This window comes from Micromonospora sp. NPDC048040 (assembly GCF_055587185.1).
Genome location: NZ_JBVJGT010000022.1, coordinates 1 through 98,327, shown reverse-complemented (window position 1 = coordinate 98,327; position 98,327 = coordinate 1). Strand labels below are relative to the sequence as shown.

General features: G+C 73.9%; 98 protein-coding genes and 3 tRNA genes. 46 read left to right on the top strand and 55 right to left on the bottom strand.

Annotated elements, in window-relative coordinates; translation table 11 throughout:
• The first annotated feature begins 179 nt into the window (after positions 1–179).
• Positions 180–578 carry a tyrosine-type recombinase/integrase gene (locus tag ACZ6O2_RS21370; RefSeq protein WP_466024029.1) on the top strand — a complete coding sequence of 133 codons (399 nt, stop codon included), beginning with the start codon at positions 180–182 and terminating at the stop codon, positions 576–578.
• 72 nt (positions 579–650) lie between these two features.
• Here the strand turns inward: ACZ6O2_RS21370 and ACZ6O2_RS21365 are convergent.
• Positions 651–726, bottom strand: a tRNA-Lys gene (locus tag ACZ6O2_RS21365).
• 187 nt (positions 727–913) lie between these two features.
• Between ACZ6O2_RS21365 and ACZ6O2_RS21360 the strand changes: the two genes are divergently transcribed.
• Complete coding sequence (locus ACZ6O2_RS21360; protein WP_466024028.1) at positions 914–2,170, top strand: L,D-transpeptidase; 1,257 nt, start codon at positions 914–916, stop codon at positions 2,168–2,170.
• 336 nt (positions 2,171–2,506) lie between these two features.
• Entirely contained in the window at positions 2,507–3,799 is a 1,293-nt protein-coding gene (locus tag ACZ6O2_RS21355; protein WP_466024027.1) for a L,D-transpeptidase, read from the top strand.
• A gap of 52 nt (positions 3,800–3,851) precedes the next feature.
• Here the strand turns inward: ACZ6O2_RS21355 and ACZ6O2_RS21350 are convergent.
• Positions 3,852–3,924: transfer RNA gene (locus ACZ6O2_RS21350), tRNA-His, on the bottom strand.
• Between the two features lie 96 nt (positions 3,925–4,020).
• Positions 4,021–4,611 carry an oligoribonuclease gene (gene orn, locus ACZ6O2_RS21345; RefSeq protein WP_466024026.1) on the bottom strand — a complete coding sequence of 197 codons (591 nt, stop codon included), beginning with the start codon at positions 4,609–4,611 and terminating at the stop codon, positions 4,021–4,023.
• A gap of 75 nt (positions 4,612–4,686) precedes the next feature.
• Here orn and ACZ6O2_RS21340 point away from each other — a divergent pair, with 75 nt between their 5' ends.
• Complete coding sequence (locus ACZ6O2_RS21340) at positions 4,687–5,955, top strand: glycosyltransferase 87 family protein (RefSeq protein ID WP_350702803.1); 1,269 nt, start codon at positions 4,687–4,689, stop codon at positions 5,953–5,955.
• Between the two features lie 129 nt (positions 5,956–6,084).
• Here ACZ6O2_RS21340 and ACZ6O2_RS21335 read toward each other — a convergent pair whose 3' ends face one another.
• The 4 genes from ACZ6O2_RS21335 to ACZ6O2_RS21320 form a co-directional block, all read right to left on the bottom strand.
• Positions 6,085–7,257: a hypothetical protein gene (locus ACZ6O2_RS21335; RefSeq protein ID WP_466024025.1), complete on the bottom strand. Its 1,173-nt coding sequence runs from the start codon at positions 7,255–7,257 to the stop codon at positions 6,085–6,087.
• 143 nt (positions 7,258–7,400) lie between these two features.
• Entirely contained in the window at positions 7,401–8,132 is a 732-nt protein-coding gene (locus ACZ6O2_RS21330; protein WP_466024024.1) for a YcnI family copper-binding membrane protein, read from the bottom strand.
• A gap of 15 nt (positions 8,133–8,147) precedes the next feature.
• The gene (locus ACZ6O2_RS21325; RefSeq protein ID WP_350702807.1) at positions 8,148–9,806 is read right to left on the bottom strand and encodes a copper resistance CopC/CopD family protein; all 1,659 of its coding nucleotides are present in this window, start codon (positions 9,804–9,806) and stop codon (positions 8,148–8,150) included.
• A 109-nt stretch (positions 9,807–9,915) separates the two neighbouring features.
• A complete protein-coding gene (locus ACZ6O2_RS21320) occupies positions 9,916–10,560 on the bottom strand; it encodes a zf-HC2 domain-containing protein (RefSeq protein ID WP_466024023.1) in 645 nt (214 codons plus the stop codon).
• A gap of 107 nt (positions 10,561–10,667) precedes the next feature.
• Between ACZ6O2_RS21320 and ACZ6O2_RS21315 the strand changes: the two genes are divergently transcribed.
• Genes ACZ6O2_RS21315 through ACZ6O2_RS21300 form a run of 4 tightly spaced genes read left to right on the top strand, consistent with a single transcriptional unit; the run spans position 10,668 to position 13,626 of the window.
• Positions 10,668–11,252: a sigma-70 family RNA polymerase sigma factor gene (locus tag ACZ6O2_RS21315; RefSeq protein WP_350702811.1), complete on the top strand. Its 585-nt coding sequence runs from the start codon at positions 10,668–10,670 to the stop codon at positions 11,250–11,252.
• Between the two features lie 43 nt (positions 11,253–11,295).
• Entirely contained in the window at positions 11,296–11,820 is a 525-nt protein-coding gene (locus ACZ6O2_RS21310; protein WP_466024022.1) for a MauE/DoxX family redox-associated membrane protein, read from the top strand.
• Positions 11,813–12,529, top strand: coding sequence for a DsbA family protein (locus ACZ6O2_RS21305; protein WP_466024021.1), 717 nt, complete (start codon positions 11,813–11,815; stop codon positions 12,527–12,529). Before ACZ6O2_RS21310 ends, ACZ6O2_RS21305 begins: the two co-directional genes overlap by 8 nt.
• Complete coding sequence (locus ACZ6O2_RS21300) at positions 12,526–13,626, top strand: hypothetical protein (protein ID WP_466024020.1); 1,101 nt, start codon at positions 12,526–12,528, stop codon at positions 13,624–13,626. The genes ACZ6O2_RS21305 and ACZ6O2_RS21300 overlap by 4 nt, the downstream gene beginning before the upstream one ends.
• Before the next feature lie 21 nt (positions 13,627–13,647).
• Here the strand turns inward: ACZ6O2_RS21300 and ACZ6O2_RS21295 are convergent, their stop codons facing one another.
• From ACZ6O2_RS21295 to ACZ6O2_RS21280, 4 genes are read right to left on the bottom strand one after another with little or no spacing between them, the layout of a single operon-like run.
• Complete coding sequence (locus tag ACZ6O2_RS21295) at positions 13,648–14,418, bottom strand: energy-coupling factor ABC transporter ATP-binding protein (RefSeq protein ID WP_350702818.1); 771 nt, start codon at positions 14,416–14,418, stop codon at positions 13,648–13,650.
• Complete coding sequence (gene cbiQ / locus ACZ6O2_RS21290; protein WP_350702820.1) at positions 14,415–15,185, bottom strand: cobalt ECF transporter T component CbiQ; 771 nt, start codon at positions 15,183–15,185, stop codon at positions 14,415–14,417. The genes ACZ6O2_RS21295 and cbiQ overlap by 4 nt, the downstream gene beginning before the upstream one ends.
• Before the next feature lie 6 nt (positions 15,186–15,191).
• Positions 15,192–15,584 carry a PDGLE domain-containing protein gene (locus ACZ6O2_RS21285; protein ID WP_350702822.1) on the bottom strand — a complete coding sequence of 131 codons (393 nt, stop codon included), beginning with the start codon at positions 15,582–15,584 and terminating at the stop codon, positions 15,192–15,194.
• A complete protein-coding gene (locus ACZ6O2_RS21280; protein ID WP_350702824.1) occupies positions 15,581–16,297 on the bottom strand; it encodes an energy-coupling factor ABC transporter permease in 717 nt (238 codons plus the stop codon). The genes ACZ6O2_RS21285 and ACZ6O2_RS21280 overlap by 4 nt, the downstream gene beginning before the upstream one ends.
• 205 nt (positions 16,298–16,502) lie before the next feature.
• Between ACZ6O2_RS21280 and bcp the strand changes: the two genes are divergently transcribed.
• From bcp to ACZ6O2_RS21265, 3 genes are all read left to right on the top strand, one after another.
• Positions 16,503–16,979: a thioredoxin-dependent thiol peroxidase gene (bcp, locus tag ACZ6O2_RS21275; RefSeq protein ID WP_350702826.1), complete on the top strand. Its 477-nt coding sequence runs from the start codon at positions 16,503–16,505 to the stop codon at positions 16,977–16,979.
• A 100-nt stretch (positions 16,980–17,079) separates the two neighbouring features.
• Positions 17,080–17,162: transfer RNA gene (locus ACZ6O2_RS21270), tRNA-Leu, on the top strand.
• A 93-nt stretch (positions 17,163–17,255) separates the two neighbouring features.
• A complete protein-coding gene (locus ACZ6O2_RS21265; RefSeq protein ID WP_466024019.1) occupies positions 17,256–17,795 on the top strand; it encodes a GNAT family N-acetyltransferase in 540 nt (179 codons plus the stop codon).
• A 53-nt stretch (positions 17,796–17,848) separates the two neighbouring features.
• On the opposite strand, the gene ACZ6O2_RS21260 is transcribed toward ACZ6O2_RS21265, so the two are convergent.
• Complete coding sequence (locus tag ACZ6O2_RS21260; RefSeq protein ID WP_466024018.1) at positions 17,849–18,682, bottom strand: class I SAM-dependent methyltransferase; 834 nt, start codon at positions 18,680–18,682, stop codon at positions 17,849–17,851.
• A 159-nt stretch (positions 18,683–18,841) separates the two neighbouring features.
• On the opposite strand from ACZ6O2_RS21260, the gene ACZ6O2_RS21255 reads away from it, so the two are divergent.
• Positions 18,842–19,897 carry an LCP family protein gene (locus ACZ6O2_RS21255; RefSeq protein ID WP_466024017.1) on the top strand — a complete coding sequence of 352 codons (1,056 nt, stop codon included), beginning with the start codon at positions 18,842–18,844 and terminating at the stop codon, positions 19,895–19,897.
• Between the two features lie 61 nt (positions 19,898–19,958).
• On the opposite strand, the gene ACZ6O2_RS21250 is transcribed toward ACZ6O2_RS21255, so the two are convergent.
• From ACZ6O2_RS21250 to ACZ6O2_RS21225, 6 genes are all read right to left on the bottom strand, one after another.
• Positions 19,959–21,422, bottom strand: a complete 1,464-nt coding sequence (locus ACZ6O2_RS21250; protein ID WP_466024033.1) for a sugar transferase — start codon at positions 21,420–21,422, stop codon at positions 19,959–19,961.
• A 182-nt stretch (positions 21,423–21,604) separates the two neighbouring features.
• Positions 21,605–22,846: an endo-1,4-beta-xylanase gene (locus ACZ6O2_RS21245; RefSeq protein WP_466024016.1), complete on the bottom strand. Its 1,242-nt coding sequence runs from the start codon at positions 22,844–22,846 to the stop codon at positions 21,605–21,607.
• A complete protein-coding gene (locus ACZ6O2_RS21240) occupies positions 22,843–24,018 on the bottom strand; it encodes a polysaccharide pyruvyl transferase family protein (protein WP_466024015.1) in 1,176 nt (391 codons plus the stop codon). The genes ACZ6O2_RS21245 and ACZ6O2_RS21240 overlap by 4 nt, the downstream gene beginning before the upstream one ends.
• Positions 24,008–25,423, bottom strand: coding sequence for a lipopolysaccharide biosynthesis protein (locus tag ACZ6O2_RS21235; RefSeq protein WP_466024014.1), 1,416 nt, complete (start codon positions 25,421–25,423; stop codon positions 24,008–24,010). The genes ACZ6O2_RS21240 and ACZ6O2_RS21235 overlap by 11 nt, the downstream gene beginning before the upstream one ends.
• Positions 25,404–26,291 carry a glycosyltransferase family 2 protein gene (locus tag ACZ6O2_RS21230; protein WP_466024013.1) on the bottom strand — a complete coding sequence of 296 codons (888 nt, stop codon included), beginning with the start codon at positions 26,289–26,291 and terminating at the stop codon, positions 25,404–25,406. Before ACZ6O2_RS21230 ends, ACZ6O2_RS21235 begins: the two co-directional genes overlap by 20 nt.
• Positions 26,288–27,628 (bottom strand): hypothetical protein, encoded by a 1,341-nt coding sequence (locus ACZ6O2_RS21225; RefSeq protein WP_466024012.1) that lies wholly within the window; start codon positions 27,626–27,628, stop codon positions 26,288–26,290. Before ACZ6O2_RS21225 ends, ACZ6O2_RS21230 begins: the two co-directional genes overlap by 4 nt.
• 489 nt (positions 27,629–28,117) lie before the next feature.
• Here ACZ6O2_RS21225 and ACZ6O2_RS21220 point away from each other — a divergent pair, with 489 nt between their 5' ends.
• Positions 28,118–28,936 carry a glycosyltransferase gene (locus ACZ6O2_RS21220; RefSeq protein ID WP_393259101.1) on the top strand — a complete coding sequence of 273 codons (819 nt, stop codon included), beginning with the start codon at positions 28,118–28,120 and terminating at the stop codon, positions 28,934–28,936.
• A gap of 70 nt (positions 28,937–29,006) precedes the next feature.
• Here the strand turns inward: ACZ6O2_RS21220 and ACZ6O2_RS21215 are convergent, their stop codons facing one another.
• Complete coding sequence (locus tag ACZ6O2_RS21215) at positions 29,007–30,998, bottom strand: trypsin-like peptidase domain-containing protein (protein ID WP_466024011.1); 1,992 nt, start codon at positions 30,996–30,998, stop codon at positions 29,007–29,009.
• 197 nt (positions 30,999–31,195) lie between these two features.
• On the opposite strand from ACZ6O2_RS21215, the gene ACZ6O2_RS21210 reads away from it, so the two are divergent.
• The 6 genes from ACZ6O2_RS21210 to hutH all read left to right on the top strand — a co-directional run bounded on the left by ACZ6O2_RS21210 (position 31,196) and on the right by hutH (position 39,218).
• On the top strand, positions 31,196–32,047 hold the full coding sequence (locus tag ACZ6O2_RS21210; protein ID WP_350702850.1) for a MurR/RpiR family transcriptional regulator: 852 nt from the start codon (positions 31,196–31,198) through the stop codon (positions 32,045–32,047).
• A gap of 13 nt (positions 32,048–32,060) precedes the next feature.
• On the top strand, positions 32,061–33,716 hold the full coding sequence (gene hutU / locus ACZ6O2_RS21205; protein ID WP_357459165.1) for a urocanate hydratase: 1,656 nt from the start codon (positions 32,061–32,063) through the stop codon (positions 33,714–33,716).
• A gap of 61 nt (positions 33,717–33,777) precedes the next feature.
• Positions 33,778–35,019 carry an allantoate amidohydrolase gene (locus ACZ6O2_RS21200; protein WP_466024032.1) on the top strand — a complete coding sequence of 414 codons (1,242 nt, stop codon included), beginning with the start codon at positions 33,778–33,780 and terminating at the stop codon, positions 35,017–35,019.
• 106 nt (positions 35,020–35,125) lie between these two features.
• Positions 35,126–36,484, top strand: coding sequence for a formimidoylglutamate deiminase (locus ACZ6O2_RS21195; protein WP_466024010.1), 1,359 nt, complete (start codon positions 35,126–35,128; stop codon positions 36,482–36,484).
• Positions 36,481–37,683, top strand: coding sequence for an imidazolonepropionase (gene hutI / locus ACZ6O2_RS21190; protein ID WP_466024009.1), 1,203 nt, complete (start codon positions 36,481–36,483; stop codon positions 37,681–37,683). Before ACZ6O2_RS21195 ends, hutI begins: the two co-directional genes overlap by 4 nt.
• Positions 37,680–39,218 (top strand): histidine ammonia-lyase, encoded by a 1,539-nt coding sequence (hutH, locus tag ACZ6O2_RS21185; protein ID WP_350702857.1) that lies wholly within the window; start codon positions 37,680–37,682, stop codon positions 39,216–39,218. The genes hutI and hutH overlap by 4 nt, the downstream gene beginning before the upstream one ends.
• A gap of 48 nt (positions 39,219–39,266) precedes the next feature.
• Here hutH and rdgB read toward each other — a convergent pair whose 3' ends face one another.
• From rdgB to ACZ6O2_RS21135, 10 genes are all read right to left on the bottom strand, one after another.
• On the bottom strand, positions 39,267–39,887 hold the full coding sequence (gene rdgB / locus ACZ6O2_RS21180) for an RdgB/HAM1 family non-canonical purine NTP pyrophosphatase (protein ID WP_350702859.1): 621 nt from the start codon (positions 39,885–39,887) through the stop codon (positions 39,267–39,269).
• A 52-nt stretch (positions 39,888–39,939) separates the two neighbouring features.
• Positions 39,940–40,668, bottom strand: a complete 729-nt coding sequence (gene rph, locus ACZ6O2_RS21175; protein WP_350702860.1) for a ribonuclease PH — start codon at positions 40,666–40,668, stop codon at positions 39,940–39,942.
• A gap of 73 nt (positions 40,669–40,741) precedes the next feature.
• A complete protein-coding gene (locus ACZ6O2_RS21170; RefSeq protein ID WP_466024008.1) occupies positions 40,742–41,602 on the bottom strand; it encodes a hypothetical protein in 861 nt (286 codons plus the stop codon).
• Between the two features lie 84 nt (positions 41,603–41,686).
• Positions 41,687–42,433, bottom strand: a complete 747-nt coding sequence (locus tag ACZ6O2_RS21165) for an MBL fold metallo-hydrolase (protein ID WP_466024007.1) — start codon at positions 42,431–42,433, stop codon at positions 41,687–41,689.
• A gap of 292 nt (positions 42,434–42,725) precedes the next feature.
• Complete coding sequence (locus ACZ6O2_RS21160; RefSeq protein WP_350702866.1) at positions 42,726–43,691, bottom strand: PLP-dependent cysteine synthase family protein; 966 nt, start codon at positions 43,689–43,691, stop codon at positions 42,726–42,728.
• Positions 43,692–43,701: 10 nt separating this feature from the next.
• The gene (locus ACZ6O2_RS21155; RefSeq protein ID WP_350702868.1) at positions 43,702–44,037 is read right to left on the bottom strand and encodes a MoaD family protein; all 336 of its coding nucleotides are present in this window, start codon (positions 44,035–44,037) and stop codon (positions 43,702–43,704) included.
• A 73-nt stretch (positions 44,038–44,110) separates the two neighbouring features.
• Positions 44,111–44,599, bottom strand: coding sequence for a M67 family metallopeptidase (locus tag ACZ6O2_RS21150; RefSeq protein WP_350676806.1), 489 nt, complete (start codon positions 44,597–44,599; stop codon positions 44,111–44,113).
• 53 nt (positions 44,600–44,652) lie between these two features.
• The gene (locus ACZ6O2_RS21145; protein ID WP_466024031.1) at positions 44,653–45,147 is read right to left on the bottom strand and encodes a DUF2017 domain-containing protein; all 495 of its coding nucleotides are present in this window, start codon (positions 45,145–45,147) and stop codon (positions 44,653–44,655) included.
• Between the two features lie 2 nt (positions 45,148–45,149).
• Positions 45,150–45,440 (bottom strand): ATP-dependent Clp protease adapter ClpS, encoded by a 291-nt coding sequence (gene clpS, locus ACZ6O2_RS21140; RefSeq protein ID WP_350702872.1) that lies wholly within the window; start codon positions 45,438–45,440, stop codon positions 45,150–45,152.
• 148 nt (positions 45,441–45,588) lie between these two features.
• Positions 45,589–47,178, bottom strand: a complete 1,590-nt coding sequence (locus ACZ6O2_RS21135) for a P-loop NTPase family protein (RefSeq protein WP_466024006.1) — start codon at positions 47,176–47,178, stop codon at positions 45,589–45,591.
• A 98-nt stretch (positions 47,179–47,276) separates the two neighbouring features.
• Between ACZ6O2_RS21135 and ACZ6O2_RS21130 the strand changes: the two genes are divergently transcribed.
• The 5 genes from ACZ6O2_RS21130 to ACZ6O2_RS21110 all read left to right on the top strand — a co-directional run bounded on the left by ACZ6O2_RS21130 (position 47,277) and on the right by ACZ6O2_RS21110 (position 54,605).
• The gene (locus ACZ6O2_RS21130) at positions 47,277–48,413 is read left to right on the top strand and encodes an RNA-guided endonuclease InsQ/TnpB family protein (RefSeq protein ID WP_466024005.1); all 1,137 of its coding nucleotides are present in this window, start codon (positions 47,277–47,279) and stop codon (positions 48,411–48,413) included.
• A gap of 329 nt (positions 48,414–48,742) precedes the next feature.
• Positions 48,743–51,418, top strand: coding sequence for a LuxR C-terminal-related transcriptional regulator (locus ACZ6O2_RS21125; protein ID WP_466024004.1), 2,676 nt, complete (start codon positions 48,743–48,745; stop codon positions 51,416–51,418).
• A 16-nt stretch (positions 51,419–51,434) separates the two neighbouring features.
• A complete protein-coding gene (locus ACZ6O2_RS21120) occupies positions 51,435–52,721 on the top strand; it encodes a nicotinate phosphoribosyltransferase (protein ID WP_466024003.1) in 1,287 nt (428 codons plus the stop codon).
• A 13-nt stretch (positions 52,722–52,734) separates the two neighbouring features.
• The gene (locus ACZ6O2_RS21115) at positions 52,735–53,316 is read left to right on the top strand and encodes an isochorismatase family protein (protein WP_350702882.1); all 582 of its coding nucleotides are present in this window, start codon (positions 52,735–52,737) and stop codon (positions 53,314–53,316) included.
• A gap of 65 nt (positions 53,317–53,381) precedes the next feature.
• Positions 53,382–54,605 (top strand): MFS transporter, encoded by a 1,224-nt coding sequence (locus tag ACZ6O2_RS21110; protein ID WP_466024002.1) that lies wholly within the window; start codon positions 53,382–53,384, stop codon positions 54,603–54,605.
• Positions 54,606–55,074: 469 nt separating this feature from the next.
• Here the strand turns inward: ACZ6O2_RS21110 and ctaD are convergent, their stop codons facing one another.
• From ctaD to ACZ6O2_RS21080, 6 genes are all read right to left on the bottom strand, one after another.
• Entirely contained in the window at positions 55,075–56,832 is a 1,758-nt protein-coding gene (gene ctaD, locus ACZ6O2_RS21105; protein WP_466024001.1) for an aa3-type cytochrome oxidase subunit I, read from the bottom strand.
• Positions 56,833–56,985: 153 nt separating this feature from the next.
• Positions 56,986–58,092 (bottom strand): FAD-dependent monooxygenase, encoded by a 1,107-nt coding sequence (locus ACZ6O2_RS21100; RefSeq protein WP_466024000.1) that lies wholly within the window; start codon positions 58,090–58,092, stop codon positions 56,986–56,988.
• A 217-nt stretch (positions 58,093–58,309) separates the two neighbouring features.
• Positions 58,310–59,002, bottom strand: a complete 693-nt coding sequence (locus tag ACZ6O2_RS21095) for a hypothetical protein (protein WP_466023999.1) — start codon at positions 59,000–59,002, stop codon at positions 58,310–58,312.
• Positions 59,003–59,166: 164 nt separating this feature from the next.
• Positions 59,167–60,129: a golvesin C-terminal-like domain-containing protein gene (locus ACZ6O2_RS21090; protein ID WP_350702892.1), complete on the bottom strand. Its 963-nt coding sequence runs from the start codon at positions 60,127–60,129 to the stop codon at positions 59,167–59,169.
• Positions 60,129–60,293: a hypothetical protein gene (locus tag ACZ6O2_RS21085; protein ID WP_350702894.1), complete on the bottom strand. Its 165-nt coding sequence runs from the start codon at positions 60,291–60,293 to the stop codon at positions 60,129–60,131. The genes ACZ6O2_RS21090 and ACZ6O2_RS21085 overlap by 1 nt, the downstream gene beginning before the upstream one ends.
• Positions 60,294–60,479: 186 nt before the next feature.
• Positions 60,480–61,268, bottom strand: coding sequence for an aldo/keto reductase (locus ACZ6O2_RS21080; protein WP_466023998.1), 789 nt, complete (start codon positions 61,266–61,268; stop codon positions 60,480–60,482).
• Between the two features lie 96 nt (positions 61,269–61,364).
• Here ACZ6O2_RS21080 and ACZ6O2_RS21075 point away from each other — a divergent pair, with 96 nt between their 5' ends.
• Positions 61,365–62,414 (top strand): DNA polymerase ligase N-terminal domain-containing protein, encoded by a 1,050-nt coding sequence (locus tag ACZ6O2_RS21075; RefSeq protein ID WP_466023997.1) that lies wholly within the window; start codon positions 61,365–61,367, stop codon positions 62,412–62,414.
• Positions 62,415–62,488: 74 nt separating this feature from the next.
• Complete coding sequence (locus ACZ6O2_RS21070) at positions 62,489–63,682, top strand: threonine synthase (RefSeq protein WP_466023996.1); 1,194 nt, start codon at positions 62,489–62,491, stop codon at positions 63,680–63,682.
• Between the two features lie 59 nt (positions 63,683–63,741).
• On the opposite strand, the gene ACZ6O2_RS21065 is transcribed toward ACZ6O2_RS21070, so the two are convergent.
• The 3 genes from ACZ6O2_RS21065 to ACZ6O2_RS21055 all read right to left on the bottom strand — a co-directional run bounded on the left by ACZ6O2_RS21065 (position 63,742) and on the right by ACZ6O2_RS21055 (position 66,732).
• Positions 63,742–65,538, bottom strand: a complete 1,797-nt coding sequence (locus ACZ6O2_RS21065) for a glycoside hydrolase family 15 protein (protein WP_350702902.1) — start codon at positions 65,536–65,538, stop codon at positions 63,742–63,744.
• A 55-nt stretch (positions 65,539–65,593) separates the two neighbouring features.
• Positions 65,594–65,998, bottom strand: coding sequence for a cupin domain-containing protein (locus ACZ6O2_RS21060; protein WP_350702904.1), 405 nt, complete (start codon positions 65,996–65,998; stop codon positions 65,594–65,596).
• 281 nt (positions 65,999–66,279) lie between these two features.
• The gene (locus tag ACZ6O2_RS21055; RefSeq protein ID WP_350702906.1) at positions 66,280–66,732 is read right to left on the bottom strand and encodes a septum formation initiator; all 453 of its coding nucleotides are present in this window, start codon (positions 66,730–66,732) and stop codon (positions 66,280–66,282) included.
• Between the two features lie 103 nt (positions 66,733–66,835).
• Here ACZ6O2_RS21055 and ACZ6O2_RS21050 point away from each other — a divergent pair, with 103 nt between their 5' ends.
• The 4 genes from ACZ6O2_RS21050 (at position 66,836) to ACZ6O2_RS21035 (ending at position 70,844) form a co-directional block, all read left to right on the top strand.
• A complete protein-coding gene (locus ACZ6O2_RS21050) occupies positions 66,836–67,528 on the top strand; it encodes a response regulator transcription factor (protein WP_466023995.1) in 693 nt (230 codons plus the stop codon).
• Positions 67,525–68,799 (top strand): sensor histidine kinase, encoded by a 1,275-nt coding sequence (locus ACZ6O2_RS21045; RefSeq protein ID WP_350702910.1) that lies wholly within the window; start codon positions 67,525–67,527, stop codon positions 68,797–68,799. Before ACZ6O2_RS21050 ends, ACZ6O2_RS21045 begins: the two co-directional genes overlap by 4 nt.
• 173 nt (positions 68,800–68,972) lie before the next feature.
• A complete protein-coding gene (locus tag ACZ6O2_RS21040; protein WP_466023994.1) occupies positions 68,973–69,500 on the top strand; it encodes a PepSY domain-containing protein in 528 nt (175 codons plus the stop codon).
• A gap of 240 nt (positions 69,501–69,740) precedes the next feature.
• Positions 69,741–70,844, top strand: a complete 1,104-nt coding sequence (locus ACZ6O2_RS21035) for a beta family protein (RefSeq protein WP_350703549.1) — start codon at positions 69,741–69,743, stop codon at positions 70,842–70,844.
• Between the two features lie 40 nt (positions 70,845–70,884).
• On the opposite strand, the gene ACZ6O2_RS21030 is transcribed toward ACZ6O2_RS21035, so the two are convergent.
• Both ACZ6O2_RS21030 and ACZ6O2_RS21025 read right to left on the bottom strand, forming a co-directional pair.
• Positions 70,885–71,163: an adhesin gene (locus ACZ6O2_RS21030; protein WP_350702914.1), complete on the bottom strand. Its 279-nt coding sequence runs from the start codon at positions 71,161–71,163 to the stop codon at positions 70,885–70,887.
• Positions 71,164–71,344: 181 nt separating this feature from the next.
• On the bottom strand, positions 71,345–72,418 hold the full coding sequence (locus ACZ6O2_RS21025) for an NAD(P)-binding domain-containing protein (RefSeq protein WP_466023993.1): 1,074 nt from the start codon (positions 72,416–72,418) through the stop codon (positions 71,345–71,347).
• A gap of 169 nt (positions 72,419–72,587) precedes the next feature.
• Here ACZ6O2_RS21025 and ACZ6O2_RS21020 point away from each other — a divergent pair, with 169 nt between their 5' ends.
• Positions 72,588–73,019: a hypothetical protein gene (locus ACZ6O2_RS21020; RefSeq protein WP_466023992.1), complete on the top strand. Its 432-nt coding sequence runs from the start codon at positions 72,588–72,590 to the stop codon at positions 73,017–73,019.
• A 62-nt stretch (positions 73,020–73,081) separates the two neighbouring features.
• A complete protein-coding gene (gene dacB, locus ACZ6O2_RS21015) occupies positions 73,082–74,665 on the top strand; it encodes a D-alanyl-D-alanine carboxypeptidase/D-alanyl-D-alanine endopeptidase (RefSeq protein WP_466023991.1) in 1,584 nt (527 codons plus the stop codon).
• A 70-nt stretch (positions 74,666–74,735) separates the two neighbouring features.
• On the opposite strand, the gene ACZ6O2_RS21010 is transcribed toward dacB, so the two are convergent.
• From ACZ6O2_RS21010 to ACZ6O2_RS20990, 5 genes are all read right to left on the bottom strand, one after another.
• Positions 74,736–75,062, bottom strand: coding sequence for a hypothetical protein (locus ACZ6O2_RS21010; protein WP_466023990.1), 327 nt, complete (start codon positions 75,060–75,062; stop codon positions 74,736–74,738).
• A 127-nt stretch (positions 75,063–75,189) separates the two neighbouring features.
• Positions 75,190–75,534: a DUF1330 domain-containing protein gene (locus ACZ6O2_RS21005; RefSeq protein ID WP_350702924.1), complete on the bottom strand. Its 345-nt coding sequence runs from the start codon at positions 75,532–75,534 to the stop codon at positions 75,190–75,192.
• A 119-nt stretch (positions 75,535–75,653) separates the two neighbouring features.
• A complete protein-coding gene (locus tag ACZ6O2_RS21000) occupies positions 75,654–76,091 on the bottom strand; it encodes a nitroreductase family deazaflavin-dependent oxidoreductase (RefSeq protein ID WP_350702926.1) in 438 nt (145 codons plus the stop codon).
• Positions 76,092–76,187: 96 nt separating this feature from the next.
• Complete coding sequence (locus ACZ6O2_RS20995) at positions 76,188–76,637, bottom strand: pyridoxamine 5'-phosphate oxidase family protein (protein WP_466023989.1); 450 nt, start codon at positions 76,635–76,637, stop codon at positions 76,188–76,190.
• Between the two features lie 45 nt (positions 76,638–76,682).
• Positions 76,683–77,276, bottom strand: a complete 594-nt coding sequence (locus tag ACZ6O2_RS20990) for a pentapeptide repeat-containing protein (protein WP_466023988.1) — start codon at positions 77,274–77,276, stop codon at positions 76,683–76,685.
• Between the two features lie 81 nt (positions 77,277–77,357).
• On the opposite strand from ACZ6O2_RS20990, the gene ACZ6O2_RS20985 reads away from it, so the two are divergent.
• Both ACZ6O2_RS20985 and ACZ6O2_RS20980 read left to right on the top strand, forming a co-directional pair.
• Positions 77,358–78,590 carry a serine hydrolase domain-containing protein gene (locus ACZ6O2_RS20985; RefSeq protein WP_350702932.1) on the top strand — a complete coding sequence of 411 codons (1,233 nt, stop codon included), beginning with the start codon at positions 77,358–77,360 and terminating at the stop codon, positions 78,588–78,590.
• 137 nt (positions 78,591–78,727) lie between these two features.
• On the top strand, positions 78,728–79,369 hold the full coding sequence (locus tag ACZ6O2_RS20980) for an NAD(P)-dependent oxidoreductase (protein WP_466023987.1): 642 nt from the start codon (positions 78,728–78,730) through the stop codon (positions 79,367–79,369).
• Positions 79,370–79,405: 36 nt separating this feature from the next.
• Here the strand turns inward: ACZ6O2_RS20980 and ACZ6O2_RS20975 are convergent, their stop codons facing one another.
• Positions 79,406–80,047: a DUF6642 family protein gene (locus ACZ6O2_RS20975; protein ID WP_357698404.1), complete on the bottom strand. Its 642-nt coding sequence runs from the start codon at positions 80,045–80,047 to the stop codon at positions 79,406–79,408.
• A gap of 303 nt (positions 80,048–80,350) precedes the next feature.
• On the opposite strand from ACZ6O2_RS20975, the gene ACZ6O2_RS20970 reads away from it, so the two are divergent.
• Positions 80,351–81,166 (top strand): D-Ala-D-Ala carboxypeptidase family metallohydrolase, encoded by an 816-nt coding sequence (locus ACZ6O2_RS20970; RefSeq protein ID WP_466023986.1) that lies wholly within the window; start codon positions 80,351–80,353, stop codon positions 81,164–81,166.
• A 170-nt stretch (positions 81,167–81,336) separates the two neighbouring features.
• Here ACZ6O2_RS20970 and ACZ6O2_RS20965 read toward each other — a convergent pair whose 3' ends face one another.
• Together ACZ6O2_RS20965 and ACZ6O2_RS20960 are read right to left on the bottom strand one after the other, a co-directional pair.
• Positions 81,337–82,050, bottom strand: coding sequence for a response regulator (locus ACZ6O2_RS20965; RefSeq protein WP_466024030.1), 714 nt, complete (start codon positions 82,048–82,050; stop codon positions 81,337–81,339).
• Positions 82,029–83,267 (bottom strand): sensor histidine kinase, encoded by a 1,239-nt coding sequence (locus tag ACZ6O2_RS20960; RefSeq protein ID WP_466023985.1) that lies wholly within the window; start codon positions 83,265–83,267, stop codon positions 82,029–82,031. The genes ACZ6O2_RS20965 and ACZ6O2_RS20960 overlap by 22 nt, the downstream gene beginning before the upstream one ends.
• A 133-nt stretch (positions 83,268–83,400) precedes the next feature.
• On the opposite strand from ACZ6O2_RS20960, the gene ACZ6O2_RS20955 reads away from it, so the two are divergent.
• From ACZ6O2_RS20955 to ACZ6O2_RS20935, 5 genes are all read left to right on the top strand, one after another.
• Complete coding sequence (locus ACZ6O2_RS20955; RefSeq protein ID WP_466023984.1) at positions 83,401–84,297, top strand: ABC transporter ATP-binding protein; 897 nt, start codon at positions 83,401–83,403, stop codon at positions 84,295–84,297.
• On the top strand, positions 84,294–85,088 hold the full coding sequence (locus ACZ6O2_RS20950) for an ABC transporter permease (RefSeq protein ID WP_350702947.1): 795 nt from the start codon (positions 84,294–84,296) through the stop codon (positions 85,086–85,088). Before ACZ6O2_RS20955 ends, ACZ6O2_RS20950 begins: the two co-directional genes overlap by 4 nt.
• Positions 85,085–85,834, top strand: coding sequence for a YqeB family protein (locus ACZ6O2_RS20945; protein ID WP_466023983.1), 750 nt, complete (start codon positions 85,085–85,087; stop codon positions 85,832–85,834). Before ACZ6O2_RS20950 ends, ACZ6O2_RS20945 begins: the two co-directional genes overlap by 4 nt.
• Before the next feature lie 39 nt (positions 85,835–85,873).
• The gene (locus ACZ6O2_RS20940; protein WP_466023982.1) at positions 85,874–86,425 is read left to right on the top strand and encodes an SOUL family heme-binding protein; all 552 of its coding nucleotides are present in this window, start codon (positions 85,874–85,876) and stop codon (positions 86,423–86,425) included.
• A gap of 114 nt (positions 86,426–86,539) precedes the next feature.
• On the top strand, positions 86,540–87,961 hold the full coding sequence (locus ACZ6O2_RS20935) for an amino acid permease (RefSeq protein ID WP_466023981.1): 1,422 nt from the start codon (positions 86,540–86,542) through the stop codon (positions 87,959–87,961).
• Here the strand turns inward: ACZ6O2_RS20935 and ACZ6O2_RS20930 are convergent.
• Genes ACZ6O2_RS20930 through ACZ6O2_RS20910 form a run of 5 tightly spaced genes read right to left on the bottom strand, consistent with a single transcriptional unit; the run spans position 87,928 to position 91,994 of the window.
• Positions 87,928–88,692 carry a 4Fe-4S single cluster domain-containing protein gene (locus ACZ6O2_RS20930; protein WP_466023980.1) on the bottom strand — a complete coding sequence of 255 codons (765 nt, stop codon included), beginning with the start codon at positions 88,690–88,692 and terminating at the stop codon, positions 87,928–87,930. The two genes, ACZ6O2_RS20935 and ACZ6O2_RS20930, sit on opposite strands and share 34 nt — an antisense overlap.
• On the bottom strand, positions 88,685–89,680 hold the full coding sequence (locus tag ACZ6O2_RS20925) for a ComEA family DNA-binding protein (RefSeq protein ID WP_466023979.1): 996 nt from the start codon (positions 89,678–89,680) through the stop codon (positions 88,685–88,687). Before ACZ6O2_RS20925 ends, ACZ6O2_RS20930 begins: the two co-directional genes overlap by 8 nt.
• Positions 89,664–89,876, bottom strand: a complete 213-nt coding sequence (locus ACZ6O2_RS20920; protein ID WP_350702959.1) for a DUF2997 domain-containing protein — start codon at positions 89,874–89,876, stop codon at positions 89,664–89,666. The genes ACZ6O2_RS20925 and ACZ6O2_RS20920 overlap by 17 nt, the downstream gene beginning before the upstream one ends.
• The gene (locus ACZ6O2_RS20915; RefSeq protein ID WP_350702960.1) at positions 89,876–90,328 is read right to left on the bottom strand and encodes a hypothetical protein; all 453 of its coding nucleotides are present in this window, start codon (positions 90,326–90,328) and stop codon (positions 89,876–89,878) included. The genes ACZ6O2_RS20920 and ACZ6O2_RS20915 overlap by 1 nt, the downstream gene beginning before the upstream one ends.
• Before the next feature lie 31 nt (positions 90,329–90,359).
• Entirely contained in the window at positions 90,360–91,994 is a 1,635-nt protein-coding gene (locus ACZ6O2_RS20910; protein ID WP_466023978.1) for an AAA family ATPase, read from the bottom strand.
• A 202-nt stretch (positions 91,995–92,196) separates the two neighbouring features.
• On the opposite strand from ACZ6O2_RS20910, the gene ACZ6O2_RS20905 reads away from it, so the two are divergent.
• Positions 92,197–92,430 carry a ParA family protein gene (locus tag ACZ6O2_RS20905; protein ID WP_466023977.1) on the top strand — a complete coding sequence of 78 codons (234 nt, stop codon included), beginning with the start codon at positions 92,197–92,199 and terminating at the stop codon, positions 92,428–92,430.
• Positions 92,427–92,687, top strand: a complete 261-nt coding sequence (locus ACZ6O2_RS20900; protein ID WP_466023976.1) for a ParA family protein — start codon at positions 92,427–92,429, stop codon at positions 92,685–92,687. Before ACZ6O2_RS20905 ends, ACZ6O2_RS20900 begins: the two co-directional genes overlap by 4 nt.
• 39 nt (positions 92,688–92,726) lie before the next feature.
• On the opposite strand, the gene tnpA is transcribed toward ACZ6O2_RS20900, so the two are convergent.
• On the bottom strand, positions 92,727–93,158 hold the full coding sequence (tnpA, locus tag ACZ6O2_RS20895) for an IS200/IS605 family transposase (protein WP_466023975.1): 432 nt from the start codon (positions 93,156–93,158) through the stop codon (positions 92,727–92,729).
• Between the two features lie 24 nt (positions 93,159–93,182).
• Here tnpA and ACZ6O2_RS20890 point away from each other — a divergent pair, with 24 nt between their 5' ends.
• The 4 genes from ACZ6O2_RS20890 to ACZ6O2_RS20875 all read left to right on the top strand — a co-directional run bounded on the left by ACZ6O2_RS20890 (position 93,183) and on the right by ACZ6O2_RS20875 (position 96,089).
• Positions 93,183–94,331 carry an RNA-guided endonuclease InsQ/TnpB family protein gene (locus ACZ6O2_RS20890; protein ID WP_466023974.1) on the top strand — a complete coding sequence of 383 codons (1,149 nt, stop codon included), beginning with the start codon at positions 93,183–93,185 and terminating at the stop codon, positions 94,329–94,331.
• A complete protein-coding gene (locus ACZ6O2_RS20885) occupies positions 94,328–94,843 on the top strand; it encodes a ParA family protein (RefSeq protein ID WP_466023973.1) in 516 nt (171 codons plus the stop codon). Before ACZ6O2_RS20890 ends, ACZ6O2_RS20885 begins: the two co-directional genes overlap by 4 nt.
• Complete coding sequence (locus tag ACZ6O2_RS20880) at positions 94,840–95,379, top strand: hypothetical protein (RefSeq protein WP_466023972.1); 540 nt, start codon at positions 94,840–94,842, stop codon at positions 95,377–95,379. The genes ACZ6O2_RS20885 and ACZ6O2_RS20880 overlap by 4 nt, the downstream gene beginning before the upstream one ends.
• 170 nt (positions 95,380–95,549) lie before the next feature.
• Positions 95,550–96,089: a DUF1697 domain-containing protein gene (locus ACZ6O2_RS20875; protein ID WP_350702968.1), complete on the top strand. Its 540-nt coding sequence runs from the start codon at positions 95,550–95,552 to the stop codon at positions 96,087–96,089.
• Between the two features lie 70 nt (positions 96,090–96,159).
• Here the strand turns inward: ACZ6O2_RS20875 and ACZ6O2_RS20870 are convergent, their stop codons facing one another.
• Positions 96,160–98,115 (bottom strand): hypothetical protein, encoded by a 1,956-nt coding sequence (locus ACZ6O2_RS20870; RefSeq protein WP_466023971.1) that lies wholly within the window; start codon positions 98,113–98,115, stop codon positions 96,160–96,162.
• Positions 98,116–98,327 lie beyond the last annotated feature (212 nt).

The window sequence follows — 98,327 nt, the reverse complement described above, 5'->3', positions numbered from 1 at the left end:
CCACCACCCGGACAGCCTGACGACACCACGCCGCCCGGACCAGCACCCCGCGCGGCGCGTCGTCACGGGGCAAACGTTGCCTGATGCGGCACTAGGTAGGCGGAACCGGCCTGACTCCGGGCCTGCATGCTGGCTTGGAGCCGTCGAGCGAGTCGCGCCGCTCCCGGCGGGTTCTGACGATGCCGGCCGTTGTGGTCCAGGCGCTCAAGCGTCACCGGAACGTCCAGGAGCATGAGCGCGGTCTCGCCGATGAGGATTGGCACGAGACAGGGCTGGTCTTCACGACCGCCACCGGTCGCCATGTCGAACCGCGCAATCTGAACACTGCCTTCGGCCGGTTGATCGTCCGAGCCGGTGTCCGGCCAATTCGCTTTCATGACCTGCGACACACCTGCGCGACTCTACTGCTGGCCGCAGGCGTGTCGCCACGAGTTGTCATGGACATTCTCGGCCACTCGCAGATCGCGGTGACGATGAACATCTACGGGCATGTGATGCCGGCCATGCAACAGGAGGCGGCGGGTCACATGGACGCGGCGCTCAGCGAGCCGCAGGCGGGTGATGACGGTGACGAGTGACACCGTTGCTGTCACTCGCCCCGAAACGACATCTGGGCACCCACCCGTGAGGGTGGATGCCCAGATGATTGCTGGTGCGCCGCCAGGGACTCGAACCCCGAACCCGCGGATTAAGAGTCCGCTGCTCTGCCAGTTGAGCTAGCGGCGCTCGCTGGCAACGGGGAGAACATTAGCACGGCCTCCGAGCCGGGTTCCAATCCGATCCCCGGCTCCCCCCTTCGGTCGAGCTTAAGGGGCATCCAAGGGCAAAACCACCAGTCGTACGACGACAGGGGCCTGAGGAGGGGGGTCCATGCGGCACGATGTGCGCCAGGTACGCGAGAACAGAGGTGGGGATGGGCAGGTTCGCGCGGGCCGGGGCGATGGTGGGCGCCCTCGGTCTGGTGGCGTCGCTGGCACTGACGGCCTGCGGCGACGAGCAGAAGAAGGCGGAGTTCGTGGGCGGCACCACGCCGGCCACGGCGAGCGCGGCGGCCGATCCCGCCACTCCGGCGGCGCCGAGCGGTCCGCCGCTGGCGCTGAGCCCGGCCGACGGGGCGAAGAACAAGCCGGTCAGCTCCGAGATCAGCACGGAGCTGCCCGACGGCGGCAAGGTGTCCGGCGTCACGCTGACCGCGGCCGACGGCAAGCAGGTCGAGGGGCGGCTGCGCGCCGACGGCTCGTCCTGGGTGCCGTCGAAGCCGCTGAAGTACGGCACCCGCTACACGGCCACGGTCACCGCCACCGGCGCCGACGGCGGGACCAGCCAGGGCACCAGCACCTTCACGACGATGGCGAAGCCCAAGTCCATGATCAGCTCGGGCCTGTACCTCTTCGACGACAAGACGTACGGCGTGGCGATGCCGGTGGTCGCCGAGTTCCACCCGGGCATCCCGAAGAAGGACCGGGCCGCCGTGCAGAAGCGCATGTTCGTGCAGACGGATCCGCCGCAGCCGGGCGCCTGGCACTGGGTCGACAACGGCACCCAGGCCTACTACCGCGCGCCGGAGTACTGGAAGCCCGGCACCACCCTCACCGTCCGGATCGCGCTGGCCGGCATCCCGCTGAGCAACGGCCGCTACGGCAACGTCGACCGCGCGGCCACCGCGAAGATCGGCCGGGCTTTCGAGATGAAGGTCGACAACGCGACCAAGAAGATGACGGTGTACGAGGACGGCCAGGTGGTCCGCACCCTGCCGGTGAGCCTCGGCAAGAAGAAGACGCCCTCCTCCAGCGGCACGATGGTGGTGATGGAGAAGAAGGAGTCCACCGTCTTCGACACCCGGGACGACCCCGATCCGGAGAACCGCTACGTCACGGAGATCGACTTCGCGCAGCGGCTCACCTGGGGCGGCGAGTACATCCACGCCGCGCCCTGGTCGGAGCACGTGCAGGGCCGGCAGAACGTCTCGCACGGCTGCGTCAACATCTCGACGGCGAACGCGAAGTGGCTGTTCGAGAAGACGAAGGTCGGCGACCCGATCACCATCAAGGGCACCGAGCGCAAGCTGGCCGCCGGCAACGGCTGGACGGCGTGGAGCGTGAGCTGGTCCGAGTTCGTCAAGGGCAGTGCCCTGCCGGTGCCCGAGGGCGGTGCGGGGCCGGCGTTCTGACGCACCTCCACCCGACGATCCGGCGACCGGTCCGCACCCGCGGGCCGGTCGCCGCGTTCCGGGCCGGGTCGCACCCGACTCCGGCCGTTCGCCACGACCCCCGACCGCGACGTCGTCGACCGAGTCGCCGCCCCGGCCGGCCCGCCGCCTTGTCGCCCCGTCATCCCGGGGAACACGAAACCCCGGGAACGCGAACCCACCTCGCAAATCCCTTGATTTTATCAATATTCGGACAGCTTGCCCGACGTGTTTCGGTTCACCCTGAGGAACGGGTATCTGTCCGGATGCGTCAGTGAGGGACGATGGGCAACCGGGGACCACGACTGTGAGGGAATCATGCGAGCTGTCCAGGACCAGCTGATCCGGCGTGGGGACGACCGGCGGGGTGGGCGACGCCGTGGGATCGCGGCGGCGGTGCTCGCCGCGGCACTCGCCCTGACCTCCGCCTGCACCGACGGCGGCGGGGGCAAGCCGTCCGGCTGGCAGGACGGCGGCGGCCAGCCCGCCGCGCCGAAGGCCGCGGCCACGATCGTCGAGCCCAAGGCCGACGCGAAGGACGTGCCCGCCTCGACCGGCATCACCTTCACCACGAAGGACGCCCAGGAGACCAGCGTCGAGCTCAAGGACTCGGCCGGCGAGGCCGTCGAGGGCAAGCTCGCCGCGGACGGCACGAGCTGGCTGCCCGCCGGCGCGCTCGAGTACGGCGAGACGTACACCGCCACCGTGACCGCGACCGGCGACGACGGCCGGCCCGCCACGGCGACCAGCACCTTCACCACCATGGCGAAGCCCGGCAAGCAGGTCCGGATCACCAGCTTCCTCGGCGACGACCAGGTGGTCGGCGTCGGCATGCCCCTGATCGTCAAGTTCGGCCGGGCCATCCCGGAGGACTACCGCGACGACGTCCAGCGCCGGATGACGGTCACCTCCACGCCGGCCCAGGAGGGCATCTGGCACTGGGTCAGCCCGACGGAGATCCGCTACCGCCCGAAAAAGTTCTGGCAGGCCGGCAGCACCGTCTCCTACCGCGTCCAGGCCGGCGGCCTGCCGCTGGGCGGCGGCTGGTACGGCCGGGCGGACCTCACCGTCGACATCAAGATCGGCGCAGCGGTGATCATGACCGTGGACAACAAGACCAAGCGGATGACCGTCACGAAGAACGGGTCTGTGATCAAGACCATCCCGGTCAGCCTCGGCAAGAAGAGCACCCCCTCGTCGAGCGGCACCATGGTGGTGATCGAGAAGCTGCGCAAGACGGTCTTCGACACCTTCGACGAGCTGGGCCCCGAGGAGGGCTACCGCACGAAGATCGACTACGCCCAGCGGCTGACCTGGGGTGGCGAGTTCATCCACGCCGCGCCCTGGTCGGAGGGGCAGCAGGGCAGCGTGAACGTCTCGCACGGCTGCGTGAACGTCTCGATGGCCAACGGCGCCTGGCTGTTCGCCAACACCCGGATCGGCGACCCGATCACGGTCAAGGGCACCGAGCGCAAGCTGCAGAACGGCAACGGCTGGACCGACTGGAACATGAGCTGGGAGGAGTACGTCAAGGGCAGCGCCCTGCCGTACGAGCCGGCCGGGGCCGACCCGGACGCCAGCGGCGAGCCCGCGCCCAGCCCGACCGCCTGAGCACCGGAAACGCCGAAGGCCCCCTCCGCGAGGAGGGGGCCTTCGTCAACCGGGTGACTGATGGGAATTGAACCCACGACAACCGGGACCACAACCCGGTGCTCTGCCAACTGAGCTACAGCCACCATGCCTTCCGCACCCGGTCGATCGCCCCGGGCGGGGTGCGGACCAATAATAGCCCCACCCCCGCCCGCCGCGTCCAGCGGGTTCTCCGCCCCGGATCAGAGTTGGGCGGCGATCGCCTTGGCGGTCTCCACGTCGGGGCCGGGCAGCGGCACGAAGACGGTCCGCCGGTAGTACTCCAGCTCCCGGATGCTCTCCCGGATGTCGGCCAGCGCCCGGTGCGCGAGCCCCTTCTGCGGCTGGCCGAAGTACACCCGCGGGTACCAGCGGCGGCACAGCTCCTTGATCGAGGAGACGTCGATCATCCGGTAGTGCAGGTGCGCGTCGAGGCGCGGCATGTCCCGGGCGATGAAGCCCCGGTCGGTGGCGATCGAGTTGCCGCACAGCGGCGCGCTGCGCGGGTCCTTGACGTGGCTGGCGACGTAGTCGAGGACCATGTCCTCCGCCTCGGCCAGGGTCACCGTCGAGCGCCGGACCTCCTCGGTCAGCCCCGACTTCCCGTGCATCGTGCGGACGATCTCCGGCATCGCCTCCAGCGCCGCCTCGTCGGCGTGGATCACCACGTCGACACCCTCCCCGAGCACGTTGAGGTCGGGATCGGTGACGAGCGCGGCGACCTCGATCAGCTTGTCCCTGTCGAGGTCCAACCCGGTCATCTCACAGTCGATCCAGACGAGAAGATCAGCCACCGGCCCAGACTACGCGCAGCCTCGCCGGCCGCGCGCCCGCGCACCGTGGCGCGACCCGACCGCTAGGGTTTCCCCGTGCCAGCCGAACCCGCCGCACCGCCCGCCGTCACCGACGACGACCCGGGCGGCCGTACGGTCCGTCGGCTCGCCGCCGTGCTGGCGCTGGCCGCCGTGCTGCCGGCGCTCTACCTGCCCGGGCTGGTACACGACTTCTTCGACCTGAAGATCTACATGCGGGCGATGGACTGGTGGGCGGCCGGCAACCCGCTCTACGACTACGTCCAGCCCGACCGGGTGCAGGGCGAGCTCTACTTCACCTACCCGCCGTTCAGCGCGCTGCTGCTGCGCCCGTTCGCGTTGCTGCCGCTGGGCGCCACCGTGACGATCTTCACTATCCTGACCGCGCTCGCGGTGGTGGTCACCACCCGCTGGCTGGCGGCGCCGGTGATCGCCCGGCACGGCCTGCCCCGTGTGTTCACCCTCACGGTGGCGGTCCTGCTCGTGCTGGCCGTGGAGAGCACCCGGGAGACGATCACCTTCGGTCAGATCAACATGCTGCTGGTCGTGCTGATCCTGGCCGACCTGCTCTTCGCCGTACCCCGGGCGGCTCGTTGGGCCGGCGTGGGTGTCGGGCTGGCGACGGCGCTCAAGCTCTTCCCGGGCATCTTCATCGTCTATCTGCTGGCCACCCGGCGGTGGCGGGCGGCGGCGGTGGCGAGCGCGACGGCCGCCGCCGCGACCCTGCTCGCCGCGGCGGTCGCGCCGCGTGACTCGTGGCGGTTCTGGACCCACGAGCTGTGGGCGACCGACCGGGTCGGCCGCACCGACTACACCGGCAACCAGTCGCTGTTCGGGCTGCTCAGCCGCATCACCGCCCCGGAGAAGCCGGACCGGATGCTCTGGCTGCTGCTGGTCGCGGTCATCGCCGGGTACGGGCTGTGGCGGGCGGCGCGGGCCGCCCGGGCCGGGGACCCGCTCACCGGGCTCGCCCTCACCGGGCTGGTCGGCGCGCTGGTCAGCCCCATCACCTGGACCCACCACATCTACTGGTTCATCCCCGCGGTGGTGGTGCTGGCGGACGCGGCGCTGAGCGCCGACCCCGGCACCGGCGAGGGCCTCCGCCGCCGGAACGGGCTGGCCGCGCTCGCCGTCGGCACGACCGCCCTGATCGTGTACGGCGTGGTGACCTTCTACGACTGGGGCGTCGCCCCGGTGCGCACCGACTCGCCGGCCGAGTTCCTGGTGCGCAACACGTACGTGCTGCTGAGCCTGCTGCTGCTGGTGGCGCTGCCGGTCGGGCGCCGGGCCGGGAAGTCGCACCAAATGGACAGTCTTCCCGAGTAGCCCGCTTCACCGCTAATCTGGTCACAACTACCTCAGGTGTCTCTCGGGTAGCACCGATCCCCCGGTGAAGGTGGCCCTCCGCGTCGGCAGCGCGGAGGGCCACTCGCCGTTCGGGCCGCCCGGGCGCGGTCAGCGCGCGGCGTCCGGGGAACCCGGGGCCGCCGGGGTTGGCGGGGAGTCTGGGGCCGCCGGAAAATCCGGGGCGGCCGGGAAATCCGCGGTCGTCGGGGAATCCGCGGTGGTCGGGGAATCCGCGGTGGTCGGGGAATCCGCGGTCGTCGGGGAGTCCGGGCGGGGCCGGCCCTCCGGCGGGGCCGGCGGGGCCGGCGCGGCCGGCGCCTCGGCAACGGCCGGCGGCCAGGCCAGGCTGAGGGTCACCTCGGGCGGGCAGACCGCCGGGTCGTCGCCGGCGAGGTCGGCGAGCGTCGCGGGGCGGCGCGCGGGCACCGGCCCGATGGCGGCCCGGGACGGCGCGGGGCCGGCGCCGACCGAGGCGAGCTGACGCCCGACGACCCGGGACCGGTCGCTGTCCCGGGTCGGCTGCGCGCCCAGCCCGCTGAGCGAGGTCACGCCGAGCCGCCCGGCCAGCACCGGCACCTGGTCCGGTTCGACCACGAAGACCACCTCGCGCGGGCGTACCGGGCGCAACAGGAGCAGCACGGCGAGCACCACCGCCAGCACCCCGCCGGCCAGCAGGCCCGCGGTCGCCGGGGCGGTCCAGCCGACCCGCAGCCCGGCGCGCAGCTCCAGGGTCAGGTCGGCACGCCCGTCGGGACGCAGCACCACCAGGCTCAGCCGCCGGTCGGCCAGCTCCTGCGGGGACCACTCCAGCGCGCCGATCCCCTCGCGTACCCAGAAGGGCTGACCGATCGGCGTGACGGCCGGCGCGGAGCCGGCGGCTGGTGTGGAGCCGGCGGACGGGGTGGCGGGCTCCAGCCGGACCGGCAGCGGGCCCCGCGCCAGGGCCACCCGACGGACCTCGGCGTGCGGCACCGGGTCGAGCCAGCGCCGCACCTCGTCGGCGGGGGCCAGCCCGACGAAGGCCGGGCCGTCGGCCGTGCGGGCGTCCAGCCGGAGCCGGGCCTGCCCGACCCGGGCGAACGGCGCCTCCGCGCGCAGCAGCTCGTCGACGTCCCGGACGACCACCGCGTGCCCGGGGGTGTGCACGGTCTCGAACCGGGCGCTGAAGGCGCCTGCCGGGTCGGCGTGCCGGGTGAGCATCCCGAGCACCCCGCCGGCGAGCAGCGCCGGAATCCCGATGGTCAGCAGCAGCACTCCGCCGAGCGCCCGCACGAACCGCATTCGCCTCGTCCCCCTCCGTAGCCGGATACCCGGCCGACCTTACCGACGAGGACCGACTGATCAGCGGATATCCACGGCACCGGCCCGGAAAGCCGCCGGCCCGCCGGGTACGCCGACGGGCCGGTGGAGGGTGCGGGAGGGGCTCACGCCTTCGGCGCGGGCTCCCGCCGGCTCCGCGCGAAGGCGAGACCGCCGAGCAACAGGCCTCCCGCCCCGGCGACCAGGCCGGCGATGCCGAGCCCGGTGGCCAGGCCGACGCCCTCGGCGTCGTCATCGTCGTCGGCCTGTGCCGGGGCGGCACCGCCGGTGGGGGCGGCCGACGGCGAGCCCGCGGTGAGGGTGAGCACCGGGGCCGGGGTCTCCGGCTCCTCCCCGCCGGGGGTCGGCGCCTCGATCCAGCGCTGAACGTTGCCGTCGGAGTAGGTCTGCAGCGTCTTGAAGACCATCGTGTCGACCTGCGGCAGCGGACCCATCGAGACCGGGAACTCCTGGAACTCGCCGGGCTTGACCCCCGCGTTTCCGGTCGCCGTCCAGGTGAGCTTGGCGACGACCTCGGTGAGCTGGCTGCCGTGCACCTCGACCGGCGGGTCGACCTTGCGCTTCTCCACCGCCACCGTCCAGCCCGGCACCGGCATGGTCGACACGGAGCCCACCGGCGCGTTCTCGGGCAGCACCACCTCCACCTTCGTCGTGGAGGCGGTGTCGCTCTCGTTGGGCACCCGGAAGGCGAACCGGCCGTAGCCGCCCTGGGTCGCCTCCTGCGGGTTGACCGAAACGTGGGCGGAGGCGGGCGCCGCGAAGCCGAGGACGGCGGTGGCGACGGCGCCGAGCGCCAGGGCGGCTGCGGCGGCTGCGGTACGCCGGAGACGGATCATCTGGGAGCCTTCCTGTTACCTGATCGGCACGGTGGCGGTCACCGTGGCCTGGTCGATGTCGGACGTGCGGACGGTCACGCGCAACTGCCACTCCCCCGCCGCCGGCAGGTTGATCTCGCCGGTGGCGTGGTTGTCGGTCAACGGCAGCAGCGGGACCTCGATCGGTTCGATCCCGGCCGACGGCAGGGCCGCCGTGGCGCGCCACTCCACCACCGGCTGTGGCCGGTTGTCCTTCGTGTACGCGTAGAAGTGCACGGTGTTGTTGCCCCGCTCGGCCGGGTCCAGCTCCACCTGGAGGGAGTAGATCGGGCTGGACAGCGTCGTGGAGAAGTAACCGGGGGAACCGCCGGTCACGTCGGAGCCGGCGGTGCGGGCCGGGGTGGTCTGCACCAGGACGGCGGTCAGGCCGAGCACCACGGCGGTGATCGCCAACTCCGCCCAGACCGCCCGCCGCATCGGCGCCGGCCGGCCGGCCGCCGTGCGCACCAACTGCCGGGAGTACGCGGCCACCGCGATGACCAGCGCGAACAGCCCGATCTTGCCGAGCAGCAGCCGCCCGTAGGTGGTGTCGACCAGCGCGGCCGGCGTGGCGACCTCGATCAGCGCCTGGACGGTGCCGGCGAGCAGCAGCGCCGAGACGGCCAGCGTCGCCCAGCGCGACCAGATCGGCAGGATCGCGCCCAGTTCCCGCTCGTCTGCCCGGCGCAGCAGGAAGGCGGCGAGCATCACCAGCCCGCCCAGCCAGACGGCCATGCTGCCCAGGTGGACCGCGTCGACGACGACGGAGACCGCCGGGGCGGGCGAGGCCGCCGGGTGCCCGGCCAGCGGCCAGGTCAGCAGGGCCGCCACCCCGAGGATGCCGAGGATCACCAGGTCGGCGCGGCCGACCGGCCCGGCCAGCAGCGGCCGGAGCAGGAACGCCGCCGCGGCCAGCAGGCCCAGCCGCACCAGGTGCGCCGCGCCGAAGGTGCTCCCCAGCACCGCGCTGAGCCCCTCGCCGGTCACGTCGAACACGCCCCCGCCGGCGGTGTAGGGCACCTGGAGCAGGAGGTTCGTCACGGTGCCGAGCACCACCAGGCCGAGCCCGGCCCAGGCCAGCCGCGCCGGGCCCTGCCGGGGCAGCCGCCGGGGCCACAGCGCGGCGAGGACCATCGCCGGGCCGACGAGCAGCAGCAGGCCGGCGTAGCCGACGTACTTGGCGACCTTGACCGCGTGGCCGACCACCGGGTCGGCCCGGCTGTCGTCCCCGGTGTCGACCGGGGGCGTGGAGGGCGCGCCGACGGAGTAGGTGAACGCGCCGGAGACCGGATGGCTGTCGGCGGAGATCACCCGGTAGCTGACCAGGTAGGTGCCGCGCCCCCCGGCCGAGTCGACCGGAATCGTGACCACGCTGCCGGAGAAGCTCGGCTCGCCCCGGTCGGCGCGGGAGCCGTCCGGCGCGATCACCCGGATCTTGCCCGGCACCTTGCGGACGGACTCGCTGAAGGTCAGCACCACCTCGGCCGGCCCGCTCGACACCACCGCCGAGGCGACCGGGCTGCTGCTCACCAGCACCGCGTGGGCGCTGGCGGGGCCGGCGGGGGCGATCAACAGGGCGACGACGGCGATCAGCAGGCCGACGGCGGCGGTCAGCCGGGCGAACCGGCGACGGTTGGCGACACTCATGCCGGTCATGCTCGCGGACCCGACCCGCCGGGCGCGAGTCCGACCGTGCGGAACAGCCCGAAGCCCACCGGCCCGCGCGACCCCCTGCTCGGGCGTGCGCGCCCGGGGCGGAGCGTGGTCAGCCATGCCGGGCCCGGAGTGACGTCGACACCGGGCTGCCGGACTCGCCGCCGACCCGGCCCAGCGCCCACAGCAGCCCCGCCTGCACCACGGCGGCCAGGTGGCCGACCTCGTGCACGAGGGCGGTGGTGGAGTTGGCGATGTCGACGGCGCTGGTGCCGGCCAGGCACACCGCCAGCACCAGCGCCACCGGCACGAACGCGCGGGCCCGCTCCGGCCGCCACGCGGCCAGCGCGAAGCCGACGGCCAGCGCCACGTCGAAGGAGGCCATCTCGCGGCTGGTGTGCGGGTCGACGGTCACGTCCAGCCCGGCCAGCAGCACCGGCAGCGCGATCGACAACTGGGCGACGGCGGCGACCGCGACGGCGACCCGCAGCACCTGACGGCGGGCCCGCCGGGTCGCCTCCGGCACTCGCCGGGCCGCGACCGGGTCGGCGGCGACCGCCGCGAGCACCGAGGCCGTCAGGTCGGGCACCGCCACCGCCCGCACCCGGGCCAGCCGGGTCACCTGCTCGGCCCGGGCCAGCCAGGCGCGGCAGCCGGGGCAACGCGCCGTGTGCGCGTCCAGCACCGCCGACGCCGCCTGCGGGTCCTCGCCGTCCAGCCGCGCCGACAGCGCCGTGCGTACGTCGTCGCATGTCATGAGCGGGTAGTCGTGCGGCGAGCCGGAAAAGTTCCCGGCGTGGCGCAGGCCATGGAAGGGCCGAAGGACCCTGCCCCCTCCAGCCGTGCCGCGTAACCTGGGTTGTCGTGATCCCCGCCCCGCGCGACACCTCCGCCGTCGGTCCCACCGACGCCGCCGCCGCGCGCGAGTCGGCGACGGTGTGGGCGCTGGCCGCCCGCGACGGGGATCCCGTCGCCCAGGCCGCCTTCGTCCGGCTCACCCAGGCCGAGGTGTGGCGCTTCGCCGCCGCGCTGGTCGACCCGGACAGCGCCGACGACCTGACGCAGGAGACCTACCTGCGGGCGTTCCGGGGGCTGCCGGCGTTCGAGGGGCGGTCCAGCGCGCGGACCTGGCTGCTCGGCATCGCCCGGCGGGCCTGCGCCGACCACCTGCGCACGGTCGTGCGCCGCCGGCGGCTCGACGAGCGGCTCACGGCCGACGCGGGGGCCGACCGGTCGCACCCCGACCCCGCCGGCCAGCTCGGCGCCGCCGACCTGGTCCGCCGGCTCTCCGCCGAGCGGCGCGGGGCGTTCGTGCTCACCCAGCTGCTCGGCCTGTCGTACGCCGAGGCCGCCGCCGTCGAGGGGGTGCCGGTGGGCACCATCCGCTCCCGGGTGGCCCGGGCCCGCAACGACCTCGTCGAGGCGGTCGGCGACGCCCTCGCCGGATGAGCGGGAACGTGGCCGGGAACTTCCGTGGCGGACGCGACGTCCAATGATCGTGACCGCCCCCCGTACTCCGGCCGCCCGCTGGCCGGCCGTCCGCCCCTGGCTCGGCGTGGCCGCCCGGCTGGGCCTGGCCGCCGTCTGGCTGATCGCCGGCGGCAGCAAGGTCGGTGACCTGGCCGCCTCCGGTCGCGCCGTCAACGCGTACCAGGTCATGCCGTACGACGTCGCCACGGTGATCGGCGCGGCGCTGCCCTTCGTGGAGCTGGCGCTGGGCGTGCTACTGCTCCTCGGGCTGGCCACCCGGCTGAGCGCCGCGGTCTCCGCGGCGCTGCTGGTGGTCTTCGTCGCCGGCATCGCCTCGGCCTGGAGCCGGGGCCTGGCGATCGACTGCGGCTGCTTCGGCAGCGGCGGCCAGCTCGCCGAGGGGCAGGCGCCGAGCTACCTCCCGGAGATCCTCCGGGACCTGGGATTCCTGGCACTGGCCGGATTCCTGCTGATCTGGCCCCGCACGCCCGTCTCCGTGGACGGCTGGCTGACGGGGGACGTACCCGTGGAGGACGAGAATGAGTAGTCGCAAGGGGCAGAAGGGCGCCGCGCGGGTGGTCCGCGAACAGCTCGCCCGGGAGCAACGGCGCAAGCGGACGCTCTGGGTCTCCGTGGCCGCCGTCGCCGTCCTGGTGATCGCCGGCCTCATCGGCTGGAGCATCTACTCCAGCCAGCGCTCCACCGACTTCACCCCGCCGACCGGCTCGAACGAGGCCGGCACCGGCGTCGTCGCCGGCTCGGGCCCGGTCACCGTGGACATCTACGAGGACTTCCTCTGCCCGGCCTGCAAGCAGTTCGAGCAGGTCAGCGGCCCGACGCTCGACCAGCTCATCAGCGAGGGCAAGGTACGGGTCATCTACCACCCGGTGGCCTACCTCAACCGCTTCTCCACCACCCAGTACTCGACCCGGTCCTCGGCGGCCTCCGGCTGTGCGGCCGAGAGCGGCCGGTACCGGGAGTACGCCAAGGCGCTGTTCGACCGGCAGCCGCCGGAGGGCGGCGCCGGGCTCAGCGACGACGAGCTGGTGGACATCGCGGCGGGCGCCGGCCTCGACCGGGACGGCTTCGCCTCCTGCCTGCGGGAGGGCACCTTCAAGCCGTGGACGGAGCACGTGACCGACGAGGCCAGCAAGGCCGGCATCACCGGCACCCCGACCATCGTGGTCGACGGCCAGGAGGTCGCCGACCGCAGCCCGGAGGGGATCAAGGCGGCGGTGGAGGCGGCCGGCAAGTGATCCGTGACCTGCTGGCCCGCGCCGGCCTGGTGCTCGCCGCCGCGCTGGCCGCGACGCTCGCGCTCGCCGGGCCGGCGGCCGCGCACGGGGCGGACGCCCCCGACGGCACCGACTACCGCACCGAGGTGACGGCGGTCACCCCGGCCCGGGCGGGGCTGAGCGTACGGGTGGTGGAGGCGGGCGCCCGGCTGGAGCTGACCAACACCGGCGACCACGCCGTCGAGGTGGTCGGCTACTCCGGCGAGCCGTACCTGCGGGTGGGTCCCGACGGGGTGTACGAGAACGTCCGTTCCCCCGCGACGTACCTGAACCGGACCATCGCCGGGGACACCCGGCTGCCGGCCGAGGCGGACCCGGCCGCGCCGCCGGACTGGCGGCGGGTCGACGACTCGTCCACGGTGCGCTGGCACGACCAGCGGGCGCTCTGGCGCGAGTCGGCGCCGCCGCCGCAGGTGCGGGCCGCCCCCGACCGGGAGCACCGGGTGCGGGACTGGGTGGTGCCGCTGCGCGCCGGCGCCGAGCCGATGGAGATCCGCGGCACCCTGGACTGGGTGCCGCCGCCGGACGCGTACGCCTGGTGGGTGGTCGCCACGGTCGGGCTGCTCGCGGTGGGCGCGCTGGGGCTGCTGCCGGCCGGCTCGGCGCCGGGCGCGCGGGCGCTGGCCGGGCTCGGCGGGCTGCTGGTACTCGGCGGGGTGGCCGCGGTGGCGTTCACCGTGGGCCGGGAGCTCGACGCCGGGGCGCGGGGCGTCGGCGGCCTGCTGGCCGGCCTGCTCGGCGGGCAGGTGTGGGCGCTGCTGACCGGGCTCGGCGCGATCGCCGCCGGGGTGTACGCGCTGGCCCGACGGCCGGCCGCCGACTTCGCGCTGGCGCTGGCCGGCGCCTGCCTGGCGCTCTTCGCCGGGGTGGCGAACGCCGCGGTCTTCGCCCGCGCCGTCGCCCCCGTCCCGTGGCCGGCGACGGCGGCCCGGATCCTGGTCACCGTCGTCCTGGTCACCGGCGTCGGCGCCGCGGCGGCCGGTGCCCTCCGCCTCCACGCCGCCTCCCGCCGCCACTCCCCCTCTCCCACCCCCGCCCCCACGGCGCCCCGCCCCTGACGACGCCGGGGCGGGGTGGGGTCAGTGGGGGGTGCGGGTTGTCGGGGTGAAGCCGGCCGGAAGCTCCAGGCGGTGACGGGACAGGAGGTCCTGGTCGGCCAGGAGGTCCGGCGTCGCACCGTCGGCGACGATCCGACCGGCGTCCAGGATCACCGAGCGGTCGCATAGTTCCAGGGCGTACGGCAGGTCGTGGGTCACCATGAGCAGCGTCACCGGCAGCCCGCGCAGGATCTCGGCCAGCTCGCGGCGGGCCGCCGGGTCGAGGTTCGACGACGGCTCGTCGAGGACCAGGATCTCCGGGTGCATGGCGAGCACGGTGGCCACCGCCACCCGGCGCCGCTGCCCGAAGGAGAGGTGGTGCGGCGCGCGGTCCCGGTGCTCGCCCATCCCGACCGCGGCGAGCGCCTCGTCCACCCGGGCGGCCAGTTCCGCCCCGCGCAACCCCAGGTTGGCCGGCCCGAACGCCACGTCCTCGGCGACCGTGGGCAGGAAGAGCTGGTCGTCCGGGTCCTGGAAGACGATGCCCACCCGGCGGCGCACCTCGGCCAGCGTGGCCCGGTCCTGGCTGACGGTCAGGCCACCGACGCTCACGCTCCCCTCGGTCGGGGTGAGGATGCCGTTGAGGTGCAGCACCAGGGTGGTCTTCCCGGCGCCGTTCGGGCCGAGCAGCGCCACCCGGTCGCCGCGCGGCACGGTCAGGTCCACCCCGTGCAGGGCGACGTGCCCGTCCGGGTACGCGTACCGGACGCCACGGACGTCCAGGGAGGCAGCGGTCTGCACGTCCCCGATCATGTCAGCACGACGGCGGTGGCGGCGATGGTGGCCGCCAGGACCGGCACGGTGGCCGCGACCAGCCACTGCCCGGTTGTCGCCGCGCCCGCGCCCTGCCACACCGCCGGCATCCGGCCGGCGTAGCCGCGCGACAGCATCGCCAGGTAGACCCGCTCGCCGCGTTCGAACGCGCGCAGGAAGAGCGCGCCGATGCCGGCGGCGAAGCCGCGCAGCTGCCACAGGAAGCGCGGGTCGTCGCCGCGGGAGATCCGGGCCACCCGCATCCGGCGGGCCTCGCCGACCAGCACGTCGAGGTAGCGCAGCATGAACGTGGCGATCTGGGTGAGGATCTGCGGGCAGCGCAGCCGGTCCAGGCCGACGATCAGGTCACGGGTCGTCGTGGTCGCGGCCAGCAGGAGCGACGCGAGCACCCCGAGGGTGCCCTTCGCCACGATGTTCCAGGCCCCGAGCAGCCCGTCGGACGACAGGCTGAGGCCGAGCACGTCGACGCGCTCGCCGGCGCCGAGGAACGGCAGGGCGACGGCGAAGAGCACGAACGGCAGCTCGATCAGCGACCGGCCGAGCAGCCAGCCCGGGCCGACCCGGGCCAGCGCGGCGACCGCCGCGACCAGCAGGGCGTACCCGCCGAAGGCCCAGAACGCCTCGCGCGGGGTGGCCACCACGGCGAGGGTGAAGACCACCATCGCCGCGATCTTGGCCTCGGGCGGGAGCCGGTGCACCGGCGAGGTGCCCTCCCGGTACAGCACGTGCGCGTGCCCGGCGCCCATCCCCGGCTAGCCCCGGCCCGTCGCGCCGGTGGTGGCGCGCTCACGGTCGGCCGCCTCGCCGTCTCGCGGGCCGCGACGGCGGACCAGCCAGAAGGCCCCGCCGGCCACGGCGAAGGTGAGCAGCACGCCGAGGACGCCGGACAGGCCGGTGGAGAGGAAGTCGTTGTCGATCCCCGCGATGCCGTAGTCGGCGAGCGGGCCGCCGATCTCGTGCTCCTTCTCCTGCTGCGCCGGGCAACTGCCGCCGGTGATGTTGTCGTCGGCGTCGAACGTGCAGCCCTCGCGCAGCGACGAGTCCAGCCCGTCGGGGTGCGCCGAGGCGAAGTTGCTCACCACCCCGGCGAGCAGCAGGGCCACCAGCAGCCCGCCGACGACGAACCCCCAGGAACGCTTCCTCACCGGACACCTCCGACGGCCGGGACGGTGGGCGCGGACGCGGGCCGCAGCCCGCGCAGCGCGTAGACGAGATCGGGCCGGACCTTGGCGACGGTGACCACCGTGGTCGCGGTGATCAGGCCCTCGCCGATGCCGATGAGGAGGTGGGCGCCGGCCATCGTGCCGGCCAGGCCGCCCAGGTTGCCGCCCAGGTCGGTGGTGCCGCCGAGCCAGTACTGGAACACGAAGCCCATCGACGCGACCACCACGCTGACCAGGGCGGAGACGAAGGCGGTCACACCGAGGCCGGTCGGGGTGCGGGGCAGCACCCGCAGCAGCAGCGCGATCAGCAGGTACGCGGCGGCGGTGCCGAACACCGCCATGTTGGTGATGTTGAGCCCGAGCATCGCGACGCCCCCGTCACCGAAGACGAGCGCCTGCACGACGAGCACCACGGCCACGCAGAGCGCGCCGACCCACGGGCCGACCAGCATCGCGGCGAGCGCGCCGCCGAGCAGGTGGCCGCTGACGCCGGCGGTGAAGATCGGGAAGTTGAGCATCTGCACGGCGAAGATGAAGGCCGCGACGAGACCCGCCATCGGCGCCAGCCGGTCGTCCAGGTCGCGCCGGCCGCGCAGGACGCCGAGGGTCATCGCGGCCACCGCGACGGCCGCGAAGACCGCGGCGACGGGACCGTCGATGATCCCGTTCGAGATGTGCATCGCCAGCGTTTCCACACGACCTCCCACGCATCGGCGGTCCGTCCGCGCCCCGCGGGGTCAGCGTATTTCCCGCACATCGCTGTTGCCAATATCTGGCAACAGCGCATGGCATCGATCACCGTCCGCCGCACGGACGCGGGCCGGAAGTACCGGACGCCGGGCCCGGTGCCGGCGCGTCGCCCGGGGCCGGCGGGCCGGCGCCGGCGGTAGGGTCGTGACCATGACCGCGCCCGACCGCCTTTCCCCCGGTGACCCCGCGCCCGACTTCCGCCTGCCCACCGACACCGGCGAGACGCTCTCGCTGGCCGACCTGCGCGGCCGTAAGGTCGTGCTGTACGCCTACCCGGCGGCCATGACGCCCGGCTGCACCAAGCAGGCCTGCGACTTCCGCGACTCGCTCGCCTCGCTCCAGGCGGCCGGCTACGAGGTCGTCGGCATCTCGCCCGACAAACCGGAGAAGCTGGCGAAGTTCCGCGAGCGTGACGCCATCACCTTCCCGCTGGTCGCGGACACCGACAAGTCGGTGCTGATCGCGTACGGCGCGTACGGCGAGAAGCAGTCGTACGGCCGGACGGTGACCGGCGTGATCCGCTCGACCTTCGTGATCGACGCCGACGGGAAGATCGAGCGCGCGCTCTACAACGTCAAGGCGACGGGCCACGTCGCCAAGCTGCGCCGCGACCTCGGGCTCGACTGAGTCCGGCCGCCCTCGACCGGCCGCGGAGGCGTCTCGCCGCCCGGCCGGCGAGGGCGGGCTCGGCACCGTCGTGACCCGACGCTCTAGACTCAGCGGGTCGGCGGGAGTGGCGTAACGGCAGCCGCGGTAGGTTTAGGTCCTATTGTCCGAAAGGACGTGGGGGTTCGAATCCCCCCTCCCGCACTTCGGGGTCCACCCCGCCCGGGCCACCGGCTGCGCTGTCGGACGCGTCACGATCGCAGGTCGGCGCGGGCCTCGCGCGGTCAGGATTGCCCGGTGACCCTGCGCTTCGCCCTCGACCCCGAACTGACCCCCGACCTGCGCGAGGCGATCGTCGCGCTCTGGGTCGACGTCACCAACGCCGGCGGGGCGGTCGGCTTCGTGCCGCCGGTCACCGCCGCCGACGTCCGGCGCACCGCGGACCCGACGTTCGCCGGCATCGCCGAGGGCCCGGACCGACTCCTGCTCGGGTACGCGGGCGACCGCCTCGTCGCGGCGCTGATCTTCTGCGACAACCGATTCAACCTGAAGGCGCACTGGTGCGTGCTGAAGCGGGTGATGGTCCACCCGGACACCCAGGGCCACGGGTACGGCCTGACGCTGATGCGCGAGGCCGAACGCCTCGGCCGCGAGCTGGGCCGGGAGGCACTGCACGTGACGGTCCGGGACGGCCTGGGGCTGGACCGCTTCTACCGGCGGCTCGGTTACCGGGAGATCGGGCGCCTGCCCGGCGCCCTGCGGGTCGCGCCCGGCGACGACCGCGACGAGATCCTCATGTGGCTCGACCTGACCGCCCCGCACGCGCCCGCGCGCTGACCGGCCGCTCCGCCCACGCCCGCGCGCCGGGCCGACGGCTCAGCCGCGCCCGGTCACCAGGCCGCGCCGATGCCGTCCCCTGGGTACCAGTGGTTGGCCGGGGTCTCCCGGTAGGCGAGGAACTTCCGGCCGGTGCGCTCGGCGTGCTCGGCGAGGACGTTGGTGGCGGTCACGTTGTCGGTGAGCAGGATCGCGCCCGGCGCGAGCTTGCCCTCGACCGCCTCGAACTCGCGCTTCTCGTGGGCCCGGCTGTGGTCGCTGTCGTGCAGGAAGAGGTCGACCGGCCGGTCCAGCGCGGCGATGGAGGCGATGGAGTCGCCGATCACCAGGTCGACCACCTCGGACCAGGGCGCGGTCCGGGCGAGGTAGCCGGCCTCGGGGTTGATGTCCAGCGACGTGACCCGGCCGGGGTGCCCGTCGGCGGCGTTGCGCAGCAGCGCGGCGGCCAGGACGCAACTGCCGAGCCCCTTGTCGACGCCGGTCTCCACGACGTGCTGGGGTCGCGTGGCGCGGACGATCGCGTACCAGCCGATCCGGCGGGCGTAGCGGACGTGCCGGTCGGCGAGGCCCCGGCGGGCCGCGCCGGCGGTGGCGGACTCGATGTGCCGGCGCAGCACGTCGTCCGACTCGATCTCGCCGAAGTACGCGCGGACCTGCTTGACGGGCACGTCGCAGATCACGCTGACGAACCAGGCGAGGTGGTGCCGGCTCAGCTTGGTCAGGTCGTACGTGTAGTTGTGGTGCTCCCGGGAGGTGAACAGCCACCGGGCCGACGTGCGCAGCACCTTGGCGTCGTGGCGGGCGACCCGGGCCAGGCGCTTGGGGAAGGCGGCGACGGGGGCGAAGGGGGTGCGGGCGATGGCTCGCCGGAGCTTCGTTGCGTCCACGAGAGGGTTCTACCAGGCGAAGGGAAACAGATGTGAGAAAAGTTTCCCCGCAACCGGGCCGCTCGGGCCGGAACCTCATGCGAAACGGGACGAGCGGCGCGTCACCGTCGACCGGACGAGGGTACGCGGGCGCATCGACGGGTCAGTAGCATCGCCGCCATGCCAACTCCGCAGCAGTCCGTCGAGCCGGAGCCGACAACCGACACCCCCGCGCCCGGGGAACAGGGGCCGAACGCCAGGCCCCGTCGCCGCTGGCGGCGGATCGTCCTGGTCAGCATCCTGGTGGTGGCGTTGCTCGGGGTGGGCGGCGTGGTGGCCGGTGGGCTCTACCTGCGCTCGGTGGAGTCTGACATCGAGCGGGTCGACGCCTTCACCGGCGTGCCGGAGGAGAGCCGCCCGCAGCCGGCGACCACGGGCGCGATGAACATCCTGATCCTGGGCAGCGACACCCGTGACCCGGAGAGCACGTCGGGCTCGCGCACCGACACCATCATCCTGGCCCACCTGCCGAAGGACCGGTCGAGCGCCCAGCTCATCTCGATCCCCCGGGACACCTGGGTGGCGGTGCCACGGTCCAGGGACGGCAACCACGGCGGCCGGGACGCCAAGGTCAATGCCGCCTACGCGTGGGGCGGCGTGCCGCTGATGGTGCAGACCGTGGAGAAGTTCACCGGGGTTCGCATCGACCACGTGGCGATGGTCGACTTCGCCGGGTTCAAGGAGATCATCGACGCCCTGGGCGGCATCGAGGTCGACTCGGAGAAGACCTTCACCTCCATCCATCCGCCGTTCCGGACCTTCCCCCAGGGCCCCCAGAAGATGGACGGGGAGGCGGCGCTCGACTACGCCCGCCAGCGCAAGCAGTTCGCGGACGGGGACTTCGCCCGGATCCGCCACCAGCAGCAGGTGATCAAGGCGATCCTGGACAAGGTCTCGTCGGGCGGCATCCTGACCAATCCCGGGAAGCTGAACTCGTTCCTCCAGGCGACGTCGGACTCGGTCGCGGTGGACAAGAACCTGTCCCTGCTGGACATGGCGACGGAGGTGCGCGGCCTGCGCAGCGGCAACCTCTTCTTCCTCACCAGCCCGACGAAGGGCACCGGGCGGGTCGGCAGCGAGAGCGTCGTCTTCGCCGACACCGACCGGGCGCGGTCGTTCTACGACTCCGTACGCCGGGATGCGGTCCAGGAGATCATCAGCCGCGGCAGGGGATAGGCGCCGTATCCGGCCGGGCGGTGCGCCGGTCGGCGCCGCCCGGCCGGGTACGGGGCCGGGATCAGTACGCGCCCCGCCGGGCGAGCACCACGCTGACCGTGCGCCACAGGATGCCCAGGTCGTAGACGAGCGACCAGTTGTCCACGTAGTGCAGGTCGAGCCGGACCGCGTCGTCCCAGGTCAGGTCGGAGCGGCCGGAGATCTGCCAGAGCCCGGTGATGCCGGGACGCACGAGCAGGCGGCGCCGCACGTCGCCGCGGTAGTCGTCGTCCTCGGTGGGCAGCGGGCGCGGGCCGACCAGCGACATCTGCCCCATCAGCACGTTGACCAACTGGGGCAGCTCGTCCAGCGAGAGCGCGCGCAGATGCCGGCCGATCGGCGTGACCCGCGGGTCGTCCTTGATCTTGAACAGCAGGCCGTCGCTCTCGTTCCGGTCCCGCAACGCCTCCAGCCGCTGCTCGGCGTCGGTGTACATGGTGCGGAACTTCCAGACCTTGAACGCCCGCCCCTGGTGGCCGATCCGGGTCTGTCGGAACATGACCGGCCCACGGTCCGTCAGCTTGATGGCCAGCGCGATGCCGGCCAGCAGCGGGCTCAGCAGCACCAGCCCGACCAGTGCGGTGACCCGGTCGAGCACGCTCTTGACCAGCAGCGAGAGGCCGGAGATGGTCGGCTCCTCCACGTTGAGCAGGGGCAGGCCCTCGATCGGACGGACGTGGATGCGCGGACCGGTGACATCGGTGACCTGCGGCACCACCACGAGGTCCAGGCCCGTCCCCTCCAGTTGCCAGGCCAGCTTGCGCAGCTCGTACGACTCCAGGCTGGCCGGACCGCAGACGGCGATGGTGTCGGCGCCGAGCTGCTGGACCAGGGGCACCAGGTCCCAGCCGACGTAGACCGGCACCGGCGCGGTGACCCGCTCCCCCGGCCTCGGGTGGTGCGGCAGGTGGATGGCGATCGGGCGTAGGCCGGCGCCCGGGTTCCGGGTCACCACCTCGTGCACGGCCAGCGCGTCGGAGAGCCGCCCGACGAGCAGCACCTTCTGCGACGCCCGCTGGCTGACCCGGCGGATCCGACGGAGCACGACCCGGGCGACGAACCGCGTCACCAGGGTGTAGAACAGCAGCGCCAGGATGATGGCCGCAACCGTCGCACGGGACAGGTCCTTCTTGAAGCCGAGCGCCAGGAACGACACGGTGGCGGCCATCGCGACGTTGGCCCGCACCACCCGCTTGAGCTCCTCCGTGCCGCGCCCGAGGGCGCGCCGGTCGTACGCGCCGGCACCGACGAGGATCGTCATCCACATCAGGGGCACCACGACGTTGGCCACCATGGCGAAGGCGCTGACCGTCCCGCCGAGCACCCGCTGGTCCCAGAAGCCGGCGTCGGCCTCGTCGAGCAGGGCCACCACGGTCCGGCTGGCCGCCAGGGCGGCGACGAAGTCGATGACCACGAGGCAGGCCAGGTAGCGCCGACGCCACCGCGCCCGCGGGGCGACCGGCCGGCCGAAGACCGACCGTGGCATGCCGTTGGACGGGGGTGTGATCACCCCGAGATCGGGATCGAACCTCGGCAACTGTTGCTGCGACGCGACAGCCGAGAGGAACTGAGTCTGCCCGGACACGGCCTTCCTTTCACCTGTGCTAATCGTCGTCACGGGAGGGTGGGTAGCGGGTCCCCGAGAGATGCCCGCGCCGTCGCCGGCGTTCAGCCGGGGCTCGGAGTGACCCCGCGGGGCGATCGTCGGCGCAACTCGTCCAGCAGCGCGGCGTGCGCCGGCTTGGGAGCCAGGCTGCTGTCGAAGAGGCAGGCCGCCCCGTAACCGCGGTGGTAGCCCGGGATCCAGCTGCGTGCGTCCGTGAAGCCCCAGACGGTGAACGACACGCAGGCGGGCAGGCCGAGGCAGGCCTGGAGCACCTGCCGGTAGAGCGTGGCCTGCCGCGCCAACTTCTCCGGCGTGGCCGGCAGCGGGACCCGCACGTCCAGTTCGGTGATGGCCACCGAGACGCCCAGTTGCGCGAACCGGCCCAGGTTCCCGGTGAGGTCCCGGGGCGGCTGGTCCCACCGCAGGTGGCTCTGGAAGCCGACGCCGTCCACCGGGACACCGGCCCGGCGCAGGTCCCGGACGAGCCTCCACAGCGCGTCGGCTTTCCGGGTCCGGCCCTCCACGCCGTAGTCGTTGATGAACAGCCGCGCGCCCGGGTCGGCCGCGTGGGCCCAGCGGAAGGCGTCGGCGACGTAGCCCGGGCCGAGCTTGCGCAGCCAGAGGGTGTCGCGCAGCGTCCCGTCCTCGTCCAGCACCTCGTTGACCACGTCCCAGGCCCAGACACGTCCCCGGTACCGGGAGACCACCGTGGTCACGTGCTCCTGGAGCACGGCACGGACGCGTTCCGCCGGCCAGTCCGGGGAGACCCACTTCGGCACGTCGCTGTGCCACACCAGGGTGTGGCCGTACACCTCCTGGCCGTGCTGCTGGGCGAAGTCGACGATCTGGTCGGCGCCGGTCCAGGCGTACACCCCGGGCAACGGTTCGAGGTTCCGCCACTTCATGGCGTTCTCGGCCGTCATCGCGTTGAACTCGGTGCCGAGGAGTGCGCGGTAGGCAGGATCCAGGCTCAGCCCCCGGCCGTCCACGGCCGATCCGATCCGCACTCCGGGCGGCATCAGGTCGCGCAGGGTCTCTCGCCCCGGCGTGGCGGAAGCCGACAACCCGGGAGCCGGCCCGGCGTGGCCGCCCGCGGGCGGAGGCTCGGGAGTGGACCGGACCAGCGCCATGCCGGCGGCGAGCAACGCCGCGACGACCAGCGCGACCGACACCAGCAGCGCCGGCGGGCTGAGCCGACCGAAACGGGCGCGCGGGGTGGCGTGCCACGCGCCGCTCCCGGCCGGCCCGGAGGCTTGCGGCAGCGACAGCGCGTCACTGTCCCGGCTGGGCAAGTCGACGATCACCGCGCCGGCTGGCCCGGTCCGTCCCGCAGCGCCCACGGCGCCCGGGTGAAGTTCCACCGGGCACGCTCGGCGAACTCCTCGCGCGGCAGCCGTGGCACCGCCTCGTCGGTGAGCAGGCCGGCGAGCGCCCGGGTCACCTCCGCCGGGTCCTCCGGGACCCGGCCGAGCCGCGAAGACTCCGGCTGGCCGATCTCGGCGAGGAAGTCGTCGCATTTCTTCTGGTACGGCACCAGCGCGAACGGGACACCCGCCAGATACGCGAAGATCGCGCCGTGCAGCCGCATGTGCAGGCCGATGTCGCAGCGCTTCATCTCGTCCCAGCACGCCCGCACCCCGTCGCGCGCGGTCACCACTCGAATGTCACAGAGCCCGTCCAGGGAGGCCCGGAGACGGTCGCTGACCCGTTCGTCGCCGTGCACGGGGTGGGTGTTGAACACGAAGACGGTGACGTCCACCGGTTCCTTCAGGACCAGACGGCGGACGCCCTCGATCAGGGCCTCCTCCCGTTGCCGCGCCTGTGGGGCCGCCGCCTCGTAGTCGACGCCGAGCAGGGTCACGCCGAGGCGGGCCCGCCCTCCGGTGGGCCGGGGCCGACGCTCCGGGACCGGCTCGCCCAGCGCCTCGGGGAGCAGTCCGGCGAGGTCGCCAGCGCGGACGAGCACCCCGGGATAGCCGGCACGTTCCAGGATCTCGGCGGAGGCGAGGTCGCGTACGCCGATGAAGTCGATCCGGCGGAGCACCTCGACGAGCCGCCGCTCGGCCGCCGGGGAGAGGAACGGGCCGACGGAGACGCCGACGGCGGCCATGGGGTGCCCGGATGCCCGGGAGAAGAGCGAGAAGAGCTTCTTCTCGCTCACCGGGCCCATGTCCCGGAAGACCGAGCCGCCGCCGAAGACGAGCATCGAGGAGCGGCCCAGCAACGCCGCCTTGTTCAGCACCCAGCCGACCCGGTCGGGCACGCTGCGCGAACGGTACCAGCGGGGATTCATGCCGGTGCTCTCCACCGGAAGGTCGACGATGGGCGGCGCGGCGAAGACGGGTTCCTGGGCGCCCCAGTAGGTACGGGCGGCCCAGTCCATGACGACGCAGAAGGCGTTGTCCCCGACGTTCTCCATGCCGTAGTAGCCCACCACCAGTGGGCGGCGGGCGGCGGGACTCGGTTCAGGATGCACGCGGGGTCTCCCTCGTCAGGCGCCGACGCAGATCGTGCCACGTCGGCAGGGGCGCGTCCCCGACCACCCGCCTGCGCACCGCGGTCCAGAACAGCGTGCACAGGATGACCTCGGCGACGACGGTGGCCACGGCGGTGCCCCTGACGCCCCACAGCGGGGTGGCCACCGCCAGGGCCACGAGGAACACCAGGGCTCCCACGCCCTGGTACGCCACCTTCCGGCGCAGCAGGCCGCCGCTCGTGAGCAGCGAGGCGACGGCCGCGCCCGCGAAGCGGAACGGGATGGCCAGCGCCAGCAGGGCCATGACGGTGGCGGATTCGCGGTATTCGGGGCCGAGCAGGAAGGGGAGCACCGGGAGGCCGCCCAGCGCGACCAGCGCCGCGAGGACGGTGCCGAGCGCCAGCATCCCTAGACCGCCCCAGCGGTACGCGATCAGGACGGCGTCGCGGTCGGTACCGGACCACCGGTGCAACCTTGCCAGGAAGTACTGCTGGTAGACGACCCGGGGGACGAGGTAGACGGCGGTCAGCACGGACATCGGGACGGCCAGGACGGCCGCCGCCGACGGGCTGAGGAACTCGGCGGCAACCACCGTGCCCAGGTACATGCCGAGCAGATAGAAGAGGTTGCCCAGCACGAACGGCGTGGCGGCACCCGTCACCCGCGCCGCCCCGACCCGGGACGGGGATCCCGGCGGCAGGTCACGGGGATGGCCTTCGAGGGACGCCTCACCCCGGAGGAAGGGCAGCATCACCGGCACGCAGGCAACCACGGTCAGGACCGCCACGACGGCGTAGCCGGCCGCCGCCGCCAGCACGGACGCTCCGAACGCCCACACGGCGAGCACCACGAGCACCCGGGCCAGGTGCGGTGCGACCTGGAGGGCGGAGAGGCCCTGGTAGTCGCCGCGCAGCTGCTGCACCGTGCCGACCAGTGCCAGTGCGGCCTGCGCGACGACGACGGTCGCCAACAGCGCCCGTACTCCGGCTGCCACCGGGTCGGACCACTCGACGAGGCTCCAGGCCAGAATGCCGGCGACGGTCAGGCCGCTGCCGGCCGCCACCACCCGCAGCGACGGGCCCACCCACCGGCGCGCCCGCCCGCCCTCCTGACCGAACCGTTGCAGCCACAGCTCGGGTACGCCGAAGACCGCCAGCGGCGCGGTCAGCGACACCACCGCCAGCGCGGCGGTGAAGGTGCCGAACGCCTCCTGAGGAAGGCTACGGGCGAGGAGGATCTGCGTCCCGAACGCGGCCAGGGTGACTCCGACCTGGCTCAGACCCAACATGCCGAGGTGCACCAGGACCGTGGCGGCCCGCCCTCTGGCCGCCCTCGGCCGGGCCGCGCCGCCGGCATCCCGGGCGGCACCGTTGCCGGTGTCGAGATCAGCGGCCGAGGGTGACAAGCCACTTACCTGTCTCGCTCAGGGTCCGCAGTGCCTTGATGGCCGTGGCCACCCCCGGCCATCTCGAGGGCCGGTACATGTCGATCAGCCGGAACCAGAAGACCAGCCCGCCGAGCCGGCCCCGGGTGACGTTCCCGTCGTGTCGTTGGAACCGCACGATCGGGTGGGCCAGATGGCAGGGGTGGACGTCGGCGCGCAGGGCACGCAGCATCAGCTCCACGTCCTCGAAGAGGCGGAAACTTTCGTCGTACCCCCCGATCCGGTCGAGCAGCGCGCGGTCGATCGTGGTGCCGGAGTGCTTGAAGGGCAGGCGCGGGCGGGTCAGCACCCCGAGCAGCATGCGCCGCGCCGAGGCGTACTCGGGCAGCCGGATGATGGTGGAGGCCCCCCGACGGATCTCCGTGTAGTCGGCGTACACCCACGATCCGCCGCTGGTGGTCAGCAGGTGGTGCAGCCGGGCGAGTGCGTCGACGGTGAGTTCGTCGTCGGAGTCCAGCACGGTGACGTAGCTGCCCATGGCGGACCGCAGGCCCCGGTTGCGCGCCTCGGCGATGCCGGTCGGCGGCTGGGCGAGCACCCGCACCCGACGGTCCGCCGAGAGATGCGCGTCCGCCATCACCTGAGCGACCGGCACCTGCGACCCGTCGTCGACGATGACCACCTCGAAGTCCTCGAAGGTGTTCGCCAGGACGCTGCGCACCGCGTTGACGAGCAGGACGGGACGGTCGCGCACCACGATGCAGACCGAGAAGGTCGGCCGGACGACCGGCATCGTGGGCGCGTCGCTGGCGATGCTCCCGGCCGGGCCGGGGAACCTGTCGTCCTGCCGGGGCAGGCCGTGCAGCGACGCGGAAGTCGGCTGGTTCACTTCCTCGACCCACCTTCCACGGACGGCCCCGCACCCGGGTTCTTCCCGTCGACGGCGAGGACCACCATCTGACCGAAGAAGAAAAGCCAGAGGAAGTACGGGTAGGCCAGCGGCTTCTGCGTGAGGCCGAAGACGATGAGCGTCACGAAGAGCAGCGCCAGGGCGACCCGACCCGACCGGTTGATCCGTGCCCGGACGGAGCGGTAGAGCCCCGCGACGACGGCGCAGGTCACGAGGACGCCGACGACCCCCCAGATGACCAGCACCCGGATCAGGTCGTTGTGCATGTCCCAGGGCTCGTAGCCGAACCCGAGGAGCCAGACGTCCACCGGGGAACGACCGAAGATCTCCGCCACGTCGTTCCAGATGGCGCCCCGGCCGTGCATGAAGGTGTCGGACCGGACGTCCAGTGACCCCACCTCGGTGAGGGTTACCTCGACCCGCCTCCAGATGGCACCGCCCCAGAGCGCGCCGACGACCGTGCCGACGGCCGCCACCGCGCCGCCGACCGCCAGCGCCGCCCGGCGGTTGATCCCGCCGGAGCGACGAGCCGCCACCATCCCGAAGAGGCGCCGCGCCTCGAACGTGGCCACGATCAGGCCCAGGCACAGGATCGTGAAGCGGTGCAGAGAGACCACACCGGTGGCGACGAAGAGGCCGATCAGCGCGTACCGGACGAGAGTGGGCACCCTCAGCCGGTCACTCAGGGCATAGACCAGGAACACCGAGAACATCAGCAGCCGACCGAGCGACATCGGGTGGTAGTAGCCGCCGGAGGCCCGCCCGATCTTCTCCCAGTTGGCCAGCTCGAAGTAGAACGAGTACGGGAACAACCCGGCGACCTGGAGCCACGCCAGCAGGCAGTGCACGACCGCGCCGGCCACCACCGCCCCGGCGACGAGGCCGAGCACGCGCACCGGGAACCAGTCGCGGCGCATCAGCATCAGCCCGAGCAGGGCGATCGGTGCGAAACCCACGACGAGGCGCATCGCCTCCGCCGGGATGGCGCTGGTCGCCTCCTGCGGCGGACCGTAGATCGAGTAGCGACGGACGTCGAACAGGCCCAGCAGGTCCTCGCGGGCCGGGACGGCGAGGTAGCTGACCGCGGAGAGCACGAGCAGCAGCGTCAGCCCACCCGCCACGAGAAGGATGAATCGGGGCGGCAGCCGTCGGGCGCCGATCGCCACGATGCTGATCGCGACGACCATGCACGCCGCACCGAGCGCGGTGAGCAGCACCCCCAGGTCGAACCCGCCGCCGGCGTCCTTCTCACCGATGTCGAGCAGCGGCTTCACCGCGACCAGCACCAGCGCGGCGGTGGCCAGGAGGCGCGCCACCTGCTCGTGACGGGCCGGTGGCGCGGCCCGGTGCCCTCGCCGGAGGGGCGGTCGCCGCTCCGGTGTGGTCAAGGTCTCCATCGCGGGTGCGTCTCTCCCATCAGTGTCCGCCGCGGCAGCAGCCGACAACGCGGGCAGGTCGGCCGGCGGCCCCCACTGCCAATCCCTCGCCGATCCATGTGTCGGCTGTCGTGCCTGCGGCGACCAGCGGTTGCGGAATGTCCACAGGCGCTGCCCGGCCCCGCCTCAGAAACATGAGGACGATACCAGCGGCGCAGGTCGCGTCGGTGTCCGGTTTCCGCACGACAGGAACGACCGGAGCGGGTGTTGCGGCAGGACGTGCGGTCCGGCAAGCTGTACCGCCGTACCCGGGCCCGGTCCGAGGCGGGTGCTGCGTGAGGTGAACCGTCCGGTCGGCCGCGGTGGGAGACACGATCCCGACCACCGCGCGGAAGTGTGGAACTGGTGTGACTGCCCCGTGAACTACCGATGATCAGCGTGGTGATGGCCGCGCACAACGAGGCCCGCGTCATCGGTGACTGCCTCGACGCGCTGCTCGCCGACGCCGCCCCCGGCGAACTCGACATCGTGGTGGTCGCCAACGGCTGCACCGACGACACCGCCCGGATCGCCGCCGCCCGGCCCGGCGTCCGGGTCATCGAGGTGGCGCAGGCCGGCAAGTCCAACGCCCTGAACGTGGGCGACGCGGCAGCCCGCGGCTTCCCCAGGGTCTATTTGGACGCGGACGTGGTGTTGAGCCGCGGCGCGTTGCGCGCGATGGCCGCGGCGCTCGGAGCCGAGGGTGGGCCGCTGGCCGTGATGCCTCGCCGGCACATGGTGACGACGGGCCGGTCCCTGGCGGTTCGGGCCTACTACACGATCAACACCCGCCTGCCGATCTTCGCGGACGCGCTCTTCGGCCGTGGCGCGATGGGCATCTCCGCGGCAGGGCGGGAACGCTTCGACCGCTTTCCGGAGCAGATCGCCGACGACCTCTTCCTGGACTCGATGTTCTCGTCGGACGAGAAGCAGGAGGTGGCCGACGCCACGTCCTACGTGCAGGCCCCTCGACGCACCCGGGACCTGGTCCGGACCTTGGCGCGGGTGCGCGCGGGCAACACCATGCTGCGGGCCAGCCACGCCGGTATCCGCGCCTCGGCGCCGTCCTCCTGGTTGCGGGACGTGGTCCTGCCCCGACCGTGGCTCGCGCCGACGGCGGCGGTGTACGTGGCCATCACCGTGGCGGCCGCGCTCAAGGCCCGCCGCCACCCGCGCGACGCCTGGGGACGGGACCACTCCACCCGTTGACCGCCCGGGCGGCGGCGCGGCGCGCCGAGCCGGCGGCGCCGAGCCCGTCACCGGCCGGCGCCGACGCTCACTAGCTGCTGCGGCGCCGCCGCAGCAGCATCACCACGGCGATGACGAGCCCGACCACCAGGGCGGCGGCCGCGCCGGCGAACAGTGCGACCGGCAGCCGCGAGGACTCCGTGGAATCCCCCTCCAGCCGGGCCCGGTCCATGGCGTTCTGGCGGTAGGCCTGGGCGAGCACGTTGGTGGGCGACGCCGTCGCCACGGTGTCGAGCAGGCTGATGGCCTCCGCGTTCCGGCCGGCGAAGAAGGCGTCGAGGCCGTCGCGGTACGTCCGGTCCGGCTCGGCCAGACCGGCCTGGACGCCACCCTCGCCGAGCAGCCCGGCGACCACCGACACCGGCACCAGGGCCCGGTTGGCTCCGCCGTTGGCGGCCCGGTCGTTGTCCAGCACGCCGACGACCCGGCCGCTGGTGTCGATGGCGATCCCGCCGTGCGAGTAGATGCCGACGTCACCGTTGACCCGGGCGACGGTCACCGCACCCTGGTTGGCCGTGCCGGACACCTGCACCGGCTTCGCGTTCAGGGTGTAGGTGGCGGCCCGGAAGTCGGCGTCGGTCGTGCCGTAGCCGATCACGAGCAGCGACGTGCCGGAGGCGAGCGCGGCCTCCGCGTTCAGCTCGACCGTGGCGAGGTTCGTCTGGGCGAGCTTCACCAGCGCCAGGTTGCCGTTGTCGGCGGGGAGGACACGCACCACCTCGACCGGCACGGCCGGGCTGGCGGTCAGGTCGCCGTGCGCGACGTTGAACTGCCCGAACACCTGGTTGGTGGGTTCCGAGCCGGGCTCGCTGCCGGTGAAGCTCGTGGTGGCCATCTTCGTCCGGACGTACCGGTCGAGAGCCGACGGGCTGAGCTTCTTCTGCTCGATGAGGATCCGGCCCAGGGTGTAGAGGGCCCGCTCGCGGGCGGCCGCGGCCTCCGGCCGTACGCACTGGCCGTTGGTGAGCACGTGGCCGTCCGCGTTGACCACGAACCCGCTGCACCGCCGCTTGAAGGTGATCGGGGTGGCGCTGAGCGGGACGTTGGACTTCGTCTCCCGCAGCACGCCGGTGAAGACCGCCTCGATGAAGACCATCGAGGGCGCGGCGATGGCCAGCGCACGCTCCTCGGGGCTGTACGGAGCCGCCTGCGCCCACGGCTTGAGGCCCGGGTTCACCGGGGCCGCGCTGGGGAACGCGGAGGATGCCACGGTCGGCGTCGCCGTGGGCTCGGCGGGCTCACCCGGGGCAAGCACCCAGACGGCGGAGCCGACACCCAGGGCGACCACCAGGACGAGGGCGGCGAGACCCACCCAGAGACCCGCCCGGCCCTTGGACGGCTCCGATGGCTTGATCCGGGGCGCCGACGCCGAGAACGGATCGTACGCCGGAGCGGCGCTTGTCTGGGCGGCCGGCGGCAGGGGCGCGGGCGCGGCCGGCTGTGTGGGCGTCACGGTGGTCGGCGCGTCCCAGGACGGCGCGGGCGTGGCGGAGACCGGGTGCGGCGCGGGCGTGGCGGAAACCGGGTGCGGTGCCGAGGCCTCGGGCTGGGCGGGCATCGGTCCGGCCTGCACCGCCCACGGCGCGTGCGGCGGCGCCGACGTCGGCACCGGCCCACCGGAGACCGGGTACGGAGGCGCGGAGGCGGGCTGGGGCGGCGCGGACACCTGCTGGGGCGGCGCGGACACGGGTGGCGCCGCCGCCGGCCCGGCCACCACCGGCTGGTATTCCACGCCGAGCGCGCGCAGGAGCTTCTCCGCGCCCGGACCGGCCTCCGCCGGGTACGCGACCCAGGGAGACGGCGCGGAGAAGTCCGCGTACGTGTAGGCCTGGCCGTCCGGCGCCTGGGCGAGCGCGTCCGCCATCGCCGAGTATGCCTCCCGCCAGCGCGGATCGTTCGCCACGATCGCGTCCAGCACGGCCACCGTCACGAACCGGCCCTGCGCGTCGATGGCCGCCCATGCCTTGCCGACCGGGCAGGTGCCCAGGATGTGGGTGAACCTGTAGGGGCCCTCCGGCTGCATGCCAACTCCTCCGCTCAACCGCCGTGCGGATCCTACAGAGGGCACGCTCATGAGGCCGTCGGCCGGTCGGCGGACGGGCCGCAGCCCACACCGGTCGGCCCCGACTCCGGCCGTCCGGGCCGGCGGCCGGTTTGTCCATGTTGGAGGCGACGACGCGGGTGTTGCTTTATGAAAGTTTTCATGCATAGAGTCAGCACGTGAATGAAGGAGCTGTCGTGGCGCCCACCGAGCAGGTGTTGGACCTGTTCCAGGGGGTCCGGCTCACGCCGACCCAGCGCCGGATCGCGCACTGCCTGGTGCAGCACGCGCCGACGGCGGCGTACCTGTCGGCGGCCGAGGTGGCCGAGCTGGCGGGGGTCAGCCAGCCGTCGGTGACCCGGTTCGCGGTGGCGCTCGGCCACGACGGCTACCCCGCGCTGCGCCGCCGGCTGCGCGAGCTGACCGCCGGCACGCCGGGCGGCCCCGCCGGCGCGGGCAACGAACTCCAGCAGGCGGTACGCGCCGAGATCGGCAACCTCGACCGGCTCGCCGGGCAGCTCGCCGACCGGGACCGGATCGCCGAGACCGGGCGGCTGCTGGCCGCCAGTCGCCCCCTGCCGGTGCTCGGCCTGCGGGCCGCCGCGCCGCTGGCCGCGTACTTCGCCTACTTCGCGGCCAAGGTGCACCCCGACGTGCGGGTGCTCGACGACGGCGGCAGCCTGCTCACCGACCGCCTCGAACAGGCCGCCGCGGCCGGGGCGGGCGCCCTGCTCGCCTTCGTGCTCCCCCGCTACCCCCGGGAGACCCTGGACGCGCTGCGCGAGGCGCGCGCCGCCGGCCTGCGTGTGGTGGCCATCACCGACTCGCCGGTCAGCCCGGCCACCGAGCACGCCGACGTGGTGCTGCCCGCCGCGGTCGGCGCGCAGCTCGTCTTCGACCTGCACACCGCCCCGATGACCCTGGCCATGGTGCTGCTCCAGGCCATCTGTGACGCCGACCCCGCCGACACCCAACGCCGGCTGGAGGCCTTCGAGGCGTCCGCCGCCCGCCGCCAGTTGTTCCTCGGCTGAGAGGAGACCCGAGATGTCCCAGCCCGTCCGCGCCGCGCGCGGCACCGAACGCACCGCCCGTGGTTGGCCGCAGGAGGCCGCGCTGCGGATGCTGATGAACAACCTCGATCCGGAGGTGGCCGAGCGCCCCGAGGACCTGGTGGTCTACGGCGGCACCGGGAAGGCCGCGCGGGACTGGCCGTCGTACCACGCGCTGGTGCGCACCCTGACCGACCTGCGCGACGACGAGACCATGCTGGTGCAGTCCGGCCGGCCGGTGGGCGTCATGCGCACCCACGAGTGGGCGCCCCGGGTGCTGCTGGCCAACTCCAACCTGGTGGGCGACTGGGCCACCTGGCCGGAGTTCCGCCGCCTGGAGCAGCTCGGCCTGACCATGTACGGGCAGATGACGGCCGGCTCGTGGATCTACATCGGCACCCAGGGCATCCTCCAGGGCACCTACGAGACGTTCGCCGCCGTCGCCGCGAAGCGGTTCGGCGGGACGCTGGCCGGCACGCTGACGCTGACCGCCGGGTGCGGCGGGATGGGCGGGGCGCAGCCCCTCGCGGTCACTATGAACGGGGGCGCCTGCCTGATCGTGGACGTGGACCGGAGCCGGCTGGACCGCCGGGTGCACGACCGCTACCTCGACGAGGTCGCCGACTCCCTCGACGACGCCGTCGAGCGGGCGCTCGCCGCGAAGCGGGACCGCCGCGCGCTGAGCGTCGGCGTGGTCGGCAACGCGGCCACGGTCTTCCCCGAGCTGCTGCGCCGGGGCGTCGCCGTCGACATCGTCACCGACCAGACCAGCGCGCACGACCCCCTGTCGTACCTGCCGGAGGGGGTGGAGCTGGCCGACGCCCGGGACTACGCGGCGGCGAAGCCGGCCGAGTTCACCGACCGGGCGCGGGCGTCGATGGCGAAGCACGTCGAGGCGATGGTCGGGTTCCTCGACGCCGGGGCGGAGGTCTTCGACTACGGCAACTCGATCCGGGGCGAGGCGAAGCTCGGCGGGTTCGAGCGGGCCTTCGACTTCCCCGGCTTCGTGCCCGCGTACATCCGGCCGCTGTTCTGCGAGGGCAAGGGCCCGTTCCGGTGGGCGGCGCTCTCCGGCGACCCGGCCGACATCGCCGCGACCGACCGGGCCATCCTGGAGCTGTTCCCCGAGAACGAGTCGCTGGCCCGGTGGATCCGGATGGCCGGCGAGCGGGTCGCGTTCCAGGGCCTGCCGGCGCGGATCTGCTGGCTCGGCTACGGCGAGCGCGACAAGGCCGGCGTGCGGTTCAACGAGATGGTCGCCTCCGGTGAGCTGAGCGCGCCGGTGGTGATCGGCCGGGACCACCTGGACTGCGGCAGTGTGGCCAGCCCCTACCGGGAGACCGAGGCGATGGCCGACGGCTCCGACGCGATCGCCGACTGGCCGCTGCTCAACGCGCTGGTCAACACCGCCAGCGGGGCGTCCTGGGTGTCGATCCACCACGGGGGCGGGGTCGGCATCGGGCGGTCGATCCACGCCGGGCAGGTCTGCGTCGCCGACGGCACCGCCCTGGCCGGGCAGAAGATCGAGCGGGTGCTCACCAACGACCCGGCGATGGGCGTGATCCGGCACGTCGACGCCGGCTACGACGCCGCCCGCGAGGTCGCGGAGGCCACCGGGGTGCGGGTGCCGATGGCGGAGGGTGCCGCGTGAGCGCGAGGAGTGCAGCGCAGCGGAGCCCCGCAGTCGCGAACAACAGGGGTGCCGCGTGACGGTGCAGCGGCGCGACGTCGGTGGCGGTGGTGAACACCTCGCCGAGGCCGACCTCACCGACCGGTTCCGGACACTGTGGGACGAGATCGCGCCGATCGGGCGGGACGACCGCAGCGGCGGCTACCTGCGGTACGCGCTGACCGAGCCGGAGCTGCGGCTGCGGGAGTGGTTCCGCGACCAGGCCGGCCGGCGCGGCATGCCGGTCACCGAGGACGGCAACGGCAACCTGTTCGCCTGGTGGGGTGAGCCGGCGGCCGGCGGCGCGGTGCTGACCGGCAGCCACTTCGACTCGGTGCCGCACGGCGGGGCGTACGACGGGCCGCTCGGCATCGTCAGCGCGTTCCTCGCCGTGGACGAGCTGCGCGCGGCCGGCGTCGCGCCGGCCCGCCCGCTGGTGGTCGGCGCGTTCGTCGAGGAGGAGGGGGCGCGGTTCGGCGTACCGTGCCTCGGGTCGCGGCTGCTCACCGGGGAGATCGCGGTGGACCGCGCGGCCGGGTTGCGCGACGCCGCCGGGGTGAGTTTCGCCGAGGCGCTGGGCGCCCGGCCGGCGGGCGCCCAGCCGGAGTTGGTCGGCCGCTTCGCCGCCTTCGTGGAGCTGCACGTCGAGCAGGGCCGCGCGCTGGTCGAGGGCGACGCGCCCGTCGCCGTCGCCAGCGCGATCTGGCCGCACGGCCGGTGGCGCTTCGAGTTCACCGGCGAGGGCAACCACGCGGGTACGACCCGGATGGCCGACCGCCGCGACCCCATGCTGACGTACGCCTTCACGGTGCTGGCGGCGAACAAGGAGGCCCGGCTGCGCGGCGCCCACGCCACCGTCGGCCGGGTGTCGGTGGAGCCGAACGCGACCAACGCGATCCCGTCGAAGGTGACCGGGTGGCTGGACGCCCGCGCCGCCGAGCCGGACACGCTGACCGGGCTGGTCGACGCGGTACGCGACAAGGCCGCCGAGCGGGCCCGCCGGGACGGTACGGAGGTGGCGCTGACCGAGGAGTCGGCCACCCCGCTGGTCGCCTTCGACGGCGGCCTGGCCGGCCGGCTCGCGGCCCTGCTCGACGCGCCGGTGCTGCCGACCGGGGCGGGCCACGACGCCGGGGTGCTCGCCGCGCACGTGCCCACGGCGATGCTCTTCGTGCGCAACCCGACCGGGGTCTCGCACTCCCCGGCGGAGTCGGCCACCGACGCCGACTGCGCCGCCGGGGTGACCGCCCTGGCCCGGGTCCTGGAGGAGCTGGCGTGCCGGTGAACATCCTGCCGGCGGCGGGGCGGCTCTGCCGGGACGCGCGATGGACGGCCGGGACGCCGGGGCTGGTGGTCTCATGGACGGGGCAGCTCGACAGGGGGCGAACGAGATGACCGCGACCCGCTGGCTGGCCGAGTACGCCTGGTTGCCCGAGCACGCCGAGCCCACCCCGGACGTGCTGATCGAGACCGCCGACGGGCGGATCACCGCCGTCACGCCGCTGGTCGGGGACGGCGCACCGGCCGCCGGGGTCGAGGTCCTGGCCGACGCCGAGCGGCTGCCCGGGCTGACCCTGCCCGGGCTCGCGAACGCGCACTCGCACGCCTTCCACCGGGCGCTGCGCGGGCGCACCCACGGCGGGCGCGGCGACTTCTGGACCTGGCGCGACCGGATGTACGCGGTCGCCGCCCGCCTGGCCCCGGACTCGTACCTGGCCCTGGCCCGGGCGGTCTACGCCGAGATGGCGCTGGCCGGCATCACCTGCGTGGGCGAGTTCCACTACCTGCACCACAACCCGGACGGCACCCCGTACGCCGACCCGAACGCGATGGGCGAGGCGCTGGTCGAGGCCGCTGCGCAGGCCGGGATCCGGATCACCCTGCTGGACACCTGCTACCTCACCGCCACGGTCGACGGGCAGCCGCTCACCGGGCCGCAGCGGCGCTTCGGCGACGGCGACGCGCTGCGCTGGGCGGAGCGGGTCGCCGCGTTCGCGCCCGCCGGCGACCACGCCCGGGTGGGCGCCGCGATCCACTCGGTGCGCGCCGTGCCGGCCGGGCAGCTCGCCACCGTGGCCAACTGGGCGGACCGGCGGGGCGCGCCCCTGCACGTGCACCTGTCCGAGCAGCCCGCCGAGAACGACGCCTGCCGGGCCGTGCACGGCCGCACCCCGACCCGGCTGCTCGCCGACCACGGGGCGCTCGGCCCGCACACCACGGCCGTGCACGCCACCCACCTGACCAGCGGCGACCTCACGCTGCTCGGCGACGCCGGCACCGGCGTCTGCCTCTGCCCGACCACGGAGCGGGACCTGGCCGACGGGATCGGCCCGGCCCGGCGGATGGCCGACGTCGGGCTGCCGCTCAGCCTGGGCAGCGACAGCCACGCCGTGGTCGACCTCTTCGAGGAGGCGCGCGCGGTCGAGCTGGACGAGCGGCTGCGTACCCGCCGCCGCGGCCACTTCGGCGCCGCCGAGCTGCGGGACGCGGCCACCGTGGGCGGTCATGCCGCGCTGGGCTGGCGCGACGCCGGGCGGCTCGCCGTGGGGGCCCGCGCCGACCTGGTGACCGTACGGCTGGACAGCCCGCGCACGGCCGGCGTACCGCCGGTGGGGGCCTGGTTCGCGGCGGGCGCCGCGGACGTCGCGCAGGTCGTGGTGGACGGCCGGGTGGTGGTGCGTGACGGCCGGCACCTGACGGTCGACGTGCCGGCCGAGCTGGCCGCGGCCATCGAGGAGGTGACGTCTTGAGCAGTCTGCTGGTCGACGACATCGGCGAGCTGGTGACCAACGACGGCGGCGGCGAGGGCGGCCCGCTGGGCATCCGCCGCGACGCCGCCCTCCTGGTCGAGGACGGGCGGGTGGCCTGGGTCGGGCCGGCCCGGGACGCGCCGGCCGCCGACCGGCGCGTAGACGCCGGGGGCGCCGCCGTGCTTCCCGGCTTCGTGGACAGCCACGCCCACCTGGTCTTCGCCGGGGACCGGGCCGCCGAGTTCGCCGCCCGGATGGCCGGGCAGCCGTACACCGGCGGCGGCATCCGGACCACGGTCGGCGCCACCCGGGCCGCCTCCGACGACGAGCTGCGGGCCACCGTGCGCCGGCTGCGCGACGAGGCGATGCGGCAGGGCACCACCACCGTCGAGATCAAGAGCGGGTACGGCCTCACCGTCGCCGACGAGGCCCGCTCCCTGGCGATCGCCGCCGAGGTCAGCGAGGAGACCACCTTCCTCGGCGCCCACGTGGTCCCCGCCGAGTACGCCGACCGCCCCGACGACTACGTGGGGCTGGTGTGCGGGCCGATGCTGGCCGCCGCCGCCCCGCACGCGCGCTGGATCGACGTGTTCTGCGAGCGGGGCGCCTTCGACGCCGACCACACCCGGGCGATCCTGACCTGCGGCCAGGCCGTCGGGCTGGGCGTACGGGTGCACGCCAACCAGCTCGGCCCGGGGCCGGGCGTCCAACTCGGCGTCGAACTGGGCGCGGCGAGCGTCGACCACTGCACCCACCTGACCGACGCCGACGTCGACGCGCTGGCCTCCAGCCGGGTCGACCGCGCCTGCGCCGAGGGCGGGCACACCGCCACCGTCGCGACCCTGCTGCCGGGCGCCGAGTTCTCCACCCGCTCGCCGTACCCGGACGCCCGCCGGCTGCTCGACGCCGGCGTCACCGTGGCCCTGGCGACCGACTGCAACCCCGGCTCGTCGTACACCTCGTCGATGCCGTTCTGCATCGCGCTCGCCGTACGCGAGATGCGGATGACCCCGGCGGAGGCCGTCTGGGCCGCGACCGCCGGCGGTGCGCGGGCGCTGCGCCGCGACGACGTCGGGGTGCTCAAGCCCGGGGCGCGGGCCGACCTGATGATCCTCGACGCCCCGTCCCACCTGCATCTGGCCTACCGGCCCGGTGTGCCACTGATCCGCCAGGTTCTGCGCAACGGAGTGCCGCAATGACGACCGTGACCATTCTGCCCACCGGGATCTCCCCCGCCGACGTGCTCGCCGTGGCGCGCGGCACCGCCAAGGTCGTGCTCGACCCGGCCGCCGTGGACGCGATGACCGTCAGCCGGTCCATCGTGGACGGCATCGAGGCCGCCGGCCGGCCGGTCTACGGCGTCTCCACCGGCTTCGGGGCCCTCGCCAACACGTTCGTCGCGCCGGAACGGCGGGCCGAACTCCAGCACGCGCTGATCCGCTCGCACGCCGCCGGGGTGGGCGCGCCGATGCCGCGCGAGGTGGTGCGGGGGATGATGCTGCTGCGGGTCCGCTCGCTGGCGCTCGGCCGCTCCGGGGTCCGGCCGCTGGTCGCCGAGGCGCTGGTCGACCTGCTCAACCACGACGTGACGCCGTGGGTGCCGGAGCACGGTTCGCTGGGCGCCTCCGGCGACCTGGCGCCGCTGGCGCACTGCGCGCTGGTGCTGCTCGGCGAGGGCTGGGTGCTGGGCCCGGCCGGTGAGCGGATCCCCGCCGCCGACGCGCTGCGCCGGGCCGGTCTACAGCCGGTCGAGCTGGCCGCCAAGGAGGGGCTGGCGCTGATCAACGGCACCGACGGCATGCTCGGCATGCTGCTGCTGGCGATCCACGACGCCGCGCACCTGTTCACCATGGCCGACGTCACCGCCGCCCTCGCGATCGAGGCGATGCTCGGCTCGGAGCGGCCGTTCCTGCCGGAGTTGCACGCCATCCGGCCGCACCCCGGGCAGTCGGCCTCGGCGGCGAACATCCACCGGCTGCTCCAGGACTCCCGGGTGATGGACTCGCACCGCGACGACCTGGCGCACGCGGTGCAGGACGCGTACTCGATGCGCTGTGCCCCCCAGGTGGCCGGGGCGGCCCGGGACACGCTGGACTTCGTCCGCACGGTGGCCGACCGGGAACTGGTCTCGGTGGTCGACAACCCGGTGGTGCTGCCGGACGGTCGCGTCGAGTCGACCGGCAACTTCCACGGCGCGCCCCTCGGCTTCGCCGCGGACTTCCTGGCCATCGCCGCCGCCGAGGTCGGCGCGATCGCCGAGCGTCGGGTCGACCGGCTGCTCGACGTCACCCGGTCCCGGGAGCTGCCGGCGTTCCTCTCCCCCGACGCCGGGGTCAACTCCGGGCTGATGATCGCCCAGTACACGGCGGCCGGGATCGTCGCGGAGAACCGGCGGCTCGCCGCGCCCGCCTCGGTGGACTCGCTGCCCACCAGCGGCATGCAGGAGGACCACGTCTCGATGGGTTGGGCGGCGGCCAAGAAGCTGCGCACCGTGCTGGACAACCTGACCAGCCTGCTCGCGGTCGAGCTGCTCGCCGCCGTACGCGGTCTCCAGCTGCGTGCCCCGCTCGACCCGTCGCCGGCCGGTCGGGCGGCCGTCGCGGCGCTCGGCGGGATCGCCGGGGAGCCGGGGCCGGACGTGTTCCTCGCCCCGCTGATGGAGGCCGCCCGGGACGTGGTGGCCGGGCCCGAGCTGCGCGCCGCAATCGAGCGCGAGACCGGCCCCCTCGCCTGAATCCGGGGGGATGACGGACGGGCGGGCCGGTGGCCCGCCCGTCGGCGTTCAGGCGGTGGCCGGGGGCAGCACCTTCGCCGCCAGCTTGGCCAGCTCGCGCAGCGCCTTGCCGCGGTGGCTGACCGCGTCCTTCTCCTGCGGCGTCAGCTCGGCGTTGGTCCGCTCCTGCCCGTCGCCGAGGAAGATCGGGTCGTAGCCGAAGCCGCCGTCGCCGCGCGGCGAGCGCAGCAGCCGCCCGGTCTGCCGGCCGTCGACCAGGTGCTCCTTGCCGCCGGGCAGCACCAGCGCCACCGTGCAGACGAAGGACGCTCCCCGGTGCTCGTCGCCGAGGTCCGCGATCTGGTCCAGCACCAGCTGGAGGTTGGCCTGGTCGTCGCCGTGCCGGCCGGCCCAGCGGGCGCTGAACACCCCCGGCATGCCGTTCAGGGCGTCGACGGCGAGGCCGGAGTCGTCGGCGATCGTCGGCATGCCGGTGCGCCGGCAGCCCTCCCGCGCCTTGATCAGGGCGTTCTCGCCGAAGGTGAGGCCGGTCTCCGGCAGCTCCGGGTATTCCTCGACGTCGTCGAGGCCGACCAGGGCGACGCGGTGCGCGCCGAGCGCGCCGTCGAGGATGCGCTGCAGCTCGATGAGCTTCTTGCGGTTACGGGTGGCGAGCAGCACCTTGTTCATCAGACCTCACCTTTGTTCGCGACTGCGGGGCTCGCAAGCTCACTTCTCGCGCTCACGACTCGAGAGCCTTCCGCTGGGCTTCGGCCAGTTCCACGCAGCCGGCGACGGCCAGGTCGAGCAGGGCGTCGAGCTGCTCGCGGGCGAACACGCCCGCCTCGCCGGTGCCCTGCACCTCGACGAACTCCCCGGCGCCGGTGCAGACCACGTTCATGTCGACCTCGGCGGTCACGTCCTCGGCGTAGTTGAGGTCCAGCCGAGGCTCGCCGTCGATGACCCCGACGCTGACCGCCGCCACCGAACGGTGCATCACCTTCTCCGGCTTGCCGGCCAGCGCCTTGCGCCCGGCCAGCCAGGTCACCGCGTCGTGCAGCGCCACGTACGCGCCGGTGATCGCCGCGGTGCGGGTGCCGCCGTCGGCCTGGAGGACGTCGCAGTCGAGCACGATGGAGTTCTCGCCGAGCGCCTTCAGGTCGATCGACGCCCGCAGGCTCCGGCCGATCAGCCGGGAGATCTCGTGCGTACGCCCGCCGACGCGCCCCTTCACGCTCTCCCGGTCGGAGCGGGTGTTGGTGGCGCGGGGCAGCATCGCGTACTCGGCGGTGACCCAGCCGAGCCCGGAGCCCTTGCGCCAGCGGGGCACCCCCTCGGTCACGCTGGCGGTGCAGAGCACCCGGGTGTCGCCGAACTCCACGAGCACCGAGCCCTCCGGATGGGTGCTCCAGCCCCGGGTCAGCGTCACAGGTCGGAGTTCGTCGGGTCGCCGCCCGTCAGGTCGTGCCATGCCTGCACCCTATGCGGTGCGATGGCCGGCCCGTTGCGGGGTGTCCGGGTGCCCGCCGTGGGTGCGTCCCTCCTCAGTCGCACTCCCGGATGCGGACGTTGAGCACGAGCGGCCGGTCCCAGCCGTTCGGCACCTTGTCCAGCCCGGTCGTCGTCGCCGTCGCCCGGCACGCCTTCACCCGCCACGTCCAGGTGCAGGTGGGGCCGCCGTACTGGAAGCCCTGGGCCACGCAGCGCGTCACGTCCTCGATCTTCGCGTCCTGCGCGCCGGCCGCGACGAGCCACTCGTGCACCCGTTCGCCGAGGTCCACCGGGCACCGCCCCTGCGGGCAGGTGAAGCGGTACACCTGCAGCGTCGCGTCGTCGCCCTCGACGAGCCCGTCGGAGGTGAAGCTGTGCGGCCGCCCCCAGTCCGCGAAGATCGCCCTTCGCTCGGCCATGTCCTGCCGGGGCGCCCACCAGCCCACGTACCCCGCGATGCCGCCGCCGGCGCAGAGGCCCATCGCGAGCAGCCCGGCGAGCACCACGAAGAACACCCGCAGCCCGGTGGACCGGCGCGGCGGCGCCGGGGTGGGCCCGGCCGGCGGGAGGGTGGTCGCCGCCGGGTACGCGACCGGCTGGCCGGCCGGCGGGTACGGTCCGGCGGCGATCGGCGCGGCCCGGGGAACTCCACCGGCAGCGGGCGACGGCGGGTACGGCTGCGCGGCGGGCGACGGCGGGAACGGCGCGGCGACCGGCTGCGCCGCCGGCGGATTCGGGTACGCGTGCGCCGGGGGTGCCGGCGGGTACGGTCCGGCTGCCGTTGGCGGCTGGTGCGCCGGTTGACCCGGCCAGGGCCCGGCCGGGCCGGGCGGGTACGGCGCGCCGGGCGGGCCCGCGGGAGGGGACGGCGGGTGGGGCTGCCAGCCGGCCGCGCCGGAGGGGGAGTCGCTCACCGGCGAGATCCTAGGGGGACGACGCGGTTTTCGGGGGCCCCGCCCGCCGGACCACGGAGCGGCCGGGACGACGGGGGCGCCGGGTCAGACGTCGTACGTCGCGCCGGCGCGGACCACCTCGAGCGGGCCGGCGTACGCCGCGCCGGCCGCCTCCACGGTCATCGCCTCGCTGCCCCAGGCGGCCACGAGGTGGGTCAGCAGCAGCCGGCCGACGCCCGCCTTGGTTGCCGCCTCGCCGGCCTCCCGGCCGGTCAGGTGCAGGTCCGGCGGGTTGTCCACGCCGTCGAGGTAGCTCGCCTCGCAGAGGAAGATGTCGGCGTCCTGGGCGAGCCGGAGCAGCGCGTCGCAGGGCGCGGTGTCCGAGGAGTAGCAGAGCACCCGGCCGTCGTGCTCCAGCCGGACGCCGTACGTCTCGACGGGGTGGTTGACCCGGTCGACGGTGACGCTGAACGGGCCGATGGGGAAGGTGCCGGGCTGGAGTGCGTAGAACTGGTAGACGTCCTCGACCGTGCTGTCCTCCTGCCCGTACGCGGCGGCCAGCCGGTCGGGCGCGCCGGACGGCGCGTAGACCGGCAGCGGCGGGTAGGGGCCGTCCGGGGCGTAGCGGCGGACCACCACGTAGGACACGGCGTCGAGGATGTGGTCGCAGTGCAGGTGGGTCAGCAGGATGGCGTCGGGGGCGTGCAGCCCGGCGTAGCGCTGGAGGTTGGACAGCGACCCGGAGCCGAAGTCGACCAGGAGTCGGAAGCCGTCCGCCTCGACCAGGTAGGCAGAGCAGGGAGACTCGGGGCCGGGAAAACTGCCGGCGCAGCCCAGCACAGTCAGGCGCATCGAGTGGTCTCGCTGTCACGCTGTGTAGCGATCGCGCCGACGGTCGCTCTCTTGATGATCTTTACCGACGCGTGCGCCACGCTGCGCAGCCTACGCCGGCACGCGGGGCGGCAAGAATCATCCACAGGAAGTTGTCACCAACGTGACACCCGCCCCGAGCCCGCCGCGCCACGCACGGCCGGTGCGTGACGAGCCGACACCCGACGGTAGCGCTGAGTGAGCAGGGCACCCACCGTGGCCGGCAGCCGCCCGCAGGGCCACCGCGCGTGGCGGTGACCCTGCGGCGACGTCCTCAGGCCCAGAGCTGACCCTCCAGCGCCGCCTCGGCGTCGGCGAGGGTGCCGCCGTACGCGCCGGTGGAGAGGTATTTCCAGCCGCCGTCGGCGACCACGAACGCCACGTCGGCGCGGCGGCCGTCGCGGACCGCCTCGTGCGCCACGGCCAGGGCGGCGTGCAGGATCGCGCCGGTGGAGAAGCCCGCGAAGATGCCCTCGACCTCCACCAGCTGCCGGGTCCGCAGCACGGCGTCCCGGGTGCCGACGGAGAAGCGCCGGGACAGCACGGTGGCGTCGTAGAGCTCCGGGACGTACCCCTCGTCGATGTTGCGCAGCCCGTAGACCAGCTCGCCGTACCGCGGCTCGGCCGCGACGACCTGGATCCCGTCGACCTTCTCGCGCAGGTAGCGCCCGGTGCCCATCAGCGTCCCGGTGGTGCCGAGGCCGGCCACGAAGTGCGTGATGGTGGGCAGGTCGTGCAGCAGCTCGGGGCCGGTGGTCTCGTAGTGCGCCCGGGCGTTGGCCTCGTTGCCGTACTGGAAGAGCATCACCCAGTCGGGATGCTCGGCCGCGATCTGCTTCGCCGTGGCCACCGCCTGGTTCGAGCCGCCCGCGGCCGGCGAGAAGATGATCTCCGCGCCGTACATCCGGAGCAGCTGCACCCGCTCGGTCGAGACGTTCTCCGGCATCACGCAGACCAGCCGGTAGCCGCGCAGCTTCGCCACCATGGCCAGGGAGATGCCGGTGTTGCCGCTGGTCGGTTCGAGGATGGTGTCGCCCGGGCGGAGCCGGCCGGCCTCCTCGGCCGCGCGGACCATGAACAGGGCCGCCCGGTCCTTGATGCTGCCCGTCGGGTTGCGGTCCTCGAGCTTCGCCCAGAGCCGCACCGGCGGCGCCCCCGCGGGCACCGTCGGGGAGAGCCGGGGCAGGCCCACCAGGGGGGTGCCCCCACAGGCGTCGAGGAGGCTGTCGTACCGCGTCATCGCGGCCGCCTCAGCCGGCGGCGACGGACGCGCGGTGGCCGGCGATCGCCGCGGCGGCGGCGAAGCCGAACGCGCCACCGGCGACGGCCGGCAGGATGGTCACGCTGTCGCCGTCGTTGAGCTTGGCGTCGAGCGCGCCGAGGAAGCGGACGTCCTCGTCGTTGACGTAGACGTTGACGAAGCGGTGCAGCGCCCCGGTGTCGGTGACCAGCCGGGCCCGGAGGCCGGCGTGCCGGGAGTCCAGGTCGGCGAGCAGGTCGCCGAGCGTGTCGCCGGCGCCCTCGACGACCTTCGCGCCGCCGGTGTAGCTACGCAGGATGGTGGGGATGCGAACCTCGATGGCCATGATGTCGTGCTCCTCGGTGATGATCGGGTGTGCCGGAAGGTGACGGGACGTGGACGGGTGGTGCGGCGCTGGGTCAGCGGCCGGAACACTCGTAGTCGACCGTCGCCGGGCTCTGCCCGAACATGTAGGACTGCACGGCGTGCGGGTCCACCCCCGCGTCGAGGATGCGCACCGGCTCCTCGGTCACCACGCCGTCGACGATCCGGAAGGAGCGGATCTCCTCCGTGTCGGGCTCCCGGGTGGAGACCAGCAGGTAGTGCGCGCCCGGCTCGCCGGCGAAGGAGATGTCCGTCCGGGACGGGTAGGCCTCCGTGGCGGTGTGCGAGTGGTAGATGACGACGGGCTCCTCGTCCCGGTCGTCCATCTCGCGCCACACCCGCAACTGCTCCATCGAGTCGAACTCGTAGAACGTCATGGAGCGGGCGGCGTTGTCCATCGGGATGTGCCGGGTGGGGGTGTCGCTGCCGGCGGGACCGGCGACCACGCCGCACGCCTCGTCGGGGTGGTCCCGACGCGCGTGGGCGACGATCGCGTCGACGATCGACCGGTCGATGCTCAGCACGTGCTCCAGCCTAACGCGTACGGGGCACCAGCTTAAGGTGGTGCCGGTCACCCCTAGTCGATCAAGGCGTTGAGCAGGGACTCCTGGAGGTACCCGAGGTACGCGTAGACCGACAGTTGGAACACCCGGCTGGAGGTCGGATCCTCGGCGACCGCGTCGTCGAGCTCCTCGCCGAGGTCCGTGCCGTCCTTGATCTCCAGCCGCACGCCCATCGCCAAACGGGCGTCGTTGAGCGCCCGCAGCCACGCCTCGGCCGCCTCCGCGTCGAGGCGCACCTCGCCGCCGGCGGAGTCGGGCAGCCCGGCGAGGATCGCGCCGGCCTGGTCGATCTTGCCGGTCTTGAGATCGCCCTCCGTGTAGCGGCGGAACTCGGCGGTGCCGGACGGGTCCTCCGGGTAGACGTCGGGGAAGAGCCGGCCGACCACCGGGTCGGAGTGGTCGAAGCCGTCGGTGAGCAGGCCGACCACCTCGGAGGCGACCTTGCGCAGCACCCGGACCTCGTCGACGGCGAAGGTGGCGACGTAGCGGTCGCCCTGGCGACGGAACATGCTCACGACCGGTCCACCGTCGCCCACAGCCCGTACGCGTGCAGCTGCGACGCGTCGTGCTCCATCCGCTCCCGGGCGCCGCTGGAGACGACGGCGCGCCCCTTGTGGTGCACGTCGAGCATGAGCTGCTCGGCCCTCTCCCGGCTGTAGCCGAAGAGCTTCTGGAACACCCAGGTCACGTAGGTCATGAGGTTGACCGGGTCGTCCCACACGATCGTCACCCACGGCCGGTCGGACGCCGGCACCTCATCGGTGTCCGGCGTCTCGACCGGTGCAACCTGCGGAGCCGCCATGCCCCCCATCGTGCCACCGGATCCGGCGAACCGAGGAACCGGAACGCCGGCCCGCCGTGGAACACCGCGTCCGGCCTGGCCGGGCGCGTCGGAGACAGCCCGCGGCGGCCCCGGCGCGGGGCCGGCGGCGCGGACGACGCGGTCGCCGTCAGGCGAGCAGGATGCCGTGGTCGACAGCATCGGAGAGCACCCCGTCCAGCGAGAGGCGGACCACCTCGAGCCGCCGGGACACCTCCCGGGACAGCTCCAGCTCGATCTCGCGCAGTGCACGCTGCGCCCAGGCGCGGGCGGCGTTGGGATCGTGGTTGCCGGGGCGGCGCCAGTGCTGCCAGCAGCCGCCCGAGAGGGCCACCGCGACCGGCGGGAGCACCTCCCCACGCTCGCCGCCCGGGCAACTCGCCAGCGCGTCGGTGGCACCGGCACCGGTCAGCCCGGCCACGCCGCCGGTGCTGGTGACCAGCAGCACGCGGTCCAGCTCGTGGCCGGCCCGGTGATCGGCCAGCCCCCAACGCACCGCGAAGCAGAGGCGCCGGCGCACGCCCGCGGACAGCGGCGCGCCGAGGACGCGGCCGGCGGCCTCCTCGACGAGCCGGTGGACCGCGTGGTCGCACTGGGCGGTGGCCAGCAGCGACAGCGCCTCCATCTCCCGGTCGAGCAACTGCGGCAGGCCGGCGCAGCCGGCGCCGAAGACGATCTCCTGCACCACGCGCAGGTGGGCGTTGGCCAGTTCCAGGGCGAGGTGCTGGCGGATGCGCTGGGCCCAGGAGCGGGCCTGGCCGTCGAGTCGCTCGGACCAGTCGCCCGGGTCGGCGGCCACCGGCACCCGACCCTGCGCCCCGGGCAGCACCGGCGGGTCGGCGCTGGCCCGCCGCAGCCCCTCGTCGGCGGCCCAGCCCACCAGGGCCCGGCGCAGGTCCGCCCCGTCGCCGTCGGCGACCGCGAACCAGCGGGCGCGGGCGAGCCCCGGAACGGCGGCGAGCAGGACTGCCCGGTGCGCCTCGACGGTGACCGCGACCGGGTCCACCGGGGCCGCCGGGGCCACCGGGGCCGGCGCGGCCGGCGCGGCCGGCGCGGAAGCCGACCCGACCGGCGCGACGGACGCCCCCGTGCCCTCCGTCGCCGCCGGGACCTCGGGCACCGGCGCCCAGCCGGCCGCGCCCGGGGTGACCGCGAAGAAGACCTCCACGCGGGCACGGGCCACCTCGGCGAGCAGGTTCAGCTCGACGGCGGTGAAGACCTGGTCGGCGGCGGTGACGAAGAGCACCGCCCCGGCCCGGCCCGCCGCGTCGAGCAGCAGCCGGGTGCCGGCCGCCCCGAGGGCGCCCGTGTCCGGCGTGTCGACGAGGCTGAAGTGCCGCAGCAGCGGCTCGGGCACGCTCAGCTCGACGCGGCGCGGCGGACGGGCCAGCGCCGGGCCGGCGGCCAGCCGGTCGGCGCCGTACGAGTGCGGCTGGCGGTAGCCGGGCACGTAGGCGGCCCGGGTCGGCACCCGGGAGTGCCGGACCACCAGCCAGCTCCCGGCCGGCACGGTCAGCATGCCGGGATCCAGCCGGAGCACGCCGGCGAGCACCTCGGGCCGACCCGCGCCGGCCGGGCCGACGGCGACGACGGCCAGCGGTTCCTCCGGCCCCGGCTCGGTCACCCCGAGCCTGGCGGGCAGGGGACCGCGGTGGGGCAGCTTCGCGGCGCCGGCCATTTCGTCGGGCACGTCGACCGCGGGGAGAGGACCGGACTTCATCGGATTTGCGGCGTGGAAACCCGGCCGTTCAGGGCCGGGAGGAAACGCCGCTGCCTCCCCTCGCTGGTCGTCTTACATGGACGGATAGGGTGTGAGGGGTGGGTGAGGTGGTGAAGCGGGCATACAAGTACCGCTTCTACCCATCCCCTGAGCAGGCCGGGCAGTTGAACCGCACCTTCGGGTGTGTGCGTCTGGTGTACAACCGGGCGTTGGAGGCCCGGACCCGGGCGTGGGCGGTTGACCGCCGGCGCACCACCTATGTGCAGTCGTCGGGGTGGCTGACCGGGTGGAAGCGCACCGATGACCTGGCGTTCCTGAACGAGGTGTCGTCGGTGCCGTTGCAGCAGACGTTGCGGCATCTGCAGGCCGGGTTCGTGGCGTTCTGGGACAAGCGGGCCCGGTATCCGCGGTTCAAGTCCAAGCGCAAATCTAGGGCGTCGGCCGAATACACGCGCTCCGCGTTCCGGTGGCGTGACGGTCAGCTCACCCTGGCCAAGATGAACAGCCCGCTGAACATCGTCTGGTCGCGGCCCCTGCCCGAAGGGGCGGAACCGTCGACCGTCACGGTGTCCCGGGACGCTGCCGGCCGCTGGTTCGTGTCCATTCTGGTGGAGGACCCGACCGTGGCGCCGTTGCCGCCCGGTACGGCGCAGGTTGGTGTGGATGCGGGCATCACCAGTCTGCTCACCCTGTCGCGTCCGATGCCGGGGGTGAGTGACGGGCACGGCAAGGTGGCCAACCCGCGGTACGGGCAGGCCGACCGGCGCAAGCTTGCCAAGGCGCAGCGGAACCTGGCCCGCAAACAGAAGGGCTCCGCGAACCGGGCGAAGGCCCGACTGACCGTGGCCCGGATCCATGCTCGTATCGCCGACCGGCGGCGGGACCATCTGCACAAGCTGACCACTCGACTCGTCCGTGAGACCCAAACGGTCGCGATCGAAGACCTCAGCGTGCGTAACATGCTCCGCAACCGGCGCCTGGCCCGCGTCATCTCCGACGCGGCCTGGTCCCAGTTCCGCGACATGCTGGAGTACAAGGCCCAGTGGTACGGCCGTGAGGTGATCCCCGTCGACCGGTGGTACCCGTCGTCCAAGACCTGTTCGACGTGCGGGCGGATCAACACCACCCTCGCCCTCAACGTGCGCACCTGGACCTGCCCCGGCTGTGGGGTGGAGCACGACCGGGACATCAACGCCGCGACAAACATCCTCGCCGCCGGGCTGGCGGAGAGGTAAAACGCCTGCGGAGCTGATGTAAGACCTCAAGGGAAAATCCTCCCGGCAAGGCAATCGGCGATGAAACAGGAAACCTCACGGGCGACCGTGGGAATCCCGGCCCCTTCAGGGCCTGGAGGATGTCAATCGAGGACGGCCTCCCGTGGCAGGCGACCGGCGGTGGCAGGCCGCGTGGAATCGTCCGGGTCGCACCCCCGGATGTCGAAAGACTACGGGCGACCAGGGCACCTACCCGAACACCTCGGATACTTAGGAGTAATCACGGGATTACTCAACTTCGCAGCGTGACGATGCGGGCGCGGACGGATTTCGATGGATATGCTGCCTCGATGAGTCGGTGGAGTTTCGTCGGCAGAAGGGATGAGCTCAGCCGCCTGCTGTCGGCGATGACCGGCGCGGAGGGGCGGGGCCTCTTCTTCAGCGGGAGCGCCGGCATCGGCAAGAGCCGCCTGCTGCGCGAGGGGGTGGCGGCGCTGCCCCGCGACGGGTACGCGGTGTGGTGGATCGCGGCCAGCGCCACCACCGCCGCGCTGCCGTTCGGCGGGCTGGTCCAGGTGCTCCCCGCCGAGCAGCCGCAGGGCCTGTCCCCCGCCGGCATCCTGCGCTGGGCGGTGGACGTGCTGCAACAGCAGGCGGCCGGCCGCCGGATCGTCCTCGCGATCGACGACGCGCACCTGCTCGACCCGCCCTCGGCCGCGCTGGTGCACCTGGTCGCCCGCGCGGAGAACGCCACGGTCATCGGCACGCTGCGCGACAGCGAGCAGCTCCCGCTGCCCATCCGTGCGCTGTGGACCGACGACCTCGTCGACCACGTCGAGCTGAACCCGCTGCCACCGGCCGAGACCACCCGGCTGCTCTCCGAGATGCTCGACGGACCGGTCGACGCCACCTCCGCCGACCGGCTGGGCCGGCTCTCGGCGGGCAACCCGCTGCTGCTGCGCGAGCTGGTGTTCGCCGCCGACCGCGGGGAGCTGACCCGCACGTACGGGGTCTGGAAGTGGACCGGCCGGCTGGAGCTGGCGCCCAACCTGACCGACCTGATCGACACCCGGATCGGGCAGCTCACCCCGGGCGTACGCGCGGTGGTCGAGCTGGTCGCCTTCGGCGAGCCGCTCGGCCTGCACCTGCTCAACCAGGCCGTGGACCCGGCAGACGTGGAGTACGCCGAGGAGCGCGGGCTGATCGTCGTGGTGCGCGACGACCGGCGCGCCAACGTGCGGCTGGCGCACCCGCTCTACGGCGAGGTGATGCGCCGCCGCTGCCCGGTCAGCCGGACCCGCCGCCTGGAGGCCCGCCTCGCCGAGTTGCTGGAGCAGATCGGCAAGCGACGCCGCGACGACCTGCTCCGGGTGGCGGTCTGGCGGCTCGACTCCGGCACCGCCCAGGACCCGACCCTGCTGCTCGACGCGGCCGGGCAGGCGTTCGCCCGCTACGACGTACCGCTGGCGACCCGGCTGGCCCGCGCGGCGCTCGACGCCGGCGGCGGGTTCGACGCCGCGGAGCTGCTGGCCACCATCCTGATGTTCGCCGACCGGCCGGAGGAGGCGATCGCCGTCCTCGACGCGGTCTCCGCCGAGATCCACGGCGACCGGCGGCTCAGCCGCTGGCTGACCGTGCGGGGCATGGTCAGCTACTGGGGTCTGAGCCGGGAGTCCACGGTGGAGGAGATCGCGGCCCGCGGCTCGACGCTGGCGGACTCCGCCGACCAGGCCCGGGTGCTGGCCTTCGAGGGCATCATGCGGCTGCACCGGCTGGACACCGGCCTCGCGCTGCGGCTCGGGCAGACGGTGCTGGACCGGCCGGCCGCCAGCGTCTCCGCCCGGGAGCTGGCCCGCAGCACCATCGCCTATCTCCAGGCGGCGCAGGGGCAGCTGCACCGCAGCGCCGCCGCGATCGACCAGGTGCAGGCCGAGGCGGGCCGCTGGCGGGCCGACATGCCGTACCTGCAACTGGCCCTGGAGCTGGCCCGGGGCACCCGGCTGGCGCTCGCCGGCGACCTGGCCGGAATCGACGCGATCGTGGCCGACGAGTTCGCCGACCTGGCCGGCGCCGGGGACTTCCGGCTCGGCACCGGCTACCTGGCCATCCTCCAGGCGTACGCGGCCCGGCTGCGCGGCCAGAGCGACGCGGCGCTGCGGACCAGCCTCGAGGCGTGCGCGGTGCTCGCGACCAGCCGGGTCTACGCCGGCCTGGCCCAGGCCGAACGGGCCCAGGCGGCGGCCCTGCGCGGCGATGCCGCGCAGGCGGCCGAGGCGATGGCGGAGGCCGACCGCACCCACGCCCCGGGCATGGTCGTGCTGTACCCGTGGCTGGAGCAGGCGCGCGGCGCGGTGCTCGCCGCCGGCGGCGACGTTCCCGGCGCCGCCAAGCACCTCGTCCAGCTCGCCGACCGGCTCCGGGCGGACGGTTTCGCCGGTCACGAGGTGCACGTGCTGTACGAGCTGGTCCGGCTGGACCGGGCGAGCGCCCCGGTCGGCCCGAGCTGTTCCGACGGCAGCCGGCGCACGGCCGCGCAGCGGCTGGCGGAGCTCTCCGAGCGGGTCGACGGGCTGCTGCCGCCGCTGCTGGCCCGGCACGCCCGGGTCGCCGCGGCGGGCTCCGCCGACGACCTGCTGGCGGTGGCCGACGGCTTCGAGGCGCTGGACCTGGCCGTCTACGCGGCGGAGGCGACCGCCGCCGCCCTGGACCGGCTGCGCCGGCAGCGGTCCCCGGCGGCGGGGGCGGCCCGGGAACGCCTGGCCGCGCTGCTAGGCCGCTGCGACCTGATCCGCACGCCGGCGTTGCAGGCCGGGGCGCCCGCGCTGAGCGAGCGCGAGTGGCAGGTGGCCCGGCTCGCGGCGGACGGGGTGACCAGCCGGGTCATCGCGGAGCGGCTCTATCTCTCCGCCCGCACGGTGGAGAACCACCTGCAACGGATCTACAGCAAGCTCGGCGTGACCGGCCGGGCCGAGCTGCGGGCCGCGCTGCGGGCGATCCCGGGCCACGAGGGCGGCCTGGCGGAGTGAACTCTAGGCTGGGGCGGTGAGCACCCTTCGCCCCGCGTTGCTGACCGACCACTACGAGCTGACGATGGTCAGTGCCGCCCTGCGGGACGGCACCGCCGACCGCCGCTGCGTCTTCGAGGTGTTCAACCGTCGGCTGCCCGCCGGCCGCCGCTACGGGGTGGTCGCCGGCACCGGCCGGCTGATCGAGATGATCCGCGACTTCCGCTTCGACGCCGACGAGATCGACTTCCTGCGCCGCACCGGGGTGGTCGACGAGCGGGCCGCCGACTGGCTGCGCGACTACCGTTTCACCGGCGACGTCGACGGCTACGCCGAGGGCGAGCTGTGCTTCCCCGGCTCGCCGATCCTCACCGTCTCCGGCGGCTTCGCCGAGTGCGTCGTGCTGGAGACGCTGGTCCTCTCGGTGCTGAACTACGACTGCGCGGTGGCGGCGGCCGCCGCGCGGATGGTCACCGCGGCCCGCGGCCGGACGCTGATCGAGATGGGCTCCCGGCGGGCGCACGAGGAGGCGGCCGTGGCCGCGGCGCGGGCCGCGTACCTGGCCGGGTTCCGGTTCACCTCCAACCTCGCCGCCGGGCAGCGGTACGGCATCCCGACCGCCGGCACCGCCGCGCATGCGTTCACCCTGCTGCACGACGACGAGCGGGCCGCGTTCGCCTCGCAGGTCGCCACGTTCGGCAAGGAGACCACGCTGCTGGTCGACACGTACGACATCAGTGAGGGCATCCGCAACGCGATCGCGGTGGCCGGGCCCGACCTGCGGGCCGTCCGGATCGACTCGGGCGACCTCGCTGTGATCGCCCAGCAGTCCCGCGAGCTGCTCGACTCGCTCGGCGCCACCGAGACCAAGATCATCGTCTCCGGCGACCTCGACGAGTACGCCATCGCCGCGCTCGCCGCCGAGCCCGTCGACATGTACGGCGCGGGCACCGCCGTCGTCACCGGCTCCGGCGCGCCCACCGCCGGGCTCGTCTACAAGCTGGTCGAGGTCGACGGCCGCTCGGTGGTCAAGCGCTCCGAGCGCAAGGGCACCATCGGCGGCCGGAAGGTGGCCGTACGCCGGCACAAGCCGACCGGCACCGCCACCGAGGAGGTCATCGTGCCGCAGGGCGTACCCGACCGGCAGCCCAACGACCGGCTGCTGCAGCGGCCGTTCCTGGTCGGGGGCGAGCCGGTGGACCGGCCGACCCTGGACGAGTCGCGGGAACACCTGCGGCAGTGCCTCATCTCCATCCCCTGGGAGGGGCTGAAGCTCTCCGGCGGCGACCCCGCCATCCCCGTCACGGTCGTACCGGCCGACTGAAAGGAGCCCTCCGGTGGGCAACGCGCTGATCATCGTCGACGTGCAGAACGACTTCTGCGAGGGCGGCTCGCTGGCCGTGGCTGGCGGGGCCGGCGTGGCGGCCGGCATCACCCGACTGCTCGCGGCCGAGCCGGGCCGCTGGGACCGCGTGGTGGCGACGAAGGACTACCACGTCGACCCGGGCGCGCACTTCGGCGACCCGCCGGACTTCATCGACTCCTGGCCCCGGCACTGCGTGGTGGGCACGCCCGGCTCCGAGTTCCACCCGGAGCTGGCGACCGACCGGATCGAGGCGATCTTCCACAAGGGCGAGCACGCGGCGGCGTACTCGGGCTTCGACGGGCACGCCGACGACGGCGAGTGCCTGGCCGACTGGCTGCGCCGGCACGGGGTGGACACGGTCGAGCTGGTCGGCATCGCGACCGACCACTGCGTCCGGGCCACCGCCCTGGACGCCGCCCGGGAGGGCTTCGCCACCACCGTGCTGCTGGACCTGACCGCCGCCGTCGCCCCGGCGACCACCGACGTGGCGCTGCGGGCGATGGAGGGCGCCGGAGTCACCCTGCGCGGGGAGCCTGTGATCGAGGCCGCATGAGGCGGTAAATCGTTGGCGGGTGTCGCACCCCGGGCCGAGGATGTCCGGCGGAGGTACGCACCGACATGAACCTGAAGCCTTACCGGGAGGCGCTCGCCCTGCCCGGTCTCCGGTCGTTGCTGCTGGTGTCGGTGCTCGCCCGCGTCCCGCTCACCGCGACCGGGGTGACCCTGACGTTCTACGTCGTGCTCGACCTCGGGCGCGGCTACGGGGCGGCCGGGCTCGTCGGCGCGGCCATCACCGTGGGCGCCGCCATCGGCGGCCCGCTGCTCGGCCGGCTGGTCGACCGGCGCGGCCTGCGGCCGGTGCTCGTGCTGACCGGGATCGCCGAGGCGCTCTTCTGGTCCACCGCCCCGATGCTGCCCTACCCGCTGCTGCTGCCGGCCGCGTTCCTGGCCGGCTCGCTGGCCCTGCCGATCTTCTCGGTCGTCCGGCAGTCCATCGCGGCGATGGTGCCGCCGGAGCGGCGCCGCCCCGCGTACGCGCTGGACTCGATGTCGGTGGAGCTGTCGTTCATGGTCGGCCCGGCGCTGGCCGTGGCGGCGGTCACCGCGATCTCCGCCCGGACGACCCTCTACCTGGTCGGTGCCGGGATCGTCGCCTCCGGCATCGCGTTCTGGCTGCTGAACCCGCCCGTCCGGGGCGGCGGTGAGCCGACCGGGCCGCAGCCGAGGGTGCCCCGTCGGGCGTGGCTCACCCCGCGGCTGCTCGCCGTGCTGGCGATCAGCGCCGCCGGCACGCTGGTGCTCGGCGGCACCGACGTGGCCGTGGTCGCCGTGCTCCGGGAGAGCGGCGACGTCGGGTGGACGGGCGCCGTACTCGCCGTGTGGGCGGTCGCCTCGCTGGTGGGCGGCTTCGCGTACGGAGCCGTCAGCCGTTCCTTCTCGCCCCTGGCCCTGATGGCCGCGCTCAGCCTCTGCACCATCCCGGTCGGGCTGGGCGGGGCGCACTGGTGGCTGCTCTGCCTGGCGCTGATCCCCGCCGGGGCGCTCTGCGCGCCGACCCTCGCGGCCACCGCCGACGCGGTGAGCCGGCTCGTTCCCGCGTCCGTCCGCGGCGAGGCGATGGGCCTGCACGGCTCGGCGGTCACCGTCGGCATCGCGGTGGGCGCCCCGCTCGCCGGCGCCGTGATCGACGCCTCCGCCCCGGCCTGGGGCTTCGCGGTCACCGGCGCGATCGGCGCGCTGGTGGCGCTGGCCGTGCTCCCGATCGAGCTGCGCCGCCGCCGCGCCACCACCCCGGCCACCCCCGAGCCCGAGCCCGAGCTGGCCCCGGTCGCCGCCACCTGACCGCGCCCTCGCCGACGTCCCTCCCGCCGGCGATTGTCAGGTCTCGCCGGGTCGGCAATTGCAAGATCGCGCTGCGGTTGGCTGAGGGCTGGGGATCCTGCCCTGCCGTGGGCGGCGTGGGTGGTGTGGGTTCCGGCTACGGCCCGTCGGGCGGATGCCGGCGGCCAGCGCGAAGTCGGCGTCGACGCGCCTGACGTCCATCCGGCCGGTGCCGCCCCGATCTCCGCACCAGGCCGGCGCCCCGGCGAGCAGGGCCAGCAGGGCCGGCGCATCTCGTCAGTGGATCGGTGCGGCCTGCCGGCGGCCCGGCCCGCCGGTCCGGTTCCACCACGGGGCGGCGCTGCGGACCGTACCGCTGTCCGGTCGTCCGCGCCCCTGTCGGAGGGCGACTGGACGGCGTCACCGCCGACAACGGCGACGGGCGCCGCCCCTTGTGGGGGCGGCGCCCGTCGTACGTGGTGCGTGAGCGTCAGCGGCGGTCGACGTTGGAGGCGACGTCCTCCTGGTAGCTCGCGCCGCCGTCGGACTCGCTGGTCAGCGGCTTGGCGCCGCCCTCCGGCGGGCCGGCCAGCGTCTGCCCGGCGGCCAGCTCGGGGAACTTGAGGTCGAACGCGGGCCGCTCGGAGCGGATCCGCGGCATCCGGTCGAAGTTCCGCAGCGGAGGCGGCGAGCTGGTCGCCCACTCCAGCGAGTTGCCGTGGCCCCACGGGTCGTCGACCTCGACGACCGGCCCGGCCTTGTACGACTTCCAGCAGTTCCAGATGAACGGCAGCGTCGAGATACCGGTGAGGAACGCGCCGATCGTGGAGATCGTGTTCAGCGTGGTGAAGCCGTCGCCGGGCAGGTAGTCGACGTACCGACGCGGCATGCCCTCGTTGCCCAGCCAGTGCTGCACCAGGAACGTGGTGTGGAAGCCGATCATGGTCAGCCAGAAGTGCACCTTGCCCAGCCGCTCGTCGAGCATCCGGCCGAACATCTTCGGGAACCAGAAGTAGATGCCGGCGAAGACGGCGAACACGATCGTGCCGAAGAGCACGTAGTGGAAGTGCGCCACCACGAAGTACGAGTCGTGCAGGTGGAAGTCGAGCGGCGGGCTGGCGAGCAGCACGCCGGTGAGACCACCGAAGAGGAAGGTCACCAGGAAGCCGATCGACCAGAGCATCGGCGTCTCGAAGCTGACCTGGCCCCGCCACATGGTGCCGATCCAGTTGAAGAACTTCATACCGGTCGGCACGGCGATCAGGTAGCTCAGGAAGCTGAAGAAGGGCAGCAGCACCTGGCCGGTGGCGAACATGTGGTGCGCCCAGACGCTCATCGACAGCGCGGCGATGGCGATGGTCGCGGCGACCAGGCCCTTGTAGCCGAAGATCGGCTTGCGGGAGAAGACCGGGACGATCTCGCTGATGATGCCGAAGAACGGCAGCGCGATGATGTACACCTCGGGGTGGCCGAAGAACCAGAAGAGGTGCTGGTAGAGCATCGGCCCGCCGGTCGCCGGGTCGTAGACGTGGGAGCCCATGATGCGGTCCGCGGCCAGCGCCATGAGCGCAGCGGCCAGCAGCGGGAAGACCAGGATCACCAGGAGGCTGGTGACCAGCATGTTCCAGGTGAAGATCGGCATCCGGAACATGGTCATGCCGGGCGCGCGCAGGGTCAGGATCGTGGTGATCAGGTTGACCGAGCCGAGGATCGAACCCAGGCCGGAGATGACCAGGCCGATCACCCACAGGTTGCCGCCGACGCCCGGGGAGTGCTCGACGCCGCTCAGCGGCGCGTAGGCGGTCCAGCCGAAGTCGGCGGCCCCGCCCGGGGTGATGAAGCCGACCATCGTCATCGAGCCGCCGAAGAGGAACAGCCAGTAGGCGAAGCTGTTCAGCCGGGGGAACGACACGTCGGGCGCGCCGATCTGCAGCGGCACCAGGTAGTTCGCGAAGGCGAACACGATCGGCGTCGCGAAGAACAGCAGCATGACCGTGCCATGCATGGTGAAGAGCTGGTTGTACTGCTCGGGCGACAGGAACTGCAGCCCGGGTCGGGCCAGCTCGGCCCGCATGATCAGGGCCATCAGGCCGCCGATCATGAAGAACACGAACGCGGTGACCATGTACATGATCCCGATCTGCTTCGCGTCCGTGGTCCGCAGCAGCCGCGCGATGGCCGACCCCTTGACCGGCGCTCGGACCGGCCAGGGCCGGGTCACGACCGGCTTGGGTGCGACGGTGGTCACGAGTGGCCTCCGGTTCTGGGTTGTCCCGCTCGGCACACGCTGGTTATCTGCGGGCCGTCATCCGCAAGGAGGATAGTCCCCGGCAGGTGGCTGCGCCGCGTGGGGTGGTCGGGTAACCTGCGCCACCCGCTCTGGTGGGCGGCTCGCCGCGACCTACAGCGGGCCGAGCAGCAGCCGATAGTGCTCGCCGAAGATCCGCCCGCCGCGCCCGCGCAGCAGCGGGTCGCGCAGCGCCGGCGGCACGTCCCGGGTCCGGTTGCGGTCGCGGGTCCGGTCCCGCACCCATCGCGTACGGGGGCGACGACGACTCTCGTACGCGGCCAGCGCGGCCTCGACGTCGCCGGCCGCCCGGAGCGACTCGGCGAGCACGACGGCGTCCTCCAGTGCCATCGCCGCGCCCTGGGACAGCGTCGGGGCGGTGGCGTGCGCGGCGTCGCCGACGAGCAGCACCCGCCCCCGGGACCAGCGCCCCAACTCCACCTCCTCGGTGACCCCGACGTGCACCCGGTCCAGCGCCTCCAGCACCTCCGGCACCGGCCCGCCGTAGTCGCCGAACAGCTCGCGCAGCCGGGCCACCGGGTCGGCCGGCGCGACCGTGCCGGCCTCGTCGGCGTAGCAGTGCAGCCGCCCGGCGCCGAGCGGCACGGCCAGGAAGCCGGCGCGCTGGCCGAGCAGGGCGGTCCACTCCGCGAGCCGGGGGCCGCCGCGCACCAGGCTGCGGTAGACGACCTGGCCGGCGGGCTGGGGCGGGCCGCCGAGCGCGGCGAGGGCACGGACGGTGGAGCGCAGCCCGTCGGCGCCGATCACCAGGTCGTACTCGGTGGCGGTGCCATCGACGAAGGTGACGCCGACCGACCGCGGCAGCAGGTCGAGGGTGCGCACCTCGGCGCCGTGCCGGACGGCGCCGCCGGCCCCGGTGAGCAGCACCCGGTGCAGTTCCGACCGGGGCAGGGCCCGGCACTCGCCGACGCCGGCCCAGAGCGCGTCCAGGTCCACCTCGCACAGCGGCGCCCCGGCCGCGTCGAGGAACCGTTGGCGGTGGATGACCTGCCCGAGCGGGCGGACCGGCCCGTCGAGGTCCAGCCGGCGCAGCGCCCGGGCGGCGTTGCCGGGCAGGTAGAGCCCGGTCTCGACGTTCTCGCCCGGGGGCAGCGTCTCGGTGACGTCGGGCCGGAGGCCCACCATCCGCAGCGCCCGGGCCACGGCGAGGCCGGCGATGCCCGCGCCGACGACGAGGATGCGCAGGGGGAAGCCACCCATGGTGGTGTACGCCTCCGGAGGGGTGCGGAACGCGTTGGAGGCAAGACACTACTCGGCGCAATCGGCGCACACCAGAGTCAATCGTTCCACTCCGAAACATTCCTCGGTGGGCGCATCACGTTGCACGGCGGATCACCTGCCCACCGCGCGGCCCGGTCGTGACAAGCCTCACCTACCTCCCCAATGCCCCACGACCGTTGCACATGGGTGCCGGAGATCACCGGTTCTTGGCTCTGGCCGCGTACCGGCGAACCCAGTCGACGAACGACGACTGGGAGTCGTCCAAGCGGCTGAGCACGTCGTCCAGTTCGGCACTGGGGCCCTCATCGGCAAGTAGAACGGCCAGCGCTGCGTCGCGGGGGCAGTCACCCGGCAGCGGGGCACCCGACCGGAGCCGTTCCCTGAGGACGTCGCGATCCAACAGCGAGGCGAACTCCACGATCTTCTCCGCCAACAGCCTCCGCAGCGTCAACCCCTGCTCAGCCACCGCCTGAGGGGAATCGATCCACCACAGCTCGTGATCTCCGGAGTCGATCCCCGCGGGGACCCTGCCACTCGTCAGGATGCGGAGCATCTCCTCACGCGGCAACGCCCAGAGTGAGTTCGACTTGACCAACCGGGTACTGATCAAGCCCTCCGGGAAATCCGGTTGGTCGGCGTCCGCTGACGTCGAATCGCTACGCATGTGCAGCAACCACGGGTGCGGGACGACGGCCACGTTGACGAAGAAGGCGTACGCACTTCTGGTCGACGACGTGGATCGCTGAAACTCCACGATGAGAGCGTCGCCGTCGTCTCCGATGCGCCGGTAGACACGTCCCGTCCCCGCCAGGCGGTGCTCCGCCAGGACCGGATCGAGGAACTCCGTAAAAAGCGTCCGGCTCAGGTTCCTCGCCAGGTGCTCAGCCATCGCCCCTCTCACTCCCGATGCACGTGGGCGCCGCGCCGCCTCTCTTCGAGCGGTGCGGCGGGCCTCCCGAGGATTCTGCGATGCGGCGAAAGCCGCACCGGACGCGCGACGTCCGCCAGGCCACCCCGGGGCCTGGCGGACGTCGTTACGGATCGGACCGGCGGTCAGACCCGGGTGAGTCGGACGGCGTCGGCGATGACCAGACCGCTGGCGGAGCTCCACCGGCTGACGGCGACCCGGTTGGCGTCGCCGGCCGGCAGGGTGAAGGTGCCGAGCGTGCGCCACTGCCCGCCGGTGGCCCGCTGGTCGACGACGACCGTGCGGTTGCCGGTGGTGGTGGCGATGATGTACGGCGCCGCGGCGTTGTAGCCCGCGTTGGCCGGCCACCAGGCGTCGACCCGGTAGTTCGCGGTCGCCGGGACGTTGAACTTGTACCAGGCGGCGTCGCTGGCGGCGACGGGGTCCGCGAAGCGGTAGTCGGCCCCGTAGCGCTGCGTCGAGTACGTCGAGGTGCCCCAGTTGGCGCTGGCGGTGAACCGGCCGGCGGTGGAGTTGTCCACCGTGGAGGTCCAGGCGGTGCCGCCCGCCATCTTCGCGGCGACGTCGGAGCGCATCTTGTTCAGGTCGATGAACGACGGGTCGATCTTGCCGGTGGTGCTCGTCTCCCGGTGCCCGCGCGCGTAGCTGGAGTCCCGGCCCAGCCGCTTGAGCACGGCCGCGGTGGCGGCGATCGACGCGTTGTACTGCGCCGCCGTCATCTGCTGGCTGACCCCGTTGTAGTCGATCTCCCAGCCGATCATCAGGGTGTTGCCGTCCCCGGCCGGGATCGGCCCGCTGCCGCCGCTGACACCCGCGTGGTTGCAGCGGCCGGCGGAGATGACGTGGAAGACGCCGTGGTAGTCGACCAGGGCCTGGCAGAGCGGGCCGGGCAGGTCGGACCGGCCGTTGATGCAGACGTTGAGCGCCGGGTGCGGGTTGGTGGCGCTGGACGTCGCGGCGGTGTGGTGCCAGAGCACGCCGATCGGGTTGAAGTCACCCGGGCGCATCCGGTTGAGCCAGTCGCCCTCGACGACGACCTGGACGCCCGCCCCCCGCAGGACGTCCACCAGCCAGGGAATGGTGGCCATCAGGACTCCCCGAACAGGTCGGCGAGGCACTCGGCCTTCGGCGCGGCGATCGGCGCGGCGCTGGCCGCGGCGGGCTTGGCGGCGACGGCCACCGCGGTGGCCGCCAGGGCCGACATGCCCAGGAGCCTGCGGCGGCGCAGGCGGGCGGGTCGTGGCGCGTTCATGGGGGCTCCTTCAGCGAGGGCGGAGGGGTTCCGACTGACCGATGAACTGGTGACGCGCACGCTATATCGTCACGAGCATCTATGTCGATACCCTTCATCGCCCCTATTCAGGCTGAAGGAATTTGGCAACGCCGAACGCCGTCCGGGCCCCGCCGACCCCGCGACCAAGGGTCGCCGAGGGGGCTGTCAGGGGTTGCCGAGGGCGTCGATGTCGCGCATCTCCTCGGCGGTGAGCGAGAAGTGGAAGATGTCGGCGTTGGCGCGGATCCGGTCCGGGGTCACCGACTTGGGGATGACCACGATCTCGTGGTCGACGTGCCAGCGGAGCACCACCTGGGCCGGGGAGACGTCGTGCGCGGCGGCGATCCGGGTCAGCACCGGATCGGCGAGGTCACTGGTCTTGAACGGGCTGTAACCCTCCAGCACCACGCCCCGGTCCCGGTGCTCCCGGTGCCGCTGCCGGTCGTACAGCGACGGGCTCCACCGGATCTGGTTGACCGCCGGGTTCTCCTCCGTCGACTGGATCAGCTCGTCGATCGCGGCGGTGCTGTAGTTGCTCACCCCCACCGCCCGCGCGAGCCCCTCGTCCCGGGCGGCGAGCATCTCCCGCCAGACCGGGATGCTGTCGGCCGGGTTCGACGGCGGCCAGTGGACCAGCCACAGGTCGACGCAGTCGGTGCCGAGCGCGGTCAGGCTCGCCTCGAGGGTCTCCCGCTCCCGGCCGACCCGGTCCGGCGGCAGCTTCGTGGTGACGAAGACGTCCTCGCGGCGCAGCCCGCTCTCCTGGACCGCCCGGCCGACCTCCTCCTCGTTGCCGTACATCGTGGCGGTGTCGACGTGCCGGTAGCCGGCGTCCAGCGCGGCGAGCACGGCGTCGTACCCGGCCTGGCCGGTGGCCTGCCACGTGCCGAAGCCGAGCAGAGGCATCCGCACCTCGCCCGGGAGCGGAACCGTCGGCTGCTCCTGGTGGTCCATGCCGACGGGTCTACCCGTGCTGACCCCCGACATGCTCCGCCGATCCGGACAACCCGGCGCCCAGCGGGCCGGCGCGGTTTGCCGGAGAATGCGGGGGTGGCTGACCGGCTGGAGGAGTACCGGCGCAAACGGGACGCGGCGCGCACCCCGGAGCCGGTGCCGAAGCGGCCCCCACGGCGGAAGAAGCCGGCCGAGGGGACGGCCCGGTTCGTCATCCAGCAGCACCACGCCCGCAGCCTGCACTGGGACCTGCGGCTGGAGCACGAGGGCGTACTGGCCTCCTGGGCGGTGCCGCGCGGGCTGCCCCGCGACAACAGCCGCAACCACCTCGCCGTGCACACCGAGGACCACCCGATGGAATACCTGGACTTCCACGGCGAGATCCCGGCGGGCGAGTACGGCGGCGGCCGGATGACCATCCACGACCGGGGCACGTACCGCTGCGAGAAGTGGCGCGACGACGAGGTCATCGTCGTGCTGGACGGGGAACGCACCGCCGGGCGGTACGTGCTCTTCGCCACCGGCGGCAAGGGTGGCCGGGACTGGATGGTCCGGCGCACCGACCCGCCGCCGGAGGGCTGGACGAGCATGCCGGAGCTGGTCCGCCCGATGCGTCCCACGCCGGCGGCGAAGCTGCCGAGGGACCAGGCGGAATGGGGCTACGAGCTGCGCTGGGACGGGGTGCGCGCGATCGCGTACGTCTCCGGGGGACGCCTGCGGCTGCTCTCGGAGGACGACGAGGACATCTCCGGGACGTACCCCTGGCTGCGCGAGATGGCCGAGGAGCTGGCCCCGGCGGAGGCCGTGCTGGACGGCGTCCTGGTCCGCATCGACACCGCCGGGAGGGTACGCCCCACCCGCGGCGGGCGCCGGACCCCGGACGCGCAGTACCTGATCTTCGACCTGCTCTGGCTGGAGGGCGTGACCAGCACCGACCTGCCGTACGCGCAGCGCCGGGAGCTGCTCGACGGTCTGGCGCTCGCCGGCCCGCACTGGCAAACTCCGCCCTGGTTCCCCGGTGCCGGCCCCGAGGCGCTGCGGACCGGGCGGGAGCAGGGGCTGCCCGGGGTGGTGGCGAAGCGGCTGGACTCGGCCTACGAGCCCGGCCGCCGCAGCCGGCGCTGGCTGAGCATCGACGCGGGCTGAGGAACGGGCGGCCGGAAGCCGGGACACGAGCGGGACCACGATCCGCGACACGAGTCGAGACGGCAAGGAGCAGCGTGTACCTGACCCACCTGGAGTGCCCGCGCTGCGGGCGGGAGCACGACGCCGGCAAGCTGGTCAACCTCTGCGACTGCGGCTCGCCGCTGCTGGCCCGCTACGACCTGGCCGCGGTGGCGAAGGTGCTCACCCCCGAGCGGTTCCCGCTGCGCCCGGCCGACCTCTGGCGCTACCGGGAGCTGCTGCCGGTGGCCGACCCGCGGCACACGACGACGCTGGGCGAGGGTTGGACGCCGCTGCTGCGCACCCCGGCCTACGGCGCGGAGATCGGCATCCCGGACCTGCTGGTCAAGGACGAGGGGCTGACACCGACCGGCTCGTTCAAGGCCCGCGGCGCGGCGGTGGGCGTCAGCCGGGCCCGGGAGCTGGGCGTGGAGCGGATCGCCCTGCCGACCAACGGCAACGCGGGCGCGGCCTGGGCGACGTACGCCGCGCGGGCCGGGCTGGGCGCGACGATCGTCATGCCGCTGTCCGCGCCGGCCGTCTGCCGGCGGGAGTGCGTGGCCGCCGGGGCCGACCTGCGCCTGGTCGACGGGCTGATCGGCGACGCGGGCCGGCACGTCGCGCAGCTGGTCGCCGACTCCGGCGGCGCGGTCTTCGACGCCGGCACGCTGCGCGAGCCGTACCGGCTCGAGGGCAAGAAGACGATGGGGTACGAGATCGTCGAACAGCTCGGCTGGCAGGTGCCGGACGTGATCGTCTATCCCACCGGGGGCGGGGTCGGCCTGATCGGCATCCACAAGGCGCTGCACGAGCTGCGCGAGCTGGGCTGGATCGAGGACAGGCTGCCCCGCCTGGTCGCGGTGCAGTCGACCGGCTGCGCCCCGATCGTCCGGGCCTTCGCCGCCGGGGAGGAGCGGGCGAGGCCCTGGGCCGACGCGCACACCGTGGCGTTCGGCATCACCGTGCCCGCCCCGCTCGGCGACGAGCTGATCCTCGACGCGCTGCGGGCCAGCGCCGGCACCGCGATCGCGGTCGACGACGCCGAGATCCTGGCCGACCTGCGGGACTTCGCGGCGCGGGAGGGGCTGTTGCTCTGCCCGGAGGGGGCCGCCTGCCTGACCGCCGCCCGGCACCTGCGCGCCGGCGGCTGGATCCGGGCCGGCGAGCGGGTGGTGGTGCTCAACACCGGGTCCGGGCTGAAGTACCCGGAGACCGTGGACGTCGCCGACGTGCCGGTGCTGCCGGTCTGACGGGTCAGGAAGGGCCCCTCCTCGACGAACCGCGACCGGAGGCGCCTTCCTCACCGCCGTCAGTCCGTGGCGGGGTCGGTGAGGCGCCAGGCGGCGCTGACCAGGCCGATGTGCGACAGCGCCTGCGGGGTGTTGCCGAGCTGCGCGCCCGTACGCGGGTCGATCTGCTCGCTGAACAGGCCGACGTCGTTGGCGTGCCCGAGCACCCGCTCGAAGAGCGCCTCGGCGCGCCCCCGCTCGCCGGCCATCACCAGGCACTCCACCAGCCAGAACGAGCAGAGCAGGAAGCCGGCCGGGTCGGTGCCCCAGCGCCGGAGCAGACCGTCGCCGGCGTCCAGCTCGCGCTCGACCGCCTCGATGGTGGCGCGCATCCGCGGGTCCGTCGCCGGCAGGAAGTGCACCAACGGCAGCAGCAGCGCGGAGGCGTCCAGCTCGGGCGAGCCGAACGCCCCCGTGTACGCGCCGACCCGGTCGTCCCAGCCCTCGCGCAGCACGGCGGCCCGGATCTCGTCGCGGGTGCGCGCCCAGCGCCGCGGGTCGGCCCGGTCGCCGAGCCGGGGCGCGAGCCGCACCGCCCGGTCGATCGCCACCCAGCACAGCACCTTCGACGACAGGTAGTGCCGGTCGGCGTCCCGGGTCTCCCAGATCCCCCGGTCGGGCAGGTGCCAGGTGGCCGCCACCTGCTCGGTGAGGCCGAGCACCATCTCGCGCAGTTCCTCGTCGAACGTCTCGCCCAGGTAGTCCCGCAACCGCCAGACCGCCGAGATCACCTCGCCCGGAACGTCGAGCTGGCGCTGCCGCCAGGCGTCGTTGCCGACCCGGACCGGCAGGCTGTCGGCGTAGCCGCGCAGGTGGTGGCACTCGTACTCGGAGACGTCCCGCTCCCCCTCCAGCCCGAAGAGCACCGGCACGGGAGCGGGGCCGACCCGGCCGATCGACCGGGCCGCCCAGGCGAAGAGGCGGGACGCCTCCGACGGGCACGCGGCCACCCAGAGGGCACGCATGGTCATCGCGAAGTCGCGCAGCCACGAGTAGCGGTAGTCGTAGTTGCGGTCGCCGCCGATCCGTTCCGGCAGCGACGTGGTCAGGGCCGCGGCGACCGCGCCGCTGCGGGCGTACGTGAGGCCGGTGAGCACGGTCGCGCTGTGCCGGACCTGGCCCGGGTAGCGGCCGTCGTAGTGGTGCGCCTCCCGGTACGCCTGCCACGCCCGCACCGTCTCGGCGAGCGCGGTCACCGGGTCCAGCCGGACCGGCGCCGCCCCGTACGCCCGCCCGTACGCCACGTCGAAGCCGACCACCTGCCCGGCGGCGACCTCGAAGTCCTGCCGGACGCGGTCCCGCTCGACGGTCAGCGGGAGCCCGCCGGCGCGCAGGCTCAGCACCACCGGGCCGGCCGCGGCGAGCACCCCGCCGTCGGGCCGCTCGTGCAGGTAGGGGGTGAGCAGGCCGTACTCCGGGCGGGGGCGGAAGTCCAGCGACATCCGCACCCGCCCGGTGAGCCCCTCGACCACCCGCAGCAGCACCGCCGGCGAGTTCATCCCCAGCTCGTGGCCCCGGGCGCCGAGTTCGGCGGCGAGCGCGTCGGTGACCGCCACGCTGCCCTCCGGGGTGTGGTGCACGGTGCGCAGCACCAGCGTGTCGGCGAGGTACGCCCGCTCCGCCCGGTGGCCGGGCAGCCCGGCCGCGACGGGCGCCAGCCGCCAGTGGCCGGCCGCCGGGTCGAGCAGCCGGCCGAAGACCGACGGGGCGTCGAACCGGTCCGGGCACCACCAGTCGATCGAGCCGTCCCGGCCGACCAGTGCGCCCGAGCGGCAGTCGGAGAGGAATCCGTAGTCGGAGATCGCCGGCTGGTCCACCCGCTGCGGGTACCCCGTTCGGCCCGCCTCAGACGGCACCGCCCGGTGGACGGGGTCAGGAGGTGGGCGGCTCGTCCTCGCCGGCCTCCTCCGCCGCGTCGGCCTCCTCCTTCGTCCGGTGCACCGCCTGGTCGGCGTGCTCCGGCGGACCGTAGACGGTGTAGAGCACCAGCGGGTTCGGGCCGGTGTTGACGAAGTTGTGCTTCGTGCCGGCCGGCACCACCACCAGGTCGCCCTGGACGACCTCGCGCTTCTCCCCCGCCACCCGGGCCTCGCCGGTGCCGCTGACGAAGGTGAGAATCTGGTCGATGTCCTCGTGGACCTCCTCGCCGATCTCACCACCCGGCGGGATCGTCATGATCACCAGCTGGGTGTGCTCACCGGTCCACAGCACCCGCCGGAAATCCGGGCTCTTCTCGGCGACGGTCGCGATCGTGTAATGCTCCATGCCGAGGCACATACCCGCTCGGGAGCGACGCCACGCCGAGACGTGCAGATGATGGAATTCCCCACTGATCCCAGGTTTGGCGCCCCCGTGGGCGGGGATCGAGACAGGGACGGGCGCACGGCGCCGGTCGAGCCAGGTCCCCGCTGACGTACCGCCGTACGGCTGCGGTGGTGGGAGACGGCCAGAGCGCGGCGACGTTCCGATCCCGAGGGGTCTGAGCGGCGCCGCGCGCTCGTGTCCCGCGCCAGGGCGGAACGCCCGTCGTCACGCGCTCCTCGACGGCCGTGGCGCGCTCAGTCGTCGTCCGCGGCCGCCACGGGCTCCCGGCCGACGCAGCGCACCTTCAGCTCGAACTCGCCGGCCGGGCCGGCGAACGCGACCTCCACGTCGTCGTCCGGCCCCCGGTCGACGTCGGAGACGCGGTAACCCTGCGCCGGGGCCCAGGAGACCAGCCGCACCCCGTCCGGCCCGCACTCGGCCACGGCCGTGCCGCCCGCCGTGACGAAGGCCCGGCGCTCGCCGTGCGGAGCGGAGCCGGTCGGTGCCGGCGACGACGGCCCCGCGCCGGTGGCGGTCGACTCGGGCGAGGCCAGGGCCCGCTCGACCTCCTCCTGGCTCAGCACGACGCCGCCCGGGGTGCCGGCGATGCTCTCCCCCACCCACCGGATCGCGGCCACCCCGATCAGGGTGGCGACGGCGGCGGTGGCCAGCCAACCGGCGACAGCGAGGAACGAACGGCGGCGCATCCACCGAGTGTCCCCGATCCCGGGTTGGGCCGAGCCCTGGCCGAGGCTAAGGGACGGTTAAGGACCCGGGCCGGCGCGTCCGGCGGCGGCTACCCTGCCCCCTGTGGCCCGCCTGCTGCTCATCGAGGACGACCTGACGATCCGTACGCCGCTGCTGCGGGCGCTGCGCGAACGGGGACACGCGGTGGCCGCCGCCTCGACGGCGATGGCCGGCCTGCGCGACGCGCTGGACGACCGGCCCGACCTCGTCGTGCTGGACCTGGGCCTGCCCGACCTGGACGGCCGGGAGCTGCTGCGGATGCTGCGCGCCGTCAGCGTCGTGCCGGTGATCGTGGCCACCGCCCGCGACGACGAGACCGAGATCGTCCGGGTGCTCGACGCCGGGGCCGACGACTACGTGGTGAAGCCGTTCACGGCGGCGCAGCTCGACGCGCGGATCCGGGCGGTGCTCCGGCGCGGGGCGGGGCCCGTCCCCGAGGACCCGGCGCTGGTGGTCGGCGGGCTGCGGGTGGACCCGAGGTCGCGGCAGGTCACCCTGGACGGCGAGCCCGTCGAGCTGACGCCGCGCGAGTTCGACCTGCTGCACCACCTCGCCGGCCGGCCGGGCCAGGTGGTCACCAAGCGGGAGTTGCTCGCCGAGGTGTGGCAGATCCCGTACGGCGGCGCCGACAAGACCGTGGACGTGCACCTGTCCTGGCTGCGCCGCAAGCTCGGGGAGAGCGCCCAGGCGCCCCGCTACCTGCACACGGTCCGGGGTGTCGGGGTGCGGCTCGAAGCGCCCGGGAGCGCCGGATGAGGGCGCGGCTGGCCCTGCTGGTCGCCGCGGTCAGCGTGCTCACCCTGGTCGCCTTCCTGGTGCCGCTGGCGCTGCTGGTGCGGACCGTCGCCGAGGACCGGGCCACGGTGCGGGCCACGGCCGACGCGCAGAGCCTCGTCACCGTCGTCGGCACCGCCGACACCGCGACGATCCGGTTGACGGTGGAGCAACTGGCCGCGGAGTCCGACCGGCCGGTCAGCGTCTTCCTGCCCGACGGCACCGTGCTCGGCACCCCGGCCCCGCGGACGCCCGCGGTGGCGCTGGCGGCGCGGGGGCAGAGCCTCACCGCGGAGTCGGGGCGGGGGCGCGAGGTGGTGATCGCGGTGCAGGGCCGCCCCGACGGCACCGGGGTGATCCGCACGGTGGTCCCGCCCGAGGAGCTGACCGCCGGGGTGACCCGCTCCTGGCTGGTCCTGGCCCTGCTCGGCGTGTTGCTGGTGCTGATCGGGCTGGCCGTCGCCGACCGGCTGGCCCGCACCCTGGTCCGGCCGATCGGTGAGCTCTCCGCAGTGTCGCACCGGCTGGCGAACGCCGAACTGGACGCGCGCGTCACGCCCGCCGGGCCGCCGGAGCTGCGTGAGGTGGCCGGCGCCCTCAACCACCTCGCCGGGCGGATCCAGGTGCTGCTGGCGCAGGAGCGAGAGGAGGTCGCCGACCTGTCCCACCGCCTGCGCACCCCGCTGACCGCGCTGCGGCTCGAGGCCGAGTCGCTGCGCGACCCGGAGGACGCCGCCCGGGTGACCGCGGCGGTGGACGGGCTGGAGCGGGCGGTCACCGGCCTGATCCGGCAGGCCCGCTGGCGGGCGCCGACAGCCGGGGCGGCCAGCGCGGACGCGGCCACGGTGGTGGCCGAACGGGTCGCGTTCTGGTCCGTACTGGCCGAGGACACGGGGCGCGCGGTCACGCTGGACCTGGCGCCGGGACCGCTGCCGGTGGGCGTGCCCGCCGACGAGTTGGCGGCGGCCGTGGACGCCCTGCTCGGCAACGTCTTCGCGCACACCCCGGACGGCACGGCGTTCGCCGTCCGGCTGACGGCCGGCGCGGGCCGCGCCGTGCTGACCGTGGCGGACGAGGGGCCGGGCATCGCGCCCGACACCGTCGACCGGGGCGCCAGCACCGCCGGTTCCACGGGACTCGGCCTGGACATCGCCCGGCGCGCCGCCGAGGCCGCCGGCGGCCGCCTCACCCTGCACACCGCGCCCTCCGGCGGCGCCGAGGTACGCCTCGAACTCGGCCCGCCGACGCCCTGACCGGGCAGCTCGCGCCGCGCCGGGCGGGCGGTCGCGGTCCCGGCGGCCGGACGCGGCGACCGGACGCGGCGACCGGACGCGGCGACCTTAACCCGGGCTTAGCGTTCGGGCAGCGTGCCGCTATCCGGCCCGGCGCGATCCTCGTGGTCAGGAACCGAGGAAAGGCGAACGAGATGAAGCGCAACCCCCTGATCCTGGCGTCGGTCGGCGGCATGGCCGTGCTCGCCGTAGCCGGCGCGACCCTCGGCGTCACGGCCGCCGACAGCGGTCCCGCCCGGGCGACCACGCTGACCGCCGCCACGACCGCCCCGACCACTGCCGCGACCCCGGACGACAGCGCGACCAGCGCCCCGGCGACCGGCGGCACCTCGGCGGCCCCCGGCACGCCGTCGGGCAGCGGAGCCCCGGCGACCGGCGGGGACGCCGTCAGTGAGCAGCGGGCCCGCGAGATCGCGCTCGCCCGGGCAGGCGGCGGCCAGGTCGTCGAGATCGAGGCCGAGCAGGAGCACGGTCGGCCCGTGTGGAGCGTGGAGATCGTCGCCGGGCAGACCGAGCACGAGATCGACGTCGACCGGGAGAACGGCACCGTGGTCAAGGCCGAGCAGGAGCCCGTCGACGACGATGACGACGACCGCGACGACGACGATGACGACCGCGACGACGACGATGACGACCGCGACGACGACTCCGACGACGACTGACCCCGGTGCCGCCGCCTCCCACGTCAGGGGGGCGGCGGCGTCGTCGTCGGCCGGCCGGGTCGCGTCCGGACCTGCCGCCAACGGCGGACGTCGGGCGTCCCGCCTACGGCGTCAGGCGTGCCGCGTACGGCGTGAGACGTCGGGCGTCCGGTGGCGGGCGTCGGCGGACGGCGTTGCGGGGCGTACCAGGGCGGGCCGGTCGACCCTGTGACCGACACCGATGTCTGGCTACATTGGGGTATGGTGCCCGCCCACGGAGGCCGGGCGGCGGAACCGGTCTACCGCCCCATCCTCGCCAGCCGGCGGGGCGAGCTGGAGGCGCTCGGTCATCTCGACGACGTCGTCACTCCCCTGCTCGCCCCGGTTCTCCAGGTGTCCATCCTGGACTCGTACACACTGGACTTTCTCGGTCGGCTGCCCACCGGGCTGCTCCCGGCCGTCGACGTCACCGGTCTGCCCGACGCTCCGGAGACCGAGCTGGCCCGCTGGGGCGTACCGCTGGTGCCGGTGATCGGATTCGCGGACAGCGACCGGCGCCTGGTGGCGCACGGCGCGGCGGCGCGGGGCCACGCCCACCGGGCGGTGGTCCGGCTGCGGGTCGGCCAGGACCGGGCCGGCCCGGACGCGACCACGGCGGCGGTGGAGCGCGTCTGGCGCCTCACGCGCCTCGTCCCCGAGCAGTGCGACCTGCTCCTCGACGCCGGGGACGTGTGCTGCGCGGCCGACGTGCGGCTCGCCGAGCCGCGGCTGCGCCGGCTGCTGGAGTGGGCCCGCCGGCACGCCTGGCGGTCGGTGAGCGTGGCGGCCGGCGGGATGCCGCCCGCGGTGTCCCGCCTCCCCACCGACGAGCCGGTACGCCTCGACCGCTGGGACTGGCGGCTCTGGCAGCGGCTGGCGGACCTCGGCGTCGGGTACGGCGACTACGGCGTCGGCTCGGCGGTGCCCGGCGCCGACCAGCCGGGCGACCGGCTGCCCACCGTGCGCTACACCACCGACGACGCCTGGTGGGTGTACCGCTGGTCGCGGCGGGGTGGGCGGGGCGACGACCGGTTCGCGGACCTGTGCCGCGCGTTGGTCTCGGCGCCGCACTGGCCGGCCGCCGGGGCCGACTTCTCCTGGGGCGACCACGAGATCGTCCGGCGCGCCCGACGGGGCGCCGGTGCGGGCTCGGCCAGCAACTGGGCGGCGTGGAGCACGTCGCACCACCTGGCGCACGTGCTGGCGACGCTGGCCCGCCCCGGACGGGAGGCCCGCCCGGGGCCGTGGCGCTCCGGTCAGCCGGCCGCCGAGCGGGGGCGGCCCGCCCGGCCGCACCGGGGCGGGGAGACCCGCCGGGCCGGCTGACCCGCTACCTCAGCGCCGTCGACCCGCACGGGGCACGTCACTACTTCTCGGTGAACCCGAACTGCACGATGCCCTCGTCGTCGACGGTGGCATCGACGGAGGCGTCGCCGAGCAGCTCGGCGGCGTCGGAGTCCAGGAAGATCCGGGCGCCCTGGTTGTCGACCACGTGGTCGCCCTTGACCGGTTCGGCGACCAGCTCGACGGTGAGCGAGCCCGCCTGGGTGTCGGCGGCGATCCGCACCCCGCCGTCCTCGGCGACGTCCTGCTGGTTGGCGAGGTCTCGGATCACCATCACGGCGTTGTCGGTCATGGTGAGCATGGCGGAACTCCTCGTGGATTCTCGGATACGCGGTGCGGACCGGGATTCGGCCCGCGCACGAGCGCACGTGGGAGGCGATGGAAGGGCGACACGCACATCGCCGTCGCAGGTCAGGGGCAGGTCATGGCCCCTCCACGGCCTACGTTGCCCCCTGTCGGGGCATCCGTCAAATAGAGCATGATCAGTGCCCGGCGCCGGCCGGGGCGAGCAGTGCCCGGATCTCGCGTACCGCCGCGCGGCCGGCCCGGTTGGCGCCGACGGTGCTCGCCGACGGTCCGTACCCGATCAGGTGGATCCGCTCGTCGGCGACCACCCGGGTGCCGTCCATCGTGATACCGCCGCCCGGCGCGCGCAGCCGCAGCGGCGCGAGGTGGTCCAGCGCGGCCCGGAAGCCGGTGCACCAGAGGATCACGTCCGCGGGCACGAACCTGCCGTCGTCCCAGGCCACGCCGTCGGGCGTGATCCGGTCGAAGACGGGTAACCGGTCCAGCACGCCGCGCTCGCGCAGCCGGCGCAGCTCGGGCGTGAGCGGCAGCCCGGTCACCCCGACCACGCTGGCTGGCGGGCGGCCGGCGCGGACCGCCGCGTCGACCAGGGCCACCGCCGCCCGCCCCCGTTCGGGGGTGAACTCCTCGTCGCGGAAGTCGGGCGGGCGCCGGGTCACCCAGGTGGTGCCGGCCGCGACGGCGGAGACCTCGGCGAGCAGTTGGACGGCGGACGTCCCGCCGCCGACCACCACGACCCGCCGGCCGGCGAACTCCGCCGGACCCCGGTAGCCGGCCGTGTGCAGCTGGCGGCCCCGGAATTCCGACCGGCCCGGGTAGTGCGGCCAGAACGGCCGGGTCCAGGTGCCGGTGGCGTTGACCAGGGCCCGGGTGGACCAGGCAGCCCCGTCGGTCAGCACGTCCAGCCGGCCGTCGGGCCGGTCGCGCACCTCGCGGACCCGCACCGGACGCCGTACCGGCAGGGCGAACTCGCGCTCGTACGCGGCGAAGTAGGCGCTCACCACCTCGGCCGCCGGCCGGTCGGGATCCGCCGCCGGGAACGGCAGGCCGGGCAGGTCGTGGAAGCCGTGCACCCGGTCGAGCCGCAGCGTCGGCCAGCGGTGTCGCCACGCCCCGCCGGGCCCGTCGTCCCCGTCGAGGATCACGAAGCCGGCACCGGGGGCGAAACCGGCGCGGCGCAGGTGGTAGCCGGCGGAGAGGCCGGCCTGGCCGGCCCCGATCACCAGCACGTCGACGGAGCGCTCGTCCATGCCGGGTACAACAACGCACGCCCGGTCCTACTGCCCGCCGGGTGGCGTCTCGCCGCTCACACGGCGCGCCGCGCCGCCGGCGTCGTGGCGTTCCGGTTCGGGTAGGAACCGGGCCGGAACACCGGGAGTCTGATTCGGCGTACGGGCCGGGCTCGGGCGGGAGGCGGAAATGGGTGGACGGCGGGGATGGCGGGCGCTGCTGCCGGCGGCGGCGCTGGGCGTGCTGCTGAGCGGCTGCACGGGCGTCGGGGTGGCCGAGGCGCCGACCGAGGGCAGGGCGTCGTACGAGGCGTGGGGGCTCAACGAGGCGTCGAGCGACCTGAGCGGCGGGGACCGGACGGTGGTGCTCAACGGCGACCTGGAGCGCGACAGCAAGGCGTTCTTCAGCGTCGACGGGCGGTGGCGGGCCGACGGGTTCGTGCTGGACGACTCCTCGGCCGAGAAGGTGCGCGCCCTGGCCGGTCGGCTCCCCGACCGGACCGGCGACCCCGAGTGCCGGCGGCTGGTGCTGGTGGCGGAGGGGCTGGTCGACCGGGCGGTCGCCGTCCTCACCCCGGAGGCGTCCGGCGGGCCGGTCACCGCCGCGCCACTCGACGGCTGAACGGAAGTTTTCTTTCGGTTGGCGGACTTCTCTGGCGAATACCTCCGTGGCAGCATCAGCGCATGCATCGTCGTCTCTTCCCCCGGACGCTCGCGCTGGCGGCGCTGGTGGCCGCCGCCGCCACGGCCGGCGCCCCGACCGCCACCGCCGAGTCGCCGACCCCCGCGGCGACCCGCCTGAACGCCACCATCGACGCGATCCTCGCCGACTCCCGGCTGGCCGGGGCGCAGGCATCGGTGGTCGTGAAGGACGCTGCCACCGGCGAGACCGTCTACCACCGCAACGGCGACCGCCGCCTGGTGCCCGCCTCCAACACGAAGCTGCTGACCTCGGCCGCGGCGCTCGAACTGCTCGGGCCCGGGCACCGCTTCGCCACCGAGGTGCACACCACCGGCACCCGGCGCGCGGGCCTGATCTCCGGCGACCTCTACCTGCGCGGCGGCGGCGACCCGACCATGCTCGCCGCCGACTACGACGCGCTGGCCGCGCAGGTCGCCGCCAAGGGCGTACGGGTCGTCACCGGCAACCTGGTCGCCGACGACACCCGCTACGACAGCACCCGCCTCGGCCCCGACTGGACCTGGGACGACGAGCCCTACTACTACGCGGCGCAGGTCTCCGCCCTGACCGTGGCTCCCGACACCGACTACGACGCGGGCACCGTCATCGTGCAGGCCGCACCCGGCGCGAGCGCCGGCGCCCGCCCGGTCGTCACCACGACCCCGGCCACCGGGTACCTGAAGATCGACAACCGGGCCCAGACGGTCGCCGACGGGGAGACGTCGATCTCCTTCGAACGGGCGCACGGCGGCAACACGGTCGTGGTCACCGGGCAGATCGCGCTCGGCGACGCGCCGGAGAGCGACTGGGTGACCGTCTGGGAGCCGACCGGCTACGCCGCCGACGTCTTCCGCTCCGCGCTGCGCAAGCACGGCGTGCGGGTGCTCGGCCGCACCGTGCTGGGCCAGGCCACCCCGGAGGACGCGGCCGAGGTGGGGCGGCACGAGTCGATGCCGCTGGCCCAGTTGATGGTGCCGTTCCTCAAGCTGTCCAACAACGGGCACGCCGAGGTGCTGACCAAGGAGATCGGCCGGGTGCTCTCCGGCACCGGCACCTGGACGGCCGGGCTGACGGCGATCAGCGAGTACGTCGCCGACGCGGGGATGGACACCGGCACGCTGCGCCAGCGGGACGGCTCGGGGCTCTCCCGGCGCAACCTGATCCCCGCCGACGAGTTCGTGGACCTGCTCACCGCCGTCCGGGCCGAGCCCTGGTTCGACACGTGGTACGCCGCCCTGCCGGTCGCCGGCGACGCGGACCGCTTCGTCGGCGGAACGCTGCGCAGCCGGATGCGCGGCACCCCGGCAGCGGGCAACGTGCACGCCAAGACCGGCAGCCTGACGGGCGTCTCCGGCCTCTCCGGCTACGTCACCGACGCCGACGGGCGGGTGCTCGCGTTCTCGATCCTGCTCAACAACTACCTGGCCTCGTCCGTGAAGGGGCTGGAGGACCAGATCGCGATCGCGCTCGCCTCGTACACCGAGAAGGGCGCCGCCGCGGCGCGGGTCGCGCCCCCGACGGCGCCCGACGCCCCCCGGGTCCCCGAGGGCCGGGAGTGCTCCTGGGTGAAACCCGTCGCCTGCTGACGGGCGGCGGGGCCCGGGCCGGGCCCCGCCGACGGGCCGGCGGGGCCGGGTGCGAGGGCCCCGCCGGCGCTCAGGCGCCCGGGCGCTGCGGCGGCTCGGCGGTCGGGTCTCCTTGCGCGATCAGCGCGGCGATGTCGGCGGGGCGCAGGCCGCGCTGCGCCAGCACCCGGACGCCCCAGCGGTGCAGCCGGCACGGGTGCGGGCTGGCGTCGTTGCGACAGACCGTCCCGCCGGACCAGCTTCGGGGCGCGTGCACCACCACCGCCCGGACGGCGAACTGCGCGTCCTCGGCGGTGACGTACGGCGGCAGCGGGATCTCCCGGAGCACCTCCCCGGACGGCTCCCCGGCGCCGCGTGGGGCGGGCGGACGGACGGTGCGGGCGATGGTGCTGCTCATCGGTCGAGCCTCCACAGAGGATTGTCGGACGTGGACAGCAGAAAGTTACGACACGACCAACGCAGCGCGACGGACAAACTGTCCCGACCCAGATGAACGACTCTGGTCAGGCTCGGACTTCGCCGGGTCAGCGGGCGGCGCGCTCCCGCAGCCGGGCCGCCGTGCGGCGGGCGTCGTAGTCGGGGGCGACCCCGTCGACGATCAGCGTCGCGCCCGGGATGTGCCGGGTGCGCAGCGCGATGATCTCCTGGTAGGCCGGCGAGTCGTACCAGGCCCGGGCGCGCTCCAGGTCGGGGAACTCCACGATGACCACGGTGCCGGGCCAGTCGCCCTCCTTGACCTCCACCTCGGCGCCGTGCACCCGGAACCGGCCCCCGAACGGGTCCAGCGTGGCCTGGATCCGCTCGATGTAGGTCAGGACGTCCTCGTTGATCTGCGGTGCGTACAGGTGGGCGAGCGCGAACGCGGGCATGGGTCCTCCCCGTGGGCCGTTCCGCCCGGCCGGGTCGCCGGTGCGGTACGCCGAGTCTCGCGTCGGCGCCCGCCCGGCGTCGATTACCCAAGGGGGTAACGGCGACCCGCCGCCCCTGGTCAGAGGCGGTCGAGCACGACGACCGGGATGTCCCGGTCGGTCCTCGCCTGGTACTCGTCGTACGACGGCCAGATGGCGGCCATCGTGGACCACATCCGCGGCTTCTCCTCGGCCGTCGCGGTACGCGCCCGCGCGGTGAACCGCTCGCCGCCCACCTGCACCTCGACCAGCGGCTCGTCGAGCAGGTTCAGGTACCAGGCCGGGTGCTTCGGGTCGCCGCCCTGCGAGGCGACCACCAGGTACGCGTCGCCGTCGCGGCCGTAGATGAGCGCGGTGCGCCGCAGCTTCCCGCTGCGCCGGCCCCGGGTGGTCAGCAGCAGCGTGAAGACGCCCGGCCGCCACTCGTGGCCCTCGGCGCCGTCGGTGTCGACGTAGCGCCGGATGTGGTCGGCCACCCAGCCCTGCGGGCTGTCCAGCACCTGCTCGCCCGACGTCATCCGCCCTCCCGTTCGTCCGTGTCGCTCCTCGTCGCGCTCACGCTACCCCCGGACGCGGCCGGCCACCGGGCGAACACCCAGGGCCTCCCGCGGGGTTCAGTGCCGCTGGCGGCGGTGCAGCCCGCGGCCGGGGTGCCAGCTCTCGATGACCAGGTGGTCCGGCGGATCGCCCACCCGGGTCAGGACGACCTCGGTCAGCTCGATCCGGAACCGGTGGGAGCCGTCGTCGCCGGGCGGCTCCTCGTGCGCCCGGCCGGCGATCTTCGCGTCGCCGCCCCAGGAGTGCGGATCGTCCTCGGGAGCGTCCTCCGTCGGGCAGTGCAGCGCAACCCGTGGGTCGCGGCGCAGGTCGAGGGCCTTGAGCGCGCCGGCCATGCTGCCCAGCCGCAGGTGCTCGGGGCCGAAGTCGAACTCCGTGCCGCTGATCCGGGGCGAGCCGTCCCGGCGCAGCGTCGCCATCGTGCCGTGCTTGCGGACCGCGAAGCGGGCACGCACCCGCTCGGCGAACTCGGGTTCCTCGCTGAGGAGGTCGGACCACCATGTCATGGGTCGAGCGTGGCAGCCAATCCGGACAACCCGTGGCGGCTTTCCTCAGCGGATCTCGAACCCGAGCGCCTGCGCGATCACCACGGTCTGCTCCGGGTCGACGATCGCCCCGGCCCGCTCCACGACGGTCGGGTCGAGCGCGGTCAGGTCGCTGCCGCGCAGGTCGGCGCCGGACAGCCGGGAGCTGTGCAGTTGCGCGGCGGAGAGGTCCACGCCGGTGACGGTGGCGCCGGTCAGGTTGGCCCCGGTGAGGTCGACCTCCCGCATCCGTACGTCGGTGATCCGCACGCCGCGCAGGTCGGCGCCGGGCAGCGCGACGAAGGACCAGTCGCCGCCGGAGATCGTCAACGGCCGCAGGTCGCACTGCGCGAACGTGCTGCCCACCAGCTTGCAGCCGGTGAACTCGGCCTCGAAGAAGTTGCACCGCTGGAAGGTGCACCGGGTGAAGGCCGAGTCGGTGTGCCGGGAGGCGTTGAACCGCACGTTGCCGAAGGTGCACCCGTCGAAGACCGCGCCCTGGCTGACCGCCTCGGTCAGGTCGACGTGGAAGAACGAGCAGCCGACGAAGTGCCGGTCCACCAGCTCCTCGCCGTACCAGTCCTCGTTGCGGAAGGTCGCGTCCTCGGTCAGCTCGGGCATCGGGCCAGGCTACTGAGCGGGTACGACATGTGTGGTGGCCGACCCTTCCGGTGCGAGGTACCGACTAGTAGGTTCGGCGGCGTGAGTGTGGCACGCAGCATCGACCCGGACCAGATCGGCTTCGACCCGGCGCGCCTGGCGCGGATCGACGAGCACTTCGGCAGGTACGTCGACGACGGCCGGCTCGCCGGCTGGCAGGTGGTGGTCACCCGGCGCGGCGAGATCGCCCACTCGTCGACGTACGGGCTGCGCGACGTCGAGGCGGGGGCGCCCGTCGAGGCGGACACGCTCTGGCGGATCTACTCGATGACCAAGCCGGTCACCTCGGTCGCCGCGATGATGCTCTGGGAGGAGGGCCGCTTCGAGCTGACCGACGAGATCAGCCGTTGGCTGCCCGAGTTCGCCGACCTGCGGGTCTACAGCAAGGGCTCGGCCCTCAAGCCGTACACGGTGCCGGCGATCGAGCCGATCCGGGTCTGGCACCTGCTCACCCACACCGCCGGCCTGACGTACGGCTTCATGCAGACCTCGGTGGTCGACGGCCTCTACCGGGCCGCCGGCTACGACATCTACCCGCCGGCGGACGTCGACCTGGCCACCGCCTGCCAGGCGTTCGGCGAGCTGCCCCTGCTGTTCCAGCCCGGCACCGCCTGGGGCTACTCCGTCGCCACCGACGTGCTGGGCCGGCTGGTCGAGGTGGTCTCCGGGCAGAGCCTGGACGCCTTCTTCGCCGACCGGATCTTCCGCCCGTTGGGCATGACCGACACCCACTGGTGGGCCGACGGTGACGCCGCCGACCGGCTCGCCGCGCTCTACGCGCCGGACCCGCGCACCGGCCGCGCGTTCCGCTACGACAAGCTGGGCGCCCTGGCGTACGAGAAGCCGCTGCTGCTCTCCGGCGGCGGCGGCCTGATCTCCTCCGCCGCCGACTACCACCGGTTCACCCAGATGCTGCTGCGCGGCGGCGAACTGGACGGGGCGCGCCTGCTGGGGCCGCGCACGGTGCGCTTCATGACCCGCAACCACCTGCCCGGCGGGCAGGACCTGGGGACCCTCTCCACCGGCGGCTTCGCCGAGACCACCTTCGACGGGATCGGCTTCGGGCTGGGTTTCGCGGTGGTGGAGGACCCGGTTCCCAGCCGGGTGCCGAGCAGCGTCGGCGAGTACTACTGGGGCGGGGTGGCGAGCACGGCGTTCTGGGTCGACCCGGCCGAGGAGGTCACCGCGCTGCTCTTCACCCAGCTCATGCCGTCGAGCACCTACCCGCTGCGGCCGCAGCTGCGCCAGCTCGTCTACTCCGCCCTGGTCGACTGAGCCGGCCGGGCACGGTCGGATCGCCGGTTACCGCACCGGCCGGGCCACCCGCTCCATAACCTGGGAGGCGGACGGCAACCCGGCGGGCGGGCAGGCAGACGGTCACCGCCCCGGCCGGACGGGGGCGGGAGGCGGTCATGAGCAACATCGTCGTGTTCGGGGCGGGCGGCACCGCGGGCTCGCGGATCACCGCCGAGGCGGTCGGCCGGGGGCACCGGGTCACCGCCGCGGTGCGCCGCCCGGAGGCCACCTCGTACCTGCCGCCGTCGGTCAAGCTGGTCACCGGCGACGCCACCACCGAACTGAGCGTGCGGGAGCTGGCGCCCGACACCGACGTCATGGTGGTGGCGATCGGCGGCGGGGAGCGCGGCCTCTGGCTCAACGCGGCGCGGACCCTGGTCGGCACGCTGCGGAACCTGCCGGCCGCGCCCCGGATCATCCACGTGGGCGGCGGGTCCACACTGCTCACCCCGAAGGGCACCCGCTACCTCGACGAGCCGGACTTCCCCGACGAGTACCGCGACGCCGCGCTGGGCCAGGCCGACGCCCTGGACTTCTACCGCTCGTCGGCCGACGGGGTGACCTGGACGTACGTCTCCCCGCCGCCGCTGGAGTTCCATCCCGGCGAGCGCACCGGGCACTACCGCACGGGCGGCGACCAGCCGGTCACCGACGACGAGGGCCGCTCGGTGCTCAGCTACGAGGACCTGGCGGTGGCGATCGTCGACGAGATCGAGACCCCGCGCCACACGAACGAGCGGTTCACCGCCGCGTACTGACGGTGCCTTGGCATACCCCGGGTGACCGTCAGTCAGTCAGCGTGGGCGGGGCGCGGCGCGGCCGGCGGCGGGCTGGGCGGGGACCCGGGGGCGGACCGAGGGCCGCCAGGCGCGGCCGTTGGCGTAGATGATCCGGAAACCGAGGTACGACGCGAGGGGCGCCCAGTGCGCCGAGCCCATCCGCAGCTCGGCGGCGTTGTGCCGCTGCCCGTTGGCCAGCACGTCGAGCAGTACGGTTTCGAAGGCAGCCGATTCCACCCAGTCCACTTCCCGGGTGAAACCGCAGATCAGCGCCGCTCCCGTGGCGGCCAGGAAGTCCCGCAGCGCGGCGTCGGAGGCGCGCAGCACGGAACAGCTGCCGAAATAGAGCCGTCGGCCCTCGCAACGGCCGGCCATCAGTTCGGCGACGTCGGCGAGTTCGACGGATTCCCAGTCGGTGAGGCAGAGCCGGCTCGGTTCGCCGTGCATCGCGAAGAAGCCCACCCGGTGGTCGGCGTACTGCTTGAGCAACCAACGGTCGACGAAGTAGAAGAGTTCGTCGCGGGTCGCCGCGTCCTTGTGGATGAAGCGGATCTTCCCGAGCCGTTCGAGCAGTTCGAGGGTGGGCAGGACCGAGCCGCGTTCGTTGAGGTCCCGGTGCCACTGGCCCTCGACGCAGAAGACGCCACCGCGCGCCACGCCGCCACCTCCCCGTTCCCGCCGGCGCTGACGTTACCGCGTCGAACCGCCCGTAGAACATCACCCTCGGTGTCGCCGATTGCGACGCCGCGTGCCGTTCGCGGTTCTCTGCGGCCGGTTCGCAGCGATTGGGCGTTTCGCAAATGGGCCCGATGCCCGGACAGGACCCCGGAACCGCCAATCGTGAGGACAATTCTCGTTATTGCCGCCAAAGGGCCGCCCAGGTGTCAAGGTGGAAATGCGGGACGCCCCGGTCGATGCCCCGAAAGCCACCCCAATCGCACTCCTATCGGGAGGACTTCTGTGCGCGTTAACACCCTGAAACGGGCGCTTGTCGCATTCGCCCTGGCGATGCCGGGAGCCGCGATCGCCACGGTGGTCGCCGCGCCGGCGGCCCATGCCGACGCCTGCTACACGTGGAACCGCAACCTCTACCAGGGGCGCTCCGGCGAGGACGTCCGCCAGCTGCAGATCCGGGTCGCCGGCTGGGCCGGCAACCGGGACATCGTCGAACTCGACGGCCGCTTCGGGCCGAAGACCGCCGCCGCGGTCCGGCGGTTCCAGGCCGCGTACGGGCTGCGGGTCGACGGCGTCGCCGGGCCGCAGACGTACGCCAAGATCTACGAGCTGCAGGACAACGACTGCACCCCGCGGCACTTCAGCTTCGCGGAGATGGACGACGGCTGCGGCCGCGGCGGGTGGACCGGCGGCCCGCTGTCGGCCGCCCAGACCCGGCAGAACGCCCTGCAGACGATGTGGAAGCTGGAGGCGATGCGGCGCAGCCTCGGCGACAAGCCGCTCTACGTGAGCAGCGGCTTCCGCAGCCGCGCCTGCAACGACCAGGTCGGCGGAGCGTCGGACAGCCAGCACCTCTACGGCAACGCCGCCGACGTGGTCTCCCGCACCAGCTCGCTGTGCGAGGTGGCCCGGGACGCCCGCAACCGGGGCTTCAGCGGGATCTACGGGCCGGGCTACCCGGACCACGACGACCACGTGCACGTGGACTCGCGGCGGGAGAACAACAGCGACCGCACGCCGAACACCACCAGCTGGTCCGCGCCGGACTGCGGGATCGGCGCCGCCAACACCCGGGCCGGCCAGGAGCCGGCGGACCGGTAGGACGGGCACGGCGACGCCGGCCGGGAACGGCCGGACAGGTGGAACGCGCCGGCCGGGAACGGCCGGACAGGTGGGACGTCACGGCGACGCCGGCCCGGAGCGCGGATAGGGAAATCCCCGCGCCCCGGGCCGGCGTCGTGCTGCCCCGGGTCGCCGCGAGCCGGCCCGAGTCAGACCAGGCCGGCGTCGTGGACCAGCAGGGCGACCTGGACCCGGTTGTTCAGGTCGAGCTTGACCAGCAGCCGCGACACGTACGCCTTGACGGTGGCGACGCTCATGAACAGCTCGCCCGCGATCTCGGCGTTGGTCCGGCCCTGCCCGAGCGCGACGGCGACCTCGCGCTCCCGCTCGCTGAGCCCGGCGAGCTGCCGCAGCGCCCGCTCCCGGCGGAGGTCGGGGCCACCGGGCGCGCGGGGGGCCGTCACATGGTCGATCAGCCGGCGGGTCACCGCCGGGGAGAGGGTGGCCTCCCCGGCCGCCACCCGGCGTACCGCCCGCACGATCTCGGCGGGCGGGGTGTCCTTGAGCAGGAAGCCGCCGGCCCCGGCCCGCAACGCCCGGAGCACCTGCTCGTCGGCGTCGAAGGTGGTCAGCACCAGCACCTCCGGCGGGTCGGGGGACGCCCGCAGCGCCTCGGTGGCGGCGAGCCCGTCGAGCCGGGGCATCCGGATGTCCATCAGCACCACGTCCGGCGCGCACGCGGCCACCGCGTCGGACACCTCGCTGCCGTCGGCGGCCTCGCCGACCACGAGCACGTCCGGCACACCGCCGAGGATCATCGACAGCCCGGCCCGGACCAGCGCGTCGTCGTCGACGATCAGCACCCGCACCGGCCCCTCGGTGGCGGCCGTCGCCGGCCCGGTCACGCCGGCCACGGCAGCCAGGCGGTCAGCCGGAAGTCGCCCGAGTCGTCCCGCCCGTGCTCCAGCCGACCGCCGGCCAGGCTGACCCGTTCGGCGATGCCGACCAGGCCGGTGCCCGCGCCGGGGATCTCCGGGCCGGTGATGGCGCCGACCGGCCACCGGTTGCGGATCTCCACGGTCAGCCCGTCGCCGGGGCCGCCGCCGACGTCGACGGTGACCGCGGCCCCGGCGGCGTGCTTGCGGGCGTTGGTCAGCCCCTCCTGCACGATCCGGTAGACGCTGCGCCCCGCCGCCGCGGGCACCTGTTCCGCCGCCGTGACCACGTCGCGGACGCTGACCCGCACCCCGGCCGACCGGGACTCCTCGATGAGCGCCGGCAGGTCGCCCAGGGTGGGCTGCGGGCGCTCCGGGTCCTCCTCGGCGGTGGTCTCCGCGCGGAGCACCCCGATCACCTCGCGCAGGTCCTGCAACGCGGCGTGCGCGCTGTCCCGGATCACGCCCGCCGCCCTCGCCACCTCCTCCGGTGGGGCGTCCGGCCGGAACTCCAGCGCTCCGGCGTGCAGGCTGAGCAGCGAGATACGGTGCGCCAGCACGTCGTGCATCTCCCGGGCGATCCGGGTGCGCTCCAGGTGCCGGGCCTGGGTCACCCGCAACTGCTGCTCCGCCTCGGCCCGCTCGGCGCGCTCCCGCAGCGACACGACGAGCTGCCGCCGCGCCCGGACGAACATGCCCCACGCGAGCACGGAGAGGCTGAGCACCACGCCCCAGACGGTCGCCACCCAGTACGGCAGGTTTGGGTCGGGACGCAGGTAGCTGAAGAAGAAGTTGGTGACCAGACCGGCGGCGGTGATCCCCAGCGCGACGGCCGTGCGGCGGTGCACCACGACGGTGAAGTAGATGATCAGCAGCGGGACCGCCGACGCCATCGAGAAGGCGGTCAGTGGCAGGGTCGCGACGGCCAGCCCCAACGGCCACCGGCGCCGCAGCCAGAGCAGCACGCAGCAGACGAGTCCGAGCAGGGCGTCGACCGGGACCATCCAGCGCTGCGGCAGCGGGGTCGCGAACTGCGGGTCGGGCGCGGCGGCGTCCGCCGTGACGAGCAGGACCCAGCCGAGGGCGAGCAGGAAGCAGAGGCTGTCGACGAGCCAGTCCCGGGTGGTCCGCCGACTCCGCCCGGCCGCCCCGGCGAGGGACCCCGGCAGCAGCCAGGGATGGTCGGGTACGGCCGCGCTGGTCACGCCGCCATGCTAGGCAGCCGCCCCGGACGCCGGCCAGCTACCAAAGTCGAGACCTCGACGTCGACCTAGGTAGCCGCCGGGCGAGACCCTCGGCCGCTGCGGACAGCCGGCCGGCGCGGGCAGCCTGACCGACATGATCGACGTGGAACACCTCACCAAACGGTACGGGCGGCACACGGCCGTCGACGACGTGTCGTTCCGCTGCGAGCCGGGCACCGTCACCGGCTTCCTCGGGCCGAACGGCGCCGGCAAGTCCACCACCATGCGGATGATCTGCGGCCTGACCCCGGCCAGCGGGGGCGGCGCCACGGTCGCCGGCCGGCCGTACCGGGAGCTGCCCAACCCGGGCCGGGAGGTCGGCGTGCTGCTGGACGCCTCGGCCCAGCACGCCGGGCGCACCGGGCGGGAGGCGCTGGCCGTCGCCGCCGCGACCATGGGCGTGGACCGCCGGCAGGTGGCCGCCACGCTCGACCTGGTCGGGCTGAACGCGGTCGCGGCCAGGCGCCGGGTCCGGGCGTACTCGCTGGGGATGCGGCAGCGGCTCGGCCTGGCACACGCGCTGCTGGGCGACCCGCGGGTGCTGATCCTCGACGAGCCGGCCAACGGCCTGGACCCGGAGGGGATCTTCTGGATGCGCGGCCTGCTGCGCGACTTCGCCGACCGGGGCGGCACCGTGCTGCTCTCCTCCCACCTGCTGCGCGAGGTGGAGGCGGTCGCGGACCGGCTGGTGGTCATCGGGGGCGGCCGGATCGTGGCCCAGGGCGACAAGGACGAGCTGCTGGCCGGCGGCGGCACCCTGGTCCGGGCGCGGGACACGGCGGCGCTGCGCGGCGCGCTGGACCGGGCCGGGCTGCCGGTCACCGAGGGCACCGACGGGCTGCTGGTCCGCGCCGACGCCGCAGCGGTCGGGCAGGCCGCCGCCGACGTCGGCGTCGCCCTCACCGAGCTGCGCGCCGCCGGCAGCGGCGGCCTGGAACAGCTCTTCCTCACCCTGACCGCCGGCGCGTCGACCCGGGAGGCCGTCCGATGACCACCACCACCGCCGCCACCCCGCCCACCGTCGCACCCCACCGTCGTCCGGCGGTACGCCGACCGTCGCTGCTCCGGCTCACCGGGGTGGAGCTGCGCAAGCTCGTCGACACCCGGGCCGGGCTGTGGCTGCTGATCACCATCGGGCTGCTCGCCGCCACCCTCGTCGTGGTCCAGCTCGTCTGGACGGCCGACGCCGACCAGACCTTCGCCAACTTCTTCCTCCCGACGCTGCTGCCGGTCGGGGTGCTGCTGCCGGTGCTGGGCATCCTGTCGGTCACCGCGGAGTGGTCGCAGCGCACCGCGCTGGCCACGTTCGCCCTGGTGCCCCGCCGCGGGCGGGTGATCGCGGCCAAGCTGGCCGCGATGGTGCTGGCCGCCCTGGCCTCGGTGCTGGTCAGCCTCGGCGTGGCCGCCGCGGGCACGCTGGTCGCCGGGGTCACCGGCGGCGCGGGCACCTGGCGCTTCGAGGGGTCGCTGCTGCTGCACGCGGTGGTGCTCCAGGTGGCCAGCGTGCTGATGGGCGCCGGCTTCGGCCTGCTGCTGCTCAACACGCCGCTGGCCATCGTCGGCTACCTGCTGCTGCCAACCCTCTGGTCGATCCTCGGCGGGCTGATCCGGCACCTGGAGGGTCCGGCGGGCTGGCTGGACACGGGCCGCACCATGGAACCGCTGTTCACCCCGGACGTGACCGCCGGGCAGTGGGCGCGGCTCGGCGTGTCGCTGCTGGTCTGGCTGGTCGTCCCGCTGGTCGCCGGGCTGGTCCGCACGCTGCGCCGCGAGGTGTCGTGACGGTGGTCGGCCACGGTGCTCCCACCGTCGTCGACGGCGGCGTGGCGGAGCTGGCGCTGTTCTGGGGCGGCTTCCCGGCGCTCGGGGCGGGTGCCGGGTGGCTGCTCGCCGCGGGCGCGGGGTGGCTCGCCGAGCTGCCCTGGGCCCCGGCGCAGAAACTGTTCGGGCTGGTCGCCGGGCTGCCCGACCCGCAGGCGAGCATCGGCGGGCTGGCGGTCGGCGCGCTGGGCGGCCTGCTGGTCGCCGCCATCGGCACCGCCGAGCGGCTCGCCGTCACCGTCGGCGCCGAGCGGGTGGCGCTACGCCGCGGCGGCACCCGCCGGGAGGTCGAGCGGCGGGGAGTGCGGGCGGTGTTCCTCGACGGCAGGGACCTGGTGCTGCTCGGCCCGGACGACGGGGAACTGGTCCGGGAGAAGTCCGACCTGGCCCCCGACCGGCTGCGCGCCGCCTTCCGCGCGCACGGCTGGCCGTGGGCGGAGGCCGACCCGCACCGGGACGCGTACCGGCGGTGGGTGCCGGGGCTGCCCGGCCTGCCCGTCGGCGCGGACGCGCTGCTGCGGGCCCGGCAGAAGGCGCTCGACGACGACCGGGGCGGCGAGGCCCGGGAGCTGCGCGGCGAACTGGCCCGCTCCGGGGTGGTGGTCCGGGACGAGCGCAGACGGCAGTACTGGCGGCTGACCCGGTCGGCCGTGCGTAACCGGCCGGAGGACGCGACTTCGCCTGAGCCGGAGGTCGACGGACGGTAGCGTTGCCTTCGACGGGGCCCTGGGCACGGGGAGCGCGCGATGACCGAGCAGCAGCCGTACCGGGTGGTGACCCGGCACCCCGGCTTCGAGCTGCGCCGCTATCCGCCGTACCTCGTCGCCGAGGTGCAGGTCGAGGGAACGTTCGAGCAGGCCGCCCGGGACGGCTTCCGGCCGCTGGCCGCGTACGTCGGGGGTGCCAACCGGCCCCGCGCCGCGAGCGGGAACGCGGCGCGGGAGGCCGGCCCGGAGACGATCGCGATGACCGCGCCGTACCTCCAGGAGGAGGCCGACCGGCCGGGCTGCTGGCTGCTGCGGCTGGTGCTGCCGGCGGCCTGCGCCCCCGACACGCTGCCCGAGCCGACGGACCCCCGCGTCCGCACCCGGCAGGTCCCCGCGCAGCTCGCCGCCGCGGTCCGGTTCCGGGGCCGGTGGACGGCGCGGGCGTTCGACCGCCGGGCGACCGCGCTCGGCCGGGCGGTCACCGCGGCCGGGCTGCGCCCCACCGACGCGGTCCGGTACGCGCGCTTCGACCCACCGTGGAAGCCCTGGTTCCTGCGCCACAACGAGGTGGTGCTGCCGGTCGCCGAGTGAGCCCGTGCCGCACCCCGGCACGGGCGTCCTCGTTGGAGATTTACCCGCGTCGTTCGCGGGTACCGGCAGGGACGCACGGGTGACCGCCCGGGCGGGTTCGGAAGGGGGACGACGATGACCTCCGCGGGAAGCGCCGCGGGCGGCGGCGGCACGGGCATCTTCCGCCGCAAGCCGGTCGAGGAGATCGCCGACGAGCGCGGCGGCGGGCTGGCCCGATCCCTCGGCCTCTGGCAGCTCACCGCCATCGGGGTGGGCGGCATCATCGGCGCCGGCATCTTCGCCCTGGCCGGGGCGGTGGCGAACGAGACCGCCGGCCCGGCCGTGCTGATCTCGTTCCTGATCGCCGGGCTCGCCAGCGCCGCCGCCGCCCTGTCGTACGCGGAGTTCGCCGGCATGATCCCGAAGGCCGGCTCGGCCTACACCTACGGGTACGCGGTGCTCGGCGAGGCGGTGGGCTGGTTCATCGGCTGGGACCTGCTGCTGGAGTACACGGCGATCGTGGCCGTGGTGGCCATCGGCATCTCCGGCTACTTCTCGTTCCTCGTCACCGAGCTGGGGGCGGAGCTGCCGGCCTGGATGCTGGGCGCCCCGGGCACCGGCGACGGGCACGTGGTGGACCTCTTCGCGGTGATCCTCTGCCTGTTCATCGCGTTCCTGCTGAACCTCGGCATCTCCTCCGCTGCCCGCTTCGAGACGTTCGTCGTCGCGTTGAAGGTCGCCGTGGTGCTGCTGGTCATCGTGGTCGGCTTCTTCCACGTCCACACCGCGAACTACTCGCCGTTCTTCCCGTTCGGACTGAGCGGGGCGTTCACCGGCGCCGCCACGGTCTTCTTCGCGGTCTTCGGCTACGACGCGATGAGCACCGCCGCCGAGGAGTCGAAGGACGCCCGCCGGCACATGCCCAAGGCGATCCTCTACTCGCTGGCCATCTCGATGGCCCTCTACGTGCTGGCCACCCTGGTGCTGACGGGCATGCAGAACTACCGCGACATCGACCCGGAGAGCGGCTTCTCCTCCGCGTTCGCCTCCGTCGGCCTGTCGGGCCTGGCCAGCGTGATCGCCGTCGGCGCGATCATCGGCATCCTGACCGTGATGTTCACCTTCATGCTCGGCGTCACCCGGGTGTGGTTCTCGATGAGCCGGGACGGCCTGCTGCCGGGCTGGTTCGCCAAGGTGCACCCGGTCCGCCGGGTGCCGAGCCGGGTCACCTGGATCGTCGGCGTCGGCTCAGCCCTGATCGCGGGCTTCCTGCCGATCCGGGAGGCCGCCGAGCTGACCAACATCGGCATCCTGCTGGCCTTCGTGGTGGTCTGCGTCGCGGTGATCGTGCTGCGCTACCGCCGCCCCGACGCGCCACGCACCTTCCGGCTGCCGGGCATGCCGGTGGTGCCGGCGATCGGCGCCCTCTTCTCCCTCTGGCTGATCACCTTCCTCGCCCCGGTGACGTGGCTGCGCTTCGCGGTCTGGTTCGTGATCGGCGCGCTGATCTACGCCTTCTACGGCTACCGCCGCTCGAAGCTCGCCCGGCGGGGCTGAGGACGGGCCACCGACGCCAGCAGTTCGTCGAGGGCGTCGACCTCCGCCCAGCCGTTCACGGCGATCCCGCCAGCGGCGTCGACGGTCACCTCGACCCGGTCCGGGCTGCACGACACCGCGTCGAGCAGGCCCGGGAAGCGGTCGCCGAGCAGCACGAACTCCTGGTTGGTGGAGCCCACCCAGGGTCGCCGGGCGTCGAGCCGGTCGGCCAGGAACGGCCCGGCGACGAGGAGGTCGGTCGCCGCGAGCAGCGCCGCGACGTCGTCCCGACCGGCGTCGACCGCCCGGTCCAGCTGTGCTCTGGTGTAGCCGGTGAAGGTCATCACCGAGCGCCCGGCGGCGCGTACCCCGGCGGCGACGGTCGCCAGCGGGGCCGCCTGGTCGAAGGGCTCGCCGCCCAGCAGCGTCAGCCCCTCGGTGCCGGCGTCGAGCACCCGCCGCACCAGGTCGGCCGGGGCCACCCGCTCGCCGCCCCGGAAGCTCCACAGGTGCGGGTTGAAGCAGCCGGGGCAGCGGATGGCGCAGCCCTGCACCCAGACGGCGGTGCGCTCGCCCGGCCCCTCGGCCCGGGTGGCGCCGAGGAACCGGGCCACGGCGACGGTCTCCGCCCCGCCCGCCGCGCGGGGCGCCGGGCCGAACGCCGCGCCGGGCGCCGGGCCGAGCGCCGCGCCGGGCGCCGGGCCGAGCGCCGGCCCGGGTACCGCGCCGGGTGCCGGGGAACTCTCAGACATCGAGGACCCGGCCGAGCGGCGGTTGCTGCCCCGGCGCCGGGCCGGCGGGCCGGGCGCAGACCAGGACGTCCCGCAGGCGCGCGTACTCGTGGGGGGCCAGGTTGGCGGCGGCGGCGAACTCGGCCAGGCTGCCGAACCCGCCCCGCCGGTCCCGCTCGGCCAGCACCTGCCGGGCACGGTGCGGGTCGAAGCCCGGCAGCGCGGCGAGGTCGTCGTGGCCGGCGGCGTTGACGTCCACCGGCCCGGAGGGCCGGGCCGTGACCGGTTGGCCGGGCCGGGGCACGGGAGCCGCGACCGGTCCGGTCCCGTAGTAGTCGACGGGCTGGTACGGCACCATCGTCGGGTCGGCCGGCGGCTGCGACCCCGCCGGCACGGGCGGGTGGGTCGGCGCGGAAGGCGGGTACGCCGGCGCTGACGGATATCCGGGCGCCCCCGGCGGAAAGGCCGGCGACGCGGGCGGGTACGCCGGCGACGCGGGCGCGTGGACCGGCGCCCCGGGCGGGTAGGGCCCGGTGGCGGGCGTGAACGCACCGGCGGGGGCCGCCCCGGGGGGCGGGGCCAGCGGGCCGGGCGGGTACGGGCCGCCGGGCCACGGCGCCCCCGGCTGCGGGGCGTACCAGGGGCGGTAGCCGGCCCGCCAGCGCAGCCACGCCGAGTTGACCAGCAGGGCGTGCAGGATGCCGGCCGCCGTGACGGCCAGCAGCGCGCCGACGGCCCAGTCGCTGGCGGCGGCCTCCTTGTCGGTCTCGCCGACGACGACGAAGGCGGTCCAGCCCACCACGGTGTAGACGATGCCGGGGATCCACCACGCCGGCCGCCCGGCGCGGAGCCCCACGTAGATGAACCCGAAGCCGCCGAGACAGCTGCACCCGAACAGCGGCAGCAGCAGCCACCAGCTGTGCAGCAGCCGCCACCTCAGGCTCCCCACCGGGCCGGCCGGGCCCGGGGCGGTCGGGTGCGGCCAGCCCGGGCTAGGCGCGCTCGACATCGCGTTGCTCCTGCCGTTCGGTCACGGCGGCGCGGGCGTGGTCCGCCGTGTACGCGCTGCTCACCGCCCGCGCCGCCAGCAGGTCCTCCAGCACGGCAACGTAGTCGAGACAGCGGTCGCCGAGCACGTCCCGGGTCTCGGCGCTCACCACGCCCTCGCTGGAGACGGTGACCACGATCCGCGGCTGCCCACTCATCAGGACCTACCCTCCACGGCGAACACCAGGCGAACGCTCGCGTCCTCGGTGACCTGCTCGGACTCCAGGCGCAGGCCGGCGACGGGGGCCTGCTCGCGCAGCCGGGCCAGCACGGCCCGCTGGACCTGCCGACCGTAGGCGGCGTCGATGGCCCGCACCACCTCGACCGCCCGCTGCTCGTCGACCTCACCGGTGAAGTGCGCCGCCCAGACGCCGTCCTCGCCACGCCGGAAGCTCGCCCGCACGCCGGCCCACTCCGCGGTGATCGCGTCCCCGTCGGTGCCGACCACCGCATCCGTGTCCCGCAGCGCCGCGGCGAGCAGCGTCTCGTCCCGCATCCGGGTCTGCACCTGGCAGACGACGCGGCCCTCCCGGTCCCGCCCCGCGGTGGCGCCATGGGTCGCGGCGACGGCGGCGACGGCCAGCGGCAGGAGTATCAGTGAGACGCTCATCGGGCACCTCTCCTTCCAGTCGAGGCACACACTAGAACTCGACCGCTCGTCCGCCCTGCCCCCGCTGCGGGGGAGGGCCGGGGCGGGAGCGCGGGCCGCCGGGACGGCCGCCGAGGTCCCAGTCCTCGGCCGCGGTGGCGGCGACGGCACGGGTGTCGGCCCAGGAGCGTACGGAGTCGATCCGCTCCGCCTGGGTGACGCTGAGCGGCACCATGCTGACCAGCGCCCGGACCAGGTCGTCGCGGCGCAGCGGACGCCGCTCGGCGAACGCGTCGAAGAGCCCGCCGACGACGGCCTGCTCGATCTCGGCCCCCGAGTAGCCCTCGCTGAGCCCGGCCAGCTCGCCGAGCAGGGCGTCGTCGAGGGCCAGGCCACCGGCGACGGCCGGGTTGCGCAGCCGCCGGGCCAGGTGGACCCGCCAGATCGACGCCCGCTCCGCGCGGGTCGGCAGGTCGACAAAGAAGATCTCGTCGAAGCGGCCCTTGCGGAGCAGCTCCGGGGGCAGCCCCTCGAAGTCGTTGGCGGTCGCGATGACGAAGACGGGCCGCGTCTTCTCCTGCATCCAGGTCAGGAAGGAGCCGAAGACCCGGGCGGAGGTGCCGGAGTCGCCGGCGCCGCCGGCGAAGCCCTTCTCGATCTCGTCCACCCACAGCACGCACGGCGCGGTCGCCTCGGCCGTCCGGATGGCGGTACGCATGTTCTGTTCGCTCGACCCGACGAGCCCGGCGAAGACCCGGCCGACGTCCAACCGCAGCAGCGGCAGGCCCCAGGCCGCGGCGATCGCCTTCGCGGTCAGCGACTTGCCGCAGCCGGGCACGCCGGTGATCAGGACGCCCCGGGGCGCGGGCAGCCCGTACGCCGCCGCCTCGGCCAGCCAGGAACCGTCCCGCCGGGCCAGCCACCGCTTCAGGTTCTCCAGCCCGCCGACGTCGGCGAGGTCGACGGTGACGTCGACGAACTCCAGCAGCCCCGACTTGCGTACGGTCTGCCGCTTCTCCTCGTGCACCACGGCGAGGTCACCGTCGTCGAGCACCCCGTCGTTGACCATGGCGCGGGCGAACGCGTTCTCCGCCTCGTGCAGGGTGAGCCCGAGCGCGGCCTTGGCGAACCGTTCCCGGCCGAGATCGTCCAGGCCCATCCGGATCCGGCCGCTGGCCGAGTTGGCAGCGATCATCCCGTCCAGCACCCGCCTGATCTCCGCCTCGGTGGGCAGCGGGAAGTCGACGATGGTCACGTCCTTCTCCAGCTCCACCGGGATGTGCAGCACCGGCGAGACGAGGACGAGGGTGCGCGGCACCGGCCCGGCCTTGAAGGCCGCCGCCAGGTCCCGCAGCCGGCGGACCACCCCGGGGCCGCCCCGCTGGTCGCCGCCGCCGTGCGCGGGGTGCAGGTCCTTGAAGATCAGTACGCTCGGGTGGTCGACCCGCAGCGCCGCGTCGAGCGCGTCCGCGGGGTCGGTCGTGCCCTTGCGGGCGACGCCGTCGGGCTGCACGAGCCCCGTCGTCTGCGACCAGGTCCACACCGCGCGGGGCGTGCGGACCGCCAGGGCGTCCTGGGCGACCGCGCAGACCTCGGCGACCACCCGCTGTTCCTCGAACGACTCGACGTAGAGGATCGGGAAGCGCGCCTTGAGCAGTTGTGACAGCGCGACCCGGAACGGCACCACCGTCGATCCCTCCCCCACACCGCGCACTTGAGCAGCGCAGACTCTAACAGCCGGATCGACCGGCACCCGGGCCACCGACCCGGCGCGGGATCGGTGGTTGAGCGCCCAGACCTCGCGGGCGAGGTGGGCGAGGCGGCGGCCGGAGCTGTCCCGCGGGCGATCCGCCCGCCCGTTACCGTTCCCGGTCGGGGAGGTGCCGCCGATGTACGTGGTGTCCGTAATCAACTACAAGGGCGGGGTCGGCAAGACCACCGTCACCGCCAACCTCGGAGCCGAACTGGCCAACCGGGGCATGAAGATGCTACTCGTCGACCTCGACCCGCAGGCCAGCCTGACGTTCGGCTTCTACGAACCCGACGACTGGCGGGAGCGGCTGCGCGACGGTCGGACGGTGAAGCGCTGGTACGACGGGCTGCGCGGGGACACCCGCCGGTGACCCTGGGCGAGCTGGTCGTCTCCCCCGGCCCGACCAACGCGCGGCTCACCGGCGCCGGCCGCCTCGACCTGATCGCGTCCCACCTCCAGCTCGTCGACATCGACCTGACCCTCGCCCGGGGCGTGGCCGACGGCGAGGAGTACGACGCCGGGCTGTTCCGGGTACGCGGCTCCCCCGCCGAGGGGCTGCACGACGATGCACTGGGCGGCTACGACCTGGTGCTCATCGACTGCCCGCCGAGCTTCAACGTGGCCTAGCGAGGAATCCCGGTCCCTTCAGGGACGGGAGGAATCGCGTCACGAGCCTGGACGTTTCTGGTTTTCGATGTACGCGCGGATGACGGCTATGGGTGCCCCACCGCACGATCCGGCGTAGTACGACGGTGACCACAGGTGGCCGTGCGTGATGTGCCGGTTGATCCGGCCGGTGAACTCCTGCCGAAGGTAGTGCGCGGAGACGCCCTTGAGTCTGTTGACCAGGGTCGATATCGGTAGCTTCGGCGGGTAGTGGACGAGGAGATGGACGTGGTCGTCTTCGCCGTTGAACTCCCGCAGTTCCGCACCGAGCTTGGCGCACACGTCAGCCATGATCTGCCCACACCGGGTGAGCATCGCGTCATCGAGCACGTCCCGCCGATACTTGGTGACGAAGACAAGATGCACGTGCAGGTTGTGCACGACGCTCCGACCACGGCGAACATCGGGGTCTGGGGCCCATCGGGGTGACATAGACAAGAATGATAGACTGTGGACGTGAAAATCGTCGTGCAGGTCCGCCTGTTCCCCAACGCCGACCAGGAGGCGGCGTTGCGGAACACGCTGAGCCTGTGCAACGAGGCCGCCAATCTCGCCTCGGTTGAGGCGTTCCAGCGGCGAATCCACGCGAAACAGGCGCTCCAGCGGCTTACCTACGGCCGCTTGAAGGCCCTGGGCTTGTCGGCGCAGCCGGCGATCCACGTCGCCCGTAAGGTCGCCGGCGCGTACGCCACCCTGAACGCCAACATTCGTGCCGGAAATCTCGGCAAGCCCGGGTCGAAACGCCGCCGCACGGCCGAGGCGAAGCCGATCGGATTCCGTCGGGACGCCGCGCAGCCGTTCGACGACCGCTGCCTGTCCTGGCAGATGCCCACCCGCACGGTCTCCATCTGGACCATCGCGGGGCGGCAGGCCGGTATCCGGTTCGGCTGCTCCGCGCAGCAGTACGCGGTGCTGTCCGCCCACCGCAAGGGCGAATCCGATCTGGTGCACCGTGACGGCAAGTGGTTCCTGTACGCCACCTGCGACATCCCTGATGTTGAGGTGAAGGAGCCTGACGGGTTCCTCGGTGTCGATTTGGGCATCGCGAACATCGCCACCACCAACGACGGCACCCGGCACTGCGGCAAGGGTTTGAACCGGGTGCGCCACCGTAACCAGCGGCTACGGGCCAAACTCCAGCGGATCGGTACCAAGTCGGCCAAGCGGCTGTTGAAGGCCCGCCGCCGTAAGGAAGCCCGGTTCGCGGCCGACACCAACCATCGCATCGCCAAGCAGATCGTGACCGAGGCCGAACGCACCGGCCGCGGGATTGCCCTGGAGAACCTTACGGGCATCCGCGACCGGGTACGGCTCCGACGGCCCCAGCGGGTCACACTGCACACGTGGGCGTTCCACCAACTCGGCCAGTTCATCGCCTACAAAGCGACACGAGCCGGGCTGGCCCTTGTCCGCGTGGACCCGGCGTACACCTCGCAGGGCTGCTCCACCTGCGGGCACACCGCCAAAGCCAACCGCCCCCACCAATCCACCTTCCGATGCACGTCCTGCGGCTTCGCTGAGCACGCCGACGTGAACGCAGCCCGCAACATCGCCACACGCGGTGCTACGGACTGGGCAGCAGTCAGCCTGCCGAACGCGGCGTGACCGATACAGCCAGCATCGAGCACGATCTGCAAGCTCAGCCCTTTGGGGCCGAGAAGCTGACCGTGGTCACCCAGTCGGCCATCATCGCCAGCGACCACCTGCTCATCCCCGCGAAGGCGGACTACCTCTCCACGCTGGGCATCGACTACCTGCACGGCAACGTCCGGGAGCTGGTCGAGCACTACAACGCCGACGCCCGCCGGTTCGCCACCACCCGCCGGCACCACAAGGTCGCCCCCGGTGTGGCCGGGGTGGTGTTCACGATGATCCAGCTGATGGCGCAGCGGCCGATCGCCGCGCACCAGGGCTACATGGACCAGGTCCGCGCGCTCGGCCTGCCGGTCTTCCCCACCGCCCTGCGGGAGAACGTCACGGCGTTCGCCACGAACACCCCGCGCGGCGTGCCGGTGGTGCTGCGCGACCGGATCACCGCTCCGGTGGTCCGCGACGAGCTGCGTCAGCTCGCCACGGAGTTCCTCGAACACCTCCAGCCCGAGCGGGTCGTGGCGTGACCGGGCCGGGTCGCGACGTCACCGACCTGCTGACCGCGCTGCTGCGGGACCTGCCGGCCGCCGACCTCGCCGCCCTGGTCGAGGGGCGTGCCCGGCTCGCGGTGGTGCCGCTCGACGGGGCCGCGCCCGGTCCGCCCACCGCCGCGCGCCCGGTGCAGCACGCCCGTCGGGCCGCCGCACCCCCGCGTCCGGCCGGCCAGCCGGCGGGCCGGTCCGGCCCACCCGCGGATCCGGCCGGCCAGCCGGCACGTCCGGTCGCCCCATCCGCGGATCCGGCGGGCCCGGCCGCGCGGTCCGCCCGGCGGGCGGTGCCCGCGACCGACCCGGCCCGTGCCCGCGCCGCGCTGGCCGCCATGTCCCGCCGCGCCGACGGTACGGCGTACCTCTCCGGCTGGACCGCCCGCGACCTGCGGGCGCTGGCCGCTGGCCTGGAGCTGCGGGGCGTCGCCGGGCTGCGCAAGGCGGACCTGGTCGACCGGATCGTGGACCGCACCATCGGCTTCCGCCTCGACTCCACCGCCATCCGCCGCCGCTGAGTCGGCGCTGAGCCGCCCCCGGGCCGACGCCGGTCCGGCGCGCGAGCCGACGCTGACCCGGCACGCGAGCCGACGCCGACCCGGCCCCCGGGCCGACGCCGAGCCGGCGCGCGGGCCGACCGGCGGGCCGCCGGCCCCTAGGCTGGCCGTACAGGGGGCGAGGAGGTCGCATGGACAGGTGGGTGGCGCTGTTGCGCGGGGTCAACGTCGGCGGCGCGAAGGTCGGCATGGCCGACCTGCGCCGGCTGGTCGCCGGCCTCGGGCACGACGACGTGAAGACCTACCTCCAGAGCGGGAACGTGGTCTTCGGCAGCACCGTGCGCGACGCCGACGCGTTGGCGCGGGGCATCGAGCGGGCGATCGCCGACGAGCTGGGGCTGACGGTGCCGGTGCTGGTGCGCGGCGGCCGGGAGTTGGCGGCGGTGGCCGGCGGCAACCCGTACGCCGACGGGGAGGACGACCCGACGCGGCTGCTGGTCGCCTTCCTCGCGACCGCGCCCAAGAAGTCCGCCGTGGACGCGCTGACCGTGCCCGGCGGCGAGAACGTCGCGTTCACGGTCACCGGGCGCGAGGTCTACCTGCACTACCCCGACGGCGGCTACGGCCGGTCGAAGTTCACGAACAACTACCTGGAGAAGAAGCTCGGCGTCGTAGCGACCACCCGCAACTGGCGGTCGGTGCGCGCCCTCGCCGAGCTGGCGACACCCTGACCCGACCGGGCATGGTCGGGGCACGCCGCCCCCTGTCAGCGGCGCGCCCCGAGCGGGTTCCGGGGACCGGTCAGCTCAGGTCGACCCGGATCAGGTTGGTGCCGCGGGTGGTGAAGAGGGCGCGCACGCCGTCGGTGACCACCTCCGGGGCGCCGAACCAGGACTGGTTCAGCCCGTCCGCCAGGACGGTCAGCGTCGGCTGGCGGCGGCCCACCGGCACGGTCCAGAGGCGGGTGCCGTCGACGCCGAAGACCCGGTCGTCGATGACGGCCAGCTTGCCGCCGGCCGCGCCGACGTCGATCCGCCAGAGCACCTCGCGGGTACGCGAATCCAGCGCGAAGAGTTCGCCCTCGCTGGTGACGCCGACCAGCACCCGGCCGATCAGCTTCAGGTCCACGATGACGCCGCCCGAGGTGGGCTCGACGAGCCAGGCCAGGCGCTCGCTGCCGTAGTCGAAGTAGCCGAGCCTGGCCCGGCTGGTCGTCGGGGTGGTCCCGTAGCCGTTGCGGATACTGCCGCCGAGGAAGACGCCGTGCGGGTCGGGGCAGAGCGACTGCACGGTCTGGTCCGGCAGGATGCCCCGCCAGCTGCGGATCCGCTGCCCGTCGTAGATGTTGAGCGCGCCCTCCCAGCGGCCGTAGTCCGGTTCGGTGGACATCAGCACCAGGCCGCGGCGCCGGTCGACGGTCAGCGACGTCGGGCGGGTCTGTTCCTGCCCGGCGTCGACCCGGGCCACCTCGGTGGCGGCCCGTCCGTCGACGGGCAGGGTGAGGTAGCGGGCCAGCGTGTAGACGCCCATGTGCACCACGCCGCCGTACGTCTCCATGTCCTTCGCCTCGCCGCCGAACGGCACCCGGAAGGTGTCGAAGGCCGCAGTGGCCTCGGTGGAGACGACCTGCACGCCGAGGGTGCCGCCGACCACGATCCGGTCGCCCGCGTGGCAGAGGGACATCGGCCGTTCGGGGGTGGGGGCGAGGTCCGGCGAACTCATGTCCAGCGCCTCGGTGGTGCGGGTGTCGAGGTCGTAGAAGATGCCCCCGGCGGTCTGCACGGCCCAGAGCCGGCCGTCGTCGAGGAAGCCGATCCGGACGTTCGACGCCTCCGCGATCGGGACGCCGACCAGGGTGGGCGCGGTGTCGCCGAGCCGGAACCGGTAGAGCGAGCCGCTCGGGCGGGTGGTGTAGAAGATCTCGTCGCCGCGGCTGGTGATGCCGACGACGAACGAGTCGTTCGGGGTCTTGAGGATCTGGTGGCGGCTGTGGTCGCGGGTGTCCACGACGAGGATCTCGGCCGTGGGCGAGATGCCGACGACGAGGTGGTCGCCGGCGAGGTGGCAGACCGCGCCGAAGGTGCGGTCGCGCAGTGCGGCGGGGAGGATGTCGGCGCGGGTGCCGGTGGCCCGGTCGTAGGCGACGAGCCCGGCGTGGGACCCGATGCCGCAGTAGACGGTGGTGTCGGTGGCGACGAGGTCGCGGACGTAGGTGTCGTCGGGATCCATCCGACCGTGGTCGGTGGCCCGGTCGGTCGCCGGGTCGTACTCCCAGAGCTTCGCCGAGGGGTAGGTGCCGACGAAGACCCGGCCGTCCGGGGACGCCTTGACGGTCCAGCCGACCTCCTCCTTCAGGTCGAGCACCCGGGTCACCTCCAGGGTGACGGTGTCCACCTTGAACAGCAGGCCCGGGGAGTACGAGGAGACGAAGAGGTCGGTGCCGACCGCGTCGATGCCCCACAGGCCGGGTACGCCGGGGATGAGGGCGGTCTTGGTGATCCGTCGCTGGGTCAGGTCGTACGCGGCCACCCGGGTGGGCAGGATCTGCCGGGTGGCGAACCAGATCTCGTCGCCGACGCGGACGCCGTTGCCGAAGTTGAGCACCCGGGAGGCCGCGCCGAGGTCGGTGATGGCGACGTCGAGCGTCTCGCCGAGTTCGCCGTCCGGGGCGGCGAGGGCCGCCCGAGGAGATACGGCTGCCGCCGTTACCGCACCGAGCCCGGCGAGTAGTGCCCGCCGCGAAAGATTTCCCGACATCATGCGCCCTTCCGGCTGGGTTCACCCTGAGACGACCAAAGCCTCCACGGTTACGGCCCTGACCGTTAACGGGGAACCCTAGGACCGGGAGAGTCGGCCGTCAACGGGGTGACGGAGCGGTCGTGGGGGGGGGGGGGGGGGGGGGGGGGGGGGGGGGGGGGGGGGGGGGGGGGGGGGGGGGGGGGGGGGGGGGGGGGGGGGGGGGGGGGGGG

What these genes read in the sequence shown, in the direction of transcription:
- ACZ6O2_RS21370 (WP_466024029.1), top strand. Translation starts at nt 180, where the DNA reads ATGCCGGCCGTTGTGGTCCAGGCGCTCAAGCGTCACCGGAACGTCCAG.
- ACZ6O2_RS21360 (WP_466024028.1), top strand. Translation starts at nt 914, where the DNA reads ATGGGCAGGTTCGCGCGGGCCGGGGCGATGGTGGGCGCCCTCGGTCTG.
- ACZ6O2_RS21355 (WP_466024027.1), top strand. Translation starts at nt 2,507, where the DNA reads ATGCGAGCTGTCCAGGACCAGCTGATCCGGCGTGGGGACGACCGGCGG.
- ACZ6O2_RS21335 (WP_466024025.1), bottom strand. Translation starts at nt 7,257, where the DNA reads ATGCGGTTCGTGCGGGCGCTCGGCGGAGTGCTGCTGCTGACCATCGGG.
- ACZ6O2_RS21330 (WP_466024024.1), bottom strand. Translation starts at nt 8,132, where the DNA reads ATGATCCGTCTCCGGCGTACCGCAGCCGCCGCAGCCGCCCTGGCGCTC.
- ACZ6O2_RS21325 (WP_350702807.1), bottom strand. Translation starts at nt 9,806, where the DNA reads ATGACCGGCATGAGTGTCGCCAACCGTCGCCGGTTCGCCCGGCTGACC.
- ACZ6O2_RS21320 (WP_466024023.1), bottom strand. Translation starts at nt 10,560, where the DNA reads ATGACATGCGACGACGTACGCACGGCGCTGTCGGCGCGGCTGGACGGC.
- ACZ6O2_RS21310 (WP_466024022.1), top strand. Translation starts at nt 11,296, where the DNA reads ATGATCGTGACCGCCCCCCGTACTCCGGCCGCCCGCTGGCCGGCCGTC.
- ACZ6O2_RS21305 (WP_466024021.1), top strand. Translation starts at nt 11,813, where the DNA reads ATGAGTAGTCGCAAGGGGCAGAAGGGCGCCGCGCGGGTGGTCCGCGAA.
- ACZ6O2_RS21295 (WP_350702818.1), bottom strand. Translation starts at nt 14,418, where the DNA reads ATGATCGGGGACGTGCAGACCGCTGCCTCCCTGGACGTCCGTGGCGTC.
- cbiQ (WP_350702820.1), bottom strand. Translation starts at nt 15,185, where the DNA reads ATGGGCGCCGGGCACGCGCACGTGCTGTACCGGGAGGGCACCTCGCCG.
- bcp (WP_350702826.1), top strand. Translation starts at nt 16,503, where the DNA reads ATGACCGCGCCCGACCGCCTTTCCCCCGGTGACCCCGCGCCCGACTTC.
- ACZ6O2_RS21255 (WP_466024017.1), top strand. Translation starts at nt 18,842, where the DNA reads ATGCCAACTCCGCAGCAGTCCGTCGAGCCGGAGCCGACAACCGACACC.
- ACZ6O2_RS21250 (WP_466024033.1), bottom strand. Translation starts at nt 21,422, where the DNA reads ATGCCACGGTCGGTCTTCGGCCGGCCGGTCGCCCCGCGGGCGCGGTGG.
- ACZ6O2_RS21220 (WP_393259101.1), top strand. Translation starts at nt 28,118, where the DNA reads ATGATCAGCGTGGTGATGGCCGCGCACAACGAGGCCCGCGTCATCGGT.
- ACZ6O2_RS21215 (WP_466024011.1), bottom strand. Translation starts at nt 30,998, where the DNA reads ATGCAGCCGGAGGGCCCCTACAGGTTCACCCACATCCTGGGCACCTGC.
- hutU (WP_357459165.1), top strand. Translation starts at nt 32,061, where the DNA reads ATGTCCCAGCCCGTCCGCGCCGCGCGCGGCACCGAACGCACCGCCCGT.
- ACZ6O2_RS21195 (WP_466024010.1), top strand. Translation starts at nt 35,126, where the DNA reads ATGACCGCGACCCGCTGGCTGGCCGAGTACGCCTGGTTGCCCGAGCAC.
- hutH (WP_350702857.1), top strand. Translation starts at nt 37,680, where the DNA reads ATGACGACCGTGACCATTCTGCCCACCGGGATCTCCCCCGCCGACGTG.
- rdgB (WP_350702859.1), bottom strand. Translation starts at nt 39,887, where the DNA reads ATGAACAAGGTGCTGCTCGCCACCCGTAACCGCAAGAAGCTCATCGAG.
- rph (WP_350702860.1), bottom strand. Translation starts at nt 40,668, where the DNA reads ATGGCACGACCTGACGGGCGGCGACCCGACGAACTCCGACCTGTGACG.
- ACZ6O2_RS21165 (WP_466024007.1), bottom strand. Translation starts at nt 42,433, where the DNA reads ATGCGCCTGACTGTGCTGGGCTGCGCCGGCAGTTTTCCCGGCCCCGAG.
- ACZ6O2_RS21160 (WP_350702866.1), bottom strand. Translation starts at nt 43,691, where the DNA reads ATGACGCGGTACGACAGCCTCCTCGACGCCTGTGGGGGCACCCCCCTG.
- ACZ6O2_RS21155 (WP_350702868.1), bottom strand. Translation starts at nt 44,037, where the DNA reads ATGGCCATCGAGGTTCGCATCCCCACCATCCTGCGTAGCTACACCGGC.
- ACZ6O2_RS21145 (WP_466024031.1), bottom strand. Translation starts at nt 45,147, where the DNA reads ATGTTCCGTCGCCAGGGCGACCGCTACGTCGCCACCTTCGCCGTCGAC.
- clpS (WP_350702872.1), bottom strand. Translation starts at nt 45,440, where the DNA reads ATGGCGGCTCCGCAGGTTGCACCGGTCGAGACGCCGGACACCGATGAG.
- ACZ6O2_RS21135 (WP_466024006.1), bottom strand. Translation starts at nt 47,178, where the DNA reads ATGAAGTCCGGTCCTCTCCCCGCGGTCGACGTGCCCGACGAAATGGCC.
- ACZ6O2_RS21125 (WP_466024004.1), top strand. Translation starts at nt 48,743, where the DNA reads ATGAGTCGGTGGAGTTTCGTCGGCAGAAGGGATGAGCTCAGCCGCCTG.
- ACZ6O2_RS21110 (WP_466024002.1), top strand. Translation starts at nt 53,382, where the DNA reads ATGAACCTGAAGCCTTACCGGGAGGCGCTCGCCCTGCCCGGTCTCCGG.
- ACZ6O2_RS21100 (WP_466024000.1), bottom strand. Translation starts at nt 58,092, where the DNA reads ATGGGTGGCTTCCCCCTGCGCATCCTCGTCGTCGGCGCGGGCATCGCC.
- ACZ6O2_RS21095 (WP_466023999.1), bottom strand. Translation starts at nt 59,002, where the DNA reads ATGGCTGAGCACCTGGCGAGGAACCTGAGCCGGACGCTTTTTACGGAG.
- ACZ6O2_RS21090 (WP_350702892.1), bottom strand. Translation starts at nt 60,129, where the DNA reads ATGGCCACCATTCCCTGGCTGGTGGACGTCCTGCGGGGGGCGGGCGTC.
- ACZ6O2_RS21085 (WP_350702894.1), bottom strand. Translation starts at nt 60,293, where the DNA reads ATGAACGCGCCACGACCCGCCCGCCTGCGCCGCCGCAGGCTCCTGGGC.
- ACZ6O2_RS21080 (WP_466023998.1), bottom strand. Translation starts at nt 61,268, where the DNA reads ATGGACCACCAGGAGCAGCCGACGGTTCCGCTCCCGGGCGAGGTGCGG.
- ACZ6O2_RS21060 (WP_350702904.1), bottom strand. Translation starts at nt 65,998, where the DNA reads ATGTGCCTCGGCATGGAGCATTACACGATCGCGACCGTCGCCGAGAAG.
- ACZ6O2_RS21055 (WP_350702906.1), bottom strand. Translation starts at nt 66,732, where the DNA reads ATGCGCCGCCGTTCGTTCCTCGCTGTCGCCGGTTGGCTGGCCACCGCC.
- ACZ6O2_RS21045 (WP_350702910.1), top strand. Translation starts at nt 67,525, where the DNA reads ATGAGGGCGCGGCTGGCCCTGCTGGTCGCCGCGGTCAGCGTGCTCACC.
- ACZ6O2_RS21040 (WP_466023994.1), top strand. Translation starts at nt 68,973, where the DNA reads ATGAAGCGCAACCCCCTGATCCTGGCGTCGGTCGGCGGCATGGCCGTG.
- ACZ6O2_RS21035 (WP_350703549.1), top strand. Translation starts at nt 69,741, where the DNA reads ATGGTGCCCGCCCACGGAGGCCGGGCGGCGGAACCGGTCTACCGCCCC.
- ACZ6O2_RS21030 (WP_350702914.1), bottom strand. Translation starts at nt 71,163, where the DNA reads ATGCTCACCATGACCGACAACGCCGTGATGGTGATCCGAGACCTCGCC.
- ACZ6O2_RS21025 (WP_466023993.1), bottom strand. Translation starts at nt 72,418, where the DNA reads ATGGACGAGCGCTCCGTCGACGTGCTGGTGATCGGGGCCGGCCAGGCC.
- ACZ6O2_RS21020 (WP_466023992.1), top strand. Translation starts at nt 72,588, where the DNA reads ATGGGTGGACGGCGGGGATGGCGGGCGCTGCTGCCGGCGGCGGCGCTG.
- dacB (WP_466023991.1), top strand. Translation starts at nt 73,082, where the DNA reads ATGCATCGTCGTCTCTTCCCCCGGACGCTCGCGCTGGCGGCGCTGGTG.
- ACZ6O2_RS21010 (WP_466023990.1), bottom strand. Translation starts at nt 75,062, where the DNA reads ATGAGCAGCACCATCGCCCGCACCGTCCGTCCGCCCGCCCCACGCGGC.
- ACZ6O2_RS21005 (WP_350702924.1), bottom strand. Translation starts at nt 75,534, where the DNA reads ATGCCCGCGTTCGCGCTCGCCCACCTGTACGCACCGCAGATCAACGAG.
- ACZ6O2_RS21000 (WP_350702926.1), bottom strand. Translation starts at nt 76,091, where the DNA reads ATGACGTCGGGCGAGCAGGTGCTGGACAGCCCGCAGGGCTGGGTGGCC.
- ACZ6O2_RS20995 (WP_466023989.1), bottom strand. Translation starts at nt 76,637, where the DNA reads ATGACATGGTGGTCCGACCTCCTCAGCGAGGAACCCGAGTTCGCCGAG.
- ACZ6O2_RS20990 (WP_466023988.1), bottom strand. Translation starts at nt 77,276, where the DNA reads ATGCCCGAGCTGACCGAGGACGCGACCTTCCGCAACGAGGACTGGTAC.
- ACZ6O2_RS20980 (WP_466023987.1), top strand. Translation starts at nt 78,728, where the DNA reads ATGAGCAACATCGTCGTGTTCGGGGCGGGCGGCACCGCGGGCTCGCGG.
- ACZ6O2_RS20955 (WP_466023984.1), top strand. Translation starts at nt 83,401, where the DNA reads ATGATCGACGTGGAACACCTCACCAAACGGTACGGGCGGCACACGGCC.
- ACZ6O2_RS20950 (WP_350702947.1), top strand. Translation starts at nt 84,294, where the DNA reads ATGACCACCACCACCGCCGCCACCCCGCCCACCGTCGCACCCCACCGT.
- ACZ6O2_RS20940 (WP_466023982.1), top strand. Translation starts at nt 85,874, where the DNA reads ATGACCGAGCAGCAGCCGTACCGGGTGGTGACCCGGCACCCCGGCTTC.
- ACZ6O2_RS20935 (WP_466023981.1), top strand. Translation starts at nt 86,540, where the DNA reads ATGACCTCCGCGGGAAGCGCCGCGGGCGGCGGCGGCACGGGCATCTTC.
- ACZ6O2_RS20930 (WP_466023980.1), bottom strand. Translation starts at nt 88,692, where the DNA reads ATGTCTGAGAGTTCCCCGGCACCCGGCGCGGTACCCGGGCCGGCGCTC.
- ACZ6O2_RS20925 (WP_466023979.1), bottom strand. Translation starts at nt 89,680, where the DNA reads ATGTCGAGCGCGCCTAGCCCGGGCTGGCCGCACCCGACCGCCCCGGGC.
- ACZ6O2_RS20920 (WP_350702959.1), bottom strand. Translation starts at nt 89,876, where the DNA reads ATGAGTGGGCAGCCGCGGATCGTGGTCACCGTCTCCAGCGAGGGCGTG.
- ACZ6O2_RS20915 (WP_350702960.1), bottom strand. Translation starts at nt 90,328, where the DNA reads ATGAGCGTCTCACTGATACTCCTGCCGCTGGCCGTCGCCGCCGTCGCC.
- ACZ6O2_RS20905 (WP_466023977.1), top strand. Translation starts at nt 92,197, where the DNA reads ATGTACGTGGTGTCCGTAATCAACTACAAGGGCGGGGTCGGCAAGACC.
- tnpA (WP_466023975.1), bottom strand. Translation starts at nt 93,158, where the DNA reads ATGTCACCCCGATGGGCCCCAGACCCCGATGTTCGCCGTGGTCGGAGC.
- ACZ6O2_RS20875 (WP_350702968.1), top strand. Translation starts at nt 95,550, where the DNA reads ATGGACAGGTGGGTGGCGCTGTTGCGCGGGGTCAACGTCGGCGGCGCG.
- ACZ6O2_RS20870 (WP_466023971.1), bottom strand. Translation starts at nt 98,115, where the DNA reads ATGTCGGGAAATCTTTCGCGGCGGGCACTACTCGCCGGGCTCGGTGCG.